The organism is Streptomyces sp. NPDC034049, from assembly GCF_055575575.1.
Genome location: NZ_JBVISJ010000013.1, coordinates 57,672 through 172,263 on the forward strand (window position 1 = coordinate 57,672; position 114,592 = coordinate 172,263).

Sequence of the window (114,592 nt, forward strand, 5' to 3'; positions counted from 1 at the left end):
CCGGAGATGGATGAGGTCCCGGGGCACGCACGGTCGACAGCACCTCACGATGCCTCGGGACCTCGGTCAGGGGTCAGCCGGTCAGCTCGTAGGGAACGGGCTGGTTCTCCCTGGCCCAGAGCTTCTCGATGTCGGACTCCGGCGGAGGCGGAACGAGGCCCTGGACGCGCCAGAGGTCCATGGGGGTCTCGTCGATGTGGACCTCCCAGTCGTAGCCGCGCTCCTTGACCAACGGTGCCAGCTTCTCCTCGATGACCTCCATGCACAGGAACCGCAGCTCGGGGTCGTCCATCTGCCGGGCGATGTGGTCCACGCGGATCCGTATGAAGTTGTTGTTCGCCTTACCACCGACGTACATGGTGTCCGCCGGCATGTCCTTGAACAGGACGACGACATAGAACTTCGGCAGGTCATAGGCGTAGTCCGTGTAGAGCGAGGTGATCCTCTGGGACAGCTGTTCCTTGTCCTGCGGGGTGAAGGCGTTCTCGGGGGTGAAGATCTCCCAGTACGGCATTGCGGCTCCTTGATGGATGGATCGGTGACGGAAGGTGCGGCTCGTCGATGCGGCTCGGGAGGGTGGCTCAGCCCCGGAGGTGCTTGACGAAGTGGTCCCGTGCGGCTGCGGAGAGCTCGTCGAAGCCGGGGCCGCTGTAGAAGTCGAAGTGGCCGCCCTGCTTGACGATGATCTGCTTCGGCTCCCGGGCCTCCGCGTACGCGTCGAGGGCCAACTCGAACGGTGCCACCCGGTCGTTGTCGGCCACGATCATCAGGAGCGGGGTCGGCGCGATGCGGCTGATGAAGGTACCCGGTGCGTACTCGGTCACCATTTCCATGCTTCGAGCCGTCAGCTCGTTCTTCCAGTTGGGCGCCCGGTCCGCCGACGTCTTGCTGAACCACTCGTAGGCGTCGGCCGCGGGCATCACGGCCTGCGCCGTGGGGTCGGCCGCGACGACCGGGAGCACAGCGGGCTCTCCGCCGGTGAACCGGTTGAGTCGGTCGCCCTCCTGGATCGCACGGAAGACCGGGATGAAGTCCGGCCGGATCGCCCGGCTCAGGGTGCGCGGACCGGTGATGAACGGCACCTGGGAGACGACGGCCTTCACCCTCTTGTCGATCGCCGCGACCATGAGGACGTGTCCACCGGAGAAGCTGGAGCCCCAGATGCCGATCTTCGACGCGTCCACCTCGGGGCGGGTGGTGGCGTAGGTGATCGCGTTCCGGAAATCCCGGTACTGCAGGACCGGGTCGACCTCCTGGCGGGGGGTTCCCTCACTGTCGCCGAAGTTCCGGTGATCGTAGGCGAGCACGTTGAGGCCGGCTTCGGAGAAGACCACGGCATAGTCGTCGAGGTGCATCTCCTTGACGCATGACAGCCCGTGCGCCAGGACCACGACCGGTGCCGGCGTGCTGGTGTTCCTGGCCGGATAGAACCAGCCCCGGAGGGTGACGCCGCCCTCGCCCTTGAACTCGATGTCTTCTCGATTCATGTGATCTTCCGATTCGCTCGCGATGGTCCGTCGGTCGTGTGGCGGTTCACTCGGAGTGATCCGACACTCGTGAGTGGTGGTGGCGGGCCCAGAATCCACGAATGCCTGTGAGGGCTCATAGAAGGATCGCGCCGCGGGGTGGTACGGCTGTGCCACGGCTACGAGGAGACGGTCAGGCGCATCCGTGGGCTTCCCGGTAGTCGCCGGGCGACAGCGAGAACTCCCGACGGAACTCCCGTCCGAAGTGGCTGGCATCGCAGAAGCCCCACCGGTGCGCGATCGCGGCAATGCAGAGGTTCGTGTTCACCAGGTCGCCTCTGGCCGCTGCCAGGCGGTGCATGCGGATGACCGCCCCGACGGTGTCCCCGGTCGACGCGAAGGCCCGGTGGACCGTCCTCGGAGAAACGCTGTGGGCGGCGGCGAGGTCGGCGACTCTGATCGGTCCACCGGCGAGATGGCCGATGATCCAGTCTTCCAGCCGCCGTCGGAACAACTGCAGGAACTCGTCGTCGCCGATGTGGGGGCGACCCGCACGGATCATGCCGGCGATGAGGACGAGGAGGGCGTTGCGCGCTCCCTCGACCTCCGCCGCGGACATCCGCCCGATGCGACGGTCCAGGCTCATGAGGAAGCCGTGGAGGAGGTTGGCCAAAGGGTTCTGAGCCGTCTCCTGGAGCAGGCAACCGGGTGCACCGCCCCCCGCGTCGAACGGGGAAAGGGCGCTCATGGGCACCCGGACCGTTCGTTTGGCCAGGTGATCCGGTATGACGAACCGCCCGGTGGTGCGGGTGCTCATGATGAGAACCGTTCCTGGTCGCAGGACGACGGTCTCGTCAGAAGTCTCGATGATCTGTTGGCCGGCCCTGGCGGCGAGGAGCAGCAGCGCGTCATCGTCCTGACGCACCGCGTTTCTGCCTCGGGTCCCTTCGACCCGCGGGCACACCCAGTCGGTGATGAGAAGGTCTCCGAGGTCCAGCTCCTCAGCAGATCCGAAGCGCTCGACCGGCCCGGTGAGCTGCAGGTCCATGGAGACGAGGCGGTCGCGGACGGCGAGCCTCCAGCGGACGTCCAACTCTTCGGGTGCCAGCAGGTCGGCGGGGCTTAGCATGGACGGGGCGACAGTCACTTCGGCTCCAACTCGATAGAAGCTGTCCTCTCGGTCGTAACTCGTAGTTTGCTTCGTCGAAACATTCCGGTACTTGCCCTGAGGCGACAAGGATTTGTCCTTGCGTGACACCGATCTACCTGTCCGGTGCTCTGCCCTGCAGGGGCTGTCCGCGCTCGTCACCGAGATCGGCGGCTCGGGCCCCGAACTCCTCGCGGCATATGGCTTCGACGAGGCGAGGATCGCCGAGGGCAACTCGTTCGTCCGTCTCCGACTGGTCGAGCGCGTTCTCGAGGAAACGGCCGGCCGATTCGCGCTTCCGGACCTAGGGTTGAGGATGGCGGCGCAGCAGGATCTGCATGTGCTGGGACCGCTGGCGATCGCCATGGAGAACGCACGCACGATCGGCGAGGCCGTCGAGTGCGCGTGCCGGTACCTGTTCGTCTACAGCCCGGCCCTCTCACTCGAGGAAACCGAGGATCCGCTGGGAAGTCCCGGTGTGGTCGGCCTTCGCTACACCACCACGGGCATCAACGCATCCCCACAGGCGATCGACTACGGCATCGGGATCGTCCACCGAGTCCTGATGCTGATCCACGGCGACGCGCCCTACGGACTTCGTTCGGTCCTGCTTCCACACGCTCGCCTGGCACAGGAAAGCTCCTACCGGAAGTACTTCGGGGCCGAGGTCAGATTCGACTGTCCGAGCGCGGTCCTGCGCGTCCCGAGCCAACTGTTCTCGACGCCGGTCAGCGGCGGCGATGACCTGCTTCACGACATCGCGATGGACCATCTCGAAACGCACTTCGGCCACCAGCACGTGCCGATGTCGGACCTGGTCGCGGCGATTCTCGGCGAACAGCTCGGACCCAGCGGTCCGGACCTGTCGAAAGTCGCGCGCCTGCTGAGTCTCCACCCGCGTTCACTGCAGCGGTCCCTGTCCAGGGAGGGCACGACCTTCTCCGGCGTCGTCGATCGTGTACGAAGGAGTCAGGCCCTGGCCTTGATCACGACGACCGACCTGTCCTTCTCGCAGATCGCGGCCGGCCTGGGGATGCAGGAACAGTCCAGCCTCACTCGTGCGGTACGTCGGTGGTTCGACACGTCACCTTCCAGACTGCGACGCGAAGGACTGGAGCCGGAAGGTCGGTCCGCCCTCAACGACTGAGCGTGCTCCGCGAGCCCTGAGCCGGCCCCCGGGCGATCTCGTCTCTCTACGGTCTCAAGTCCGCCGTCACAGGTCTGAGTTCGGAGCCGCCTCTGCCCGGGAGTGCCTGTTCGGCCCAGATGACCTTGCCCTCACCGCTGTGCCGTGCGCCCCAGCGCTCGGTGAGCCGGGCGATGAGGAGCAGGCTGCGGCCACCTTCGTCGAAGACCCGGGTATGGCGCAGGTGCGGGGCGGTGCTGCCGGCGTCGCAGACCTCGCACGTCAGGGTGGATCGGAGGATCATCCGCAGCTGTATGGGGGCTCTGCCGTGTCGGATGGCGTTGGTCATCAGTCCGCTGACCATGAGCTCCGTGGTGAAGGACGGTTCTTCCGGGCCCCGGGCGGCGAGTTGGACGGATGCGTGGGTGCGGGCGCCGCGGTCTCCGAGGGCAGCGCCCATCGTGGCTGGAGCAGATCGGGGCGGATGCCGGGCCGGTCGAGGACGCGCGCGGGGGGCATCGGTGATCCACTCACCGACCGCCAGAGCGAGGTCGCTCCGGCCGGCACCGCACACGCGGTCAAGGGCACGCCGGATCAGGGACGATGCGTCGGCAGGCGCGGTCTTCCACCCGGATCACGGGGCGTGGAGAACTCCATGATCTTGGAAGCCGCGCCCGCCACGCTCCCTCGGTCGACGCCGAGCCGGCAGATCGCCACGAACCAGACATCGAGCGCGTCGTTCCGGCGCTGCCGGGCAAGGCTTCCGCGTTGCCCGGCAGCGCCGGAACGACGCGCTCGATGGTTACTGCATTCCGTCTACCGCGCGGCAACGGTCATGAAGGCACCCGGGCTGCGTGGACTCGCAGAGACGGGCGACACCGCGCGCCTTGGCATTCGAAGTTCCACGGCCTCACGGTCATCGCGACGGCCGGCAGTCACCATGACACGCGCCATGGTCGGCGCGTGATTCCTCGCGCCGCCGAGGAGCCGAGCTCAGATACGCTCCAGTACCGTCGCGTTGGCCAGCCCGCCCGCCTCGCACATCGTTTGCAGGGCGTAGCGCGCGCCCCGCTCCCGCATGGCGTGAACGAGCGTCGTCATCAGGCGAGCTCCGCTCGCGCCGAGCGGGTGGCCGAGGGCGATCGCGCCACCGTGGACGTTGACGCGGGCCTGGTCCGCGCCTGTTTCGGCGAGCCAGGCGAGCGGGACGCTGGCGAATGCCTCGTTGACCTCGAAGAGGTCGATGTCGTCCAGGCCGAGCCCCGCCCGCCGCAGCACCTTCTCCGTCGCCGGGATGACGCCCGTCAGCATCAGGAGCGGGTCGGAGCCGGTGACGGCGAAGCTGTGCAGTCGGGCGAGGGGCCGCAGGCCGAGCCGCGCAGCGGTCTCGCTGCTGGTGATCAGCACAGCCGCCGCGCCGTCGTTGGTCGGGCTGCTGTTGCCGGCCGTGACCGACCAGTCGATCTGCGGGAAGCGGCGGGCGAATCCCTCGTCCTCGAACGCGGGCCGCAGGCCGGCCAGGATCTCCGGCGTGGTGGTCGGGCGCACGCTTTCGTCCCTGGTGAGCCGTCCCTCAGGCGTGGTCAGCGGCGCGGTCTCGGCGTCGAAGAGGCCGGCCTCCCAGGCCCGCGCGGCCTTGGCGTGCGAGTCGGCGGAGAAGGCGTCCATCGTCTCGCGGTCCAGCTTCCAGCGCGCAGCGATCAGTTCGGCGCTGACGCCCTGCGGCGGGAGCCCCTCCGGGTAGCGGGCGGCAATGCCCGGACCGAACGGATCGGCGCCCGGCGGCACGTTCGACCACATCGGGACCCGGCTCATCGACTCGACGCCGCAGGCGATGACGAGGTCGTAGGCGCCGGCGATGACGCCCTGCGCGGCGAAGTGCACGGCCTGCTGGGAGGAGCCGCACTGACGGTCCACGGTGGTCGCCGGGACCGTCTCCGGGAAGCCCGCCGACAGTACGGCGTAGCGGGTGGTCTTCATCGCCTGCTCGCCGACCTGGTCAACGGTGCCGCCGACCACGTCGTCCACCAGGGCTGGGTCGATCCCGCTGCGTTCGACCAGCGTGCGCAAGGTGTGTGCGAGCAGTTCGACGGGGTGCACGGACGACAGCGCACCGCCCGGCTTGCCCTTGCCGATCGGGGTACGGACGGCCTCAACGATCACTGCATCCCTCATGGGAGCCTCCCTGGCCTCATCATCCCTACCGGTCGGTATGGAATGTGGACTCTCACTATAGATCTGTGAGTAGGAAAATCAAACCCACTTCACGCCGCGCGAGGACGACAGCGGCCCGCGTCCCCGTCACCTGGAGCGGCCACGAGAACGCGGCGGTCAGCGGAGCCGCCTGGTCCAGGAAGCGGTGTACGGCCTCGGCGTCGGCTGGGGGCGCGTAGAGCACCGCCCGGTTCACGCCGATGTCCCGCAGCTCCGCCAGGTGCGTGGGCTCCGGCTCGGCCCCGAAGACGGTCACCGGCACGTCATCGGCGCGTCCGGCCGCACGTCGCGCGGCACGCAACTTCGCGACGTGCTCGGCCGGTTCGGCCGCGGGCGTGCCGGCGTGCGGCAGCCACTCGTCGCCGAAGTCGAGCACCCGGCTCGCCGCGAGGGGCCCGGAACCGCCCACCAGAACCGGCGGGCCGGACGGCCGGTGGGGCTTGGGCCAGGACCACAGGGGTCCGAAGCGCATGTGCTCGCCGCGGAACTCGGCGACGTCGTCCTCCCGGATCCGGCGCATGGCCTTCACTCGCTCGGCCATGACACTCCAGCGGCGCCTCTGCAGCCACTTGCGCAGTTCGGCCCCGTGTCCGTCCAGCTCGGGCGGGGGCAGCCGGTAGGCGGCCGGGGTCTCGGAGAAGCGGATCGGGTGCCGTGGCGTGGGCACGGCCCGGTCGCCTTCGCCGACTCCCCCCGCTGACGCGACGGCGAGGGGGCGGACGGTGCACGGCCGCCCCCTCGCTACAGGGCTCAGTGGTTGCGCGGGAAGCCCAGGTCCACGCCCGCCGGGGCATCCGCCGGGCCCGGCCAGCGGGTGGTGACGACCTTGCCGCGCGTGTAGAAGTGCGTGCCGTCGTTGCCGTAGATGTGGTGGGCGCCGAAGAGGGCGTCCTTCCAGCCGCCGAAAGAGTGGTAGCCGACCGGGACCGGGATCGGGACGTTCGCGCCGACCATGCCGGCCTCGATCAGTGAGGTCACGCGTGCCCGGCGGGGCGGGGGTCGTCGCGGGGCTGTGGCGGGACGGGCCGGTTGTTCAGGTCCACCGACAGGAAGATGTCGTTCGCGACGGGGTTGCGCATCTCCTCGGCGAGCTGGCCGATGAGTCCGGCCGTGCGGGCGAGCAGGGCGAAGGCGCGGAGCAGGTCCAGCGGAAGACCGAGGTCGGCGAGTGCGGCACCGCAGACCCCGGCGCCGTTGAGCGGCAGGGTGCTGCCCAGCACCTGGGGATGGACCCGGCCGATGGCCGCGAACAGCGACAGGTGCGGGCCGAACAGCCCTTCCTCCGTGGCGAGTTGGAACAGCCTCGGAGTGCGGGGGTCACCTTGTTTGTGGACGTGGTGTCCGAGGCCGGGGATGAGCTCCCGGGCCTCCCTTCGGGAGCGTACGGTGGCCAGGGCGAGTTCGTCCCAGCCGGCCTCGTCGGTCGGGTGGCCGTTCTCCAGCGTGGACAGGGCGTCATGCAGGAAGCGGCCGCAGTCCTCGGTCACGCCGAGGAAGCGGGAGCCGCCGCCGAGAAGCCCTGCGGCGATGGCTCCCTGTATCGAGTCGGGGGCTGACAGGTATGTCAGCCGGGCCGTTATGGCGGTCGGGGTGAAGCCGTGGTCGGCGAGTGCGGCGAGCACCGCCTCGAACACCCGTGTCTCCCCGGAGGTGGGGCGGCGCTGCGTGGCCAGCCAGAACGCCAGCTCGCCGAATCCCACCTCGCCCATCACGTCGGCCGCGAGGTCCTGGCCGAGCAGGGTGATGCTGTCCAGGGAGGACGCACCGAGGGCGGTCGGGTACTCGGGCGCATTCGGTTTCTCAGGCATTCTCGTCCTCCGGATCGTCCCCTACGCCGTCCTCCAGCCACTTGCGGAGTTCGGTCCCGTGCTCGTCCAACTCGGGCGGGGGCAGGCGGTAGGCGGCGGGCGTCTCGGAGAAGCGGATCGGGTGCCGTGTCGTGGGTACGGTCCGGTCTCCCTCGCCGACCTCGACGACCGGGTCGAGTCCGAAGCGTTCGGCCATCGCGAATCCGCCGTCGATGGTGTTGATCGGTCCGCAGGGGACCCCGGCGTCGACGAGCAGGTCGAACCACTCCAGGGCGGTCCTCGTCCTCAGCCGTTCGAGCAGGAGGGGCCGGAGTTCCTCCCGTCGCTCGGTACGGTCGGCGTTGTGCCGGAAGCGGGGGTCGTCGGCGGCCTCGGGGATCCCGAGCACTTCGCACAGCTTGCGGAACTGGCCGTCGTTGGCCGCGGTGACGATCAGGTCCTGGTCGGCCGTCGGCAGCGGTTCGTAGGGGAAGACGCTGGGGTGCGCGTTGCCCATCCGGTAGGGCACGGTGCCGCCGGCCACGTAGGAGGAGCTGTGGTTGACCAGCCCGGTCAGTGCCGACGAGAGCAGGTTCACCTCGACGAGCTGGCCCCGGCCGGTCGCGTCGCGGTGCCGCAGGGCGGCGAGGATACCGATGGTGGCGTGGTTGCCCGCCATCACGTCGAAGACCGAGATCCCCGCCCGGTACGGCGGCCCGTCCGGATCACCGGTCAGGCTCATCAGCCCGGAGATCGCCTGCACCATCAGGTCGTAGCCGGGTACGTTCCGGCCGGGTCCGGCTCCGAAACCGCTGATCGACGCATACACCACGCCCGGGTTCCCGGCGCTCACCGAGGCGTGGTCGAGGCCGTACCGTGCCAGTCCGCCCGGCTTGAAGTTCTCGATCACCACGTCCGCGCGCCGGGCGAGCTCCCTCGCAAGCCGCGCGTCCGCCTCGTCGCGGAAGTCGAGCGCGAGCGACCGCTTCCCGCGGTTGATCCCCAGGTAGTAGGTCGACACACCGTCGCGCACCGGCGGCGTCCACGTGCGGGTGTCGTCCCCTTGAGGACCCTCGACCTTCACCACGTCGGCCCCGAGATCGGCGAGCAGCATCGTCGCGTACGGACCGGCGAGGATGCGGGAGAAGTCCGCCACGAGCAGCCCGTCGAGCGGTCCGCGTGAGCCGCCTGAACCGCTGTTCATGGGCTACGCCCCCTCGTTCTGCACGGCGACGCCCTCGCCGCGGTACTCGCTGTAGGTGTAGGGGTTGGAGATCACCTCGGTTGTCGGGATGTCCGGCTCCACGGCCTCCCGCCACGCGTCCTCGCCCATCGTCGACCGCGCGTGATCGACCGTCGCGGCGACCGCGGTGCGTGCCCGCTCCAGGTCGACGCCGACCAGTTCGTGCGCGTACTTCACCACGGTTCCGTTGACCAGCACGGTGTGCACATCGGCGCGGGTGGCCTGGTAGACCACGTGCCCGTAGGGGTGCAGGATCGGATACATCGCCGGGCTGCGGTCGTTCTTGAGCAGGACGAGGTCGGCCTTCTTGCCCGGCGTCAACGAGCCGATGGTGTCGCTGAGGCCGAGCACTCCGGCGCCGCCGATCGTGGCCCACTCCACGACGTCCCGGGCCCGCAGGCTGTGGTGCACCACCGTCTCCCCGGCCGCGTGGGCCGCCATGTGCTCCCGCGTCCGGTCGGCCGACAGCGTGGCGCGCATCGCCGAGAACAGATCGGCGCTGAACCACACGCTGGTGTCCATCGACAGCGACACGGGGATGCCGTGGCGCCTCAGCCGCCAGGTGGGAGGGTAGCCCTGGCCGGCGTTGTGCTCGCTTTCCGCCGACACCGAGACCGTGCCGCCCGAGGCGGCGATCCGGTGGTACGAGTCCTCGCTGAGCGTCGCCGAGTGGACATAGGTGACGTCGGGCGTCATGAACCCGTGGTCCCACATCAGACGTATGCCGTTGTCGTTCGTCGCGCCCCAGACGCCCGCGTGGGTGGTGACCGGCAGCCCGAGCTCGTGGGCCGCCTCGAACGCTGCCTTCTCGGGGAAGGCGTCGTCACCGGTCACGTCGAAGGCGAGTTGCAGGCCGAGCATGTCGTCCCGTGAGGCGAAGTTGCGGTCGGCGAAGGACCGGAAATCCGGTGAGCGGGTCCACTCCCAGGGCGCACCCAGCAGATTGCCGTAGGCCAGCACGAAGCGGCCCGGCACGGCGCGCAGGGATTCGACGGCCGCGTCCCCGTGCTCGGGCGTCTGCAAGCCGTGCGACCAGTCCAGCGTGGTGGTCACACCCGCGTCGATGGCCTCGATGCCGGACAGCAGGTTGCCGGCGTGGATGTCCTCGGGGCGGAAGATCTTGCCCCAGGTGAGGTAGTAGAAGACGAAGTACTGCGAGAGGGTCCAGTCGGCTCCGAGGCCGCGCAGCGCGGTCTGCCACATGTGCCGGTGGGTGTCGACCATGCCGGGCATGAGGATGCCGCCGGCGCAGTCCACCACCAACGCGTCGTCCGGTGCCTGGAGGTCCCTTCCGACCTGCTCGATCAGCTCGCCGCGGACCAGGACGTCACCGCGGTCGAGCAGGCCGATCGTGGGGTCCATGGACAGGACGGTCGCGTCGCGGAACAGGACGGGGCGTCCGGGGGTGAAGTCTTCTCTGCGTGGCTGTTCGATCGTCATGTGGTCACCTCGTTGTGGAGTCTGTGGTCCGTGCCCGCAGAACACGGGAGCGGGCGGTCAGGGGTACGGCCGCGGTGGCCAGGCCGAGGGCCGGTGCCGCGCATCCCCATGCGTAGCCGTCGAGTCCCGTCAGCCCGAGGGCGTGGTCGAGTGACCAGGCGCCGGGGCCGGTGAAGGCGAGGACCGCGGCCACCGCGCCGTAGGAGAAGGGCACTTCGCAGCCGCCCTGCTGGGCCCAGAAGCCGTTCGGCGCGGTCGCCGCCGCCGCGACCGCCGTGGTGCCGACGATCACCGCGCAGCCGCCGGGAGTCAGCAGCCCGGCCGCGACCGTGACCGCTCCGGCGAGTTCGGCCGCCCCGGCGACGAGCACCATCCGCCGGCCGGGCACGAAGCCCCACCGATCGAAGACGGCGGCGGTCCCGGCCCGCCCGGCACCGCCGAACCAGCCGAACAGTTTCTGGGTGCCGTGGCCGAACAGCAGCGCGGCGAACAGCGGCCGCAGCAGGAGCGGCCCGAGACTCACGGCCGCGGCTCGTCCGTCGTCCGGGGCTGCAGCACGAAATCGAACTCGGCGCGCAGGTACGGCTCGTCGATGGTGCCGCCGTCAGGGGAGGAGCCTGCCGGTTCCTCGGTGAAGCGCACGATCAGCTCGTCCTTCGTGCCGAACACGACATCGGTGTCGAGGAATTCGGAGCCCTCCCGGAACAGATGGGTGATGAGCTTCTCGTGGCCGGGGTGGTCGATCAGGAAGTGGATGTGCGCGGGACGGAAGTGACTGATGTCCGTCCTGCCGATCAGGTCACCGACCGGACCGTCCATCGGGATCGCGTAGCCGCGTGGCGCGATGGTGCGCACGCAGTACGTGCCGTCCGCCCGCGTCCGGTACAGCGCGCGCAGCCGGGCCTCGTCGATCTCCGGCAGCTGCGCCTCGTAGGCGCCGTCGGCGTCGGCCTGCCACACGTCCAGGACGGCGTCGGGCAGAGGCGTGCCGTGGAGGTCGAGGACCCGGCCGGTGATGAACAGCGGCGTGCCCGGGATGCCGTCCGACATGTCGGCTCCGAATCCGGCTGTCGGAGAGCCGTCGATGTGAAAGGGACCGAGCACCGTCGCCGGAGTGGCCTTCGCCGAGAAGTGATGGTTCAGCTGGACGACGAGCGTGCTCAGACCGAGGACGTCGGAGGCGAGGATGAACTCCTGGCGCTTGTCGTCACTGATCCGGCCGGTCGCCGTGAGCCACTCGACGGCCGCCGCCCACTCCTCCTCCGTCAGCCGGACCTCGCGGACGTACGCGTGGAGGTGCCGCACCAGCGCCGTCATCAGCTCGGCGAGCCGGGGCGAGTGAGCGGTGGACCACCGCTTCACCGCCAGGTCGCTGAGGTTGTCCTCCGTCACGAAGGCCATGGAATCCTCCTCGATTCGTTCCGGGCTCGACCGCTGTACGGACGCTCGTCCGTACAGCGGACACAGTGGTGCATGAGTGACTGGTAAATCAAGCCCTTGGATGGCTGCATGCAAAGCCGCACTGGGGTGACGCGGTCGGACTCATGTCCGCTGCCGAGAGATGAGTGGCCCGTCACCGGCAGGTGACGGGCCATGGGGCCGCGATGATCGGAGAGGTCAGAACATCGTGTTGTCGTTGGCGGAGGTGGCCGGGACGTCCTGTACGGCGTCCCAGTGCTCGATGATCTTGAGCTCGCCGTTCTTCTGCTTCTCGACCCGGAAGATGTCCACGACGGACTGCCCACGGTCCTCGGGGCTGAGGCGGTAGTGCGCGTGGATGGCGACGTAGTCCTTGTCGGCGATGACGCGCTTGCGTTCCACGATCAGGTTCGGGAACTGGCGGAAGAAATTGGTGAACTGCTCACGCAGGCCGGCCGAGCCGTTGGGGATGGTCGGGTTGTGCTGGTAGTACTCCGGCGCGAGGTACTTGACGGCGTCGGGGTTCTTGTCGACGAGGAGGGTGTCGAAGTAGCTGGTGGCGATCTTCTCGCTGAGGTGTGTCTGCCAGCGGGGGCCGCTGGGCTGGTTCGTGTGCGGGTTGCTGACCGTACCGAACATGTCGTTGCCGTTGACGGTGGTCGCCGGCACGTCCTGGACCGTGTCCCAGTGCTCGGCGATCATGCCGCTCCTGGGGTCGAAGCGGAAGATGTCGACCACGGCCGAGCCACGGGTGCCGGGCTCGAAGACGGGGTTGGAGTGCACCAGGACCAGGTTGCCCTGGGCGAGGACCCGCTTCACGTTGTACTGGTGGTCCGGGAAGCGCGCGGTCCAGTCGCGGATGAAGTTCTTGATCGCTTCCCGGCCGTTGGGCGCGGCGGGGTTGTGCTGGATGTAGTCCGCGCGGATGTACCGGTCGGCGACCTTGAGGTTGCCCTCCTCGAAGAGCTGGGTGAGGACGTGGACGGCGACGCGCTTGTTGCGCTCCTGCGTGGCGGGACTCGTGTGCGGGGCGTCGAGGCCGAGGGCCGGTCCGCTGTGGGACGGTGCGGAGGCGGTGGCGGTGGCGGCGGGTGCGAAGCCGGCCACTGCTCCTACGGTCGCCACGGCCAGGAGGGTGGCTACGGCCTTACGGGTCGTCCGGGTGGTGCTGCTCGACCGTGTGGTGCTGTACATGGGGGATCTCCAATGCTGTGCGGACGGCGGTGAAGCGCGTCGCTGGGTGTCCGGTGAGGGATCGGGCGTGAGTGAGGGGTCGGTGTGACCCTCCGGCCCCGTACGGGCTCAGGCGCGGTCGAAGGTGAGGAGGAACTCGATGTCTCCCTCGTCCTCCACCGCGATCCCGCCGAAGTTGGGTGCGTCGATGCCGTAGTCGGCGAAGGTGACGGGAATGGAGCCGTTGACCCGGAAGCCGTCGGCGGTGCGCTGGGCGTCGAGGTCGAAGGAGACGGGGTTGGTCTTGCCGTGGACGGTCAGCTCGCCCGTGGCCTCGGCGCTGACCTCCTCGCCCACCTTCGGCGTCGACCCGAAGTCGACGGGCTCGGTGAGCTCGAAGGTGGCCTCGGGGTACCGATCGGTGTTCATGACCCGGCCGCGGAACTGGCCGTCGCGCTGGTCGGAGTCGCTCTTCACCGAGGCCAGGTCGACGGTGAAGGATCCGCTGACGGCCCGGTTGCCCTCGATCTCCAACTCGCCGGTGACCTCCTCGGTGCGGCCCACCGCCGTGACGTTCTGGCCGAAGAGGACCTCGTCGACCCGGTAACCGGCCTGCGAGCCGCTGCCCACCCGCCAGGCGCCCTCGACACCCTCCTGCCCGGCCTGCTCCCCGGAACCTGAGGAACTGCCCGAGGAATCCGAGCCTGGCGGGTTGTCGAGCGAGAGGGCGGCCGGTGGCTCGTCCTGGACGTAGTTGATGTAGACGTAGGGGCCCGCCGTTCCCAGCACGACGGCGGTGGCCGCACCGGCGATGAGCCAGCGCTTCCAGTGCCTGCGGATACTGCCTGCCATGGTGTCTCCCTAAGTATTTTAGACTTTCAACTGAAGTTTCAAATATTTGGTCGGGGGTCGGCCTGGGCGGAAGGGCTGCTACGGGTGTCCGCGGGCTCGGTCGCGGCCGGCGAGCGGCGTGAGGTCAGCCCAGGAGCTGCTCGGAGACCTGCCAGAGTCGCTCGGCCGCCTCCGGGTCCAGGGCGTGTGGCGCGACCCCGGTGTTGGTGCCCGGCTGGTGCGGTGGGGCCTCGTCGCAGTCCTCGAAGTACCGGCCGCTGATGCCGTCGAGCAAGGGTGAGGCGGCCAGCAGGGCGGAGGTCGCGGCGCCCTGTTCGATCGATTTGAAAGACATGTCGGGCAGGGGCGTTCCTTCACCGAGGAGGGCTTGCAGGTGGGTCATGAACAGGCCCATCTGCGCTTCGTCCAGGTAGCGCCCCAGGTTGGTCCGGATCCCGCCGGGCATCAGCGCGTTGGCCGTGATCCCGTCGTCGGCCCATCGCCGGCCGGCCTCGACCGCGAACAGCACGTTGGCCGTCTTGGACTGCCCGTACGCCAGCCACGGGTCGTAGGGCCGCTCGGTGAAGTGGAGGTCGTCGAAGACGACGGGCGAGAACAGGTGCCCGCTGGAACTCACGGACACCACGCGGGCACCGCCGGCCCTGGCTAGCGCGCCGCGCAGTCCGGTGGTCAGGGCGAAGTGTCCCAGGTGGTTGGTGGCGAACTGCAGCTCCCAGCCCTGGGGTGTGCGGCTCTCCGGGGCAGCCATGACCCCCGCGTTGTTGACCAGGATGTGCAGCGGACCCTGCCACGCGGCCGTGAACCCGCGGACGGATGCCGGATCGGCCAGGTCCAGCGTGGCGACCCGTACGCCTTCGTTACCGGTGGTGGCCCGGATGGCCTCGGCGGTGCGGTGGCCGGCCTCGGTGTCCCGTACGGCGAGCGTGACCTCCGCGCCGGCGCCGGCGAGCGCCCGGGCGGTCTCCACACCGATGCCGGACGCGGCCCCGGTGACGACGGCGCGGCGGCCCGTGAGGTCGATGCCCGCGATGACGTCGGAAGCCGTGGACCGGCTGGTGAACGGAGTGGTGATGCCTGCCCTCGTGGCCATTCTCGCAATGCTCCCTGTTTGCTACGCTCGAAGCGGAGGTGCCTCCGGTTGCTTGAACCTTAAACGGAGGGCCCTCCGATTGTCCAGAGGGAGGAAAGCTGTGACCAGCACCACACGTGGGCTGCGTGCCGACGCGAGACGCAACCGGGAACGCCTGCTCGAAGTCGCGGGGCGCGCGTTCTCCGAGGTCGGCACGGACGCGTCCCTCGAGGCCATCGCCAAGGACGCCGGCGTGGGCATCGGAACGCTCTACCGGCACTTCCCCACCCGCGAGGCCTTGATCGAGGCCGCCTACCGCAACGAACTCGCCCGGGTCTGCGACAGCGCCACGGAGCTGCTCGCACAGCTCCCTCCCGACCAGGCCATGCGGCGGTGGATGGACCTGTTCATCGACTACCTGGCGGTCAAGCAGGGCATGGCGGACGCGCTGAAGGCCGTCATCGCCTCCGGCGACGAGGATCCGTTCGCCGAAAGTCTGGAACGGATCAGCTCCGCCATCAGCACCCTGCTGCACGCCGGGGCCGAAGTGGGAGTTCTGCGCTCGGACGTGGACCCCCTGGACGTCGGCTTCAGCCTCGGCGGTGTTCTGCTGATCACCAGCGACAAAGGGCTGCGCGACCGCGCGGGCCGCATGCTCGACCTCCTGCTCGACGGGCTCCGCTACCGCGCCGGCTGATGCGCCCCGGTGAGGCCATCGCCAGACGCTGCCACTACCGACGCCGCACCCGAGGTCACGAACTCCCGCCATTTGACGGCGCATCAGCCGCGTACACTCAGAAACCCGGTCCTGACCAGCGGTGATAGCGAAGTGCAACGGGAGTACTAGGGTCGTCGGGCTCCGTTCGGTCGCGAGACCCGCACCGGAGGAAACCCAGGGGGAGCCCGTTCCCGACGCTGTCCGGCGGCAGGGGCTGGGATCGCCGGACGACGTGGCACCGGTCATCGTGTATCTGGCGTTGAAGGAGTCGGCCCACATCACCGGACAGGCCATCGCGGCGGGGAGCGACCGTGCGGACCGGCTTCAGGGCTTCGGGCCCAAGCCCCTCGATCTGGCGGCCTTCGAGGAGGCGTGACGCGCACGCGGCCTGTCGACGGCCCTCAGGTCCGTGAAGGGGGCAGTGGCTCCTCAGGCCTGCGGCACCGCGGCGACACGGGCGAAATCCGCGCTGATGTCTCCCGCCGTCTGCAACAGCGGTGGCAGATGCTCCTCGACAAGTCGCTCGACCGATGTCTCGGCCGCGTGACAGTTGACATTGAGCGCCGCGATGACTTGGCCGGAGCCGTCACGCAGCGGGGCCGCGACCGACCGGATACCGGGAGCCAACTGCTGGTCCGTCAGCGCCCACCCCCGTGCTCGCACGTCGCGCAGGGCCGCATCACGTTCGCCGAGGTCGGGCTGCCAGCACGGCGTCAGCCCCGAACGGGAAGGCTCGGCGAGCACCTGCTTCAGCTCATCGGCCCGCAAGGCTGCCAGTAGTACCTTTCCCAGAGAGGTCTGCAGAGCTGGAAACCGTGTTCCGATCTGCACCGACAGGGTCACGAGCTTGGGGACAGCCACCCGGGCCACATAGATGATGTCCGATCCGTCCAGCTGAGCCACGGAGCACGACTCGCCGGTTCGCTCCACCAGACGCTCCATATGGGGCCGCGCGATGTCCCACAGACCCATGGAGCGTACGTAGGCCACCCCGAGTTCGAGCACCCTGGGGGTCAGCGCGAACCCCGCCTCACAGGAGCGGACATAGCCCAGTTCCTCCAGGGTCAGCAGAATCCTGCGGGCGGTCGGCCTGGCGAGCCCGGTGGCGCCGGCGACCTGAGCCAGTGACATCTGTGGCTGCCCGGGCGGAAACGCGGCAATGACCTCGAGCCCTCTGGCCAATGCCTCGATGAAATCCGGTCCTGTTCCCTGGCGTGGCACGCGACTCCTCGGCTGCGGTCGAGCTATGGGATCCCACAGTCAGCCTAACGCGTGTCCGTGCTGCGGACATGAGTTCAGGCAGGACTTCCCAGCGTAGGGATTGACACCGGAAGGGTCCGAAGTGACGCCGACCCTAACCGTCCGCCAGTCGGATGATCGTCCGACAGGCGTCATAGCCGCTGCCGCCGCGGACGCGGCGTTCCCGAGCTGGGCAGCGATGCCCGCCCGCCGGCGAGCGGAGATCATCGGCCAGGAGCTCGCCCTCCTCGGAGGCAGTGAGGCCGCGCGGGCGGCCCTGCTGACCAGGGAGAACGGCAAGGTCTCCTTCGAGAGTCAGGTGGCGATGGGGGTTTTCGTCGCACGCACCCGGGCGGCGATCGACCTGGCCGACTCCCTCGACCAGGTACGACGCCTCGACGGCCCGCCGCTGACCTCGCACATCCATCGGCTCCCCACGGGCGTGGTCACCGTCATCGTGCCGTTGAACTGGCCGCTCGCCATCCTCGGGGCGGGCCTGCCGTACGTGCTGCTCGCCGGGAACACGGCCGTGGTCAAGCCCCCGCCCACCGTGCCGCTGGCCATGGTGCGCACGCTGGAGCTGTTCGCCGCGGGCTCCCGGCGGGGGTGCTGAACGTCGTGACGGGCAGCAGCGACGCGGTCGCCCCACTGCTCACCGACCCTCGTGTCCGAAAGATCGTCTTCACTGGCAGCACGGCCGCCGGCAAGCACATCGTGGCGGCCGCCGCACAGAACCTCTGCCTCGGTGACGCTCGAACTCGGCGGCAACGACCCCGCGATCGTCCTCGACGACGCTGTACTCGACCCGGAGCACATCGGACGGCTCGGCCGGGGGCTCGTCCAGGGCGCTTTCCTGCCAGCGGCCAGATCTGCATGGCGGTCAAACGGGTGTACGTCCATCGCTCCCGCTACGAGGAGCTCGTCGACGCGCTGACCTCCGCCCTCGACACCCATTGCGTTGGGCGCGGGAACCGATCCCGCCTCGATCATGGGCCTGCTCAACGTGCCGCCCAGCGCGACAAGGTCACCGCCATGCTGGCCGAGGCCGCCGACGCCGGAGCCGAGGTGCGCGAACGGGGCACTCCGGCCCCCGGCGCCGCCACCTCCGGGGGCCACTTCCTGCGTCCCGCACTCGTCCTCGACCCCCGCTTGCGGATCGTCACCGAGGAGCAGTTCGGCCCCGCCCTGCCGATCCTGCCGTTCGACGACGGCGATTCCGTGGTGGACCGGGTCAACGACGACTGGTCGGGACTGTGCTCCTCGGTCTGAAGCGGCGATCCCGCCCATGCGGGCAGGATTGCCGAAGGCTGCGTACCGGCACCACCTGGATCAACCACGCCAACGCCGTCGCGTGTAACGACCGGGCTCCCTTCGGCGGCTTCCGCCAGAGTGGCATCGGACGGGAGACGGGCTCGGAGGGCCTGCTCTCCTTCACCGAAGCGCACACCATCACGACCCACGGATAGAAAACGGCGAGTGCGCCTGTACCCCGCCGGCCTTGAGTGGGTGGGGTACTGCCATACTCCGGCCGTACGTCAGAGCAACGGACCCGGCCGCTTCGAGCGGACGGGGTCCAGTCGTACTCCGGCCGTACGTCACACTCCGGCCGTACGTCACACCAACGGCACGGACACCGCGTTGTAAGGGGTGTTCTCGTCCCGGTCCGGGGTGGTGAAGCGGGAGTTGGGCAGGTAGAGCCGACCCCTGTACGCGGCGGCCGTGGTGGGCAGGTCGAAGCGGTCGTCCCTGATCACCCCGATCGCGGTGCCCCTCGTGCCCGACCGGTTGAGCCGGATCACGTCCACCTGGTTGGGGTTGGGCTGGACCACGTAGAGCGTGCGGCCGATGAGCACCAGCCCGTCGCCGCTGGGCAGCGTCGTGTCACCCAGGTCCACCTTGCGGGCCACGCCGGTGCGGGGGTTCACGCGCATCAGCGATCCGCCGTCCGCGGCCGCGTTGGTGATGAGCAGGGCGCTCCCGTCGGGGGTGAGCGAGATGCCGTTGGACGTGAATCCGGACTGCACCCATTCACCGCTCAGCGTGAGGCTCTCCGGGGCGCCGATGCGGCCCTGCCTGCCCAGGGGCAGCTTGAACAACTGTGCGCTGAACGACTCGGTGAACCATGCGGCGTCGCGGGTGAGCAGGACGTCGTTGACGAAACTGTTCTCTCCGGCGACCACGTGGTTGGCGAGCAGCGCACCACTGTGGGCGTCGACGACCCGCAGTTCACCACTGCTGCCGCCGGCCAGGAACAGCCGGCCCCAGGAGTCGACCTTCAGGCCGACCGTCATGCGCCCCAGGCCGCGGTGGACGACCTTGCCCTTGCCGCTCGCGAGGTTCACCCGGTACACGCCGCCGGTGGCGATCGATCCGAAGTAGGCGTACGGCGCGGAGCCGATCGCGACTCCCTCCGGCCCCCAGCCGTTGGGCAGCGAGAACTCCCCGGGCCAGGATCCGGCGGTGTCCGGGGCGGCCTGTGCCGTACCACCGATCAGGGCCGTCGCTCCCAGGGCGATGCCCGCGCCGAGAAGCTGCCTGCGTGCGAGAGAACTTGTCATCGATCGTCCTTCCACGGAAAACAAGACGGGCCGTGCCGGTCCGGCTGGGCACCTGGATCAATTCTTGAGAGTTCAAGCATCTGTGCACAGCGACGAATGTCCTGACTCTCCTCGGTTTTCCGGCCGGAAAGCCGCCGGGCCGGTGGGAGCACGACCGCCAAGGCGCGCCACTCGACACCGGACCGACCTCGCAAGGCCGAACGCCGCGCACGAGATACGTCATTCGTCCTTACTCCCAGCGCTCGCCTCCCGGCTCTCTGTCCAGGCCGTCACCGCTGGGCCATCATCCGAAAACCTGCCGGTCGCAGTGGCGCGACCGGCGTGAGTACGGTGACGGCGTCGCGCCGCGCCGGGAAGGCGAGCGGGCATGAGCGTGCAGCGACCGCACATCGAACCGGGCAGGCTGTTCATCGGCGGAGAGTGGCGGGACGCGGAGTCCAAGGAGCGGCGCGACGTCATCGATCCGTCCACCGGCAAAGTCGTCACCACGGTCGCGGAGGCCGACGGGACCGATTTCGCCGTCGCGGTGGCCGCCGCCCGTGAGGCCTTCGACGCGGGGCCGTGGCCCCGGACGCCGGCCCGCGAGCGCGCCCGTGTGCTGCACCGAGTGGCCGATCTAAGGCGAGCAACCTGGCGCTGGACAGCGGCGGCAACGTCGCCAGCGGCTCGAACCTGAAGCAGTGGCAGGTGCTGGACCACGCCAATCTCCAGTGGCAGGCGATCGAACTCGGCAACGGCTACCACAGGCTCGTCAACCGCACCAACGGCATGGTCGCCGACGGCTGGGACTCCACCGCCGACGGCGACCCGGCCCGGCAGAAGGCCTGGGACGGCAGTCGGACCCAACAGTGGCAGATCACCCACCGCGGCCAGGGCCGGTATTCGATCGCCAACCGCGGCACGGGACTGGTTCTCGACAGTGGCGGGAAGGTCGCCTCAGGGTCCGTGACCAAGCAGTGGACGTGGCAGCAGAACAACAACCTGCTGTGGACGATCACGCCGGTCGGCTGACCGACGCCGCCCCGGCCTGCCGGAGATCGTCGTCGGCGGGCGCGTGTCTCGCGTCAAGCGCCCGGCAGGACCGCCGTGCCCGTCTCCTCCGCCAGTGTCTCCAGGAGACGGGTCTGGAACGCCACGTCGTGGACGCTGGGATGTGGCTCCCGACGTTGGCGGTGGTACCAGTACCCGCCCGTCGTCAGCGCCTGGGGCTCGTCGCTCGACGCGAGCCACTCCTGGGTCCGGTGGCCGAGTTCCAGATCGTCCGGCGCGCTCGGCCCGCCCATCTTCGTCGGCACCCAGCCGGGGTCCACGGCATTGCTCGGCACTCCGGGACGCAGGCGCGCCAGCGCCGCCGCGAGCGTGGTGACGAACAGCTTGCTGTCGGCGTACGAACCCGCGCTCCTCCCACGCCAGTCGACGCCGGTGAGGGAGGGCCGGCCGCTGTAGTGCGAGCCGCTGCTCAGGTACACCAGCCGGCGTGGTCCGTCCAGCAACGCCGTGAGCAGGTACGGCGCGACGATGTTGACCGGCATGACCGCCGGGCCGCTCCACACGCCGGCGTTGTGGATGACCGCGTCGAGCGGCTCGGCGTCGTTCAGCTCGGCCGCGATGCGCCGTACGGCGTCACGCTCCGTGAAGTCGCCCACCACGAGGTGGGCCCCGCGACCGACCAACGTCTCCAGGGCCGCCGCGCGCCGCGGGCTGCGGGCGTGCACCACGACCTCGTGGCCGGCGGACAGGAGCGTGTCCGCCGCCGCACGTCCCAGACCGTCCGCGGAACCGGTCACCAGAATCCGACTCAAGATCGCACCGCCTCTCGGATGATCGCCGTGTCCCGGTCTCGCGCGTCGGCCACCGTGGGGTGGCGTGGCCGGCGACCGGGTGCGTGATCCGTTGAAGCCCGGCCCGATCCCCAGCACACTGGAACGCGGCGGCGCCACCTCCCGGGTGACGCGCCGCCCCCCGACAGGCTGGAGTGACGGCGTGGACGGTCACAGCGATCCCCTCGAAGGCGACCCCGGCCTGTTCGGACCGGACTCCGTGACCTGGCAGGTCCACGGCGACCCCATGATGTGGATCGCCGGGGTCCGCGCACTGTACCTCCAGGCCCTGCACCCGCGCGCGGTGCGCGGCGTCACGCAGAACTCCGACTTCCGCAAGGACGCCTGGGGCCGGCTGCTGCGCACGGCGAGCTTCGTCGGCACGACGACGTACGGCACCACCCAGGCCGCCGAGCACGCGGGTGCCCGGGTCCGGAAGATCCACAGCCTGCTCTCGGCGACCGACCCGGACACGGGGGAGCGGTACGGCGTCGACGAGCCGGAGCTGTTGCTGTGGGTGCACTGCGCGGAGATCGACTCCTACCTCCACATCCTGCGCCGCTCCGGCTACCCGCTCACCGAGGCCGCCGCCGACCGGTACGTCGGCGAACACCGCGTCAGCGCCCGTCTGATCGGCCTCGACCCCGCCGCAGCACCCGGGAACACCGCGGAGCTGGCGGCCTGGTTCAAGCGGGTGCGGCCCGAGCTGGCGGCCGGCCCCGAGGCACGGGAGGTCGACGACTTCCTGCGGCGGCCGCCCACCCACCCGTTGCTCGTACCGGCACGTGAAGCACTGTGGCGGCGCGTGGCGAACCTGGCGTACGCCTCCCTGCCGCCGTACGCCCACGAGTTGTACGGCAGACCCGCCCCCGCCCCCACTGTGGTCACCCGCCGCCTACGGCTCACCGGAACCTTTCTTCGCTCGATTCCCGCACGTCTGCGCTGGCAACTCCCGCCCAAACACATTCTCCGCGCCATGTCACGGCTGGGCCCCGGCTCCCGCCCGGCACCGTACAAAGTCGGCAGATAGGCCGCCATACTGGACGGGCCAGGGGAGGGCGAGTCGGTTCGGATACGGGGGCGATCGTCGGCGATGGGGGACACCAGGCTGATCCAGGGCCGGTACCGGCTGCTCGATCTGATCGGGCGCGGGGGGATGGGCGAGGTCTGGCGTGCGAGGGACGAGTCACTGGGGCGGCAGGTCGCGGTCAAGTGCCTCAAACCCCTCGACACCCAGCCCGACCAGTCGTTCACCCGGGTCCTGCGGGAGCGGTTCCGGCGCGAGGCGCGGGTCGCGGCGGCCCTCCAGCACCGGGGCGTGACCGTCGTCCACGACTTCGGCGAGTCCGACGGTGTGCTGTTCCTCGTCATGGAGTTGCTGGAGGGCCGCAACCTCAGCCAGCTCCTGGAGGACAACAAACACCATCCGCTGGCCGTCCCCACGGTCGTCGAGATCGCCGACCAGGTGGCCTCCGCCCTCGCCTACACCCATCTCCAGGGCATCGTGCACCGTGACCTCAAGCCCGCCAACATCATGCTGCTCACCGACGGCACCGTGAAGATCTGCGACTTCGGCATAGCGCGCCTGGGCCGTGACGTCACCTTCACCTCCCGCCTCACCGGCACCGGCATCGCGATGGGCACCCCGCACTACATGTCGCCGGAGCAGATCGTCGGTGCCGAGGTCGACCGGCGCAGCGACCTCTACTCGTTCGGTTGTGTGCTCTACGAGATCGCCACCGGGGTTCCGCCGTTCGACCTCGACGACGCCTGGGCGGTGCTCATGGGCCACCGCGACACCGCGCCGACGCCTCCGCGCAGGCACCGCGACGAGGTGCCCGAGTACCTCGACCGGATCATTCTCGACCTCCTCGCCAAGGAGCCGGAGGAACGACCGTACGACGCCCGCGAGGTGGGTCGCCGGGTCGACGAGGGACGGACGGTGGCCGCCTCGGCACCGGCCCGCGCCCGCGGCACGGCCGTCGTCCCGCCCCCACCCGGCCCCGGTGCCGCTCGCGGCGCGGCCCGCCCCCACCCCGGGCGGCCGCCCTCGCGCGAACCGCGGCTGCCGTCCTGGACCCGGGGCATGACCACCGGCCACAAGGCCACCGGTACCGGGCCGGGTCTCACCCCGCCGGACCGCTCCGCCGGGCTCACCGGGGAGTGGATCGCCCGTCCTGTCGTCGGCCGCGCGGCACACCCCGCACAGGACGAACGTCCGGCCCCGTCACCGGAGTTGATCACCACCCTGGCGGGTCGGCACAACGCGGGCCTGAGCCTCGGACGCCTCGGCCGTTGGACGGAGGCCGGCGAGGTGCACCGCGCGGTCGCCGCCGAACGCGAGCACGCCCTCGGCCCCGACCACCCCGACACCCTCGCCAGCCGGTACGAGGTCGGCTTCACCCTCAGCCGCACCGGCCGGCCCGCCGACGCGCTGCGCGAGTTCGCCCACGTGGCCCGCGCCCGTGAGCACGTCCTCGGCCCCGACCACCCCGACACCCTCGCCGCCCGGCAGGAGTTGGCGTACGTGCTGGGCCAGTTGGGCCGTCATTTGGAAGCCCACCAGGCCTACACCTCGGTCCTCGCCGTACGCGAACGCCTGGCGGGCCCCGACCACCCGGACACCCTGCGCTGCCGCCACAACCTCGCCTTCAACCTCAGCAGGCTCGGCCGCCTGGAGGACTCGTACCGCATGGCGAACGACGTGGCCGCCGCCCGCGCCCGGGTGCTCGGCGCCAACCACCCCGACACCCTCGTCACCCGATACGAACTCGCCTACGCCCTGGGACAGTTGGGCCGCTGGCCCGAGGCGCTGCGGACCTACCAGCAGGTCGCCGACGCCCGCGCCCAGGCCCTCGGGCCCGACCACCCCGACACGCTCGCCGCCCGCCACGAGGTCGGCATCAGCCTCGGCAGGCTCGGCCGCAGCGCCGACGCGCTCACCCTCTACCGCGCCCTCGTCGACGACCGCACCCGCGTCCACGGCCCCGCCCACACCGAGACGCTCCGCGCCCGCCACGGCCTCGGCGTCAACCTCGGCCGCCTCGGCCGCTGGGAGGAGGCCCTCGCCGAGTCCCGTGAGGTGTGCGCCCTGCGCGAGCGCGTCCTCGGCCCCGACCACCCCGACACCCTCGTCAGCCGCCGCGAGGTCGCCGTCGGCCTCGGCTGGCTCGGCCGCTGGCCCGACGCCCTCACCGAGTACCGCCGAGTGGCGGACGCCCGCGAACGGGTCCTCGGCCCCGACCACTCCGACACCCTGGCCAGCCGCAACGACGAGGCACACTGCCTGGAACAACTCGGCCGCGGCCAGGAGGCGGTCGAGCTGTACCGCCGAGTGGCGACGTTACGCCGACAACGGACGACCGACCACCACTGACCCCCGGGCAGGCCCCGGGCAGGCCCCGAGGCCGACGACCGCTCACACACCAGGCACCGCCGCCGTACGGAGGGCGCGTCGGACCGCCGTGTCCACCCGTGCGGCCACCGAGGACACCGCCCCCGTGCGCCCCGGACCAGGGCCCCGAGCCATTGATCCACCTGGCACGCCCCCCTGGCCGACCTCGATCATGGCGTGTTACCAAGAGCCATGCCTGCCACCCCCGCGCCTTCAGCACCGTCCGGTCGCCCGAGTGGGACCCGGCCGCACGACTCGTACGACGCCGTGATCGTCGGAGGCGGTCACAACGGACTGGTCGCCGCCGCGTATCTCGCGCGCGCGGGCCGTTCCGTACTCGTGCTGGAGCGGCTGGACCACACCGGCGGAGCCGCCGTCTCCACGCGCCCCTTCGCCGGGGTCGACGCCCGGCTCTCGCGGTACTCCTACCTGGTCAGCCTGCTGCCCCGCAAGATCGTGCGGGATCTGGACCTCGACTTCCGCGTCCGCGGCCGCACGATCTCCTCGTACACCCCCGTCGAACGCGACGGCCGCCCCACCGGTCTGCTCGTCGGCGGCGGCGAGCGCCGCACCCGCGAGGCCTTCGAGCGGCTGACCGGTTCGGGCCGCGAGTACGAGGCCTGGCAGCGGTTCTACGGGATGACGGGCCACGTCGCCGAACGGGTGTTCCCCACGCTCACCGAGCCCCTCCCCACCCGCGACGACCTGCGCCGACGCGTCGACGACGAGGAGGCGTGGCGGGTGCTCTTCGAGGAGCCGATCGGCGCCGCCGTCGAGGCGGCGTTCGCCGACGACCTCGTGCGCGGTGTCGTCCTCACCGACGCGCTCATCGGCACCTTCGCGGACGCCCACGACCCCTCGCTGCGCCAGAACCGCTGCTTCCTCTACCACGTGATCGGCGGCGGCACGGGCGCCTGGGACGTGCCCGTCGGCGGCATGGGCGCCCTCACGGACGCGCTGGCCGGCGCCGCGCGCGAGGCCGGTGCCGTGATCGCCACGGGCCACGAGGTCCGGCGGATCGCCACGGACGGACACTCGGCCGAGATCACCTACCGGACCGCCGACACGGAGGGCGCGGTCGCCGCCCGGCACGTCCTGGTCAACGCCTCACCGCAGGAGCTGGCCGCCCTCACCGGCGACGAACCGCCGATTCCGGCCGAGGGCGCCCAGCTCAAGGTGAACATGCTGCTCAAGAGGCTCCCGAGGCTCCGGGACGAGTCCGTCGACCCGCACGAGGCCTTCGCCGGGACGTTCCACATCGCCGAGGGGTACGACCAACTGGCGGCCTCCTACGCCCAGGCCGCCTCCGGCACCCTGCCCGAGGCCCCGCCCTCCGAGATCTACTGCCACTCCCTCACCGACCCGACCATCCTCGGCCCGGAGCTGGTGGAGCAGGGATACCAGACGCTCACTCTCTTCGGACTGCACACCCCCGCGCGGCTGTTCGAGGCCGACAACGACGCCGTGCGCGAGGAACTCCTCCGGTCGACCCTCGCCCAGTTGGACGCCCACCTCGCCGAGCCCCTCGCCGACTGCCTGGCCACCGACGCCGACGGCCGCCCCTGCATCGAGGCCAGGACCCCCCTCGACCTGGAACGCGACCTGGGTCTCCCGGGCGGCAACATCTTCCACCGCGACCTCGCCTGGCCCTACGCCCGGGAGGACGTCGGCCGCTGGGGCGTGGAGACCCGTCACGCCAACGTCCTGCTGTGCGGCGCGGGCGCGGTGCGCGGCGGCGGGGTGAGCGGAGTGCCCGGCCACAACGCGGCGATGGCGGTCCTGGGGGAGTGAGGCAGGGGCACCGCCGATCGCCCAAGCCATTGTCCGGTCGCCCGACCACCCCTGCCAAACAATCCGACGTGCGCTGAAATCGATGGCGCGAGCGGCGACGGGGGGCCGTTCACGGGGGAAGGGGCCCTGCTGATTGCCCGCGATCAGCAGGGCCGCGCCCCGTAAGGGGCGCGGGGAACTGCGCGACCAGCCCCCACAAACCCGCACCCGCCACACAACCTCCACCCGCTCCCCCTGAGGCGCTCAAGGCCGCGCTGGGCCCCGCCCAGCCAAATCTGACGAGGCATCAGAAAACCCCTTCCCTCGTCCGGAGGACTACGGCATCCTGCGCACCATGCAGACGGAGCTGAGCAACACCCTCGGAGTCCAGTACGCCGTCTTCGGCTTCACCCCGTTCCCCGCGGTCGCGGCAGCCATCAGCCGGGCCGGCGGCTTCGGGGTGCTCGGCGCGGTCCGCTACACGGCCCCCGACGACCTCAAGCGCGACCTCGACTGGATCGAGGCCCACGTCGACGGCAGGCCCTACGGCCTGGACGTCGTGATGCCGGCCAAGAAGGTCGAGGGCGTCACGGAGGCCGACGTCGAGGCGATGATCCCCGAGTCGCACCGCCAGTTCGTGAAGGACACCCTCGCCCAGTACGGCGTGCCCGAACTCGCCGAGGGCGAGGCCTCCGGCTGGCGCATCACCGGCTGGATGGAAGAGGTCGCCCGCACCCAGCTCGACGTCGCCTTCGACTACCCGATCAAGCTGCTCGCCAACGCCCTCGGCTCCCCGCCCGCCGACGTCGTCGACCGCGCGCACGCCCAGGGCGTCCTCGTCGCCGCGCTCGCCGGCAGCGCCCGCCACGCCCGCAAACACGCGGACGCCGGCATCGACATCGTCGTGGCCCAGGGCTACGAGGCCGGCGGCCACACCGGCGAGATCGCCTCCATGGTGCTGACCCCCGAGGTCGTCGACGCCGTCGCCCCGCTGCCGGTGCTCGCCGCCGGAGGCATCGGCAGCGGACAGCAGGTCGCCGCCGCCCTCGCCCTGGGCGCGCAGGGCGTCTGGCTCGGCTCGCTCTGGCTCACCACGACCGAGGCCGAACTGCCTTCGCCCCGGCTGATCGAGAAGCTGCTCGCCGCCGGTTCCGGCGACACCGTCCGCTCCCGTGCCCTCACCGGCAAACCCGCCCGCCAGCTCCGTACGGAATGGACCGAGGCCTGGGACGACCCGGCCGGACCGGGCACCCTGCCCATGCCCCTCCAGGGCCTGCTCGTCGCCGAAGCGGTCTCCCGCATCCAGAAGTACGAGGTGGAGCCGCTGCTCGGCACCCCGGTCGGGCAGATCGTCGGCCGGATGAACAGCGAACGCAGCGTCCAGGCCGTCTTCGACGACCTCACCCGGGGCTTCGAGAAGGCCGTGGACCGCATCAACCGGATCGCCGGAAGGAGCGAGGGACAGTGAGCCAAGCCTCCCAAGGCCAAGCCCCCCGAAGCCAACCGCCCCAGGGCTTCTGGGCCCAGGCCACCACCGACCCCGACCGTACGGTGCTCATCGCGCCGGACGGGGAGGGATGGAGCGCCGGACGGCTGCACGCCGAGACCAACCGGCTGGTCCACGGACTGCGCGCGGCCGGACTCGAACGCGGCGACGCCTTCGCCGTGGTCCTGCCCAACGGCGTCGAGTTCCTCGTCGCCTATCTGGCCGCCACCCAGGCCGGTTTCTACCTCGTGCCCGTCAACCACCACCTCGTGGGCCCCGAGATCGCCTGGATCGTCTCCGACTCGGGCGCCAAGGTGCTCATCGCGCACGAGCGGTTCGCCGAGGCCGCCCGCAACGCCGCCGACGAGGCGAAGCTCCTCGACAGCCGCAGGTACGCCGTCGGCACGGTCGAGGGCTTCCGGCCGTACGCCGAACTCCTCGACGGGCAGCCCGAGTCGGCGCCCGCCGAGCGCACCCTCGGCTGGGTCATGAACTACACCTCGGGCACCACCGGACGCCCCCGGGGCATCCGGCGCCCCCTGCCCGGCAAGCTCCCCGAGGAGTCCTATCTCGGCGGCTTCCTCGGCATCTTCGGCATCCGGCCGTTCGACGACAACGTCCACCTGGTCTGCTCACCGCTCTACCACACGGCCGTGCTCCAGTTCGCCGGCGCGTCCCTGCACATCGGGCACCGGCTGGTGCTGATGGACAAGTGGACGCCCGAGGGGATGCTCCGCGCGATCGACGCCCACCGCTGCACGCACACGCACATGGTGCCGACCCAGTTCCACCGGCTCCTCGCACTGCCCGAGGAGGTGCGCGCCCGCTACGACGTGTCGTCGATGCGGCACGCCATCCACGGCGCCGCGCCCTGCCCGGACCATGTGAAGCGGGCCATGATCGAGTGGTGGGGCGAGTGCGTCGAGGAGTACTACGCGGCCAGTGAGGGCGGCGGCGCCTTCGCCACCGCCGAGGACTGGCTGAAGAAGCCGGGCACGGTCGGCAAGGCCTGGCCCATCAGCGAGCTGGCGGTCTTCGACGACGACGGCAACCGGCTGCCGCCCGGTGAACTCGGCACCGTCTACATGAAGATGAGCACCGGCGGCTTCTCGTACCACAAGGACGAGGGCAAGACACGGAAGAACCGCATCGGGGACTTCTTCACCGTCGGCGACCTCGGTCTCCTCGACGAGGACGGCTATCTCTTCCTCCGGGACCGCAAGATCGACCTGATCATCTCCGGCGGCGTCAACATCTACCCCGCCGAGATCGAGGCCGCCCTGCTCACCCATCCCGCCGTCGCCGACGCCGCCGCCTTCGGCATCCCGCACGACGACTGGGGCGAGGAGGTCAAGGCGGTGGTCGAACCGGCCCCCGGATTCACCCCGGGGCCGGTCCTGGCCGAGGAGATTCTTTCCCACTGCACCCGCCGGCTGGCCGGGTACAAGCGCCCGAGGAGCGTCGACTTCACCGAGGCGATGCCCCGCGACCCCAACGGCAAGCTCTACAAACGCCGACTGCGGGAGCCGTACTGGGAGGACCGGGAGAAGGCCGTCTGAGCCCCCCACCGCCGACCCACGGACGAGACCGTGGGTCACGCCTTGCGCGCGACTCCGCCCACCGCGATGACCTCGCCGTGGAGCGGGGTCGCGGGCCCGGGGCGCCAGTCGTTCAGCGGTACCACTCCCGGTGCCACCAGCTCCAACCCGTCGAAGAACCCGGCGAGTTCGGCGGGGCTGCGCAGGTGGTAGGGGACCGCGCCGCTCTCGTTGTAGCGGCGGGTGGCCTCCGCGTTCGCCTCGTGCGTGTCCACGCTGTCGTTGAAGGCGAACCAGCTCCCCGACGGCAGTGCGTCCAGCAGCGCGCCGACGATGGCGCGCGCCTCGGCGTAGTCGGCGATGTGACCGCTGACCTGCATCATCGTCAGCGCGACCGGTCGGGAGAGATCGAGGGTCCGCGCGGCCTCCCGCAACACGGTCGCGGGGTCGTGCAGATCGGAGTCGACGTAGTCGGTCGCCCCCTCGGGCGTGCTGGTGAGGAGCGCCCGCGCGTGGGTCAGGACCAGCGGGTCGTTGTCCACGTAGACGACCCGCGCGTCCGGGGCCGTCCGCTGCGCGATCTCGTGCGTGTTGTCCGCCGTCGGCAGCCCGGTGCCGATGTCGAGGAACTGGCGTATCCCCGCCTCACCGGCCAGGAAGGCGACCGCCCGGCCGAGGAACGCCCGGGAGTCGCGGGCGAGATCGGTGATGCCGGGGAACACCGCGCGGAAGGCGTCGCCCGCCGCGTGGTCGACCGGGTAGTTGTCCTTGCCGCCCAGCCAGTAGTTCCAGATCCGGGCCGAGTGCGGCACCGACGTGTCGATCATGGTCGTCGAATCCGTCTCCCGACGTAACGAGTCCTGCGCCACCGAGGGGCCTCCTCATGAGGAACGGTTATATGCCCATGGCATGAGTGCTGCCAGAAGAATGGTGCCGCCCGAAGCGGGACGGCACCACATCCCCCCGCTCATTGGCTCACACGCACCACCTTCAGCTTCGGCGAGGACAGGATGTCCTTCTCGCAGAAGCGGGAGGTCACCCACTTCTCCGCCGAGAACAGCCGCGTCTGGTCCAGGTGATGGGGCGAATTCGGGTTCGAGGACTGCGAGTACGTCAGCAGCGTGCGGGCCACCGGGCAGCGCCCGCCGTCCCAGCCGACCGCCTGGATGTGGCTGGAACCCGACGAGACCTCCGGGTAGCCGCCCTCGGCCCCGCGCCACGCCGACTCGATCTTGTTCCACACGCCCAGCGACTCCGTCCCGCCGGACACCGGGATGCGCAGGCCGTTCCGTACGACGAACTGGTGGTCACCGAGTTCCGCGTCCAACGCGACGCCCGCCGCCCGCAGTTCCGTCACCGTCTCCGCCAGGGCCGTCGCGAAGCCGGGCGCGTCGGTGTTGAGCGTGTTCGGCGTGTTGACCGGGTCCGCCGCCGAGAACGGCACCTTCCACAACTGCGGGCGCGGCACCATGGCGTTCAGCCGCCGCCAGAACCGGTCGAAGAGCAGCGCGCCCCGGCTGTCGGCGTCGACGGTCCGGTCCCAGGACCGCAGCACCCGGCACGCCTCGGACACGTCCACCACCTCACCGTCACCGGTCGTCGCCGTCCCGCCCGGCAGCGCGGCACACGCCCGCGCCACGTCGTCGGCCGCGAGATCGGCTGCGGGCACCCGGTTGGCGAACTGCTGCCGCTGGAGGTCCCGTACGGTCAGGCCGCCCCGGTCGGCCATCGCCGCCACGTCCTCGATCGCGCCGCGCGTGCGCAGCGACCGCTGGGTGCCGACATTGCCGAAGATCCGCTCGTACCCCGTCAGCGGCCGGTCCGCGTTGGCCAGCCACGCGCTGTCGTTGGAGTTCTCCGCGTACGGCGCGTCCTTGAGCGTCGGCATCCGCGCGGGCCCGAAGACCCCCGGCTGCACGGCGTCGGCGTCGCTGCCGAGCGCGCAGTCCCCGCGCGAGCCGTCGAGGATCGCGACACCCGCCGACGGATAGGTGGCCCGGCCAAGCGGCGTCGAGCAGCGCGCCGCGAGGTCGTCGGTGATCCGGGGGAGGGTCTGCGACTGGGTGAACAGGGTGTGCCCCGCGGAGTCGGCGGCGACGGTGTTCACCCACGGCAGGCCCTGGTGCCGGGCGAGCGACGTGAGGATGCCCGCGGTGCCGCGCGCCTTGGCGAAGCCCAGCGAGGTGTCGGTGAAGCGCATGTTCGCCGCGTTGGGGTCGTGCATGGCGTACGCGGTGCCGGCCGTCCAGGGCAGCGGAAGGTCGGCGCCGAGGGAGGTGACGACCGGGCCGTACCGCGTCCACCACTGGGTGCGGGTGACCGGGGAGCCGCCCTTCACCCCGACGGACACGGTCCGCTTCGTCATCCGCTCCGGCCGGCCGTCCACCAGATACGCGGTCGGGTCGGCCGGGTCCAGCGTCAGCTGATGGAGGTTCATGGGGACGCCGGTGGCCACGGTGTGGCTCCACGCCACCTTCTCGTTGAACCCGATCTGGGTGATCGGCGAGCCGAGCAGCGCCCCGCCGGAGACGTTCAGTTCACCGGGGATCGTCTGCTGCGCCTGCCAGAAGCGGCGCCCGCCGGCCCAGGGGTAGTGCGGGTTGCCCAGCAGCAGGCCCCGGCCGCCTGCCGTGGTACCGCCGCCGAAGGCGACGGCGTTCGAGCCCATGTCGGCGTTCGCTATGTCGAACAGTTCGCTCGCGGCGCGGGCGGCGCTCTTCGGGTCCGGCGCGGCGGCCGTCCCCGGGGCTCCGGCGGCGGGCGGCTGCGCGGTGGCGATGGTGTCCACCAGCCGACCTTCGCCGCCGAGCACGGCCAGGGCGTACGCCCGCGAGAACACGTCGAGTGTGGAGACCGGCCGCACCCAGGCGGCGCCCTTGCACGCCGGGTCGCTGATCCGGTTCTTCCTCAGCCAGGCGTTGTAGCCGGCCGCCCAGCCCCGCATCAGGTCCTTGACCGCGCGGCTCGGCCCCAGCGGCTCGGGCTGCTCCAGCAGCCGCCGCACGGTGCCGGCGTCCCGGACACCGCGGAAGTACAGGTCGCTCGTGAGGTTCCTGGAGGCGGAGGAGAGCGAGAAGTCGGGGGCGGCGTCGGGCCCGAAGTGGCGGGAGCGCTCCCCCCGCACGGTCACGAAGCCGTCGGCGAGCACGCACACCTGGTCGGCGGCCTGCGCCCAACCGGTGCCGAAGCCCAGGTTCGCGTAGTCCTTCGCCACGATGTGCGGTACGCCGTACTCGGTGTAGCGGATCACGGCGGACAGCCCGCCGTGGGACGTGCGCTGCCCCCCGGCCCGCTCGCCGTCGGTGGCGGCGGTGGCCGAGGGCAGTACGGCCGAAGCGGTGAACAGAGCGACGGCCGAGACCACCAGCTGTCTCAGACGGGTGCGCATGGGCGACTCCCAACGTCGTCGGAGGAAGAGAGGGTTGAGCATGTCGACACGTGTCTGCGTAGTCCATACGGGTGATGGATCTTCCCTCAAGGTGACTCACCGTCCGAAGGTCCGGGTTGAGCGACTTCCCGCCATGTGCGCCGGACACCGGCCGTACGGCCGGTCCGCTTGACCTGGCTCGCGCGACGGAACGAGGATCGCGACAGACCCTGGACGAAGGAGAGCGGGACATGACGGCTGGTCGCAGCGTGACGGTCGACGGGACGCTGCGGCGCAGCGCCCGGCGCACCCCCGCCCGCGTCGCGATCCTCTACGGCGAACGGTCCTGGACCTACGCCGAACTGGACGACGCCGTCTCCCGCGCCGCCCGCGCCCTGCGCGACACCGGCCTCGAACCGGGCGACCGGGTCGCCGCGTTCGGCCACAACTCGGACGCCTACCTCATCGCCTTCCTGGGCGCCGCCCGAGCCGGCCTGGTCCACGTCCCCGTCAACCAGAACCTCACCGGCGACGATCTCTCCTACATCCTCGACCAGTCCGGCAGCACCCTCGTCCTCACCGACCCGGACCTGGCCGGTCACCTCCCCGACGGCACCCGCACCCTGGCGCTGCGCGACACCGACGACTCGCTCCTCGCCCGGCTCGCCGCCACCGAGCCGTACGACGGGGAGGAGCCCCGCGCCGAGGACCTGGTCCAGCTGCTCTACACCTCGGGCACCACCGCGCTGCCCAAGGGCGCGATGATGACGCACCGCGCGCTGGTGCACGAGTACCTCAGCGCCATCGCCGCCCTCGACCTCCAGGCCGGCGACCTGCCCGTGCACTCCCTGCCGCTCTACCACTCCGCGCAGATGCACGTCTTCCTGGTGCCCTACCTCGCGGTCGGCGCCACCAACACGATCCTCGACGGCCCCGACGGCGACCGGATCCTGGACCTGGTGGAGGAGGGCCGCGCCGACAGCCTCTTCGCGCCGCCCACCGTGTGGATCGCCCTCGCCAACCGTCCCGACTTCGACACCCGCGACCTCGGCGGGCTGCGCAAGGCCTACTACGGGGCGTCGATCATGCCGGTGCCCGTCCTCGAACGCCTCCGGGAGCGCCTGCCGAAGCTGGCCTTCCACAACTGCTTCGGCCAGAGCGAGATCGGCCCGCTCTCCATGGTCCTCGGCCCTTACGAGCACAAGGGCCGGATGGACTCCTGCGGGCGTCCTGTCATGTTCGTCGAGGCCAAGGTCGTCGACGAGGACGGCGAGGAGGTGCCCGACGGCTCTCCCGGCGAGATCGTCTACCAGTCGCCCCAACTCTGCGAGGGCTACTGGGAGAAGCCGGAGGAGACCGCCGAGGCCTTCCGTGACGGCTGGTTCCACTCCGGGGACCTCGCCGTGCGGGACGCCCACGGGTTCTTCACCGTCGTCGACCGGGTGAAGGACGTCATCAACTCCGGTGGTGTCCTGATCGCCTCCCGCCAGGTCGAGGACGCGCTCTACACCCACGACCGGGTGGCCGAGGTCGCCGTCATCGGCCTGCCCGACGACCACTGGATCGAGGCCGTCGCGGCGGTCGTCGTCCCCCGGGGCGAGGCGAGCGAGGACGAACTGATCGCCCACGCCCGCGAGAAGCTTCCCCACTTCAAGGCGCCGAAGAGGGTCTTCTTCGTGGACGAACTGCCGCGCAACGCCAGCGGAAAGATCCTCAAGCGCGAGCTGCGCAACCGCTTCGCACGCCCCTGACCCCGAGGCCGCCTCGGCGCGGCCGTCGCGGGCAGGGCGCGCTGGGCGCCGCCCGTGCACCGCTCACGCGTCCGCCGCCCGTGCACCGCTCACGCGTCCGCCGCCGCCGCCACCGAGCGCGCCCAGCGGTAGTCCGCCTTGCCGCTCGGGGAACGCCGGATGGAGTCGGTCAGGACCAGCTGGCGGGGGATCTTGTAGCCGGCCAGGCGGGTGCGGCAGTGGGTCTGGATGTCCTCCAGAGACGGCCGCGCGGCCCCCTCGCGCAACTGCACCACGGCGGCCACATGGTTGCCCCACCGCACGTCCGGCACCCCGGCGACCAGCGCGTCGTAGACGTCCGGATGGGCCTTGAGCGCCTGCTCGACCTCCTCCGGATACACCTTCTCGCCACCGGTGTTGATGCACTGCGAACCCCGGCCGAGGACCGTGACGACACCCTCCTCGTCGACGGTGGCCATGTCGCCGAGCAGCACCCAGCGCTCGCCGTCCCGCTCGAAGAAGGTCTCGGCGGTCTTCCGCGGGTCGTTGTAGTAGCCGAGGGGGACATGGCCGCGCTGTGCCACCCGCCCCGGCACACCGACCGGGACCGGCTCGTACGTCGCCGGGTCCACGACCTGCGTACGCGAGTGGACGCGGATGCGGAAACCGTCGCCGGCGCCCGCGTCCTGGGTGGCCGTGCCGTTGAAACCGGACTCCGACGACCCGAAGTTGTTCAGCAGCATCGCGTTCGGCACCAGCGCCTGGAACTGCTGCCGGACCGTCTCCGACATGATCGCCCCGGAGGACGACACGTTGAACAGCGACGAGCAGTCGGTGCCCTTCATCGGGCCGCCCAGCGCGTCGATCAGCGGGCGCAGCATCGCGTCGCCGACCAGCGACACACTGGTCACCTTCTCCCGCTCGATCGTGCGCAGGACCTCCTCGGGCACGAACTTGCGGTGGATCACGACCCGTTGCCCGAAGTTGAACCCGATGAACGCGGTGAGCGTGGATGTGCCGTGCATCAGCGGGGCGGTGGGGAAGAACGTGATCCCGTCGCCCCCGGCGGCGACCCGCTCGGCCAGCTCCTCCGGCGACTTCACCGGCTCCCCGGTCGGCGCGCCGCCGCCCAGCCCCGAGAAGAACAGGTCCTCCTGACGCCACATCACCCCCTTCGGCATGCCGGTGGTGCCGCCGGTGTAGATGATGAACTGGTCGTCGCCCGAGCGCGCCGGGAAGCCCCGCCCGGCGGACGCGCCGGCCTCCGCCTCGGTGAAGGCGACGGCGTCGAGGGCGGGCGCGTCCGGCGCGGGGATCCCCACCCGCACCAGATGCCGCAGCTTCTCCGTCCGCGGCAGCGCGGCCGCCACCCGCTCCGTGAACTCGGCGTCGAAGACCAGGCCGGCCAGATCGGCGTCGCGGTAGAGATAGACCAACTCATCTTCCACGTAGCGGTAGTTGACGTTGACCGGCACGATGCGGGCCTTGAGGCAGCCGAGCGCGGTCTGGAGGTACTCGACGCCGTTGTAGAGGTGCAGGCCGACGTGCCGGCCGGGCTCGATCCCCCGGTCGAGCAGATGGTGGCCGATCCGGTTCGCCGCCGCGTCCAGCTCCGCGTAGCTGAGCCGGCGGGCCGCGCCCGTACCCGGGATGTCGAGGCACACGAGCGCCGCCCGGTCGGGGACCACGTCGACGACCGACTCGAACAGGTCGGCAAGGTTGTACTCCACCGCACTCCTCCTGACCCCGCTGCCCCTCGGTTGCCGGTCATCAGAGCAAAGGGCGGCACAACTGTGAAGAGTCCACGCACAGAAATCTGACTGCCTGTCAGAAAACCCTTGAAGTGCCGACGCGCCTACTGCAACCTGTTCTCGTTTCCTGTGGACGAAAGGACACCGGATGGGCGGCACCGAACACCTCACCGTGCGACGCGAAGGCGCCACACTGGTGCTCACGCTCAACAGGCCCGAGGCCAAGAACGCGCTCTCGCTGCCGATGCTGGTCGGCCTGTACGACGGCTGGATCCAGGCCGACGAGGACGAGGAGGTCCGCTCGATCGTCCTCACCGGGGCCGGCGGTGCCTTCTGCGCCGGGATGGACCTGAAGGCCCTCGCGGGCAAGGGGATGGAGGGACAGCAGTACCGGGACCGGCTCACGGCCGACCCCGATCTGCACTGGAAGGCGATGCTCCGCCACCACCGGCCCCGCAAACCGGTCGTCGCCGCGGTCGAGGGGCACTGCGTCGCCGGCGGCACCGAGATCCTCCAGGGCACGGACATCCGCGTCGCCGGCGAATCGGCCACCTTCGGCCTCTTCGAGGTCAGGCGCGGGCTCTTCCCGATCGGCGGCTCCACCGTCCGCCTCCAGCGGCAGATCCCCCGCACGCACGCCCTGGAGATGCTGCTCACCGGGCGGCCCTACAGCGCGCGTGAGGCCGCCGGGATCGGCCTCGTCGGGCATGTCGTGCCCGACGGCACCGCCCTGACCAAGGCCCTGGAGATCGCCGAACAGATCAACGCCTGCGGACCGCTCGCGGTGGAGGCGGTGAAGGCGTCCGTGTACGAGACGGCCGAGATGACCGAGGCGGAGGGGCTGGCCGCCGAGTTGAAGCGGGGGTGGCCGGTCTTCGACACGGCCGACGCGAAGGAAGGTGCCCGGGCCTTCGCCGAGAAGCGGGCCCCTGTCTACAAGCGGGAGTAGGCGCACTGCCCGGGGATGTCGTATGTCGGCCGCGGGTGGGTCGTGGCTGGTCGCGCCCACGCGGCGGAGCCGCATATCGACACAGCCCCGCGCCCCCAAAAAGAAGGGCACGTCTCCGTGCCCTCATGTGAAGGAGGCAACCTCCGATGTCCGCGATCCTCAAGGCCCCTCTCACCGTCGAGTTTCCCTTCACCCGCTCTGTCGGCCCCGTACAGAGCGCCTTCCTCACGGGATTGCGAGAACGGGTCGTCCTCGGTGTGCGCACCGGAGACGGCCGGGTGCTGGTCCCGCCCGTCGAGTACGACCCCGTCACCGCCGAGGAGATCCGCGATCTCGTCGAGGTCGCGCCCACCGGGACCGTGACCACCTGGGCCTGGAACCACGAGCCACGCCGGGGGCAGCCGCTCGCCACCCCCTTCGCCTGGGTGCTGGTGCGGCTCGACGGCGCCGACACGGCCCTGCTGCACGCCCTCGACGCGCCCGGCCCCGACGCCGTACGCACCGGCATGCGGGTCCGCGTGCGGTGGGCCGAGGAGCGGTCCGGCGCCATCACGGACATCGCCTGCTTCGAACCGTACGACGGCGAACCGGAGGAACCGGCGGGCCACAGCGGTGTCCTCGACGACGCGGTCACCGGCATCGTCGCCGCCGCCCGCCTCGACTACACCTACTCGCCCGGCCGCGCCCAGACCGGCTACATCGAGGCCCTCGGCGACCGGCGCATCGTCGGCGAACGCTGCCCGTCCTGCCGCAAGGTGTACGTCCCGCCCCGGGGCGCCTGCCCGACCTGCGGGGTGGCCACCGAGGAACGGGTCGAGGTCGGCCCGGCCGGCACGGTCACCACCTTCTGCATCGTCAACATCAAGGCGAAGAACCTCGACATCGAAGTCCCCTACGTCTACGCCCACATCGCCCTCGACGGCGCCGGACTCGCCCTGCACGGCCGGCTCGCCGGCATCCCCTACGACCAGGTGCGCATGGGGCTGCGCGTGGAGCCGGTGTGGACCGAGGGCGCCCGCTACCCCGACCACTACCGGCCCACCGGCGAACCCGACGCGGACTACGACACGTTCAAGGAGTTGCTGTGACGCGCGAAGAAGCTCCGGGCGCCCGTGACATCGCCGTCGTCGCCTTCGCCCAGACCGACCACCGGCGCACCAGCGACGAGCTCTCCGAGGTGGAGATGCTCATGCCGGTGCTGCACGAGGTCATGGCGCGCACCGGACTCAGGACCGCCGACATCGGCTTCACCTGCTCCGGCTCCAGCGACTACCTCGCGGGCCGTGCCTTCTCCTTCACCCTCGCCCTCGACGGCGTGGGCGCCTGGCCGCCGATCTCCGAGTCCCACGTCGAGATGGACGGGGCGTGGGCGCTGTACGAGGCCTGGGTGAAACTCCGCACGGGCGACGCCGACACCGCGCTCGTCTACTCCTACGGCAAGTCCTCCCCGGGCTCCGTACGCGACGTCCTCACCCGGCAGCTGGACCCCTACTACCTGGCCCCGCTCTGGCCCGACTCCGTCGCCCTCGCCGCCCTCCAGGCCCAGGCCCTCATCGACACGGGAGCCACGGACGAGCCGGCGCTGGCGGCGATCGGCGCCCGCAGCCGCGCGGACGCCGCCGGCAACCCCCATGCGCAGCTGCGGGGTTCGGTGCCGCAGGGCGACTACCTCGTCCGTCCGCTGCGCACCGGGGACTGCCCGCCCATCGGGGACGGAGCCGCCGCCGTGGTCCTCGCGGCGGGGGAGCGCGCCCGGGAGCTGTGCGAGCGGCCCGCCTGGATCCGGGGCATCGACCACCGCATCGAGGCGCACGGCATCGGCGTGCGCGACCTGACCGACTCGCCGTCCACCCGGATCGCCGCCGAGCGCGCCGGCGTCTTCGAACGACCCGTCGACACCGCCGAGTTGCACGCCCCGTTCAGCTCCCAGGAGGTGATCCTGCGGAACGTGCTGGGGCTCGACGAGACCGTGTGCGTCAACCCCTCGGGCGGGGCACAGGCCGCCAACCCGATCATGGCCGCCGGACTCGTCCGCATCGGTGAGGCCGCCGCCCGCATCCATCGGGGCGAGTCCGACCGGGCGCTGGCGCACGCCACCTCCGGCCCCTGTCTGCAACAGAACCTGGTCGCCGTACTCGAAGGGGATCCCCGATGAGCAAGGAGCCCGTGGCCGTCGTAGGCGTCGGCCAGACCAAGCACGTGGCGGCGCGCCGGGACGTGTCGATCGCCGGGCTCGTCCGGGAGGCCGCCCGACGGGCCCTCGACGACGCCGAGTTGGACTGGGCCGACATCGAGGCCGTGGTCATCGGCAAGGCGCCCGACTTCTTCGAGGGCGTGATGATGCCCGAGCTGTACCTCGCGGACGCGCTCGGCGCGGTGGGCAAGCCCATGATGCGGGTGCACACCGCCGGCTCGGTCGGCGGCTCCACCGCCCTGGTGGCCGCGAGCCTCGTCGCCGCCCGTGTCCACGGCACGGTGCTCACCCTCGCCTTCGAGAAACAGTCCGAATCCAACGCCATGTGGGGGCTGTCCCTGCCGATCCCGTTCCAGCAGCCGCTGCTGGCGGGCGCCGGCGGCTTCTTCGCCCCGCACGTGCGCGCGTACATGCGGCGCAGCGGTGCCCCCGACACCGTCGGCTCCCTGGTCGCGTACAAGAACCGCCGCAACGCGCTGAAGAACCCGTACGCCCATCTCCACGAGCACGACATCACGCTGGAGAAGGTCCAGGCCTCGCCCATGCTGTGGGACCCGATCCGCTACTCGGAGACCTGCCCGTCCTCCGACGGGGCCGTGACCATGGTCCTCACCGACCGGGCGGGCGCCGCCCGCGCGCCCCGGCCGGCCGCGTGGATGCACGGCGGCGCCATGCGCAGCGAACCGACCCTCTTCGCGGGCAAGGACAGCGTGTCGCCGCGCGCGGGACGCGACTGCGCCGCCGACGTCTACCGGCAGGCGGGCATCGCGGATCCGCGCCGGGAGATCGACGCTGTGGAGATGTACGTGCCGTTCTCCTGGTACGAGCCGATGTGGCTGGAGAATCTGGGCTTCGCCGCCGAGGGCGAGGGGTGGAAACTCACCGAGTCCGGTGTCACCGAACTGGACGGGGACCTTCCGGTCGACATGTCCGGCGGTGTCCTCTCCACCAACCCCATCGGCGCCTCCGGCATGATCCGGTTCGCCGAGGCCGCGCTCCAGGTGCGGGGCCTCGCCGGAGAGCACCAGGTCGAGGGCGCCCGGCGGGTGCTGGGCCACGCCTACGGCGGCGGTTCGCAGTTCTTCTCGATGTGGCTCGTGGGCGCCGAGCCGCCCGCGACCTGAACCTCCCCCTCACTCGGCCTGTGCGCGGTGGGGGTCGATCGCTAGTCTGGCGGGCGGACGACGAACCGGGAGGAGCACGGACGTGGCCGAGACCACCATGCAGCAGCGATCCCTCGACGGCTGGCACAAGCCGGCGCAACTGGACCTGAGCAACGCGGACTGGCGCTCGAGCAGCCAGGGGCGGGGAGATGTCCAGATCGCCTTTGTCGAGGGCTTCATCGCCATGCGCAACAGCGGCAGCCCCGAGAGCCCCTCGCTGATCTTCACCCCCGCCGAATGGGGCGCCTTCGTGTCGGGGGCCCGTGAGGGCGAGTTCGACCTGACCTGAGCCGCCCTGCGTGCCGAGCGGTGGGCGGCGGGGCCGCCCACCACCGGCGCGACCTCCCCGTCCGGGGCCCGCCGGGTCACGGGCCCCTCCGGCACGGCGCCCGCGGCGGGGGCTAATGGATGGCGGCTCACCTATCATTAGCTCCATGGAGCACTCGATCAGCGGGGACGCACAGCTCGCCCTGGATCTCGCCCTGACCCTCCGCCACGACGGCAACGGGGGCGTCGCCGACGACCTGACCGACGTCATGGGACTCGCCACCTGGGTCCGGGCCCACGCGGACTCGGTGCCGGCCACGGCCGGCACGGCCCTCGACGAGGCCACGCTCACCTCCGTACGCGACCTCCGCGGCGCCGTCCGCGCCCTCTTCGCCCGCGCCGTCAGCCCCGGCGAACCCAGCCCCGCCGACGCCACCCGGCTGCTGCCCCTCCCGGAGGCCCTGGCGCTCCTCAACGAGGCCGCCGCCCTCACCCCCACCGTCCCGGTCCTCACCTGGGCCCCCGGTGCCGACCCCGTCGTGCACCACCGGCCCGCCACCGGCGAGGACACGCTCACCGCCGCCCTCGCCCGCGCCGCGCTGGCCTTCCTGGCGAGCCCCGAGCGACAGCGGCTGCGCGCCTGTCACGCACCACGCTGCGTGCGCTACTTCCTCAAGGAACACCCCCGCCAGGAATGGTGCAAACCCTCCTGCGGCAACCGCGCCCGCGTGGCCCGCCACCACGACCGCCACCGGAAGACCGCGGCCTGACAGCGGAGGCGGCCCATCGCGGCGCTCCCTCGGCTCCACCGCCGGACGGCACGCCGTACCATTGCGGCATGTCCTTCCTCCGCCGCCGCAGTGCCACGCCCGCCGGGCCCGATTTCGACGTACTGGCCATGGATCCGGGCGATTGGCCGGGCAATCTCGGTGCCGGTCTGCTGCCCGCCCCCGACGGGAGCTGTCAGGGCGTCTTCCTGCGCTACGACCTCTTCGGCGGCCGCGGCCCCGCGATGATCATCGGCAACCTCCCGGAGGGCTCCCCGGCGCGCGAGGTCGCCGACGACGAGATCCCCTTCGAGGTGGCCCAGCTGCTGATCGCGCTGGAGAACGAGGAGGAGATCACCGTCGTCGGCTCCGAGGACCTCCCGGTGATGCAGGGCGACAACCTGCTCATCGTCCGCCGCCTCAAGCTCTCCGAGTCCCGGATCTCCTGCGTCCAGTTCGACCGCAGCGACAACGTCCTGGTGACCATCGCCGCCTGGGACCGCCCCATCACCGACGACCTGTACGCACTGCTCAAGCCCCTCCCGGCGGAGCTGTTCCAGCAGGCCTGACCGACGACGAGGACGAACACGGGGAAGGGCCGGGTGCGCGCACCCGGCCCTTCCCCGTCTCCTCGCACTCACCCGGCCGGCAGCACCCGCACATCCGCCGCCCGCACGAACGCCACCCGGTGACCGAACTGGATCTCGTAGTAGAGGTCCTTGCCGACCACGAACCGGTGCCCGCTCGTGTCGAAGGTGACGGCGTAGTAGTACTCGCCGGGCACCAAGCCCCCGGTGACGTACTTCTGCCCCTTGAGGAGCTTGTACGGCCACGGCGACACCGCCTGCGCCGGCACACCCGCCGGGTACGCCGCCGCCTCCGGATAGGCCCGTCCGTACACCGGGATGTCCGCCAGACCGTCCCGGGGCGTCACCACCAGCCCGGCCGCGCCGACCGCCGTCGGCTTGTTCGGCGGGTTGCGGAACCAGGCCTTCTGCCCCAGGAACCAGATCGCCGTCCAGTCGCCCTGCCGCTCAGCGACCGCGTACTGCTGCCCGGTGGAGACCCGCGACCCGAGGTCGTTCACATCGGTCGTCGAGACGCTGCCGTCCGGCCGCAGTCCGATGTCCTTGATCAGGGGCGAGGTCACGTCGGGGCGGCTGTAGAGGCGGACGGCGCTGGAACCGTGCACCGCGCAGGTCGCGCCGCCGGACCCGCACCCGGTGAACACGGGCCGGTTGTCGGCGTAGTCCGGGAGGACGGTGACCATGGTGCTGTCGCCGCCGGCCGTCGCGCCGAGCGGCTTGCCCAGCAGCTCGAAGTAGTGCCGCCAGTCCCAGTACGGACCCGGGTCGGTGTGCATCCCCGGGATCGTCGCCGTCGTCGGACCGGGCACCGTGTCATGGCCCAGGATGTGCTGCCGGTCCAGCGGGACGTCGTACTTGTCGGCCAGGTACCGCACCAGCCGCGCCGACGTACGGTACATGGCCTCCGTATACCAGGCGTCCGGCGAGGCGAGGAACCCCTCGTGCTCCAGACCGATCGACCCCGTGTTGACGTACCAGTTGCCGGCGTGCCAGCCCACGTCCTTGTGCTTGATGTGCTGCGCGATGTGCCCGTCCGTGGAGCGCAGCGAGTAGTGCCACGACACGTACGTCGGGTCCTGGACCAGTTCGAGGGTGGTGTCCCAGTAGCCCTCGGTGTCATGGACGACGATGTACCGGATGGGCTGTGCGTTCGGCCGGTCGGCCAGGTCGTGGTTGCCGTAGTCGTTGTCGCCGAACTCCTGGTACGGCGCCGGGATCCACTCGCAGGACACGGTGGTCGGGCACTGGGCACCGGTGGCGGACTTGCGCAGCCCCGTCCGGGACAGCTGGCCCGTGTCGGGGGCGAGGTCCGGGTCGGCGGCCAGGGTCACCCGCTGGCCGGCGTCCGTGACGCGCTCGGCGCCGGCCCGGATGACCGCGAACACCTCGTTCGCGTACGCCGCCGCCGTGCCCCGGTCGTCGGCGCCCGAGAAACGCGCCACCGCCCCGTACCAGTCGGCCGGATCGGCGCTCGGCTCCGCGCCGAGCTGCCGCTGGGCGGCGGCGAGCAGCGCCGCGCCGCCCGCCACGTTCGCCCCGGCGTCCGTGCGCAGCGTTCGCGCGGGCAGCCCGGTCAGCTCGGCCGCCTTCGTCAACGTCCGCAGCCGGGCCGGGAGTTCCGACGGCTCCGGCAGACGCGCCTCGGGCACCGGGAGCGGCCGGGACTCGTCGCCACGCGCGTCCTCCGCGCCCTCGCTGTGGTGCGGGGCTCCGGCCAGGGCCGTGCGGGCGTCGGTGAGATGCATGGGCCCGTAACCGCCGGTCACACTGGGCGCGCCACCGTGCGTGTCCCAACGGGACTGGAGGTAGGAGACGCCGAGCAGGACACTGCGCGGTACGCCGTACCTCTCGGCCGCGGCGGTGAACGCCCCCTGTAGACCGGTGGGGGCCGACGGCCCGCTCCCCGGCGGGGCGGCACCCAGCAGGGGCAGCAGCAGGACACCCGGTGCCACGGCGAGCGCCGCTCTGCGGACACGTCTGGGACGCGGGGTGGGCCTGCGGTCGGTGGGGGATCTTCGCAAGGCGGCCTCCTCTAACGGTGGGGCGTTGGCGGGGCGGCGGACCAAGGGCTCCTCCCGCGGGCGAAACCGAGCGCGGGGGAGTGCGTCAGTGCTATCGGTCGGCCGACGATCCGTCAATCATGCCCCCAGGAGGGCGCTTCCCCGGTGATTGCCGGACGCACGGCAGGCCCCGGGTCATGACGAAGGTCCGCGGCGTGCGCCCTTGCGCAGGCACACCGCGGACCTTCGTATCCCCTCAGCGAGTGCCGACCGCCGCCCGTACCGCCTTGCGGGCCAGCTGGCAGTCGTCGTGCAGCCGCCTGAGCAGCAGCCGCTGTTCCTCGCCGGACGGCGCAGCACCCGGGTGGGCCTGACCCGGTGCCGCCGGGGTCGTGTCGTGCATCGAACGCTGCACGGCCGTCTCGTAGGTACGGATCTCGCGGGTCAGCACGAGCATCAGGTTCACCAGGAACGCGTCCCGGGAGGCCGGGCCCGCCGACTGCGCCAGCTGGCTGATCTGCCGCCGTGCCACCGGTGCGTCCCCGAGCACCGCCCACAGCGTCGCCAGGTCGTACCCCGGCAGATACCAGCCCGCGTGCTCCCAGTCCACCAGCACTGGACCGGCCGGTGAGAGCAGGATGTTCGACAGGAGGGCGTCGCCGTGACAGAACTGGCCCATGCCCTGACGGCCGGACGCGTGTGCGATGCCGTGCAGCAGCTTCTGCAGATCGCCCATGTCCCGGTCGGTGAGCAGACCCAGCTCATGGAAGCGGGAGATCCGCTCCGCGTAGTCCAGCGGGGCGTCGAACGTCCCCGCCGGCGGCCGCCACGCGTTCAGCCGGCAGATCGCGCCGAGCGCCGTCCGGATGTCGGCGCGCGGTGGCGCCTCCACCGGATGCCGCTGGAGGGCCGCCACCCGCCCCGGCATCCGCTCGATGACCAGGGTGCAGTTGTCCGGGTCCGCCGCGATCAGCCTCGGCGCCCGCACGGGGGGGCGGTGCCGGACGAACGAGCGGTATGCGGCTATTTCGTGCCGGAGCCGCTCCTCCCAGATCGAGGAATGATCCAGTAAACACTTGGCGACGGCCGTGCTGCGCCCTGTCGTACCGACGAGCAGCACCGAGCGGCCGCTGCGGCGCAGCACCTGGACCGGGGTGAACTCCGGACAGATGCGGTGCACCGACGCGATCGCCGTGCGTAGCTGCGCGCCCTGGGGGCCGGACAAGTCGAGTCTCCCGCTGAGCGGTTGGGTGCCGAGCCCCGGCACGCGCCGCGTCCGGCCGCCACCGAGCATGGGGGCCGCCGTACGCGTGGGGTCGAGGTAGGGGCCGCCGCTGCCCGGCTGACGGGGGTGCAGCGACCGGGGAGGAGCGGACACGGAGGACGATGCTGCGTACATGGGGGAAGACAGATCCCTTCGTGTGCCGGCGATGTCACGCGCTGCCCGCCCCGGCCGTACCGGGGACACCCTGGGGAGTGCCCGTCGGGGCGACCGGGTCGGGGTGGCGCTTTCCTACCTGACACCCGATGGGCCCTGGCACACCATCTAGCGCACCCTGGCGAAGCCTGGCGAATAGTCCCCGAGCAACTGACAGCGGGCTACATTCAACTCAGCCGAGAACCTGGGGGCTTGACGTGAGCGGACAACCCAATACCCGACTCGCAGACCTGTTCGGCCTGGCCGGCTGGTCCAAGGGAGAGCTCGCGAGGCTGGTCAACCGGCAGGCGGCGGCCATGGGCCACCCCCAGCTGGCGACCGACACCTCACGGGTACGGCGGTGGATCGACATGGGAGAGATCCCGCGCGATCCCGTGCCACGGGTGCTGGCAGCACTGTTCACCGAGCGTCTCGGCCGTGTCGTGACCATCGAGGACCTCGGTCTGGTCCGGCACGGGCGTACGGGGAAACGGCAGGGCGGCGGGAGTGTGGAACATCCCGACGGTGTGCCGTGGGCGCCCGAACGGACTGCCGCGGTCCTCACCGAATTCACGGGAATGGACCTCATGCTCAACCGACGCGGCTTGGTGGGTGCGGGCGTCGCGCTCACCGCGGGATCCGCACTCAGCAGCGCCATGCACGACTGGCTGCACACCGATCCGGCCCTCGCGGCCGACGCCCCCGACCTCGACGACCCCCTGCACGCCGACCCTGCTGGGTTCGACCGTTACGAGGCCGCCCCCATCGGGTCGCAGGAGATCGAGGAACTGGAGCGCTCGGTCGAGGTGTTCCGGGCCTGGGACGCGGCCCGTGGCGGCGGGCTGCAACGCAAGGCTGTCGTGGGACAGCTCAACGAGGTGGGAGGCATGCTCTCCTACCGCCACCCCGAACATCTCCAGCGGCGCCTGTGGGGCGTCGCCGCCAACCTCGCCGTCCTCGCCGGCTGGATGTCGCACGACATCGGCCTCGAACCCACCGCCCAGAAGTACTTCATCATCGCCGCCCACGCCGCCCGGGAGGGTGGTGACCGGCCCCGCGCCGGCGAGGCCCTCTCCCGGGCGGCCCGACAACTGGTGCACCTCGGCAAGCCCGACGAGGCGCTCGACCTGATGAAACTCGCCCAGTCCGGATCCGGCGACCAGGTCCTGCCGCGCACCAAGGCCATGCTCCACACGGTGGAGGCCTGGGCGCAGGCCTCCCTGGGCAAGGGCCAGGCCATGCGCCGCACCCTGGGCCAGGCCGAGGACCTGTTCGTCTCCGACCGTGGGGACGTACCGCCGCCGAGCTGGATGCAGATGTTCAACGAGGCGGATCTGTACGGCATGCAGGCCCTGGCCTACCGCACCCTCGCGGAGCATGAACCGGCCGCGGCCCAGCACGCCCGGCACTACGCGGAGAAGGCGCTGGACCTCAGGACGAACGCCCAGGGGAGGTCGCAGATCTTCGACTACCTGTCGATGGCCTCGGCCTGCTTCATCGGCGACGACCCGGAACAGGCCAGCGGGTACGCGCGGCTGGCGCTGGCGTCGATGGGCTCCAACTCCTCTCACCGCACCTGGGACCGGCTGCGTGAGATGTACCGGCTCACCGGTCAGTACTCCAGCTATCCGAAGATCCAGGATCTGCGGGAGGAGATCAAGCTCGCCCTGCCCAAGCCCCAGTCGAAGGCCCCGCTGCCGAAGAACAGCGGCGACATCGCGTCGGCGTGACCGCGCGGGGGCCCGCTCCCCAGGAGCTGACCAGCCTCAGGAGCTGACCCGGGCGACGAGTACGCACGCGTCGTCCGTACGCTCCCTCTCGCCGAACTCCTCCACCACTGCCCGTACGCATTCCTGCGCCGTCCGCGCCTCGCCGAACCGCGGGGCCAGGTCCAGCAGCCGCTGGACGGCTGCCTCTCCTCCGCGCCGGGGGACCAGCCCGTCGGTGTGCAGGAGCAGCAGATCGCCCCGTTCGAGGGTCACTTCGGCCTGCCCGTAGACGGCACCCGAGGTCGCTCCGAGCAGGACGCCGTCCGGCGCGGGCAGTACGCGCCCCGTCCCGCCGCGGAACAGCAGCGGGGCGGGGTGCCCGGCCTGCGCCCAGAGAAGGGTGCGGGTCGCCGGCCGGTAGCGGCAGCAGACGGCACTGCCGAGCGCCGGCTGCACCGTGGCGTCGAGTAACTGGTTGAGGCAGGCCATCAGCCGACCCGGATCGGTGCCCGACATCGCCATGCCGCGCAGCGCGCCGATCAGCATCGCCATGTCCGAGGTGACGGTGACGCCGTGCCCGGTGAGGTCACCGACACTCAACAGGCTCTCGCCGCCCGGAAGTTCGAGGGCGTCGTACCAGTCGCCGCCGATCAGCGCGCTGGTCGAGCAGGGCAGGTAGTGGGCGGCCAGGTCCAGCCGTGCGGGGCCCTGCTGCGGGAGCCGCAGAGGGCCGCGCCACGGCGGCAGCACGGCCTCCTGCAGCTCGACCGCGAGCCGGTGCTCGGTCTGCGCGATGTGCCGCTCACGGTGCAGCGAGTCACGGGTCTCGCTCACCGCCCGCTGGCTGCGCCGCAGTTCGCTGACGTCCCGCAGGACGGCCCACATGGAGGCCGTGCCGCCGTCGTCGTCGAGCACGGGCTCGCCCATCATGTGCACGGTGCGCACCCCGCCGTCGGGCAGCACGACGCGGAACTCCCCGTCGATGCGTTTCGCGTCGATGAGGCAGTCCGTGACCATCGCCGTCAGGTGCGGACGGTCCTCGTCGAGGACCAGCGACGGCAGTTCGTCCAGGGTGAGCGGCGGGGCGGCGGGGTCGCGGCCGAGGATCTGGAACAGCTCGCCGGACCAGCTCGCCTCGTCCGTCAGCAGGTTCCACTCGGCGCTGCCGACCCGGCTGAGCAGTGACTCGCGTCGGGGAGCCGGTGGCGGCGCGACCGGGATGCCGGCCGTGGCCGTGGCCGCGGGGGCGGGGGCGGGCGGCGGTGCCGGACCGTCCCGCAGCTGGGCCAAGTGGTCGTCCAGATCGCTCAGTTGATGCAGGGCCAGGTCGTAGAGCGCCCGCTGCCAGCGGATCTCGGGATCGGCCTCGTCGGCGGGGGCGTCGGGTCGTACGGCGTCCACATCGCCCCGCAGCCGTCGCGTCTGCGAGATGAGCGCGTCGACCTGGCCGCGTCGGGGCGGCTGGGCGGCGGGACGATCCGCAGAGAGAGGGGACGGCATCACGTACTCCGATGGGGGACGGTACGACCAACGCTGACGTAAGGGCCGATTACGACTCTGGCACAGCCCCCGACGCGCTGTAAGGGATTTGGCAAGACACGATGCGGTGGTGCTTCCGGCATATGCCACCGTCCTCGCGGTCGGGGTCGCCCACCGCGGGCCGATGTGTGTCCCGAGGGTTCAAGTCGTAGGAATCGTACGTGACTTGACGGGCCGTCGACCGCATTCACCTGTCTTTCATTCCCTTGTTCGAGGGGCATATGTGCGAGCGCCCTCGCGGGTCGGTGAGTGACATGGGTCACAGCGGTACATCCAGGAGGCCGCGCCCTGCGAAACCTCTCGGCAGGAAGAGCTTCATCCGAAACGGAGACCGTTCATGACCGTCACGCTGGAACAGCCCGCCCGCGCGCTCCTCGTCACCGACGAGGACCGGGAGGTCCCGGTGCCCGCGAGCCTGCGCTATTCCTCCGACGATCCGCTGGCCGTGCACCTCGACTTCCCGGCCGACATCTCGCTGAGCGGTTCCATGGTGACCTGGACCTTCTCCCGAGGGCTGCTGGAGGAGGGCGTGCGCGCCCCCGCGGGCGCCGGCGACGTGCACATCCGGCCCAGCGGCCGCCTCCGCACGGTGGTGGAGCTGCACTCCCCGTACGGCATGGCCCTGCTCCGGTTCGAGAAGGCGGCGCTCCAGCGCTTCCTGCTGCGCAGCTACGCCGTCGTCGCCGCCGGGAGCGAGGAGGTGGGCCCCGCGCTCGACCGGGGCCTGACGTCCCTCCTGCGGGGTGTCTGACCTCCCGACCGCGACGCGGGTGCGGGGCCGGGGCGGGGCTCAGTAGCGCAGGACGCCCGCGATGCCTTGGGCGTCGCCGAGCATGCCGTCGGGGACGAAACGGACCTCGGCGCCGGTGTCCAGGCACCGCTCGACGATCTCGTCCACGATGTCCTCGCGGACGTCGAGGTCGCCGCTCTCGGCCGGCACGAGATGCCCGCCGCCGTCACCGTCCGCGCGGACGGCCGTCCGGAAGTTCTCCTCGACGGCCAGCAGCTGGATCCGGCCCTGCTGGGCGTTCTGCCGGACCTCGTCGACGCCCGCGGCGAACGTCTTGTGACCGCGCGCCGCTTCGAGCCTGCGGGCCACGGTGTCGGCGTTCCTGCGGTCCTCGGCGGCGACCACGGGCCGGACCGCCTGCCACACGGACTCCGGGGTGCCGTGCGCGAGACCGCCGTGCGGGACGTGGGCGGCGTCCCTGGTGACCGTGCCGATCTCGTCCAGCAGGGACAGCGCCGCCGTCTCGCCGGTGACGTACAGGGGGCGCTGCCGGGTGCGCAGCACCCGGGCGAGCGCGGTGTCGGCGTCGCGCAGGAAGTGCCGGGTGTCCTCGTCGCGGAAGGCGGACGGCAGGTCGCCGATCCGTTCCTGGCGCTCGGCGTCGAAGTTGTCGCGGTCCCTGGTCATCGGGAACCCGCCGACGCGCGCCTCGGTGACGCGGTCGCCGCCCCCGCTCCACAGGGTGACCCGGTCGGGGGAGACCGCGAGCACCCAGAACGGCCGCTCGGCGGCCTGCGCGGCCACCAGGTTGCGGGTGAGGAAGGTGTCCGAGAGGACCACGCGCTCCGGCACCGGGCGGGCCAGCGACCAGACCTGGTGCTCACCGGGCGCGGCGAAGATCGCGAGGCCGTCCTCGGCGTGCGCCAGGTCCACCTCGGCCAGCGCCTGGTCCAGCTGTTCGACGACGTCGTGGCGCCGCTCCCGGCTGACGGCGGGGTCGTGCTCCAGCCGTCTCTTCGCCTCGGCCACGACATTGCGCAGCCGGACCGGGTCCTGGCTGTTCTCGGGCTCCCGGCGGTGGGTCGGCGTCAGTACCGAGACCGCGGGGTAGGGCCGCGGACGGCGCAGTTCGATGAGGGTCGCGGGGCTGAGGGCATGCTCCATTCCTTCACGATAGGACTGATTCACGTATCGGGCATTTGGGGTACCGGGCCGCCTGGTGCGGGCCTCCGCGCGGGACGGCCTGGGCCGCGGAAGAGCCCGCCGGCGCGCACCGGTGAGGGTGCGCGCCGACGGGCTCGGCGGAGCGGCGGCTGCCGTCGGGGTCAGCCGACTTCCTTCTTCAGCGCCTTGTCGGCGGCGGCCTTGGACGGCTTCCACCAGGTCGTCACCGGCTCCCAGACCTTGACCTTCTTGGTGGCGCCCAACTGCTTCAGGGTGAACGTGCGGCCGTAGAGGTTGGGGTTGGCCGACACCGTGACGGTGCCGACGCGACGTGCCTCGGGGTCCTTGAGGTCGGCGATCGTGCGGACCGCGGCGTACACCGTCTTCCCCGCGCCGACCTTGTACGGGCCGCTCTCGCCCGACGGCACCGGCTGGGCCGCCCCGTCGAGGTCGCCGAAGGTGACGATGGGGAGGCGGTCGATCGTGCAGGCGCGAGTGCCGGTGTTCTTGACGCTGATGTGCACGATCCGCGTGTCCTTCGCCTGCTTGGCCCCCAGCTTGAGGACCTTCGACTTGCAGACCGGGGCCTTCGCGGCGGGCTGGGCGGCGAGCCCCTGGGGGGCGGCGGTGAGCAGGAGCGCGGCACCGGCGGTGGCCACGGTGGAGACGGTGAGCAAGGAACGGATACGCATCGGTGGAATCCCCCAGTTTCAGTCACATACGGGTACGGCACGCGCAAACGTGACGTCTGCCCAGTGTGACGACCGAGATGCGTCCGGGGTTGTACCGGATGTGCCCGTGTTGCACGCCCGATGCTCAATCGTCGACTCCGCATGAACTTCCGTCGTCGGGCAGCGTCCCGAAGAGCAGGAAGTCGTCGACCTTCTCGTGCACGCACTTCGACGACCCGTACCCGGTGTGCCCCTTGCCCTTGTTGTCGAGGACGACCGCCGAGGAGCCGAGCCGCTTCGCCGTCTCCACGGTCCAGCGGTACGGGGTGGCCGGGTCGCCCCGGGTGCCCACGAGCAGCATCTTCGGGGTGTCGACGTCCCGCACCTCGTCGCGGATGAAGTCGGTGCCCGCGGGGCGGCCGTAGCACATCAGCACCTGGGTGAGCCGGTACCGGCCGAACACGGGGGAGGCGTCCTCGTAGGCGGCGCGCAGGTCCGCCAGATTGTCGGTGATCTTCTTGGCGGTGGGCCGGTCGGGGTCGTCGGCGCAGTTGATCGCCATGAGCGCGGCGGGCAGGTTGTCCAGCGGGATCTCCTCGATGTCGACCAGATCCTCGTGCGGGGTCGCGCTGCCGGACGGGGTGGGGTCGACGGGTTCGTGCGGGCGGGCCGGAGCCGTGGCACGGTACGGGATGCGGTGCGGGGCGCGGTACGGCGTGGCCGGTGGGGCGAAGCCGCCGCCGGTGAGCGCCATGACGCCTCGGGTGTCCCCGTCGTGGACGAGCATGTTGAGCGCCTGTGTGAGCATCGGCCACAGCTGTTCGCTGTAGAGGGCGTGGCCGATGGCGCCCACCAGGTCCTGGCCCGTGAAGTCCTGCCCGAAGTCCGACGGCACGGGGTGCTCGTCCAGCGAGTCGACCAGCGCCACGACCTGCTCACGGGCCGAACGGGAGTCCTGCCCGAACGGGCACGTCAGCTCCTCGGTACAGGCGTCGAGGTAGTTCTCCAGCGCGGTCTGCTGACCCTGGGCGGCCACCAGGTTCTGCTCGGTCAGCGGCTCGGTCAGGGTGTCCACCCCGTCGAGCGCCATCCGGCCGACCTTCCCGGGGAACTGCGCGGCGTACACCGCGCCCAGCCGGGTGCCGTAGGAGAAGCCGAGGTAGTTGAGCTTCTTGTCGCCGAGGGCGGCGCGCATCACGTCCAGGTCGCGGGCGGCGTCGAGGGTGCCTATGTGCGGCAGGACCGGGCCGGAGTTCTCCCGGCACTCGGCCGCCGCCCGCCGCAGCCGGTCGAGCGCGAGCTTCGGGTCGTCGGTGTCCTCGCCGCCGTCGGTCGCCTCCAGGGCCTCGTCGGTGCCCTCGCCGCAGCTGACCGGGGAGGAACGGCCCACCCCGCGCGGATCGAAGGTGACGACGTCGTAGCCCTTGGTGAGGTCCATGAAGTCCTCACCGCCGTAAGCGAGTTCGGGCACTCCAGGGCCGCCGGGGCCACCGAAGTTCAGCAGCAGCGAGCCGCGGGAGTCGCCGGTGGCCCGGTAGCGGGCCAGCGCCAGGTCGAGGGTGCCGGCCCCGGGCCGGGAGTAGTCGAGCGGCACCGTGACCTTGCCGCAGCGCAGATCACGGGGCATCTCCACGCCCTCGCACTTCGACCAGTTGATCTTCTGGTCGTAGAAGCGGCTCAGGTCGGCCCGGCCGTCGTCCTGTTCGTCGTCGGCGCCCGCCGTCAGCGCGGGGAGTCCGGCGCCCAGCAGGGCGAGCACCGTGACCGCGGCTCCGGTGAGAGGGCGCCGTCTGTGCGTGGACCGCATACGTGCCTCCAGGGAAGCCCGGCCAGGGCGACCGGGGACGACCCCCGGAACACCTTAGGCGGCCACCCGGGGCCACGCCTCCCGGCGGGCGGGGTGCCCGGAAGTGCCGTAACCTGCGGCGCTCCCGGGGCGTGGAGCCACGGACCGTGGGTGGCCCGTACGCGTGAACCCGGCCGTCGGACCGGCCCGACGCCCCGCGAGATCGGCTGTTTCCGGCGTCGCGGACGTGATCGGGATTCGGCGAGGATGCTGCGGGGCGCGGCCGACCACCGTGCCCGCGGCCGCTCGGCGGCCGCGCACTCGCGACCTCAGCGAAGGAGCGCACAGATGACCTCTTGGGGCCATCAGGACCTCGTCGTCACCCGGGCCACGCTCGACGACTGGGCGGTGGTCGCCCGATGGGCGGGGGACGAGGGCTGGAACCCGGGTCTGTCGGACCCGGCGTGCTTCTTCGCGCAGGACCCCGAGGGCTTCTTCATCGGCCGGCTCGACGGGGAACCGGTCTCCTCCGTCTCCGTCGTCACCTACGGCGACGACTACGCCTTCCTCGGCTTCTACCTGGTCCGGCCGGACCAGCGCGGCCGGGGCCACGGTCTCGCCACCTGGAAGACCGCGCTCGCCCACGCGGGCGAGCGCACCGTGGGCCTCGACGGCGTGGTCGCGCAGCAGGACAACTACCGGCAGTCCGGCTTCGCGCCTGCCCACCGCACCTTCCGGTACTCGGGCGTGGTGCCGGAGACCGACGTGGCCGCCGATGTCCGGCCCGTCGACGACGCCGGGCTCCTCGCGGCGTACGACAGGGCCTGCCACCCGGCCGACCGCCCCCGCTTCCTGGAGCACTGGCTGACCGCCGACGGGCACCGCGCCCTCGCGCGGATCGTCGACGGGCGCCTCACCGGCTACGGCGTGCTCCGGCCGGGCCGGGACGCCCTGCGCATCGGTCCGCTGTTCGCCGACACCGCGGCCGACGCCCGTGCGCTGCTCGCGGGACTGGCCGCCGAGGCGGCGGGCCGTGAGGTGGCCGTCGACGTGCCGGAGCCGAACACGGCGGCCGTGGCGCTGGTCGAGGAGTACGGGCTGACGCCCTCCTTCGAGACGGCCCGCATGTACACCGGCCCGATCCGGCCGTACGCGGCGGAGCGCGTCTTCGGGGTCACGACTCTGGAGCTCGGCTAGGGCCTGTCGTCACCTCGGGCGCCTTCCGGAAGGCCCACTCCATGCGCGGCTCGACGACACAGCGCAGCGCGGCCCGTACGGGGGAGGTGCACAGCAGGGTGATGCCGCCGATCGCCACGGCGGTGACCGCGAGTTCCCCGAGCGGGGTGTGCAGCCACTCGACGGCGTACCAGTCCCGGAAGCGCGCCCACTTGATCACGAAGCCGTGCAGCAGGTAGCCGTACATCGTGCCCGCGCCCAGCGTCGTGAACCACAGCTGCCGGCGTGGCACCCAGGCCAGGAAACAGGCCGTCAGCAGCACCGCCAGACAGAACAGGGCGGGCGTGGTCAGCAGGCCCGCCCAGCGGGTCACGCCCTGGCCGGTGACGCTGCCCCGGTGGTAGAACCAGCCCGCGTCGAACCACGGGGCCACCCGGTAGGCCACCACCAGTGCCCCGAGAGCGACCGGCAGCAGCCACAGGCGTACCCGGCGGGTGCGCAGCCGTTCGAAGTGCTCGGCGCGCAGGGTCAGTCCCAGGACGAAGAACGGCAGGAAGCCCAGCACCCGCTGGATGGAGACGTCGCCGCCGAGGTCCGGAGAGACCGCCGCCAGCATTGCCAGCCCCAGCGCGACCGGCAGCGGGTGACGCAGCATCAGCCACAGGGGCGTGGTCAGCCGCCAGATGAAGAGCGCGACGAGGAACCACATCACGTACCAGGGGTCCAGCAGGCTCAGCGGATAGCCCCAGTCGTCCTGCGCCCACCGGTAGAAGAACGTGTACGCCGTCTCGAACACGACGTACGGCAGCGCCACCCCCGTCAGCAGCCGCTTCAGCCGGCCGGGCGCCATGTCGAAACTCCGCGAGAAGTACCCGGAGACGAGGGCGAAGGCCGGCATGTGGAACGCGTAGACCGTCAGGTACGCCGCCGTCACGGTCCGGCTGCCGTACGTCAGCGGCTCCCACGCGTGCCCGCAGGCCACCAGGACGATGGTGAGGTACTTCGCGTTGTCGAAGTACGGGTCCCGCGAGGTCCGCCTCGCCCGGGGCCGCTCCCCGTCGGGCGGGGCGGCGGGGGTGGGGCGGGTGTGCTGCACCACGTCTTCGGGCATCGGTGGGAAGTCTCCGGACGACGACGACTGAACCCGGACCGCCTGCCCCGTCACCCCGGTCCCATGCGTCCTCGACGGCGTCCCCGACGCATGTGGCGCGGAACCGCCGCCGCGGCTCCCGCATCCGCCCCGACGGCCCCCCGATCCGCCCCGCCGGCTCCGGACTCCGGCACCGCCCTCGCTCGGCGCCGGGGTACGGCCGTGACGCTCCGGGCGGTGGGAAAGCGGTTGAATTCCGTTGCCAGGGTGAACGACTGATGATGGAGTGAGCACCATGGATCACGCTGCTGTGCTGGCACTGTTCGACCGGGACATGCGAGAGGGCGCCCGCCCCGACGGGCCCGGAGCCCGGGTCGAGCGCGTGGGCGGGGTGGTGCGCCAGGTCGGTTCCGAGCAGGGCTGGAGCGGTGTCGTCTGGTCCGACCTGGACGAGGCGGGCGTGGACGCGGCGATCACCGAACAGATCCGGTACTTCTCCGGGCTCGGACGCGACTTCGAGTGGAAGCTGTACGGCCACGATCTCCCCGTCGACCTGGGCCACCGGCTGCGCGCGGCCGGTTTCACGGCCGCCCCGGAGGAGACGCTGATGGTCGCCGAGGTCGCCGACCTGACGCTCGACGTCGAGCCGCCCGAGGGTGTCCGGATCCTGCCGGTCACCGACCGTGCGGGCGTGGACCTGGTGGCCGACGTCCACGAGAAGGCCTTCGGCACCGACAGCTCCCGGATGCGCCACCAGCTGCTGGCCCAGCTCACCGGCGACACCGAGACGGTCGTGGCCGTCGTGGCGCTCGCCGGGGACGTACCGGTGAGCGCCGCCCGGATGGAGCTGTTGCCCGGCGCCCGCTTCGCCGGACTGTGGGGCGGCGGCACCGTCGAGAGCTGGCGCGGCCGGGGCGTCTACCGGGCGCTGGTCGCTCACCGCGCCCGTGTCGCCGCGGACCGCGGCTACCGCTACGTCCAGGTCGACGCGCTGGCCCGCAGCCGCCCGATCCTGGCCCGCCTGGGGTTCGAGCCGCTCACGACGACCACGCCGTACGAGTACGCGGTGGGGAGCGTGGCGGCGGCCTGACCGCGGGTCACAGGTCGAGCTGGTACTCGATCGCCGTGTGCGTGGGCCGGTAGCCGAGCACGTCGTTGACCCGGCGCATGGGGAGGTTCTCCTCGGCGGTGTCGGTGAGCAGGGCCAGGTCCGGGGCCACGCCGTGGGCGTGGCGGATCGCCGCCGCCTTCATCCGCAGCCCCAGGCCGTGTCCCCGGTGCTCGGGCAGCACGGCTGTGCCGTAGTGCTGTCCTTCGCCCGTGCCGTCGCCCGGCAGGACCAGCTCCGAGAAGCCGACGACCGTGCCGCTCGTCGTGTGCACGGCGGCCACGGTGTGCAGTGTGTCGCCGCGCTTCGCGATCGCCTCGGCGGCCGCCACGACCCGCTCGACGTCCCAGACGACCGTGCCGTAGTCGGTGTCGCCCATCGGCATGTCGTCCATCGCGCGGCGCGAGGCGGCGTAGGTGCGGGCGAGTTCGGGCGGTACCACGCCCGTCCAGTGGGTCAAGTGGTAGCCCGGGCACGGCTGTTCGAGGATCCGGGTGACGTGGTCGGGGTCGACGGCGGCGAGGTCGAGCCGGGCGTGCGCCAGCGACAGCACCCGGCGGAAGCCGCGTGCCGCGAGGAACACGTCGCCGGGGGAGTCCCGCTCGGCCTGGGCGATGACGGCGCGGCGCCGCTCGTCCCGCGCGGCGGCGATCGCCGCGTCGAGCAGCGCGGTGCCGACGCCACGCCGCCGCTCGGCCGGGTGCACGGAGAGGTCCAGCTCCGCGAGATGGGTCTGCCCCTCCCTGGTGAACAGCCGCAGGAAGGCGGTTCCGAGGGGGCTGCCGTCCTCCCCGGACGCCAGCCAGGCAAGCCGGCGGCCGGCCGGGGTCACGGCGGGGTCGGTGAGGTGGGTGAGGCGAGGCGGCAACGGGGCTCCGGGGACGGTCGACGGGAGGACGGCGGCGCCCGGCGACGCTAGTCGCCGGGCGCGATCACCCGCAACGGGATTCCGGAGGCGCGTGGGCGCCCGCCGTCGCTCCCGGGCCGCTCAGCGGCGGGCCCTGCTGCGGTCCAGTGCCACGATGCCCAGGGCCGCGAGGGCGATCTGTATGAGCCATTCGATCCAGTCCAGGCCGCCGGTGTCGGCCACGCCGATCCCTGCGGCGATGGCGCTGCCGATCAGCGCGGCGACGATGCCCACGAGGATCGTCAGCAGGATGCCGATGCGCTGCCGGCCCGGTACGACGAGCCGGCCGAGCACGCCTATGACAATGCCGATGATGATGGCACTGATGATGCCGTCGATCTCCATCTGAACTCCGCCCCTTGTCGTCGGGATCCCTGCAAGCGAGCGAGTGCCCTTCGAACGCGAGTGCAGTCCGTTTCCGTTTCACCTTCTTCACGAGCCCGCCGGCTTCGCCGAGCCGAGGCTCGGATGCGTCTCCTGGTGCAGGGCCCGGCGGATCACCGATGCCGGGTCGCCCTCGTGGTACGGGCGTTCCGAGGGTTCGATGCCGTCCAGGAACTCCTGGTAGCGCACGGCGTACGCGAGGTGGGCCAGTGGCTCGGCCAGGGTGAGCGCCCGGGCGGGGTCGCTCGTCGGGGCGTGGGTCCGCCAGGCGTCGACCCAGACCCGGACGGCCGTGGACCGGAGCGCCTCGGGGAGGAAGTCGTACAGGCGCAGACAGTCCAGGACGGGGTCGCCCCAGTGGGCGTCGGCGAAGTCCACGACGACGGGCGGTCCGCCGTCGCTGCGCCAGTTGCCCGGATGGAAGTCGGCGTGCACCAGGGTGTCGGGGAGTCCGCACCGCGCGAGCAGGTCCCAGCGGCCCGCCAACTCGCGCGCCCTGTCCCGCTCCTGTGCGGTGAGGTCCAGGTCGGCGCGGTCGAGGAGGTCCCGCACCAGCCCGCCCAGGACCGGGGCCCGCCGGTCCGGCAGGGCGGGTGGCCGCCGGCCGGCCAGGGCGGCCTGCGCGGCGACCATCCGGCGTACCCCCGACTCGACCGTCGCGGCGTCGGCCGCCCAGCAGTCCTCGCCGGGGATGTGCTCCAGCAGCATCCGTCCCTCACCGGCGGCGAGAACGGTCGGGACGAGTCCCGGGTCCACCCGGGCGAACGCGGCGATGACGGCGGCCTCGTCGGTGGCGAAGCGCGGGGTCGCCTTGAGCCAGACCGGTCCTCGCCCGGTGGGCAGCCTGAACAGTCCCGCCAGGTTCCAGGTCCGCCGCTGCTCGACCGGGCCCGTCACCGGCCGCCCCAGCGCGGCCAGGGTCCTCGACGCCCAGTCGAGCAGTTCCCGCAGTCCGTCGGCGCGTGCCCAGGGGGAGCGGCGGGGGTGGTCGGTGTCCCACGACTCCCGCCGCGCGGTGTGCCGCTCCAGCTTCCCGGGGCCGGGATGCCGCGACGCCTCCACGTGGTACGTCACGTGCCCGTCGCGTCCGCTCTCGCCCCCGTCGACCTCCAGCAGCCGCACCACGTGGAGGGGCACCCCGAGTGCGCGCTCCAGCCGCTCCACGACGGGTGCGACCTCGGCCCACCAGGGGACGTCGACGGGGTACGGGCCGGTGACACCGAGGAAGTCCGCACCCGAGGTCACCCATGCGCTGAAGGTTCGACTCACGGCGACAGTGTGCGGCGGTCCTCCGGCGTTGACATGCAGGTAATCACCTGCATAACGTGGAGTGTGAGATCAGAGAGCGGCCCGGGAGTGGACAGGGTCTTCAAGGCGCTGGCCGACGGGACCCGCAGAGAGCTGCTGGACCGGCTGCACGAGCACAGCGGGCAGACACTGGGCGAGTTGTGCGCGCGGATCGACATGGCGCGGCAGTCGGTGACGCAGCACCTGGCCGTCCTGGAGGCCGCCAACCTGGTCAGCACGGTGCGGCGGGGGCGGGAGAAGCTGCACTACCTCAATCCGGTCCCGCTCCACGAGATGCAGGAGCGGTGGATCGACAAGTTCGAGCGCCCCCGGCTGAGAGCGCTCGGTGCCGTGCGACGACGAGCCGAGGAAGCCATGACCGACAAGCCCGCATTCGTGTACGTCACCTACATCGCGAGCACACCCGAGAAGGTCTGGGAAGCGCTGACCAGCGCCGATCTGACCGCCGACTACTGGGGCCACCGCAACGAGTCGGACTGGCGGGAGGGCTCGCGCTGGGCCCATGTCCGCATCGACGGCTCCGGCGTCGAGGACGTCGTCGGCACGGTCGTGGTGAGCGAACCCCCGACCCGGCTGGTCACCACCTGGGCCTCGCCGGAGAACGAGGGCAGGGAGGAGACCTGGTCACGGGTCACCTTCGACATCGAGCCGCACGCCGACATCGTCCGGCTCACCGTGACCCATGAGGACCTGGAGGACGAGGGGGCGCTCGCCGAGGTGTCCTTCGGCTGGCCCGCGGTGCTCTCCAACCTCAAGTCGCTGCTGGAGACCGGACGGGTCCTGCCGCAGGAGCCCTGGGGGGTGCCGCGCGGCGGCGACGGCCGGTCCGCCTGAGCGGGACCGGCCGCCGTTACCCCTCGCGGGCGTTCCTGGTCACACCTACGGTGTGAGGCCCCCACGGGTGCCGCCCTTGGCCGCGGCGCCGGCGCAGATCACGCCCAGCACCAGGGCCAGGCAGCCGATGATGATGTTGTTGACCACGACACCGGCGTCCGGGCTGTCGCCCACGATCCACGGCGCGATGATCATCCACGCGCCCAGTGCGCACATGGCCCAGCTCAGGCCGTACATCCTCGCCGGTGCGGCGGTGAAGCCGAGGGCCAGCAGACCGATCGCGATGCCCACGATGAGGTTGTGGGTCACCAGCGCGGGCTGGCTCGTCGTGTAGTGGAGTATCCACGGGGACACGGCGCAGTACAGACCGAGCAGGAACACCGGTCCATCCACGAGCGCCACGTCGCGACCACCAAGCATGCGGGCGTACCGGGCCTGCATTTCGGGTGCGTCGGGGTGACTGGAGATATCACTCCTGTGAGAGACGTTGGCCATGAGTCGACTCCTTTGAACTCCGCAGGCCTGACCGCGTCCGGTGGGGTTTGCGGTAAGTGCCGCTTACGTTCATTCTGCGCTTATTTTGTCTTTATGTGTAGGGGCTGGAGCGGAGCCGGCACCGGCGCTGGACCCCACGGGACGTGACGGTGGTCGAGACGATGTGTCGGCTCACCGCCGCGGGGGTGCCACCGGCGGAGGCGGCCCGCGCGGCCAGGGAAGGGACCGGAGGCCGGATCCCGGAGAGCGGCCCCGAAGCCCCCCGGCCACCGGACGGGGAACGGCCCCGGCCGTCACGCGCACCCGGCCCGCCCGCCCCGGAGGACGTCCGCAGGGAGTGCCGGGGCCTCGCCCGCGCCGCCGTACGCCTCGACGCCCCGGCAGTGGAGGACCGGCTGGCGGGGGCCGTCGAGCGGTACGGGATCATCACCGCCTGGCAGGAGGTGATGGCGCCGACCCTGCACGCGGTGGGCCGTAAGTGGGCCTCGTCCGGGGACCGCTACGTCGAGGTCGAGCACCTGCTGTCCTGGCACGTCTCGACCATCCTCCGCCGTCACACCCGGCCGCCCGCGCCCGGCCACGACACCACCGCACCCGGTCCCGTCGTCCTCGCCTGTGTGCCCGGCGAGCAGCACACCCTTCCGCTGGAGGCTCTCCACGCGGCCCTCGGTGAACTCGGCCTGCCCACACGGATGTTCGGCGCGGCCGTGCCCGCCGAGGCGCTCACCGCGGCGGTCGACCGGCTCGGCCCGGCCGCCGTCGTCCTGTGGGCCCAGGCCCGCTCCACGGCGAGCCTGCCCCTCGCCCGCCATCTCGCCGCCGTGCGCTGGGGCGTCAGGGGCGCCCGCCGGCAGCCGCTCGTCCTGCTCGGTGGCCCCGGCTGGCACGGACACCCCGCGCCCGGCACCGTCCGGCCGTCCTCGCTGGCCGACGCGGTGGAGCTGCTCTCGGGACCCTACGGACGCGCGGAGCGGCCGGACCCGCATTCCTCGCACACCGGCCGGGCCGATGCGGAACCTCAGGACTCGCGCCCCCGCAGGAACCGTTCCCGTCCCTCCGCCAACTCCACGATCGGCTCCGGATAGTCCAGCGCGGCACGGTCCAGCCCGCGCAGCTTCCACGGCTCGTGCACCGCCGGACCCGCGACGTCCGCCAACTCCGGTACCCAGCGCCGTACGTACGCGCCCTCCGGGTCGTACCGCTTCGCCTGGGTGACCGGGTTGAGGATCCGGTTGGGCCGGGTGTCGGTGCCGGTGCCCGCCACCCACTGCCAGTTGAGCTGGTTGTTGGCCACGTCGCCGTCGACGAGGAGGTCCAGGAAGTACCGGGCGCCCACACGCCAGTCGACGTACAGGGTCTTGGTCAGGAAGCTCGCGGTCAGCAGCCGGCCGCGATTGTGCATCCAGCCCTCGTGGCGCAGCTGGCGCATGGCCGCGTCGACCACCGGATAGCCGGTGCGGCCCTCCCGCCACGCCTCGACCTCGTCCGGGGCGGAGCGCCAACGGTCGTGCCGGGCGCGGTAGTCCACGGATGCTGCCGCCGGCCGCACGGCCAGCACCTGACGGTTGAAGTCCCGCCACGCGAGCTGCCGTACGAACGCCTCCGCGCCCGGACCGCCCGCCCGGCGCGCCACATGGACCAGCTCGACGGGGGAGAGGGTGCCGAAGTGCAGATGCGGCGAGAGCCGTGAGGTCGCGTCGCCCGCCAGGTCGTCGTGCCGCTCCTCGTACGCCTCGATACCGGACCGCAGCCACGCGGTGAGCCGTGCGCGGCCCTCCGTCTCACCGCCGGCCGCCAGCGCCGGCGACAGCCCGGACAGCCCGTCCCGCGAGGGCGGCTCCTCCGAGCCGATCCCGTCCGGCACCCGTACCGTCCGCGGAGCGGCCAGCGCGTCCCGCAGCCGCTGCCGGGACCAGTGGCCGAAGTACGGCGTGAACACCGAGAAGTGGTCCGACGAGGCCGGTGTCACCGTGCCGGGATCCACTGCCGTCGTCACCGTCTCGTGCACGTGCAGCCGTACGCCCTCGGCCTCCAGGGCGCGCCGCAGCCGCTCCTCGCGGCGCTGGGCGTACGCGCCGGCGTCGGCCGCCAGATGCACCTCGTCGGCGTCCGCCTCGGCGGCCACCTTGCACACCTCCGCGACGACGTCGCCGGAGCGCACCACCAGCCGGCCACCCCGCTCGCGCAGCCCCGCGTCGAGGTCGCGCAGACAGTCCGCGAGGAACGCGAGCCGGTTGGGCACGGCGAACCCGGCCGCCGCGACGGCCCGGTCACGTACGAACAGCGGGACCACCTGCCGCGATCCTTCGAGCGCCGCGCACAGCGGCGGATGGTCGTGCAGCCGAAGGTCGGAGGTGAACAGGACGACCGAGACGTTCATGGACGGACTCCGGGGAGGGGGAGACGGATCAGGTGCTCACGGACATCACTTCCTCCGGCAGGGCGCTCCCGGATGCGCCCGGGGCGCATCACCGCGCGTTCGGGTGGGGGCGGCGCCTCCGGGGCGCCGACCGACCTGCACGCCTTCGCCGTGGCGCCGCGCCGGATGGACGACGAGATCAGCCGCCTGGTGCACGCCTTCGCGGGCGACCACGCACTGCACGCGACGGCGGCGGCGACAGTGCCGCGACCGTCGCGCTCGGGCTGCTGGCCCTGCCGCGGCGTGCTGCTCCCGGGCCGTCGCCGCATCCGGCCGCCCCGGAGACACAGGGGCCGACCCGTCGGTCCCGCTCTACGGGTTCGCCTTCCTGGTGGCGCTCGGCGTCGACTACAACATCTTCCTGATGGCCGGGTCCGTGAGGAGTCGCTGCGGCACGGCGTTCGCCAGGGCGTGCTGCGCGGGCCGGTCATGATCAGGCCCGGGCGACCAGCTGCCGCGCCCGGCGGACGAACGCCTCGTGCAGATCCCGGGCGGCCCGCGGTACGGAGTCGGCCCTGCGCCGCTGGAGCATCAGCAGGACCCGGGTGGTGTCGTCGGCGAGCGGCCGGTGCACGAGGACGCCGCGCCGCTCCAGCGGGTCGCCGACCACGCTGAAGTCCGGCAGAACGGTCGCCCCGAGCCCTTCCGCGACCATCAGCTTGCCCATCTCGGCGCCGTCGGTGGAGTACGCGAAGGCCGGGTCACGGCCGGCGAGGAGCCGGTGCACGTAACGGTGCATGACATACCCGGAGCGCATACCGATCAGCGGTACGGCGAGCAGGTCGTCCACCGACACCGCCGCCCGGGCGGCCAGCGGGCTGTCCGGGCGGACCACCACCACCGGCCGTCCCCGCAGCAGTTCGGTGCCCTCGAACGCGGCCGGCACGTCGTCACCGTCGAGATGGTTGACGAGCCCCAGATCGAACGACCCCTCCAGCAGCGCCCGTTGGATCTCGCTCTGCTGCGCGCCGACCACCTCCACCCGGGTGAGCGGGTGGTCGGCGCGGAAGTCACGGATCACCGGGATCACCAGCGGCACGGTCGCCGCGTTGACCGTCCCCAGGCGGACCGTACGGCTGATGCGGTGCTGCTCGCCCGCCGCGGCCCGCAACCGGTCCACCGCGTCCAGCACCCCGACGATGTGCGGCAGCAGCTCCCGGCCCGCGGCGCTCATCGTCGCGCCCGACCGCTTGCGCTCCAGCAGATCGACCCCCAGCTCACGCTCCAGATTTCGTACGGTCTCGCTCAACGCGGGCTGCGAGAGCCGTAGTTCGTCGGCGGCCCGGCGCAACGAACCGAGCCTGGTCACCGCCGTGATGTATTCCAGCTGTTCCGTTCGCACGGCAGCAGAATGCGTGCCGATTTCCGGCGCGTTCAAGGGTTTCCCTGTCACACCTTCGTGAAATTCAATGGTCCGGGATACGAGACCGGTCGGGTTCTCCTTGACGGCCGTCGACGGCGGCTGCCACGATCGACGGCATGAACAAGCGACTGGACCTCACGCGGCGACGCCATGTCGACCTCGCGCGCGTCTCCAGCGCCTCCTGTCGCGCCGCGGCCTGATCACCCCTCCGCGATCCGCCGCGCCTTTCCGCTTCTCCCGGCCTTCCGCCTGAATTCACCCCTGCTCGCACCCCCGCGTGCCCGCTGAATTCGGCGTGCCCGAAAACATTTCGCAACAGGAGTTCCGCATGCCTGCCGCGCCCCTGAAATTCGCCTATTGGGTCCCCAACGTCAGCGGGGGACTCGTCACCAGCACGATCGAACAACGCACCGACTGGGGGTACGCGTACAACCGTGAACTCGCCGTGCTCGCCGAGAACAACGGTTTCGAGTACGCCCTCAGCCAGGTCCGCTACATGGCCAGCTACGGCGCCGAGTACCAGCACGAGTCCACCTCCTTCAGCCTCGCCCTGCTCCTCGCGACCGAGCGGCTGAAAGTGATCGCCGCCGTCCACCCCGGACTGTGGCACCCCGGTGTACTCGCCAAGTTCGGCGCCACCGCCGACCACCTGTCGAACGGCCGCTTCGCCGTCAACGTCGTCTCGGGCTGGTTCAAGGGCGAGTTCACCGCCCTCGGCGAGCCCTGGCTGGAGCACGACGAGCGCTACCGCCGCTCCGAGGAGTTCATCCGCGCCCTGCGCGGCATCTGGACCGAGGACCACACCGAACTCGCCGGTGACTTCTACCGGTTGCGTGACTTCACCCTCAAGCCCAAACCGCTCAACACCGCCGAACGCCCCCACCCGGAGATCTTCCAGGGTGGTAACTCCACCGCGGCCCGCGCCATGGCCGGCCGGGTCTCCGACTGGTACTTCTCCAACGGCAGGGACTTCGACGGAGTCGTCGAGCAGATCGAGGACGTCCGCAAGTCCGCCGCCGAGGCCGGCCGCGCCGCACCGAAGTTCGGCCTCAACGCCTTCCTCATCGCCCGCGACACCGAGGCCGAGGCCCACGAGACCCTGCGGGAGATCGTCGCGAAGGCCGACCGGGAGGCCGTCGAGGGATTCGGCTCCGCCGTCCGGCAGGCCGGGCAGTCGGCGGCCGACGGCAAGGGCATGTGGCAGGACTCCTCCTTCGAGGACCTCGTCCAGTACAACGACGGCTTCCGCACCGGCCTCATCGGCACCCCCGAGCAGATCGCCGAGCGGATCGTCGCCTACAAGCGGCTCGGCGTCGACCTCGTCCTCCTCGGCTTCCTGCACTACCACGAGGAGGTCGAGTACTTCGGTCGGCGGGTGCTGCCGCTGGTGCGTGAACTGGAGGCCCAGGTCCCCGAGTCCGTCCCCGCCCAGGTCTGAGGAGGCCATCGACATGAGCACCGCCACCCCCACCGACTGGAAGACCGGACCCGCTCCGCGCACCGCCCAGGAGTGGATCGCCCGCGCCGGCGAGGTCGCCGCCGTCCTCGCCACCGACGCCGCCGAGCGCGAGCGCGCCGGCGCCACCCCGTACGACGAGGTCCGCCTTCTCAAGGACTCCGGCCTCGTGACCCTGCTCGGCCCCACCGAACACGGCGGCGGAGGCCAGGACTGGACCACCGCCTACCGCGTCGTCCGCGAGGTCGCCAAGGCCGACGGGTCCATCGGCCAGCTCCTCGGCTACCACTACCTCTGGAACTGGGCCGCCCGGCTGGTCGGCACCCGCGAACAGTGGGAGCACGTCGAGGCCGAGGCCGCCCGGAACCGCTGGTTCTTCGGCGGGGCCGTCAACCCGCGCGACCAGGACGTCGTGGTCACCGAGGACGGCGACGACCTCGTCTTCACCGGCCGCAAGTCCTTCTCCACCGGCAGCAAGGTCTCCGACGTCACCGTCCTCGAAGGCGTCCTGGAGGGCACCGACAGCCACGTCTTCGCGATCGTCCCCTCCGACAGCGAGGGCCTCACCTTCCACGACGACTGGGACAACATCGGCCAGCGGCTCACCGAGAGCGGCGGTGTCACCCTCGACGGCGTCCGCACCCCGTGGTCCTCCGCCGCCGGGTACGTCGACAAGGAGTTCCGGCCCCGCACGTACAACACCCTGAACGTCCCCACCATCCAGCTCGTCTTCGTCAACTTCTACCTCGGCATCGCCGCCGGCGCGCTGGAGACGGCCGCGACCTACACCCGTACCAAGTCCCGGGCCTGGCTGCACGGCGGTCACGAGCGGGCGGTCGACGAGCCGTACGTCGTCGACGCCTACGGTGATCTGACCGCCAAGCTCTGGGCGGTCGAGGCCCTCGCCGACACCGTCGCTGCCGAGGGGCAGCGGCTGCACGACGACCCCGACGCCGTGACCGAGCGGACCCGCGGCGACTTCGAGGTCAGGGTGGCCGCCGTCAAGGCCCGCGCCACCGAGGTGGCCCTGGAGGTCGCGACGCGCGTCTTCGAGGTGACCGGCGCCCGCTCCACCGCCACCTCCGAGGGCCTCGACCGCTTCTGGCGCGACATCCGCACCCACACCCTGCACGACCCCGTCGCCTACAAGCGCCGCGAGGTCGGCCGCTGGGTCCTCGAAGGCGAACTGCCCGAACCCACCTGGTACTCCTGACCGCTCCCATCCGGGGTGCCCGCCCGCGCGGGCACCCCGGGCTCCCAGAAAGAGGACCCATGGCCACCGTTCTGTCCGTCTCCGGCAGCCCCTCCGTCTCCTCCCGCACCGCGAAGCTCGTCCGCCACCTGGACGCCCGTCTGATCGCCCAGGGGCACGAGGTCGTACCGCTCGACATCCGCACCATCCCCGCCGAGGCGCTCCTCGGCGCGGACTTCAAGCACCCCGCCATCGTCGAGGCCACCGCACTCTTCGAGCGGGCCGACGGCGTCGTCATCGGCACCCCCGTCTACAAGGCCGCCTACTCCGGAGTCCTCAAGGCCCTCCTCGACCTGCTCCCGCAGTACGCCCTCACCGGCAAGACGGTGCTGCCCCTGGCCACCGGCGGCACCACCGCCCACGTCCTCGCCCTCGACTACGCCCTGCGGCCGGTCCTCAGCTCCATGGGCGCCCGGCACATCGTCCCCGGCTGGTTCACCCTCGACAAGGACATCACCGTGGGGGACGACGGCAAGGTCACCATCGCCCCGGCCACCGCCGAGGCCCTCGGCCAGGTCGTCGACCAGTTCCTGGCCGCCCTCGGCCCGGCGCCCGTCCTGGCCGCCGCGAGCTGAACCATGACCGACCTCCCCACCCACACCCGCGGCGACACCCGCCCCGAGGCCCGCGGCGGCCTGCCCGACGACGTCCGCACCGACGCCCCGGCCGGTGCCCGGGCGGCGAAGGTCATCGCCGACGACGCCGAGGCCCTCGCCGTCGCCGCCGCGCTCGCCGAGGAGTTCCGGGCCGGGGCCTCGGAGCGCGACGCCGGCCGGCGCCTGCCGCGCGCGGAGCTGGACCGGCTCTCCGCCTGCGGGCTGCTGGCCGTCACCGTGCCCGCCGCGTACGGGGGAGCGGACGTGAGCCACGAGACCCTGGCGGAGATCTTCCGGCTCCTCGCCTCCGCGGACGCGAGCCTCGCCCAGATCCCGCAGAGCCACTTCGCCTACGTCAACGTGCTGCGCCGCCGGGGGACGCCGGAGCAACGGGAGTTCTTCTTCGGTGAACTCCTCGCCGGGCGCCGCTTCGGCAACGCCCAGTCCGAGGCGGGCACCCGGCACGTCCAGGACATCCGCACCCGCCTGGAACCGCTGCCGGACGGCTCCCATGTCCTCGACGGGGTCAAGCACTACGCGACGGGCGCCCTGTTCGCCGACTGGATCCCGGTGCTGGCCCGCGCCGGGAACGACGCGCTCCATGTCGCCTACGTGCCCCGGGACGCCCCGGGTGTCACGGTGATCGACGACTGGGACGGCCTCGGCCAGCGCACGACGGCCAGCGGCACGGTCCGCCTGGAGCGCGTACGGGTGCCGGGCGACCGGGTGCTGCCGCACCACCTCACCTTCGAGGGTCCCCAACTGCACGGCGCGGCAGCCCAGTTGCTGCACGCGGCCATCGACGCCGGTATCGCCGGGGGAGCCCTCGCGGAGGCGGCCGAGTTCGTGCGGACGAAGAGCCGGCCGTGGTTCGAGAGCGGAGTCGAGACGGCCGCCGAGGACCCGCTGCTCATCCAGCGGTTCGGTGAACTCGCCCTCCAGGTGCGGGCGTCGGACGCGCTGCTGCGGGAGGCCGCGCGGGTGGTGGACACGGCGAGCGACGCCCTGACCGACGACTCGGCGGCCGAGGCGTCCATCGCCGTGGCCGCAGCCAAGGTACAGGCGGCCCACGCCGCCCTGGAGGTGGCGAGCGCCCTGTTCGAGGTGTCCGGGACCCGGGCGGCACTCCACTCGCTCAATCTGCACCGGCACTGGCGGGACGCCCGCACCCACACCCTGCACGATCCGACCCGCTGGAAGCTGCAGCACATCGGCCGGTACACGCTCAACGGCACCCGGCCGCCCCGCCACGGCCTCCTCTAGCGCCGCCGCGCCTGCCGCGTCACTGGCACCCCCTCAGACAGGAGACCCCCGTGTCCCTCACCTTCCACTGGTTCCTGCCCACCAACGGCGACAGCCGCCATGTCGTCGGCGGCGGTCACGGCACGCCCGCCACCGAGTCCGGCCGAGACCGGCCGCCGACGGTCGGCTACCTCAGCCAGATCGCCCGCGCCGCCGAGGACCTCGGTTTCGCCGGCGCGCTGACCCCCACCGGTGCCTGGTGCGAGGACGCCTGGCTGACCACGGCGATGGTCAGCCGGCACACCGAACGCCTGAAGTTCCTGGTCGCGTTCCGCCCCGGCTTCGTCTCGCCGACGCTCGCCGCCCAGATGGCCGCCACCTTCCAGCGGCAGAGCGGCGGACGGCTCCTGCTCAACGTCGTCACCGGCGGCGAGAGCCACGAGCAGCGGGCCTACGGCGACTTCCTCGACAAGGACGACCGGTATCGCCGTACCGGCGAATTCCTGGAGGTCGTACGGGGACTGTGGGAGGGCCGGACCGTCGATCTGAAGGGCGAGCACCTTCAGGTCGAGGACGCGAGGCTCGCACGGTTGCCCGACCCGGTGCCCGAGGTGTACTTCGGCGGCTCCTCCGCGATCGCCGGGGAGATCGCCGCCCGGCACGTCGACGTCTACCTCACCTGGGGAGAGCCGCCGGCCGTGGTCGCCGAGAAGATCGCCTGGATCAGGGCGCTGGCGGCGAAGGAGGGCCGCACCCTCCGCTTCGGCATCCGGCTGCACGTCATCACCCGCGACACCGCCGAGCAGGCGTGGGCGGAGGCGAACCGGCTGCTCGACGGCTTCGACCCCGAGACCGTACGGTCCGTGCAGGCCGGCCTCGCCCGCAGCGAGTCCGAGGGCCAGCGGCGGATGCTCGCCCTGCACGGCGGCAGCCGCGACGGCCTGGAGATCCACCCCAACCTCTGGGCCGGCATCGGCCTGGTGCGCGGCGGGGCGGGCACCGCCCTGGTCGGCAGCCACGACGAGGTCGCCGAGCGCATCAGGGAGTACCACGCCCTCGGCATCGACGAGTTCGTCCTCTCCGGCTACCCGCACCTGGAGGAGGCGTACTGGTTCGGCGAGGGCGTCCTGCCCCGACTCGCCGCCCAGGGCCTGTGGCGTCACCCCTTCGCCGCGCCGGCCGCGCCCACGGCACTGGTGCCGTTCGCGAGCTGACGCGGACCGGCCGGGGCCGTTCAGTAGGCGGCCGACAGCGAGGCGAGGTGGGCCCGGCGGACCTCCGGGGTCTGGCCCTGCACCAGGAGGAACATCGCCTCCCGGGCCAGGCGTTGGGCACGGCTGTCCAGATCGATGGCGCGTCCGCCGCCGGCGACGACCGCGGCGGTCGTCGCCGTGCGCATCAGGTCGAACGCCTTCGTCTTCAGGGCCAGCCGCTCCTCCATGTGCTCGTGCGGCGCCGGGTGGTCGGCCAGGGCGTACGCCTGCCGCCGTACCTTGTCCAGCCGCAGGCGGAGCGCCTTGGTCGTGGGGTCGTCCTGCTCCAGCAGGCCGAGGGCCGACTCGGCGACCCCGAACACCGCGGGTGAGGCGTTCGTCGGCTTGGGGCGGTCGCTCGCGGCCCAGGACTCGTACGGCGCGTGCAGGGCCACGGCGTCGTCCGGGACCCACAGCCCGTCGAGCTGGAGCGAGACCGTACGGGCGGCCGTGAGCGCGGCGAGCCGCATGGGCGCCGAGGCCCGCAGCCCGGACTGCTGACGGGCCTCCGTGAACGCGAACACCACCTCGTCCGCGTCCGTGACCCCGGCCAGCAGCATCACATCGTTGAGGCCCCACCCGGTGTACCAGGGGACCGTGCCGTGGAACCGCCAGCCGCCCGGTCTGGGCACGGCCCGGACCGGGACCTGCGGGTAGCGCCGCAGATGCGCGTACGCCACGCCGGACAGCAGCTCGCCGGTGGCCAGCTTCCCCAACAGATTCTCCCGGGCCGGGAGTTCGCTCTTCGCCAGGGTCAGCACGGGGGTGTGGTGCTGGGTCTGCACGAACCAGGTGGAGCAGCAGGCCCCCGCCAGGATCTCGGCGGTCTCCCGCGCCACCGAGTGGGGCGCCCCCGAACCGCCGTACGCCACCGGCGCGCTCACCCCGAGCAGCCCGGACCGCTTGATCGCCTGGATGCTGCTCGCGGGCACCCCCTCCTGGTCGACGCGCTCCGCCTGGGGCGTGAGGACCTCGGCGGCGAGTCCGCGCGCCTGGACGACGAGAGGGTGCGGTGACGTGGTCATGGGGTGATTCTCCCCGGCCCGGACCCCAAAGATCACCTCTTCGGGGCCGGAAGATCACCTGTCCGCCCTTCCCTCGCACGGCGTGTGACCTGCGCCACGTCGGCCCGTTGTCAGGTTGCCGGTCGCAACCGGTCAGGCCGTTGCGCTTGCATGTGATCGTCGGGCCCGCGCCCCGCCGGGCCCCGTGCGCGACGGTTCGCTCCACCCCCACCGGGCCGCTCGGCCCGTAAGGAGAAGACCATGAAAGACCGGGCCAAGGTCGAGGAACTCCTCGTCACGTCGGACCTCCGGGTGCAGACCTCGAAGGTCGCGTGGCGGCACGTCGAGGCCGAGTACGTGGACGTGGTCGAGGACATCCGGGCCACGCTGGCGCCGAGCGGCCCCTACGCGTACACGGTCGTCCCCGCCCCCGAAGAGGGCAAGGAGATCCCGACACAGCGGATCGTCGGCTCCTACAAGGCCATCGAGAACAGCTACCGCACCATGCACCGGTACGCCGCCGTGATCGGGATCCGGCCTGTCACGGAGATCAACGCCTCCTGGTACACCTTCGTCAGCGGTTCGGGCCGCGGGCGCGACAAGAGCACCGGCGCCGAGAGCGAACGCCCCAAGCTGCGCTGGACGGTGGAGGTCCGCAAGGGGTCCGAGGCGGGCTCCGTCCTCCGTCACCACACCGCCGAGTACGCGGAGGTGTCCGGTGCCGGGCTGGTCGTGGCGCACATCGGACACGGGACGGACCAGTTGAAGCTCGGCTGAGGTGGAGCGCGACGCGCGACCTCCACGACATTGCTTGACTTAGGCAAATGCCTGCTACGGTGGTCGCATGTCCACACCGCACCCCGTCGAAGCAGCGCCCCTGGGGGACGTGACCGAGATCGAGCGGCTGCTCACCCGGCTCGCGTACCTGGCCGGGCGGAGCCGCCGGCACGAGCGACTGATGTCCGACAGCGGAGTCTCGCTGGACCGCTCGTCCGTCGCGATCCTGCGGCACATCGCCGAGAGCGAGCCGATGCGACCGGGCGTGCTCGCCGTCAGGCTGTCCGTGGAGGCCTCCCATGTCACCCGGCAGCTGCAGCAGTTGGAGAACGACGGCCATGTGATCCGGGTGCCCGACCCGGAGGACCGCCGGGCGCAGCGGGTCCAGATCACCGAGGCCGGGCTCGCTGCCTTCGCCCGTGTCAGGGAGGCGAGCCGCCGGGGGATCGGGGACGCGCTGGAGGACTGGTCCACCGAGGACCTGCGGCAACTCGCCGCACTCTTCAACCGGTTGGTCGACGACTTCGTCGAGCAGGCCGAGACGGTCGTCGGCCCGCGGCCCGTCGGCTGACCGCGCATGGCCCGATCCCCACACGAGCCCTCCTCGAACGGTCTGGTCATGCGCACTCGGCTCACCGGGAAACCCATGGCGCGGCGAGACGGCGCACAGCGCGTCCTGCTGGTGGCCGACGACCCCGGCGTCACCGAACTCCTCACCATCACCATGGAGTTGGCCGGATATCGCGTCGCGGCGGCGGACACCGGCACCGAGGGAACGGCACGGATCGCCCAGGGCGGGTACGACCTCGTCGTCTGGGACGCCGCCGTGCCGGACCCCGAGCGCCGCGACCGGGGCCGGCACGGCGCGCCCGTGGGCCAGCCCCCGCTGCTCTTCCTGGCCACCTGCGACACCCTGTACGACCTCGTTCCGGGTTTGCTCCCCGGCGACGAGGACTACGTCGTCAAGCCCCTTCGGGTCGCCGAAGTCCTGCACCGCGCACGGTCGTTGCTGCACGGGCGGGGAGGCCCCGAGCGGACCGAGGGGGTGCCCTTCTACGGCGACCTGGTCCTGGACGACGCCGTGTGCGAGGCGCGGCGCGGATCCAGACCGCTCGGCCTCACGCCCGCCGAGTACCGGCTGCTGCGCCATCTGCTGGCGAACGCGGAGCACGTGCTGTCCAAGGAGCGGATCAGCCGGCACGTCTGGGGCGAGTACCGCGCACGGCGCGATCGAGAAGCTCGTGGCCCGGCTCCGGCGCAAGACCGACCGGGAGGAACCCGCGCTGATCCACACCCGGCGCGGCTTCGGCTACTGGCTGGGCTGCCCCGACGTCTGACCGCATGGCCAGGTGCACCCGGGGGCGGCCTGACCTCCCGTCATGGGAGCCGACTGGTCTACACCCTTGACTGGTACAGACCAACGCGGTTGAGTGTGCCCCACACCCCCCACCACGGCCGCCCCCACGCCGTGGCCGGCCCCGCCGGCACGTGCGCGCGAGGTACGTCCCTGTCATGCCCTCGGGCCCCCGCCCGGGTGCGGCCGTGCTCCACGAAGGAGTTGGTCCCGTGTCCAGGCGTCGTACATCCGCTCTGCTGACCGCCCTGCTCATCGGTGGTTCCACACCCCTGCTGCTGCCCGCCCAGAGCGCGTCCGCCGCTCCCTGTTCGAGCTACGCGAGCTGGGTGGCCGGCCGGTCCTACGTCACCGGCGACATCGTGCGCCACACCGACGGCAGGGCGTACATCGCCGAGCACGACAACCCGGGGTACGACCCCACCATCAGCACCTGGTACTGGGAGCCGTACGGCTGCGAGAACGGCCCCGCCAACCCCTCCGGATTCGTGGTGAGCGAGGCGCAGTTCAACCAGATGTTCCCGAACCGGAACTCGTTCTACACGTACAGCGGGCTGCGGGCGGCCATGAGCGCCTACCCGGCCTTCGCCACCACCGGAAGCGACACCGTCAGGAAGCAGGAGGCGGCGGCGTTCCTCGCCAACGTCAACCACGAGACCGGCGGCCTCGTCCACATCGTCGAGCAGAACACCGCCAACTACCCCACCTACTGCGACTGGGGCCGGCCGTACGGCTGCCCGGCCGGGCAGGCGGCCTACTACGGGCGCGGCCCCATCCAGCTGAGCTGGAACTTCAACTACAAGGCGGCGGGCGACGCGCTCGGCCTGAACCTCCTGGGCAACCCCTGGCTGGTCCAGAACGACGCGGCCGTCGCCTGGAAGACCGCCCTGTGGTACTGGAACACCCAGACCGGCCCCGGCACCATGACCGGCCACAACGCCATGGTCAACGGCGCCGGATTCGGCCACACCATCCGCAGCATCAACGGCTCCGTGGAGTGCGACGGCAAGAACCCCGCGCAGGTGCAGAGCCGGGTCGGCGCGTACCAGCGGTTCGTCCAGATCCTCGGCACGTCGGCGGGCGGCAATCTGTACTGCTGACGGGGACGCCGGGTGCGGCGGTCGTCGTCCGGCGGCATGGGAGACTCGGTCGATGACCTCTGGGACGATCGACGCGGCCGCCGCGGGCAGTTGGACGCTCGGCGACCTGTCCGTCCGCCGCGTCGGCCTCGGCGCGATGCGGCTGACGGGCAGCGCCGCCTTCCACCTCGGGACGCCGAGGAACCGTGACGAATCGATCGCCGTGCTGCGGCGCGCGGTCGAGCTGGGCGTCAACCACATCGACACGGCGGCCTTCTACTTCTCCTCCCTGCGGTCCGCCAACGAGCTGATCAACAGCGCGCTGGGCGGGCCCTACCCGGACGACCTGGTCATCGTCACCAAGGTCGGACCGCACCGGGAGCACTCGGGGGAGTGGGGGACGGCCGCCCGCCCCGACCAACTGCGCGGCCAGGTCGAGGAGAACCTGCGGCAGTTGGGCCGCGACCACCTCGACGTCGTCAACCTCCGCCGGATGCGGCAGGACTCCATCGCCGAGCACTTCGGGGCCCTGGCCGAACTGCGCGAGGCCGGGCTCGTCCGCCATCTCGGCGTCTCCGCCGTCGAACCCCGGCACCTGGAGGAGGCCCGCGCGATCGCCCCCGTGGTCTGCGTGCAGAACCGGTACGGGCTCGACGGCCCCGACCCGTCCGCCGACGAGATGCTCCGGATCTGTGGCGAGCAGGGCCTCGCGTTCGTGCCGTTCTACGCGATCGCCGGCGAAGCCGGACCCGAGGGCGCGAGCACCGCGCACCACGACGCCCTGCACGCCGTCGCCCGCGCCCACGACGCCACCCCCGCCCAGGTCCGGCTCGCCTGGACCCTCCACCAGGGGCCGCACGTCCTCGCCATCCCCGGCACGGGGAATCCGGACCACCTGGCCGAGAACGTCGCCGCCGGCGCCCTCCGGCTCACGGAGGAGGAGCTGGCTCGGCTGGACGCGCTCCACCGAGGCGAGGCGTCCCGCCAAAGCGGCACCAACGGGTTCATATAGGCTGCCGGTTCTGTCCTTGCCGTTCGTCACCACCCGTTCGTCACCACCCGGGAGAGTCACCCGTGAGCGTAGCCACCGCCCACTCCGCATCGGCCGTACCGCCCGCCGACGAGACGCCCGCGACCGGCGGAACGCCGACGCGGGACGAGGGGTTCTGGGTCGAGCCCGGAGCGGCCGAGGCGCAGACCCCCGAGGCAGTGACCGAGGCCGCGCCCGCGGCCGAGGTACCGGCTCAGTCGTCCGGTGAGTCGGCTCCCGCGCAGCCGACGACCGACGGAGCCGGCTCGGAGTCGTCCGACCTCGACACCCTCGCGCAGGCCCACGAGGACGACACCCCGGGTGGCGTCGTGGACGAGCAGGTCGCGCTTGACGCAAGGGAGTTCGGGGTCTACGCGCGCACCGGCGGTTGGGCCTTCGCGCTGAAGGTGGCGCGCAGTGTGCGGCCCGGCGGCGAGACGCCGGGCGAGACGGCGAAGGTGTCGGCGAAGCACTTCGCCGAGCTGGCCGGATGCTCGCCGGAGCGGGTCATGCGGTACTACAAGGCCTGGGACAAGGCGGCCGACGACGGCATGGTCCCGCACTTCGAGGCCCTGGCCCCCGGCGAGGAGATCGACCTCCCGGACTCGGACGTGTGGCTGTCGTACTACAGCTCCCGGTCCAGCGCGACCTCCGACCGGGGCACCGCCATCGCGGCGGCGGCCGAGGCCGAGGGCATCCGCCCGACCAAGGCGCTGGAGGTCGCCGAGAACCCCACCGCGCTGCGCGCCGCGATCCTGGCCGACCCCTCCACCGCGCAGGCGGCCCGCGCGGCGCTGCTGGACCGTCTGAAGGAGGACCCCTCCCTCCAGACCGAGCTGGCCCGCGACATCGCCCGCACCGACGAGCTGAAGAAGGCCGTCGCCAGCGAGACCCAGGCGGCCAGCCGTATCGGGTACGTCCGGCAGATCGTCGAGAACGGGCAGGTCAAGACCCCGGCCGGCCAGGTGATCGACGCCACCGCCGAACTGCGCGCCGAAGCGGAGCGGCACCTGTCCCTCATCGACGAGCTCGACGACGACGAGGACACCGGCGAGTGGGCGACGGAGGCCTACGACACCGTCAAGGAGCTCGTCGTCCAGACCGTCCAGTCCGACCCCGAACTGCGGGTCCAGGAGCGGCGGACCAAGTTCTACAGCAGCCTCCAGAAGGCCACGAAGGTCTTCGAGGAGCTGACCCTCGACGACGCCGTCGACCTCGACGCCATCTACGAGGACGACATGCTGGAGCGCCTGGAGGAACTCCAGCAGGCCCTGAGCACCTGCATCGCCGCCCTGCGCAAGGCGTCGCCGGGCGAGTGATCACCGGCTGACACCCTTCCGACTCCCGGGACCCCCTGCCGCGCAGGGGGTCCCGGCCGTTCCGGGGGGCCTCGCGGGCGTACGGGAGGAATGCCAGTTGCGTCCGATGAGTGTTACGTATAACCTCCCGGGAACCCCGAGCGACCCTCGGACGGACACCGCACCCTCCCCGCGCGACCCGCGCACCCCTCCCGAGAGGCCCCGATGAGACGCATAGCCCTGGTCACCCTCGTGGTCGACGACTACGACGAGGCGATCCGCTTCTACACCGAGGCGCTCGGCTTCACGCTCGTCGAGGACGAGCCGAGGCCCGACGGCAGCCGCTGGGTCGTCGTCGAGCCCGGGAGCGGGGGACAGGGCGGCGGACTGCTGCTGGCGCGCGCCAAGGACGAGGCGCAGCGCGGCCGCATCGGCGACCAGACCGGCGGACGCGTGGGGTTCTTCCTGCACACCGACGACTTCGCCCGCGACCACGCCCGCATGCGGGCCGCGGGCGTCAGGTTCCTGGAGGAGCCGCGCCACGAGCCGTACGGCTCGGTCGCCGTCTTCGAGGACCTGTACGGCAACCGCTGGGACCTCCTCCAGCCCGCCACCGGCTGAACCGCCGCCTCCTCCCGACCCACCCCACCGCACCACCTGCCGAGGAACGAACGCCATGAGTGCTACGCGCATAGATGCCGAAGTGATCCGCCGCCTCCCCAAGGCCGTCCTGCACGACCACCTCGACGGCGGCCTGCGCCCCGCCACCCTCGTGGAACTCGCGGCGGAGGTCGGCCACACCCTTCCGGAGACCGACCCGGAGGGCCTCGCCGCCTGGTTCTACGAGGCGGCCAACTCCGGTGACCTGGTGCGGTACATAGCCACGTTCGAGCACACCCTCGCGGTGCTGCAGACCCGCGAGGGCCTGCTGCGCGCGGCCGAGGAGTACGTGCTCGACCTGGCCGCGGACGGTGTCGTCTACGGCGAGGTCCGCTACGCCCCCGAGCTGAACGTGGCCGGCGGGTTGACCCTGCCGGAGGTCGTCGAGACCGTGCAGGAGGGCCTGGCCGCCGGTATGGCCAAGGCGGCGGCCCAGGGCACCCCGGTCCGCGTCGGCACGCTGCTGTGCGGGATGCGCATGTTCGACCGCGTCGGTGAGGCCGCCGACCTGGCCGTGGCCTTCCGGGACGCCGGTGTCGTCGGCTTCGACATCGCGGGCGCCGAGGACGGCTTCCCGCCCGCCGACCACCTGGCCGCCTTCGAGCACCTGCGCCGGGAGAGCGTCCCCTTCACCATCCACGCCGGCGAGGCCCACGGCCTGCCCAGCATCCACCAGGCCCTCCAGGTCTGCGGTGCCCAGCGCATCGGTCACGGCGTCCGCATCACCGAGGACATCGTGGACGGCAAGCTCGGCCGCCTCGCCGCCTGGGTGCGCGACCGCCGGATCGCGCTGGAGATGTGCCCGACCTCCAACCTCCAGACCGGCGCGGCGACGTCCATCGCGGAGCACCCGATCACGGCCCTGCGGGACCTCGGCTTCCGCGTCACCCTGAACACCGACAACCGCCTCGTCTCGGGCACCACGATGACCCGCGAGATGTCCCTGCTCGTCGACGAGGCCGACTGGACCCTCGCCGACCTGCGCACGGTCACCGTCAACGCCCTCAAGAGCGCCTTCATCCCGTTCGACGAGCGCAACGCCCTCATCGAGAACGTGGTGCTCCCGGGCTACGCGGCGGCGTCCGACCACTGAACCACGCCCGCACGACGGCCGGCCCCGAACCACCGGACGCGCAGTCCCTCCGGGGCCGTCAGCTCCTCGTCACGAGTTCCTTGAGCGCGATGTCGAGTTCGAGGACGTTCACGCGGGGCTCGCCGATGAAGCCGAGGGTGCGGCTCTCGGTGTGGTCCTCGACGAGTTGCTCCCCCGGGCGGCGGCAAGGCCGTTCCGCTCGGCGACCCGGTGGACCTGGAGTTCGGCATGGGCCGGGGAGATGTCCGGGTCCAGGCCCGAGCCGTAGGACGTCACCGCGTCGGCGGGGACCTCGGACGCCTCGACCTGGCGGTCGGCGGTCGAGTTGTCCTTGACGACCGTGGCCTTGGCGCCCTTCACCCAGTCGATGAGGTCCTCGCTGTCGGCGGAGCGGTTGGTGGCGCCGGAGAGGATCAGCCTGTACCGGGTGTTGACGGTGTCGGTGCCGATTGTCGTCGAACAGCGCCTGGGCGAAGCCGGTGGCGGCCAGTGGGTAGAGGACGCCGGTCACCAGGGTGAGGACGAGGAGGGCGCGCAGGCCCGCGAAGGCCGAGCCGTTGTTGTTGGAGGCGGACGTCTAGGCGTAGAGGATCTCGGAGAAACCGTGCGCGCCGCTGTTCGTCATGGAGGCGCCGGGGGCGGGCAGGGCCATCGCGGCAGCCGTGAACTCGCAGACCGCACCCAGTCACCCACTGACGCCTCCCATGCGGCCACGCCCCCGGCCTTGACGGGATCCATACGGGCCGGCCCCGGCCGAGCGCCTCGACAAGGGCACAGAGGGGTGGGGAGAAGGAACCGAGTGATGGCTCGGAACCACCCCTGAGCCGGACGCAGGAGAGCACACCCATGGCCACCAACGAGCACCCGCCGCCCCCGCGTCCCCACCGGCTGACCACGGCGCGCACCCGTCCGCCCGTCCCGTACAGACGCACCTACCAGGCCACCGGAACTGAGATCCGGCTTATGCGATGTGACAGGAGACTTTCACCTTGCATCTGCGCACGTATCATCAGCGTGTGCCCGCCTACCGGATCGGGACGCTCGAGTCGACCGACGTGGTCGTCGAGAGCCGTGGTCGAGTCCGTCCAGGACCTTGAGAGAGTGGATCGTGATGAGCCCTTCCGTGCGCACCCGTCGGCCTGTGCGGGTGGCCGGCCTGGGAGCCGCCGCGCTGTTGGCCCTGAGCGCCTGCTCGTCCTCCGACGACTCCGGCTCCCCGAAGTCGGACTCCCCGGCGTCGGCCTCCGCCTCGGCCCGGATCTCCGGTGACATCACCGTGTTCGCCGCGGCCTCCCTCAAGGAGAGCTTCGAGACGCTGGGCAAGCAGTTCGAGGAGGCCCACCCGGGCACGAAGGTGACCTTCAGTTTCGGCGGCAGCGACGCGCTCGCCGCGAGCATCACCGGCGGGGCCCCGGCGGACGTGTTCGCCTCGGCCAGCCCGAAGACGATGAAGATCGTGACGGACGCGGGGGACAGCTCCGGCACACCCGCGACCTTCGTCCGCAACCAGCTGGAGATCGCCACCCTGCCGGGCAACCCCGACAAGGTCGACTCCCTCGAGGACCTGACGGACTCGGACCTGAAGGTCGTGCTGTGCGACAGGACGGTGCCGTGCGGCGCCGCCGCGGAGAAGGCCCTGACGGCGAGCAGGCTGAAGCTCACCCCGGTCTCCTACGAGGAGGACGTCAAGTCCGCCCTCAACAAGGTCGTCCTGAAGGAGGCCGACGCCGCCGTCGTGTACAAGACCGATGTGCGGGCGGCCGGTGACAAGGTGGAAGGCGTGGAGTTCCCCGAGTCCGCCGACGCCGTCAACGACTACCCGATCACCCTTCTGAAGGAGTCGGAGAACACCGCGACCGCCGAGGCGTTCATCGCGCTGGTGCGATCCGCCGAGGGCCAGAAGGTGCTGACCGAGGCAGGGTTCCTCAAGCCGTGACCCCCCTCTCCCCGGACAGAGCCGACGCGGCGGACACCCTGACCGGTGGCCCGCGGCGCCGCCGCCTCCGCACGAGCGGCCGGGGCGGCCGTCGCGTCCGGGGTGGCGCTCCGCTGCCGTTGCTCCTTCCCGCCCTCGTCGGCCTGGCGTTCCTGGTTCTGCCGCTGATCGCTCTGCTGGTCAGGGCGCCCTGGCGGAGCATGCCGGATCTGCTGACCAGTTCCGAGGTGTGGCAGGCGCTCCAGCTGTCGCTGCTCTGCGCGACGGCGGCGACCGCGGTGAGCCTGGTGATCGGGGTGCCGCTGGCGTGGCTGCTGGCGAGGGTCGAGTTCCCGGGGCGGGGCCTGGTCCGAGCCCTGGTCACCCTTCCCCTGGTCCTGCCTCCGGTGGTCGGTGGTGTGGCGCTGTTGATGGCGCTGGGCCGCAACGGGGTCGTCGGCAAGTGGCTGGACGCCTGGTTCGGGGTCACGCTTCCCTTCACCACCACGGGAGTCGTGGTCGCCGAGGCGTTCGTGGCGATGCCGTTCCTCGTGATCAGCGTGGAGGGCACCCTGCGGGCCGCCGATCCGCGCTACGAGGAGGCGGCCACCACACTCGGCGCCTCCCGCTTCACCGCCTTCCGCCGGGTCACGCTGCCGCTGATCGCCCCCGGTGTCGCGGCGGGCGCCGTCCTGGCCTGGGCCCGCGCGCTGGGCGAGTTCGGCGCGACCATCACCTTCGCCGGCAACTTCCCCGGCCGCACCCAGACCATGCCTCTCGCCGTCTACCTCGCCCTCCAGAACGACCCGGAGACCGCCATCGCCCTCAGCCTGGTCCTGCTCGCCGTGTCGGTCGCGGTGCTGGCAGGGCTGCGCGACCGCTGGATGACCGCTTCATGAACCCCGACATGGCCCCCGAGGCGACTCCGGACCTGGGTGCCGACACGACCCCCGACGCGACTCCGGACACGCCCCCCGACGTGAGCGTCGACATGGGTTCCGGCACGGCCCACGGCGTCCCATCCGGGCCCTCCATGGACGGAGGACTGGACGCCCGGCTCGTGGTCGAGCGCGGCGCCTTCCAGCTCGACGTGGCTCTCACGGCGGCGCCCGGTGACGTGGTCGCGCTGCTCGGCCCCAACGGCGCCGGAAAGACCACCGCGCTGCGCGCCCTCGCCGGACTCGTCCCGCTCACCGATGGCCATCTGCTCCTGGACGGCGCCGAGTTGGACCGTACGCCACCCGAGAAACGGCCCGTCGGGGTCGTGTTCCAGGACTATCTGCTCTTCCCTCACCTGTCCGCGCTGGACAATGTGGCCTTCGGACCGCGCTGCCACGGGGCGAGCAAGGCGGAGGCCCGCGCCGAGGCGGCCGTATGGCTGGACCGCATGGGCCTGACGCGGCACGCGTCCGCCAAGCCCCGCCGACTCTCCGGCGGCCAGGCGCAGCGGGTCGCCCTCGCCCGTGCCCTCGCCACCCGCCCGCGTCTGCTGCTGCTCGACGAGCCGCTGGCGGCGCTGGACGCCCGTACCCGCCTGGAGGTGCGCTCCCAGCTCCGCCGTCACCTGGCCGAGTTCGAGGCGGTCGCGGTGCTCGTCACGCACGATCCGCTGGACGCCATGGTGCTGGCCGACCGGCTCGTGGTCGTCGAGGACGGTCAGGTCGTCCAGGAGGGCGGTCCCGCCGACATCGCCCGTCACCCCCGTACGGACTACATCGCCCACCTCGTCGGCCTCAACCTCTACCGGGGCACGGCCGAGGGGCACACGGTCCGCGTCGACGAGGGAGCCGAGGTGACGACCACGGAGGACCTCACCGGCCCGGTCTTCGTCGCCTTCCCGCCCAGCGCGGTCACCCTTCACCGCGTTCGCCCGACCGGCTCCAGCGCCCGCAACCTCTGGCGGTGCGAGGTGGCCGGCCTGGAGACCCACGGCGACCAGATCCGCGCCGACCTCACCGGCGAGCTGCCGCTGGCGGCCGACCTCACCACGATCGCCACCGCCGAACTCGACCTGCACCCGGGAGTCGAGGTCTGGGCGACGGTGAAGGCGACCCAGACCCACGCCTACCCCGCCTGACCAGCCGCCCGGCCGGGTCCGCGAGGTGTCGTACACCCTTCGCCCCGCGGTCGCGACCGAGATCGCACGGGGGCGGCCCTCGCCGGACTACGGTGGTCCGCACAGCACCCCAAAGGGGCACAGCACCCCAAAGGGGCACAGAACTCCTGATCCTGTGAGGCGACCCACCATGAGCCTGAGCATCCGCAACCAGCTCCCCGGCACCGTCACCGCCGTCACCCCCGGCGAGGCCATGGCCACGGTCAAGGTTCGCCTCGACGGCGGCCAGTACGTCACCGCCGCCATCACGCTGGACGCCGTCAGGGACCTCGGCCTCGCCGAGGGTTCCGCCGTGCGCACCCTGGTCAAGGCCACCGAGGTCGCGCTGGCCACCGGCCCGGTCGCGGGGCTGTCGATCCGCAACCAACTCCCCGGTACGGTGCGCGAGGTGGCGACGGGCACCGCCATGGCCTCGGTCAGGGTGGCGGTGGACGGCGCCGAACTGACCGCCGCGATCACCACGGACGCGGTCACCGATCTCGGTCTGGCCGAGGGTTCCGCCGTCACCGCGCTGATCAAGTCGACCGAGGTCTCCCTCGCGACCGGATGAGCCGGTCGCGGTCCGGGGTCGGAGCAGGGGCGGGATCAGGGGCGGGCAGGATCAGGGGCGGGAGAGCCTCCGCAGCGCGGCGTCCTGCGCCATGGCGGTGGGGAGCAGGGCCGCGCCCACGCCGGACAGCGTCGCGCGGGTACCAGGGGCCGGGGGTCGGAGCGCCTCGCCGTCCTACTGGCCGAGCAGCCCCCGTACGTACGCCGCCTGGCCTACGTGCTGGAGATCGTCGGCCAGGACACTGACCAGGCGTACGCCGAGGGTCACGGCCGGGGTCCACCGCTCGTCCACGACCCGGTCCAGGTCGTCGGGGCCGAGCCCGCGCACATACTCCAGGGTCCGCGCGTGCACGGCGTCGAAGTAGCCGGTCAGCAGGTCACCCGAGGCGACCCGCACCGCGGCGACCTGCGCCGCGCCGTGCCCGTAGCCCGTGTCCCGGGACGGCAGCGCGAGTCCGAAGCGCTTCTCCCAGCCCTGGGACAGCCAGACCTGGTCGAGCCCGGCCGCGTCGGCCACATGGTCGTCCTGAATGCGGGTGAGATGCCAGACCAGCCAGGCGATGGAGTTGGCCTCGGGCGCGGGGCGGGCGTGGAGCTGCTCCGGGGACAGCCCGTCCACGGCGGAGTGGACCTCCTCACTGATCCGGCCGAACGCGTCGCTGAGAACGTCCTTCACATCCATACGTCCACCATCGAGCATCGGGGCCGCGCCCGCAGCGCCCCCGCCCCGCAGCGCCGGTCCCCCGATCCGGCGCTGCGGGGTTGCCGCGGGGTTGCCGCGGGGCTCAGGTCAGCTCCGGGTGATCGGGGCGGTCGGCCTGCCGGTGTCGGTGCGTGGGCCGCCGGTCCTGGTCAGTGGAGCTTGTTGACGGCGGTGGTCGTCGTCTTCCTGAAGGCCTTGACCGGCGCGTCCTTGAAGCCGCCCATCTGCCCCCAGTCCACGACGGTCACGGTTCGGCCGTCCCGGCCCACGGACAGCAGCCGGATGTCCATGGCCCCCCAGGAGGTGACCGTGGCCACGCCGTGGACGCGGGCGCCCTCCTCGACGGGCAGCGTCCCGAGATTCCGGTACTCCGCCTCGACGTCCGGGTCGGAGGAGCCGCTCACGCAGTCGCGGAAGTCCTTGTTCAGCCGCGCGGCCAGCGCCTTGGCCTTGCTGTCGCTGCCGGTGACGACGACCGTCTGCCTGGCACTGGTCTCCAGATCCGTCCGGAAGGAGCGGTGGTTGACGTCGTACGCCAGGAACGCGTCGCCCAGGCAGTACTGGAGCTCCTCGGGGACGCCGTCCTCGATCCCGCCCGCCGTCCAGGCGGACGAGGGGTGCGGCGGGAGCTGGGAGGCCGACAGGTACTTCGGCGCGGCGCTCCCTTTCGCGGCGGCGGCCGGGACGGCGCCGGCGGCGAGCGCGGAGAGCGCGGTGAGGCCCGCCACGGCGAGTGTGGTGAGCGTGCGGGCTCTGGTGTGCTTGGGCATGGAACGTCCCCCGTGAACGAGTACTGGCGAGTACGTGGAATGAGTGGCGCCGCTTCGCCGACGACGCCGGATGGTCCGTCCGGAGCCCTGGTCGGTGCGACACCCAGAGCTTCTGCCGTCACCGGACGTGAGCGCAACGGCTGCCTCCCGATCGACGGTCCTGGAACCATCCCAGCCCATCTGACGTGCATCTCTGTGGAGTACCTGGGACGCCGTCCCGGGACGGGGAGGGACGTGGAGAACAGTGTCGGCAGCACCGGACGACGTACGGGCCTTCGCGGCGGCGCTCACGCGTCTCAAGGAACGTACGGACCGCAGTTACGGGCAGCTGGCCCGTCGCCTCAACATGAACACCTCGACGCTGCACCGCTACTGCGCGGGCGACACCGTCCCGCTCGACTTCGCGCCCGTCGAACGCTTCGCGGCGCTCTGCGGAGCGACCGGCGCGGAACGGCTCGAACTGCACCGCCTGTGGCTCCCGGCGGTCGCGGCACGGCAGCGGGCGCGGACGGGCGGGGGAGGGGCCGCGGAGGCTACGGCAGCGGAGTCGGCAGAGTCGACCGAGTCGACCGAGCGGGCTGAGTCGACCGAGCGGGCCGAGCTGCCCGAGACGGGCGAGCAGCACTCCCAGCCGGCCGATTCGCCCCTGTCAGCCGCGCCGGTCCAACCCGTCGAGTCAGGTGAACCCGTGGGGTCCGGCGAATCGATCAGGGCCGGTGAGCCTGTGAAGTCGGTCGAGACCGCCGAGCCGTCCGCCGAGGCGACCGACCCCGCTGAGCCGGTCGCGCCGTCCGCCGATGCGACTGAGCCCTCCGCCGGGTCGGCCGACCCCGCCGAGCCGGTTCGGTCGGCCGAGCCGTCCGAGCCTGTCGTTGTGTCGGCGTCGGTGCCCTCGGCCCGGCGCCCCTGGCATCGTCGTCGGCACAGTCTCGTCGGCGCGGCCGTCGGCGCCGTGCTGATCGCCACCCTGGGCAGCCTCGCCGCGCTGCCGGGCGGCGGCAGCCGTTCGACGGACGGCGGTGCCGGGGGTGGCGAGCCGACATCGTCCCGGACGACCTCGGCGGCCCAGCGGCCCTCGACCGCTCCCACGAGCCCGTCGCCTTCCCCGTCCCCGGACACCGACGGCACGAAGAGACCTTCGGGCACGCCCTCGACCTCGCCCACCGAGCCCGACAGCGGTCCCACGAAGGCCGACGACACCGCGGAGCGGAAGCCGCCGGCCACCGGGGTGCCCCTCACCTGGACGACGAACTCCCAGCTCTGGGCCCTCGGCTGCGGTCATGACTACGTTGTCGCCAAATCCCCCAAGGAGGTGCCCCCGCCGCCGGCGCCGCAGGACGCGGAGGTCTGGGCCGCGACGCAGCGGGGGGTGCACGGTCGGAACACGATCGTGGAGATCACGGTCCAGGGGCGCAAGTCCACGGCCGTCGTCCTGACCGCGCTGCGGGTCCGCGTCGTCGGGCGCACGACTCCCGTCGAGGGCAACGCCTACGCGATGGGCGGGGGCTGCGGCGGACGGGTCACGCCCCGGTACTTCGACGTGGACCTGGACAAGGACCGGCCGATCGCCCGCCCGGTGGACGGAGCCGACCTGGACGTACGGATCCCCGCCGTGCGCTTTCCGTACAGTGTGTCGGCCGAGGGCCCGGAGGTGCTGAAGGTGTCCGCCGAGACCGAGACCTGTGACTGCAGCTGGTACCTGGAACTGGACTGGTCCTCCGAGGGCCGTACCGGCACGGTCCGGATCGACGAGGGCGGCAGCCCGTTCCGCACGACCGCGGTCAAGGGACTGCCGCGCTACGAGTACGACACCGTGAACCGCGGGTGGGTGCCCGTCACCGGCTGACCTCAGGACACCCCGCCGGCGGTTCGAGGAGTTCCATCAGGGCGCGTGCCGCCGGGCTCATGGCCCGCGGCGGCGGCAGCAGCGCGACCGTCTCGTAGACGGTCGCGTCGGTGTCCTTGACGGCGAGCGGGACCAGCGTGTCGCGCTTGTGCCGGAAGTGCCGTGGGACGACGGCGACGCAGAGGTTCTCCTCGACGAGTTCCAGCAGACTGTGCACGTCGTTGACCTCCAGGGCGACCGAGCGGCGGACGCCGGCGGCGGCGAACACCGCGTCGGTGGTCCGGCGCGGGCCCCAGTCCGGGTGGAAGTCGACGAAGACCTCGCCGCCCAGTTCCTCGGGGGTCACCGCGGCGCCGGCGGCGGCGAGGCGATGGCTGGGATGGCACAGGACCGTCATCGGCTCGCCGGCCAGCGGTACGACCCGCAGCTGGTCGGTGTCCTTCTGCGCCGCCCGCACGGCGAACGCCAGATCGAGGCGGCCGCTCGCGACCTCCTCGGCCAGCGCGCCCGAGCCCGCCTGCCGCAGACAGATCTCCACATCCGGATGACGGCGGCGGAACGAGGCCAGCAGCCCCGCGACATTCAGCCCGGCCACACACTGCTCGAACCCCACCGCCAGCATGCCCCGCAGCACTCCCTGCACGGCGGCCACCGCCTCCCGCGCCGACCGCACCTGCGCGAGGATCCGCTCCGCCTCTGTCAGCAGCGCCCGCCCGGCGGGGGTCAGCATCACCCGGCGGGTCGTCCGCACGAACAGCGGCGTCTGAAGCTCGCGCTCCAGGGCCCGCACGGAGGCGGACAGGCCCGACTGGGAGACCAGCAGCCGCTCGGCGGCCCGGGTGAAGTGCTCCTCCTCGGCGACCGCGACGAAGTGCTGGAGATGACGGAGTTCCATGACTGAGAAGCGTAGGCGCTGAATCCCATCGGATTCTTCTGTTGGACCAATGCCCCCAGGTCGCGAAAGAGTGGACACCGGTTCTCAGGGACCCCGGTCCCCCCGTGCCCACCTCTCTGGAGTCGCGTTGTACACCGCACACCCCGACCGCTACGCGGACATGCCCTACCGGCGCACCGGACGCAGCGGCCTGAAACTTCCCGCGCTGTCGCTCGGCCTGTGGCACAACTTCGGCCCCGACCGCTCCGTCGAGACGCAGCGCGCGATCCTGCGCCGCGCCTTCGACCTGGGGGTCACCCACTTCGACCTGGCCAACAACTACGGGCCGCCGCCCGGTTCCGCCGAGTCCGCCCTCGGCGAGGCCCTCAAGGACGACTTCGCCCCGTACCGCGACGAGCTGGTCATCTCCACCAAGGCCGGCTACCTGATGTGGCCCGGCCCGTACGGCGAGTGGGGCTCCCGCAAGTACCTGCTCTCCTCGCTCGACCGGAGCCTGGAGCGCATGGGCCTGGACTACGTCGACATCTTCTACTCGCACCGCCCCGACCCGGAGACTCCGCTGGAGGAGACGATGGGCGCGCTGCACTCGGCGGTCCAGCAGGGCAAGGCGCTGTACGTCGGTGTCTCCAACTACTCCGCCGAGCAGACCCGCGAGGCCGCCCGCATCCTGGGCGAGCTGGGCACCCCGCTCCTGATCCACCAGCCGCGCTACTCGATGCTCGACCGGCGTCCCGAGAGCGAGGGCCTGCTCGACGCCCTCGACGAGCTGGAGGTCGGCTCCATCGTCTTCTCCCCGCTGGAGCAGGGGCTGCTGACCTCCCGCTACCTCGACGGCATCCCGGAGGGTTCCCGTGCGGCGAGCGACAGCCCGTTCCTGAACTCCGAGGCCGTCACCGAGGATCTGGTCGGCAGGCTGCGCGCGCTGGACGAGGTCGCCAAGTCCCGCGGCCAGACCCTCGCCCAGCTCGCCCTGGCGTGGACGCTGCGCGGCGGCCGGGTCACCTCCGCCCTCGTCGGCGCGAGCAGCGCCCGCCAGATCGAGGACAGCGTCGGCGCCATCGCCCGCCTCGACTTCGCGGCGGAGGAGCTGGCCCGCATCGACGCCATCATCGAGGGCAAGGGCTAGGGGCCCCTAGCCACCGACAGTCAGGGCACTCACAGCAGCCGTCGGCATCGAGGGCATGTGGCCCTTTGGTGCGGGCCCCGACTCGCCTCGGGGCTCGCACGGACCGGGCCGCGACCGGTTTCTAGCCCTCGATCCGCTCCTCCAGCCGGACGGTCACCGACTCGCCCGCCTCCTTCCCGATCGCCCTGCGCACATCGGCCTTGACGGGCAGCTTGTGGGTGCCGTCGCCCAGGGCCATGAAGGAACTGCGGAAGGGGTGCCCGTCGATCGTCCCGCGCACCTTGACCAGGCCGCGGGTGCCGAAGAACGCCGCGGAACCGGGCCACACGAGGTAGGTCCAGCCGCCCTTGGCGGGGCTCTTCCGCAGCTCCGCCGTGAACTGCTCGTCGAGCGCGCTCATGATGTCTCCTCCGCTTCCCGGTGGTCCGCCACGAACGGGAGACCGCCGGGAGCGCCGAAACTCATCGGGCCGGTCGTTGAACGCTCCGTCGGGTGCGTCCGTAGAAGACGGGGACCGGCCCGGAGGCCTCCCGCACGCATGCCGTGGCCCGGGAAAGCCCCGGTCGCAGTGGCCGGCGTGCCGTTTCGGCCAATCGCACCCTCGCATATGCCAGGAGACTGGCTGAATTGGCATGGTGACAGAGGGTCAGGAGTGGCGATACTCGACTGACAGGGCGATTGAGTCATGAACGAACGCGCACCCATGCGCGCTCTTCACGTCACTCTGCGTGACGTTCTTGTCGCCGGATGCGCACGACCAGCAAGTCTGCGAGGCGAGAGCAAGTCCGCGCGGCGCGTCGGGCCGGGCGGGGACGGCGGTGCGATCGGGGGAGCGAAGCGTGCACGACGAATTCCTGTGCCATGTCACCGCGTACGGCTGGTGCGGCGGTCAGCGCGTCGGTGTGCCCCTCGGTACCTATCGCGCCCCCACCCTGGCCCTGGCGTTGTGGTGGATGCGCGACCGCGCGTTATGGATCGCCGAACGCCTCGATCCGCGGCCCGAGAACCCGAAATTCCCCCCGAACGCGGTGGTTCCGGTCGCCGACACCGTACCGGACGTACCGAGCCAGCTGCGCGCGTGGTCCGCCGACGATGCTCAACAGGTCCTGGTCGCCGAGGAGTTGGCCGCCGGTAACCTCGTCCGGATCGCCACGAACGACGACACCACGGAGTACGAACTGCTCGCCGAGTCCGTCGACGCCGTACGCATGCAGCGCATCGCCCAGAGAATCGCGGCCCCCGCCGCCTGAGCGGGGCGCGCCCGCGCTCGTGGGCCTCGCCGTCGCCGTCGGGCGCGCATATCGGGACCGATCGGTAGAATTTTCCGCATGGCAGAGCGGTCGATCGCCTCCACCGCGCCCGCACTCGTGCTGGAGACCGAGTCGGGCTCCACCGTGCTGGCCCCGTCCCACGCCTACCACGTCGGGCGCGACCCCCTCAGCGACGTCGTCCTCGACGACGACCGGGTCTCGTGGCACCACGCCGTGCTCCGGGCCGAGGCCGACCACTGGACCATCGAGGACGAGCACAGCACCAACGGCACGTACGCCGACGGCCACCGCATCCACGAGTGGGACGTCGGCCCCGGCACGGTCATCCACTTCGGGAGCCTCCCCGACGGCCCCCGCGCGGTGCTCACCGGTCTCGCCCCCGAGCGGCCCTCCGGCATCCACCGCCCCGCCTCCACCGGCACCTTCCGGCAGCCCACCAGCGTCCACCCGCTGCCCGAACGGACCGTCCACATCGGCCGCGCCGCCGACAACGACCTGGTCATCGACGACCTCATCGTCTCCCGCCGGCACGCCGAGCTACGGGCGCGGCCGGAGGGCACGTACGAGATCGTCGACCTCGGCAGCCACAACGGCACCTACCTCAACGGCACCCCCGTCGACCGGGCCCCGGTCACTCCCGGTGACATCGTCGGCATCGGTCACTCCGCGTTCTGTCTGGTCGGCGACGAACTCCAGGAGTACGTCGACACCGGTGAGGTCTCCCTCGACGTCCAGGAACTCACGGTCGCCGTCGACCGCGGCCGGAAGACGCTTCTGGACGGCGTGTCGTTTCCGGTCGGCGAGAAATGCCTCCTCGCCGTCGTCGGCCCGAGCGGCGCCGGCAAGTCCACCCTGCTGAACGCCCTCACCGGCCAGCGCCCCGCCGACAGCGGCAGCGTCCTCTACGACGGCCGCGACCTCTACCGCGACTACGCCGAACTGCGCCAGCGCATCGGCCTGGTCCCGCAGGACGACATCCTGCACGCCCAGCTGACCGTGCGCAGAGCCCTGTCCTACGCCGCCGAACTCCGCTTCCCCCAGGACACCGCGAAGGCCGAACGGCACGCCCGCGTCGACGAGGTGATCCGCGAACTGGGCCTGGAACAGCGCGCCGGGCAGCCCATCCACAGCCTCTCCGGCGGCCAGCGCAAACGCGTCAGCGTCGCCCTGGAACTCCTGACCAAGCCCTCCCTGCTCTTCCTCGACGAACCGACCTCCGGGCTCGATCCCGGCATGGACCGCTCCGTGATGCACATGCTGCGCGGCCTCGCCGACGACGGCCGCACCGTCATCGTCGTCACCCACAGCGTCCTCAGCCTCGACGTCTGCGACCGCCTCCTCGTCCTCGCGCCCGGCGGCAAGGTCGCCTACTACGGGCCGCCGGACGACACCCTCGCGTTCTTCGGGTTCGAACAGTGGCCGGAGGCGTTCGAGGCCTTCGAACGGGATCAGGAGCGGGACTGGGCGGGGGAGTACCGCGACTCGCCCTTCCGGCGCCGGTACGTCACCGCCGCCATGGGACAGCCGTATCAGCCCGACGGCGAGCCGATCGCCGTGGCGCCGCCGCCCAAGCCGCAGAGCTGGGGCGCCCAACTGGGCACCCTGGTCCGCCGGTACGCGGCCGCGCTCGGCGCCGACCGCACCTTCCTCGCCATCATGATCGCGCTGCCGTTCGTGATGGGCGCGATGGCCAGAGCCCTCGCGGGCGGCACCCTGGACCGGGAGACGGCGATGAACGCGCTGCTCATCCTGTGTGTGGGCGGCGTGCTGACGGGTGCGGCGAACGCCGTGCGCGAACTGGTCAAGGAGCGGGTGATCTACCAGCGCGAACGGGCCGTGGGGCTGTCCAGATCCGCCTATCTGATGTCCAAGGTCGTCGTCCTCGGCACGGTCACCGTCCTCCAGGCGATCGTCCTCACCCTGGTCGCGCTGCTCGGCGTCGACCTCGGGGCCCCTGGCGGCGAAGGGGTGCTGATGCCACCGCTGGTCGAGATCACGATCGCGGTGGCCCTGCTCGCCTTCACCGCGATGATGCTGGGCCTGGTCGTCTCCGCGCTGGTCCGCAAGGAGGAGGTCACCATGCCGTTGCTGGTGCTCCTCGCGATCGTCCAGGTCGTGTTCTGCGGCGCCCTGCTGGATGTGCGGGGCACGATCGTCCTCGAACAGCTGGCCTGGCTGGTGCCGTCGCGGTGGGCGTTCGCCGCGATGGCCGGCACGATCGACCTGGAACGGATCGTCCCCGACACCTCGGACCCGCTGTTCGCGCACTCGGCGGGCGTGTGGCTGCTCGACCTGGGGATGCTCGTCGTCCTGTCGCTGCTCTGCGGCTGGGCCGTCGCCCGGCTGCTGCGCCGCCGTGAGCCCGCGGTGATGCGGAAGTAGCCGCCATGACGACCACCGGCTTCCTGCCCACCCATGTCGTCCCGCCGGGGGGCCTGTCCGCCTGGGAGAGCCCCGACCCGGACCGCCCGACCGTCCCCCTCGACGCGCTGCTGCCGGTACAGCTGCTGGAGCGGAGCGGCGACTGGGGGCATGTCCTGTGCGCCAACGGATGGTCCGCGTGGGTCGACGGTCGCCTCCTCGTCGCCGTCCCGCAGGATCCGCCCGTCGCCGGCGCGGCACCCGCCCGCACGGCCGACCCGCGTCCGCTGCTGGCCCGGGCCGAGGAGGCCCTGACGCGCTACCGCACCGAGGCGGAGGCGCTGGCCGCCGGGCACCGCGACGGGGAGGCGTTCCACGAGCGTACGAAGGGGCTGCGGGTCGGGGTCGTCGTCGACGGCGAGTCGCTGTGGCTGTTCGACGCGGCGCACGAGCGGTGGGTGTACTGCGACGGGGCGCGGCTGAGCACGTTCGCCGCGGTCGAGGAACCACGCGAGACCCCGGCCGCCGCGCGTGAGACCCCGGCCGCTCCACGCTCCTCTCCGGCCGCCGCCCCCGCCTCGACGCCGCGGGAACCGACGAGGATCGTGGCCGGACCGCCACACGAACCCCCGGACCGGCCACCGGCCGAGGACGAACCCACGCGACTGGTCCCGCCGGTGACCCCCGATGAGTGAGACACAGCCGTACGCGGGGCGCCCCTCCGAGCTGGTCGGGCGGCGGATCGCCGGATACCGCGTCGAGCGCGAGATCGGCCGGGGCGGTATGGCCGTCGTCTACCAGGCGACGGACCTGCGGCTGGAGCGGACGGTCGCGCTGAAGCTGCTCGCCCCGGAACTGGCCCGCAACGACACCTTCCGGCGCCGCTTCACCCACGAGTCCCGGGTCGCCGCCGCGATCGACCACCCCCACATCGTGCCGGTCTTCGAGGCGGGCGAGACCGACGGCGTCCTCTACATCGCGATGCGGTACGTCGCCGGCAGCGACCTGCGGCACCTGCTGGACCGGGAGGGCCCGCTGCCGGTCACGACCGCGACCCGGATCGCCGCCCAGGTCGCCTCCGCGCTCGACGCGGCGCACGACCACGGCCTGGTGCACCGGGACGTGAAGCCCGGCAACGTCCTGGTCGCGCAGGGCACGGACAGCGACCACCCCGAGCACGTCTACCTCACCGACTTCGGTCTGACGAAGAAGTCGCTGTCCCTGACGGGCTTCACCACCGTCGGCCAGTTCGTCGGGACGCTCGACTACGTGGCGCCGGAGCAGATCTCGGGCAAGCCGGTCGACGGCCGCTGCGACGTCTACAGCCTCGCCTGTGTCGTCCACGAGACACTCGCCGGCCGGCCCCCGTTCCAACGGGACGACGACATGGCCCTGTTGTGGGCCCACCAGTACGACCAGCCGCCCCCGCTGACCGGCCTGCGACCCGATCTGCCGCCCGCGGTGGACCAGGTGATGGCGACGGCGCTGGCCAAGTCCCCGGACGACCGGTACGACTCCTGCCTCTCCTTCGTGGCGGCGCTCCGGGCGGCCGGCACGGCGCGGGGCTTCACGCCGCCGGGGCACGCGCCGACGCGGCCGGTCCCGCCGACCGCGTCCGGGCCGCCCGACGCCCCGCCCGAGCCGCCCCGGTGGGCCGCGCCCGTGTTCATCCGGGCCGGCCGTCACCCCGACTGACGTCGAGCCGCTCGACGTGGGCCACGTTCTCCCGGTCGTCGGCGTCCGTGCCGGCCTCGGCGGCGAACCAGGCGTCCAGGATCTCCTTGAGCAGCGGCTCGGAGGTCAGCCGCAGCCCGATCGCGAGGACGTTGGCGTCGTTCCACCGGCGCGCGCCGTCGGCCGTGTAGGCGTCCGTGCACAGGGCCGCCCGCACCCCGGGCACCTTGTTCGCGGCGATCGACGCGCCGGTGCCCGTCCAGCAGCACACGACGGCCTGGTCGGACGCGCCGGAGGCGACCTCGCGCGCCGCCGCCGCCGAACAGACGGCCCACCGGGGGTCGTCCCCGTCGCGCAGCGCGCCGTGCGTCACGACTTCGTGGCCCCGGCCGCGCAGCTCCGCGAGGAGGAGACGCGCGACGGGCTCGTCCATGTCAGAGGAGACGGAGATCCGCATGCCCCCGAGGCTACCCGGGGCCAGGGGCCTCGCTACGGGCGCGGCCAGGGCTTTCCGGCCAGCCGCTCGATGTTCGTGTTGAAGCGCTCCAGATAGTCGGCGAACCCGGCGATGTCCTCCTCCGACCAGCCCTCCAGGACCATGGCGAGCGTACGGACATTGCCCTCCCGCTCCTCGTCCAGCCGGCGCTCGCCCTCCTCGGTGATGCGGAACTTCCGCGCCACCCCGCCCTCCGGGTCGAGGGTGTGCTCGACCAGCCCCGCCCGCAGCGCGGCGGCGGTCTGCCGGCGCAGGGTGGAGGCGTCGAGGCCGAAGGCGTCGCTCAGCTCGCTGATCGACATCGGCCCCTCGATCCGGATGCGGCTGAGGACGATGTAGGCGCTGCGCTCCAGCGTGGAGTCCTTGCGGCGCCCCTTGCTCTTGCTCAGATGCTGGTAGCGCCCGAGCAGCATGTTCTCGTACTCGACCCGGCGCGTCGGCTCTTCCACGGTCGCCTACCTCCTCGTTGCGGACACGGCCAGGGCGATCTTTCCATCCCGCCCGGCCCGTACGACCCGGCCGGAAGGCGCAGCGCCGCCGCCCTGTGCATCATGCATGGAATGTGTGCCATGCACTCCTCGTGTGCCATGCATTTCACGTGTGTGATGCATTCCATGTGTGTCATGCATGGGACAGGTATGCAGCACGCCGGACGCATGAGGACCAGGACACCACCGGCGGCCCAGCGGACGGGCCGGTCGCGGAACTCGGTGAACACCCTCCCGCCCCCCGCCCGCCTGCCGGGGGAAACCCCGCCGTGCCTCGAACGCGTCACGGAACACCTGGAGCGGGACCGCGCCGCCGCGCACGGCATGGGCCCGGGCGACCGGGAGGCGCCGGTGGGCCGCCAGGGCCGCCGCGAGACGGGTCCTGCCGATGCCAGGCTCGCCGGTGATCTCCACCACCGACCCCCGGCCGTTCCCCTGGCGTGACCAGGGGAGGTGGGGGTCAGGGCGAGGCGGGCGGGTCCAGGAGGCGGACGGTGATCGACCACGGTCCGTCGGAGCGGGCGTAGAGGAGACAGGGGCCGGGGAGAGGGGTTTCGCCGTGCCAGGGGCCCACGTGGTTGGCCAGCTCGTCGAGGAAGCCGGTGCCGTCCGGTTCGAAGGTGTCGACGAGGAAGTACCCGCCGTCGTCGGAGCGCGGATCACCCTCGTACCGGAGCGTCGCGATCCCGGGCCCGCCGGTGTGGCGCAGCACGTCCGAGGCGGGACGCCGGGTGGGGCCCGCACAGGGCAGCGCGCTCGACAGCGGGCTCACGTCGACCGTCCACGGCCCGTCCGCCTGGACGCGCACCGCCCGCACCGGCCGGTCGTCGGCGTTCACCAGGGCGCGGCACGAGAAGGGGCCGTCGGTGTAGACGAGTTGGCTCTGCGAGTGCAGCCTCCCGTCGAGGGCGTCCACGACGAAGTGACCGTTCCCCGCGTGGGTGATGTCGAGGATGACCGGCCCCGTCCCGGTGGTCAGCCGGGTGACCGCGTCGCCGTCGCCGTCGATCCGCTGGAGCGCCGGGCCGCCCGCGGTCAGCAGCGGGGGTGCCTGCCGGGGCGGCTCGTCGCTCTTGCCGAGCCCGGAGGGCGGCACCACAGGGGCCTGTCGCTGCGCGCGGTCGCGTCGGAACCACTTCATGGAGCCCCCTGGTGACGTCTGCGCACAGTATTGGGCGTCCTGGTCTCCGCGTACACATCGAGGACCGCACTTCGCCAACCGCCTTCGCAGCGCGGGGGATTGTGGCGTTCATCATGGTTTGCGGGGGAGTGGTCCGGCCGGGCATCGTCCTCGGTCCGGCCGGGCATGGTGAGGAGGGCGGAACATGCCCGGGGCAGACGGCGTGCGACGACGGGGTCGTGCGACTGCCCACGGAGCCGCCCGAGCCGTCCTGAGCGAATGTCGTCCACACGTGGTGCGCACGTGTGGTGCGTGAAGAGGGGGAGCCATGGTGCCGCCGGTCGTGCCCGAGGACGTGTCGTCGCAGCCGATGCTGAGCCCGCTGACGCCCGCCGCCGTCTTCCTGGTCGTCGGCGTCGTCCCCGGCGGTGAGCCGACGGCCCGCGGAGTGCTGGCCCAACTCGCCGCTCTGGAACGGGCGGTGGGCTTCTCCAGCCCCGACGGCGCACTCGGCTGTGTGGCGGGGATCGGCGCCGAGGCCTGGGACCGCCTCTTCGGCTCGCCCCGGCCCGCCGCCCTGCACCCCTTCCCCCGGCTGGACGGCCCCCGGCACCGGGCCGTGTCCACGCCGGGCGACCTGCTCTTCCACATCCGGGCGACACGCGTGGACCTCTGCTTCGCGCTGGCCGCCGAGATCATGCGGCAACTGCGCGGCGCGGTCACCCTGGAGGACGAGGTCCAGGCCTTCGCGTACTTCGACTCCCGCAACCTCCTCGGCTTCGTCGACGGCACCGAGAACCCGGTCGGGCGCCTCGCCGCCGACGCCGTGCTCGTCGGTGACGAGGACCCCGGCTTCCGTGGTGGCAGCTATGTGCTCGTGCAGAAGTACCTGCACGACGTGGAGTCCTGGGAGAAGCTCCCCGTCGAGGCCCAGGAGAAGGTCATCGGCCGGACCAAGCTCACCAACCTCGAACTCGACGTGGAGGGTTCGCACGTCGACGTCAACACCCTCCTCGGCCCGGACGGCACGGAACAGCGCATACTGCGCGCCGCCATGCCGTTCGGCAGGCCCGGACAGGGCGAGTTCGGCACGTACTTCATCGCCTACGCCCGTGACCCCTCGGTCCCCGAGGCGATGCTGCGGAGGATGTTCCTCGGCGAACCGCCCAACGGCCACGACCCGATCCTGGACTTCTCCCGGGCCGTGACCGGAACCATGTTCTTCGTGCCCTCGGCCGACTTCCTGCGCACCGCCCCGGCCCGGCGCCCGCCCGTCTGACCGTCAGAACTCGTCCTCGCCCTCGACGAAGGTCCGCACCACCTCGATGTCCCCGATCCGGGACACGTCCACCCGGCGCGGGTCGTCCCCCAGCACGACGAGATCGGCCCGCCTGCCGGGGGTGAGGCTGCCGGCGTCGCCGTCCCAGTGGCAGGCGCGGGCGGCCTCGACGGTGTACGCGCGCAGCGCCTCCTCGACGGTGATCGCCTCGGCGGGGCCGATGAGGCGGCCGGACTCCGAGGCCCGCTCCACCATGAACTGGATCGCCCGCAGCGGGGCGCCGTTCGCGACCGGGCGGTCCGAGCTGCCGGCCACCCGCACCCCGTGGTCGAGGAAACCCCGGCCCCGGTACAGCCAGCCGGCCCGCTCCTCGCCCATGATCGTGGCGTAGTCGTCGCCGTAGTACCGCAGGAAGCTCGGCTGGACGACGACGGTGACACCGAGCGCGGCCAGCCGGGGCAGTTGGTCGGGGCGGACCAGGCCCGCGTGTTCGACACGGTGGCGTGCCTCCGGGCGGGGACTCAGCTTCCGGGCCTTCTCCAGCGCGTCCAGGGCGACGTCCAGGGCCCGGTCGCCGATCGCGTGCACCGCGAGCTGCCAGCCCGCGAGGTGCCCCTCGACGATCGTGCTCTCCAGGACCTCGGGCTCGTGCATGAGTTGACCGGAACCGCCACTGCCCAGATAGGGGCTGGTGAGGGCCGCCGTACGGGCCATCATGCCGCCGTCGGTGAAGACCTTGAGCGAGCCGAGGGAGAGGGCGCCCTCGCCGAAGCCCGTGCGCAGGCCGAGGTCGATCGCCCGGCTCGTGGTGTCGTCGGCGTCGGCGCGCACCGGGCGCAGCGCGTCGGCGGCCACCATCAGCCGTACCCGCAGCGGCAGCCGGCCCGACTCGTGGGCGAGCTGGTAGGCGGCGCCCTCGATGGGGCTGTGCCCGAACAGCCGGGCCCCGACGCCCGCTTCGGCGCACCCCGTGATGCCCTCGGACCGGCAGACCCGGGCGGCGTGCTCGATCGCCGAGGCCAGCTCGGTGAGCGAGTGCGGCGGCCGGGACTGCAGTGCGGCCCCCATGGCGCCCTCCGCGAGGAAACCGTCCGGCCGGGCCACGTCCGCCGGAAGTCCTGCGAGCACCGCCGAGTTGACGAGGCAGGCGTGCCCGGAGAGATGGCCCAGGTACACCTTGCGTCCGGCGCTGACGGTGTCGAGGTCGCTCGCCGTGAGCGGGCGGTCGAGGGTGCGCTGGTCGTAGCCGCCGAAGTCCACCCAGCCGCCGACGGGCGCCTGCGCCACCGCGTCGGCGACCACGCGGAGCACGTCGTCCGCGCTGCGGCTCGGCGCCACACTGGGCGCCTTCGCCTTCAAGCCCGCCCACGCCAGGTGCACATGGGCGTCGACGAACCCCGGCAGCACGGTGGCCCCGCCCAGGTCGAGCGTCCGCCGTGCCGGAAGGCCCGCCACGTCCTCGTCCAGGCCGACGATCCGGCCGCCCCAGATGCCGAGTTCCCGGGCGCTCGGGCGGTCCGGATCCATGGTGACGATGTGGGCGTTGGTGATCCTGGTGCTGAGCACGGACAGGTCCTTCCGGTCGGGGCGGAGCGCCCGGTGGGTTCTCGTATCGGTGAAGTCGCTTGGTCCGTAAGCCAGTTGACGGTCGGCTCGACTAATGTCCCGCGTTCGGGGAGGTCGCTCAGGTCTCGAAGACGTCTCGGGGCTGGTCCAGGAAGACAAATGTAGTTAGCCTTACCTAAGTTTCCTTGTACGTTTCCTGTGTTGGCGAAACCGGTCCGGAGTGTTGCGTGAGAAAAGCGGACCCACCGGGACGGAACGTCCTGTGGCGCGCGGTCGGCGGACAGCGTCGGGACGTCGTGCTCGGCGCGGTTCTGGGGATGGGTCACCAGACGGGTGAGGCCCTGGTGCCGGTGCTCCTCGGAGTGGCCATCGAGCGCGGCGTCGTCGACGGCGACATCCCCGGACTGCTGCTGTGGCTGCTCGTCCTGGCCGCCGTGTACGTCGGGCTCTCCTTCAGCTTCCGGTTCAGCGCGCGGGCGGGGGAACGCGCCGCCGTCACCGCCGCGCACCACCTCAGGACCGCCCTCGTCGGCCGTGTCCTCGCACCCGAGGGCGGCGCCGAAGAGGGAAGGCTGCCGGGCGAGTTGACGAACATCGCCACCGAGGACGCCAAGCGGGTCGGCGCCGTGGCCATGGCGCTCATCGTCGCCTTCGCGGCCACCGCCGGGCTCGTCGTCAGCGCGGTCGCCCTGCTGCGCGTCTCGATCGTGCTGGGCCTCCTGGTGCTCCTGGGCACCCCACTGCTGCTGTGGCTGGGACACCTGCTGAGCAAGCCCCTGGAACGGCGCAGCGAGACCGAACAGGACCGCGCCGCCCAGGCCTCAGGCGTCGCCGCCGACCTGGTGGCCGGACTGCGCGTCCTCAAGGGCATCGGCGCCGAACAGGCGGCCGTCGCCCGCTACCGGCGCGTCAGCCAGGACTCCCTCGCCGCCACGCTGCGCGCCGCCCGCGCCGAGGCCTGGCAGAACGGCGTCGTCACCATCCTCACCGGCGCCTTCATCGCCCTGGTCGCCCTCGTCGGCGGCCGCCTCGCCGCCCGCGGCGACATCGGCCTCGGCGAACTCGTCTCCTCCGTGGGGCTCGCCCTGTTCATCGTCGGCCCGCTCTCCGAGTTCGCCTGGATCAACGCCGAACTCGCCCAGGGCCGCGCCTCCGCCGCCCGGATCGCCGAGGTGCTGGACACGCCCGGCGCCGTGGCCGCGAAGGGGTCCGCCGAGACCGTCCCGCCGGCCGGCGTCCAGGGCCGGCTGACGCTGCGCGCCCTGACCCACGGCCCCCTGCGCGGGGTCGACCTCGACATCGCTCCCGGCGAGACCGTCGGTGTCGCCACCACCGACCCCGCCGACGCCACCGCGCTGCTGCGCTGCCTCGGCCGCCACACCGACCCCGACGACGGCACCGTGGAACTGGACGGCACCGCGCTGACCGCGCTCGGACCGGACGACGTCCGTACGGCGATGCTGGTCGTCGAGCACGACGCCGACCTGTTCGAGGGGACGGTCCTGGACAACGTCACGGCGGCGATCGCCACCGGCGCGCCCTCGGGAGCGTCGGCGGGCGCCGCCGACACGGGGGCGGCGGGCACGGCCGTACCGGCGCACGTCACCGCCGCGATGGTCGCCTCCGGAACCGACGAGGTCGCCCGCGCGCTGCCCGACGGAGTCCACACCACCGTCACCGCGCGCGGCCGTTCCCTCTCCGGCGGCCAGCGTCAGCGCGTGGCCCTGGCCCGCGCCCTGGCCGCCGCCGCGCCGGTCCTCGTCCTGCACGAACCGGCCACCGCCGTCGACGCCGTCACCGAGTCCCGCATCGCCGACGGCATCCGGGACGTCCGCGGCGGACGCACCACCCTCCTGGTGACCAACAGCCCCGCCCTCCTCGCCGTCGCCGACCGCGTCGTCCTCCTCCACGAAGGCCGCGTCCTCGCGACCGGCGACCACGAACGCCTCGTCCACGAGCGCGCCGACTACCGGACGGCGGTCCTCGCATGACCGATCAGGTGAAATCCACCGAGGCGGAAGCCGAGGCCGAGGTCGAGGCCGAAGCCGAGGTCGAGGCCGAAGCCGGGGGCGCCGAAACCCCCGAGCGCTCAGAGGCATCCGTGGCCTCCGTGGCGTCCCGAGCCGACGAGGCCGAGCCCCTGCGCGGTGGGCGTGCCGCACCTGTGCTGCTGCCCGTCGCCAGTGCCGCCCGTACGCGGGCCGCGGTCGTCGAGCTGGTGCGGCCGCAGCGGCGGCTGGCCGTGTCCGCGTTCGCCGTCATGGTCGCGTCCACCGCCGTCGGGCTGCTGGTGCAGCCGCTGCTGGGCCGGATCGTCGACCTGGCCGCCGACCGGGGGTCCGCCGACGCCATCACCGCCACCGCGGTGCTCCTCGTGGCCGTGGCCGTGGCCCAGGGCGTCACCGCCGGGTTCGGTCTGTCGCAGATCGCCCGGCTCGGCGAGACGACCCTGGCCCGGCTGCGCGAACGCTTCGTCGAGCGCGCCCTCGCACTCCCCCTGGACCGCGTGGAGAAGGCCGGCGCCGGCGACCTGACCGCCCGGGTCACCGCCGACGTCTCCCTCATCGCCGACGCCGTGCGCAACGCGCTGCCCGCCCTCGGACGGTCGGTGCTCATCATCGTCCTCACCTTCGGCGCCCTCGCCCTGCTCGACTGGCGGTTCCTGCTGGCCGCGCTGCTCGCGGTCCCCGTGCAGGTGGCCACCGCCCGCTGGTACGTCGCCCGCGCCATCCCGCTCTACGCCGAGCAGCGGGTGGCCGCCGGCGCCCAGCAGCAGCAGATGCTCGACACCATCGGCGGCAGCTCCACCGTGCGGGCGTTCCGGCTGGGTCGCGAGCACACCGAGCGGGTCACCGAGCGGTCGTGGTCCTTGGTGGCGCTGACCATGCGGGGCGTGCGCCTCGTCCTCGGCTTCTACAGCCGGCTGCACATCGCCGAGTACATCGGGCTCGCCGCCGTTCTCGTCACCGGCTACTGGCTGGTCCGCGACGGCTCCGCCAGCATCGGTACGGCGACCGCCGCCGCCCTGTACTTCCACAGCCTCTTCGGCCCCGTCAACGCCGCCCTCGCCCTCCTCGACGACGCCCAGTCCGCCACGGCGGGCCTCGCCCGGCTGGTCGGCGTCACCGACGAACCCGTGGCGCCGCCGCCGACGCGCACCGTCGGCGCCGGCGGTGTCGACGTCACCGTGCGCGGCCTCGGCCACGCCTACCGGCCGGGCCACCCCGTCCTGCACGACATCGACCTGACGATCCGCCACGGCGAACGGGTGGCCCTCGTCGGCGCCAGCGGAGCCGGCAAGACCACCCTGGCGCGACTCGTCGCGGGCATCCAGCCGCCCACCTCCGGCGACGTCCTGGTGGGCGGTGTCCCGCCCACCGAACTGGGCGCCGCCGCCTCCCGCACGATCGCCCTGATCACCCAGGAGACCCATGTCTTCGCGGGCCCCCTCGCCGACGACCTGAGGCTCGCCAAGCCCGACGCCACCGACGACGAACTGCGTGCCGCCCTCGACCGGGTCGACGCCCTCGCCTGGGCCGAGGCCCTGCCCGAGGGGCTCGCCACGGTCGTCGGCGACGGCGGCCACCGGCTCAGCGGCGAGCGGACCCAGGCCCTCGCACTGGCCCGGCTGATCCTCGCCGACCCGCCCCTGGTGATCCTCGACGAGGCCACCGCGGAGGCGGGCAGCGCCGGCGCGCGCACCCTGGAGAAGGCCGTCGCCCGCGCCGTCGACGGCCGGACCGCGCTGATCGTCGCCCACCGCCTCAGCCAGGCCGCCACCGCCGACCGCGTCGTCGTGATGGAGGCCGGCCGCGTCGTCGAGAGCGGCACCCACGACGAACTCCACGCCGCGGGAGGCCCCTACGCCGCCCTCTGGTCGGCGTGGTCGGACGCCCGCGACACCGGCCCCAGGCCGGCCCCCGAGACCCCCACACGCACCGCTCCGCAGAAACCCGAACCGAAGGACCGCTGATGTTCCGCTCCCGCAGAGCGCCACGGCTCGCCGTCGTGCTCGCCTCCGCCACCCTGCTCCTCGCCACCGCGTGCGGTGGGGGCTCCGACTCCGACGACGCGTCGGGCGCCGGCGCGGAGGCGAGCACCTCCGGCGACTCCGCCTTCCCGGTCTCCGTCGACCACAAGTACGGCAGCACCACGATCAAGGCCGAACCCAAGCGGATCGTCACCGTCGGCCTCACCGACCAGGACTCGGTCCTCGCCCTCGGCAAGGTTCCCGTCGGCACCACCGAGTGGCTCGGCGGCTACAAGGGCGCCATCGGCCCCTGGGCCGAGGACAAGCTCGGCTCCGCCGAGGCGCCGACCGTCCTCAAGGACACCGGCACCGGCCCGCAGGTGGAGAAGATCGCCGCCCTCAAGCCCGACCTGATCCTCGCGGTGTACGGCGGACTCACCAAGGAGCAGTACGAGTCGCTGTCCAAGTTCGCGCCCGTGGTCGCCCAGCCGAAGGCGTACAACGACTACGGCGTCCCGTGGCAGGAGCAGACCGAGACGATCGGCAAGGCGCTCGGCAAGTCCGACGAGGCCGCGAAGGCGGTCGCCGACACCGAGGCGAAGATCAAGGCCGCCGCCGACGACAACCCCGGCTTCAAGGGCGCCACGGCCGTCATGGCCACCCCGTACGAGGGCATGTTCGTCTTCGGCAGCCAGGACCCGCGCTCGCGCCTGCTGACCGGCCTGGGCTTCACCCTGCCCAAGGACCTCGACAAGGTGATCGGCGATCAGTTCGGCGCGAACATCAGCAAGGAGCGCACAGACCTGCTCGACCAGGGCGCCATCGTCTGGCAGGTCGGCGACGTCACGAAGGATGCCGCCAAGCTGCACAAGGACGCCTCCTACAAGGACCTGAAGGTCGTGAAGGAGGGCCGTGAGGTCTACGTCAACGAGACCAGCGACTACGGCAACGCCCTGTCCATGGGCACCGTCCTCAGCCTGCCGTACGTGATCGAGCGCCTGGCGCCGCAGCTGGCGGCGGCCGTCGACGGCAAGACGGACACCAAGGTGGAGCAGCCCGCGTCCTGACGCGATCAGGGGCGATCCCCCGGGACGAGAGAGGGGGGCCGGTCACCGACCGGCCCCCCTCTCGTGTCTCTCCCGTGTCAGCCGTCCATCGACTCGGCCAGACTGCGCGGCCGCATGTCCGTCCAGTTGGTCTCGACGTGCTCCAGGCAGGCCTGTCGGGAGTCGGGTCCGTGGACCACCCGCCAGCCGGCCGGCACGTCCACGAAGTCCGGCCACAGGCTGTGCTGGTTCTCGTCGTTGACCAGCACCAGGTAGGTGCCTTCGGGGTCCTCGAACGGGTTGCTCATGCCACTCCTCTTTCCGACTGCACTCGCTGCTTCTGTCACTTCGGGTTTCGCTCCGCCCACACGACGAGCCCACGGAGGGCCCGGAACCAGGTCTCGGCGAGATCCCGGACCGTGTCGCGCGGCAGCAGTCCTTCCAGATACGACCAGTGCGCGGCCAGCACCGGCCCGTCAGCACGGTCCTCGGTCACCACGTTGATCTCCAACGCGTGGCCCTCCCGCATCGAGCCCTCCGACCCGATGTCCGCGGCGTCCTCCTCCGGCGCGTACGACCAGTCCGTCTCCTCGGGGATGCCGAACCGGCCCAGGTAGTTGAACTCGACGCGCGGCGGCTCGTAGACCGCCAGCACCTCTCGGGTGCGGGGGTTGAGGTGCCGCAGCATCCCGTACCCGACGCCGTTCGCGGGCAGTGCCGCGAGGTGCTCCCGCACCCGGCGCACGGCCTCGGCCGCCGCCGGGCCCCCGGCGAAGGCCTCGTCGGGGTCGGCCGGTCCCGCGTCCAGCCGGACCGGGTAGACGCTGGTGAACCAGCCGACCGTACGCGACAGATCGATCCCGTCCCCGCCCAACTCCTCCTCGCGGCCGTGGCCTTCGAGGTCGACGAGGACGGAGGTGTCCGCACCGCCGTCCCGGCGCCGCCGGTCCGCGAAGGCGAGCGCGAGCCCCGCCAGCAGCACGTCGTTGACGGCGGCGCCGAACGCGGCCGGCACCGCCGACAGCAGGGGACCGGTGTGCTCGGCAGGCAGCCGGAGCACGACCTCGCGCCGGGTGGCGCTGGTGTCGCGGTCGGGATCCCGGTCCCGCGTGAGCGGCAGGGACGCCGCGCCGCCGGCGAGAATCGCCTCCCACACGGGCAGTTCGGCCTCCCGCTCCGGCCGCCCGGCCAGCTCCGTGAGCAGCCTCGACCAGCGGGCGAACGACGTCTCGACGGGCAGCAGCCCGACGGGCCGCCCGGCGGACGCGTCCTGCCAGGCCGCCGCGAGGTCCGGCAGCAGCACCCGCCACGACACACCGTCCACGACGAGATGGTGCCCCATCAGCAGCAGCCGCCCGGGGGCGTCGCCGGCGTCGAACCACACGGCCCTGACCATGACTCCGGCATCCGGGTCGAGCGACGCCCGTGCCGCGACGGTGTGCTCCCGTACGGCCTCGCCCAGCGCGGCCGTGTGCAGCCCGCGGACGTCGACCCGCTCGATCCACCCGGCCGGGTCGACCGTGCCGACGGGCGGCACATGCAGCGACCACCCGTCGCTGTCCTCGGCGGAGGGCCGTACCAATCGGGCGCGCAGCAGGTCGTGACGATCGACGAGGGCCCGCAGGACGGCGGTCAGACCGGGCAGGTCCAGGGCCGCCGGAGTGCGGACCAGCGCCGCCTGGTGGTAGGAGGCGAAGGGGCCGCCCAGTTCACGCAGCCAGTGCATGACCGGAGTGAGCGGCACCGTGCCGGTGCCGTCGTCCGCCGGGCGCGGCGCGGACACGTCGGCCGCCTCGGCCACCATGCCCAGCGCGGCGACCGTACGGTGCCGGAACACCAGCCTCGGGCTGATCCGCAGGCCCGCCGCACGGGCCCGCCCCACGAGCTGCATGGCGACGATGCTGTCACCGCCGAGGGCGAAGAAGTCGTCGTCCACACCCAACCGTTCGAGGCCCAGCACCTCCGCGAAGACCGCGCACAGCAGCTCCTCCACGACGGTCGCCGGTGCCCGTCCCGAGGACAGCGCGGCGAAGTCGGGCGCGGGCAGGGCGGACCGGTCCAGCTTGCCGTTGGCCAGCTGCGGGAACCGCTCCAGCGTGACCACGGCCGCCGGGACCATGTGGTCGGGGAGCAGCCCGGCGACATGGGCACGCAGCGCCGCCGGGTCGGGCGCGGTGTCCGGGACCGGCACCACATGGGCCACGAGCAGCTTGCGCGGACCTTCCTGATGAACCGTCACCAGCGCCTGGCCGACCTCCGGGTGGGCGGTGAGCGCGGCCTCGATCTCGGCGGGCTCGATGCGGAACCCGCGGATCTTGACCTGGTCGTCGGCGCGGCCGAGGTAGTCGATCCGCCCGTCGGTGGTCCAGCGCGCCAGGTCGCCCGTACGGTACAGCCGCGATCCGGCCGGACCGAACGGATCGGCCACGAACCGCTCGGCCGTCAGACCGGGGCTGCCCAGATAGCCGCGGGCGAGACCGCCGCCCGCGAGGTACAACTCACCGGGGACACCGGGCGGCACCGGCCGCAGCCGGTCGTCGAGGACGTACGCCCGGGTGCCGGCCACCGGCCGCCCCACGAGCGGCCGTTCGCTGTCGCGGACGCGTCCCACGAGGGCGTCCACGGTCGACTCGGTCGGCCCGTACAGGTTGAACGCCTCGGTGCCGGGCAGTTCGGACAGCCGCTTCCACAGGGCGACCGGTACGGCCTCGCCGCCGACACCGACCACCGCGAGCGGGCAGTCGCCGTCGCGCAGCAGTCCGCTGTCGGCCATCTGCGCGAAGAACGACGGGGTGACCTCCAGGAAGTCGAAGCGGTGCCGGAGCACGGCCTCGGTGACCAGCTCCGGGTCGCGCCGGACCTCCTCCGACAGCACATGGACACAGTGCCCGTCCAGCAGCCACAGCTGCGGCTGCCAGGACGCGTCGAAGAAGAACGACCAGGCGTGACCGACCCGCAGATGCCGCCGCCCGGCCGCCTCGATCGCGGGCGCGTACAGCGTCTCGCGGTGGCTGTGGAAGAGGTTGCCGAGCGTCTCGTGGGTGATGACCACGCCCTTGGGCCGGCCGGTGGAACCCGAGGTGTAGATGACGTACGCCGGGTGGCGGGGCGTCAGCGGGGCGAGCCGGTCGGCGTCGGTGAGGTCGGCCGGGTCCTGGGCCGCGATCCGCTCCCGGGTGCCGGGGTCGTCCAGCGGCAGGGAGGCGATGCCGGACGGCAGGGTGCCGGCGAACTCCCGGGTCGTCAGGGTGAGGACCGGTCCGGCGTCGGCGAGGACGTCGGCCGTGCGCTCCGCCGGGGCGTCCGGGTCGAGGGGCAGATACGCGGCGCCCGCCTTGTGGACGGCGAGGACCGCCGTGAGGAAGTGCGCGGTGCGCGGCAGCGCGAGCGCGACGAACCGCTCGGGCCCGGCACCGGCCTCCACCAGCAGCCGGGCCAGCCGGTTGGCGTCCGCGTTGAGTTCGGCGAAGGACAGCTCGACCCCGTCGGAGGCCGCGGCGGGCAGCTCGCCGTGCCGGTGCGCCCGCTCCTCGAAGAGCGCCGGCACCGTGGTGGGTCCGCCGGCGACCGGACGGCTGTGCCAGCCGGCGAGCAGCCGGTCCCGCTCCTCCGGGGCGAGGATGTCGACGAGACCGAGACGGGTGTCCGGATCGGCGGTCACCGCGCGCAGGACGCGCCGCAGCCGGTCCGCGAAGGACTGGGCCGTGGCCGCGTCGAACAGGTCGGCGCTGTACTCCAGGACGCCGTCCACGCCGGTGCCGTCGCCGCGCTCGACGAAGTCGAAGGACAGGTCGAACTTGGCGGTCGTCTGCGCCACCTCGTCCCGCCGGGCGACCAGACCGGGCAGCCCGGTGTCCTCGCCGTCGGACGCGAGGTACACCACCATCACCTGGAACAGCGGGTGACGGGCGAGGGAGCGGGCCGGGTTGAGCACCTCCACCAGCCGCTCGAAGGGCACGTCCTGGTGGTCGAACGCGGCGAGGTCCGTCTCCCGGACGCGGCCGAGCAGCTCCCGGAACGTCGGGTCCCCGGAGGTGTCGGTGCGCAGCACCAGCGTGTTGAGGAAGAACCCGACCAGGTCGTCCAGCCCGGCGTCGGTGCGCCCGGAGATCGGGCTGCCGATCGGGATGTCGTCACCCGCGCCGAGCCGGGACAGGAGCGTGGCCACGGCCGCCTGGAGCACCATGAACACACTGACCCCGTTGTCGCGGGCCAACGTGTCGAGGGCGGCGGCGAGTTCGGCGTCCAGCGAGAGGTCGGCGGCGCCGCCCCGGTAGGTCGCCTCCAGCGGGCGGGCCCGGTCCACGGGCAGCGCCAGCTCCTCCGGCAGCCCGGCCAGCGCTTGCTTCCAGTACGCGACCTGGCGTGCCGCGAGGCTGCCCTCGTCCTTCTCGTCGCCGAGGACGTCCCGCTGCCACAGGGTGTAGTCGGCGTACTGGACGGGCAGCGGCTCCCACGCGGGCGCGCGTCCGGTCGTCCGGGCGGCGTAGGCGAGGGCGAGGTCCCGGTTCAGCGGGCCCTGCGACCACTCGTCCCCGGCGATGTGGTGCAGGAGCAGCAGGACCGTCCACTCATGCTCGCCCGTGCGGAACACATGGACCCGCAGCGGGAGTTCACGGTCCAGCGCGAAGCCGTACGCCCCGGCCTCCGCCAGCAGCTCGGGCAGCAGCTCGTCGTCGGTGTCGACGACCTCGAACGGGACGTTCACCTCGTCGTGCGCCAGGACCAGCTGGTGGGCCCGGCCCTCGTCGTCGGGGAAGACCGTGCGCAACGTCTCGTGGCGGACGACCAGATCGTGCACGGCCGCCCGCAGCGCCTCGACGTCCAGCGCTCCCGTCAGCCGCCAGGCCGAGGGGATGTTGTACGTCGCGCTGGGGCCCTCCACCTGGTACAGCACCCACAGGCGCTGCTGGGCGGAGGACAGCGGCAGCCGCTCGGGACGCGGCCGCACGGCGAGCGTCGGCCGGGCGGTGGTGTCGGCCGAGGAGCCCTCCGCCAGCCGCCGCGCGAGCCGGGCGACCGTCGGCGCGTCGAACACCGTGCGCAGCGACACCTCCGACCCGAACGCGGCCCGGACCCCGGCGACCAGCCGCATGGCCAGCAGCGAGTGGCCGCCCAGGGCGAAGAAGTCGTCGTCGACGCCGACCCGGTCCACCCCCAGCACCTCGGCGAACAGGCCACGGAGGATCTCCTCGCGCGGACCCGTCGCCCGGCCGCCCGCGCCGCCGCCCGCCGCGAAGTCGGGCGCGGGCAGCGCCCGGCGGTCCAGCTTGCCGTTGGACGTCAGCGGCAGCGCGTCGAGGGCGACGACGGCCGCGGGCACCATGTGGTCCGGCAGGGCGCCGGCGGTGTGGGCCCGCAGGACCGCCGGGTCGGCCGTCCGCCCGGCGGCGGGGACCACGTACGCCACGAGCCGCTGGTCGTGGGGGACGACGACCGCGTGCGCGACGGACTCGTGCCGGGCGAGCACCGCCTCGATCTCGCCGGGCTCGACGCGCACACCACGGATCTTGACCTGGTGGTCGGTGCGGCCGAGGAAGTCGAGCGTGCCGTCCGGCCGCCAGCGGGCCAGGTCGCCCGTGCGGTACATCCGTGCGCCCGGCCCGCCGTACGGGTCCGCGACGAAGCGCTCGGCGGTGAGGCCGGGGCGGTCGAGGTAGCCACGGGCGAGCTGGACGCCCGCGAGGTAGAGCTCTCCCGCCACACCGGGCGGCACCGGCCGCAGCGCCGCGTCGAGGACGTAGGTCCGGGTGTTCCACACGGGACGCCCGATCACCACCCGGTCGGTGCCCGGCACCACCGGCCCGGCCGTGACGTCGACCGAGGCCTCCGTCGGCCCGTACAGGTTGTGCAGCTCGGCCGGGAGCACCTCGTGGAAGCGTGCCGCCACCGACGCCGGCAGCGCCTCACCACTGCACAGCACCCGGCGCAGACCCGTGCACCGCGCGGCGGCCGGCTCCTCCAGGAACACCTGGAGCATCGACGGCACGAAGTGCGTGGTCGTGACGGCCTGTTCACGGATCACCCGCGCGAGATACGCCGGGTCGCGGTGGCCCTCAGGCCGGGCGACCACCAGCGCGGCGCCGGTGATCAGCGGCCAGAAGAACTCCCACACCGACACGTCGAAGCCGGCCGGGGTCTTCTGCAGCACCCGGTCGTCGGGGCCGAGCCCGTAGGCGTCCTGCATCCACAGCAGTCGGTTGACGATGCCCTCCTGCGGCACGACGACGCCCTTCGGGCGGCCCGTCGAACCGGAGGTGTAGATCACGTAGGCAGGGCTCGCCGGGTCGTACGCGGCGGGCAGCTCCCCTTCCGGTCCCTCCGGCAGGGCGCCCTCGACGACGCACACCGGCCGGGCCTCCTCCAGCATGAGCGCCCGCCGCTCCCGGGGCTGGTCGGCCTCCAGGGGCAGATAGGCACCGCCGGCCCGGTGCACCGCCAGCAGGGCGACCACCAGCTCCACCGAACGCGGCAGCGCCACCGCCACCGTGCGCTCCGGACCCACGCCCATCCCGGCGAGGACCCGTGCGGTCCGCTCGACCCGCGCGTCCAGCTCGGCGTAGGTCAGACGCTGTTCGTCGTGGACGAGGGCGAGCGCGTCCGGTGTCCGCGCCACCTGTGCCCGGAACAGCTCCGGCAGGGTGGTCGCGGGCGCGTCGTGCGCCGTGTCGTTCCACCGGACGAGCACCGACTCCCGCTCGGCCTCCTCCAGGACCGCCAGATCCCGCACCGGTGTGTCCGGCGCGTCGGCGACCTGCTCCAGCAGCCGGGCCAGCCGCCCGGCCGTACGCCGGGCCGTCTCGTCGTCGTACAGGTCGAGCGCGTACTCCAGCAGCAGGGTGAGCCGGTCCTGACCCACCTCGTCGACGAAGGTGAAGTGCAGGTCGAACTTGGCCATGCCGGTGTCCATGTCGAACCACTCGGTCGGCATGCCCAGCACGTCCGGGTCGCCGTCGGGCCGGTAGTGGTAGCCCAGCATGACCTGGAAGAGCGGGTTGCGACCGGCGACCCGGGGCGGGTTCACGGCCTCCACGACCTGGTCGAAGGGCAGGTCCTGGTGCTCGAACGCCTGGAGGGCCGACTCCCGCACCCGTCCCAGCAGTTGAGTGAACGTCAGGTCCGAGGGACCGCTCCCCGGGCCCGACAGATCGGTGCGCAGCACCAGCGTGTTCACGAAGAAACCGACCAGGTCGTCGAGCGCGTCGTCCGTCCGCCCCGCGATGGGCGCCCCCAGCGGGATGTCGTCACCGGCGCCCAGCCGGTGCAGCAACGCCGCCGTGGCCGCCTGGAACAGCATGAACATACTGGTGTTCGTGGCGGCGGACAGCTCGCGCAGCGCCCGGCCGGTGGCGGGGGACAGCTCCAGACGCACCTTGCCGCCCCGCCCGGTGGGCGAGTCCGGCCGCGGCCGGTCCTGGGGCAGGGACAACTCCTCGGGCAGGTCGCGCAACGCCTCGGTCCAGTGCGCGAGTTGGTCAGCGCCGACCTGCCCGAGCAGTGAGTCCTGCCAGAGCGTGTAGTCGGCGTACTGCACCGGCAGCGGCGCCCACATCGGCGCACGGCCCTCGATCCGGGCCCGGTAGGCGGTGGTGAGATCGGCGAGGAACGGGCGGTCCGACCACTCGTCGGTGGTGATGTGGTGCAGCACCAGCGCCACCACGTGGTCGGCCGCACCGAGACGCAACACCTCGGCGCGCACCGGCAGTTCGGTGCCCAGGTCGAAGGGCCGACGCTGCGCCGCCTCGATCCGCGCGGCCAGGTCGTCCTCGGTGACCTCGACGACCCGGAAGGAGGGCTCGGCCCCGCCCGGCGGCACGATCCACTGGTAGGGCTCGCCGTCCTCCTCCAGGAAACGCGTCCGCAACGCCTCATGACGGCCCGTCACGTCGAGCAGCGCGGCCCGCAGCGCGTCGAGGTCCAGCTCGCCGCGCAGCCGGAACACCAGCGGGAAGTTGTACGCCACCCCGCCGCCGACGAGCCGCTCCACCAGCCACAGCCGCCGCTGCGCCGCCGACAGCGGGACGCGCGCCGGCCGTTCGGCGACCGTCCGCAGAGCGGGCCGCGCGGGACGCCCGGTGCCCGCCCGCAGCGCCAGCGCCTCGGGGGTGGGCGCCTCGAAGAGGTCACGGATGGCCAGCTCCGCGCCCAGCTCGGTGCGGGCGCGGCTGATCAGCCGGGTCGCGAGCAGCGAATGACCGCCCAGGTCGAAGAAGTTGTCCTCCGCGCCGGTGCGGGGCAGCCCCAGCACCTCGGCGAAGAGCCGGCACAGCACCTCCTCGACGGGGGTGCGCGGGCCGCGCCCCGCCGACAGGGCGACCGCGGGCTCGGCGTCCGGCAGGGCGCGCACGTCCAGCTTGCCGTTGTCGTTCATCGGCAGCCCGGGCAGCACCACGAACGCGGCGGGCACCATGTAGCCGGGCAGCCGCTGTCCGAGGTCGTCGCGCAGCCGCCGCACGAGCGCGGTGTGGCCGCGTCCGGCCGCCGGGGTGTTGGCGAACGGAGCGGTGGCGTCGCGGTCGGCGCGCGGCCGGTACAGACCCGCCGTGCGGGAGGTGTCGGTACCGGGCACGAACACGGCCTCGTAGGCGCCGGGTTCGACGGACCACGTGGTGAGCAGCCGGTAGCCGCGGGCCTCGGCGGTCTCCCGCAGGTCCTCTGGCTCCACGCCCGTCGCCGCGACCGGCGAGGGACGGCCGGTGTCCAGGGCGCGCAGCCCGGCGAGGTCGCCGGCCGTACGGGCGTCCGGGACACCCCGCACCCGGAGCGCTCCGGTGCCGTCGAGCCGGGCGAGCAGCGCGTCCCGCCCGGTCCAGTCGACGGCCGGGACACCGTCCAGCGCGAGGCCGGCGTCCCCCTCGTAGAGCACCACGTCGTACCGGTAGCGGGTCAGCTCGTTGTGGTGGCGGCCCGCCTTGGTGCGCAGGTCGACACCGACACCGAGGGTGGTGAACCAGTCCGGGTCGACGAGGAGTTCCTTCTCCAGCGCGAGTCCCCGCTCCACGGCCCGGCGCAGGGCCTCGGGCTCGCTGTCCGCGTCGGCGCGGGCGGTCTGGATGCCGGACTGGAACACCCGGGCCTGGCGCAGGTCGCGGATGTCGCCGAGGAAGAGGGCGCCGCCGGGCGCGAGCAGGCCGAGCGCGCCCCGGATCACCTGGTGGAGGTGGTCCAGGCTCGGGAAGTACTGGACGACGGAGTTGATGACGACCGTGTCGAACCAGCCGGTGGGCAGGCCGTCGGTCACCTCGGCCGCCTGGCAGCGGAGTTCGACCTTGTCGGCCAGCGCCGGGTCGCTCCGCACGCCTTCGGTGAGCTTGCGGATCACGGGGGCGGCGAAGTCGGTCGCCCAGTACGCCTCCGCGTCCGGAGCGAGCTTCGACAGCAGCAGGCCCGAGCCGACGCCGATCTCCAGGATCCGGCGGGGCCGCAGTTCACGGATGCGTTCCACGGTGGCCTCGCGCCACTCCCGCATGTGCTCCACGGGGATCGGCGTGCCGTCGTAGGAGCTGTCCCAGCCCGCGAAGTCCTCGGTGAACAGGGCGGTGCCGATCTCGGTGTACTCGGCGGAGTAGATCTCCCGCCACTCACCGATCTGCTCCCGCTCGGCCGAGTCCCGCGCCTCCTGGTCGGGTTCGGCGGGCACCACATAACCCACGAGGCGCTTGGTGCCCGGCGCCGAGGCGTCGTCGCGGGCGATCACGGCGGCCTGCGACACCTCGGGGTGCTGGGCGAGCGCGGTCTCGATCTCGCCCAGCTCCACCCGGTAGCCCCGGATCTTGACCTGGTCGTCGGTACGGCCGAGGAAGTCCAGGTTGCCGTCCGCGCGGCGCCGCACCAGGTCGCCGGTGCGGTACATGCGCTCGCCCGGCTGCCCGAACGGGTCGGCCACGAACCGTTCGGCGGTCAGGCCCGGCCGGTCGAGATAGCCGCGCGCCAGCCCGACACCGGCGATGTACAGCTCGCCCGCCACACCGTCCGGCACCGGACGCATCCACGCGTCGAGGACGCGGGCCCGGGTGGCGCGGATCGGCCTGCCCACGGTCGGGGTGGCGCTGTCCTCCGTACCCCCGCCGAGCGTGTTGATCGTGTACTCGGTCGGGCCGTACAGGTTGTAGCCGTAGGTGCCCTCGGTGTCCCGCAGGGTGTTCCACACCGTCTCGGTGACGGCCTCGCCGCCGAGCAGCACCAGCGGCGGCCGGTGCCCCTCCAACAGGCCCTCCTCGATCAGGAGATGGGCGTAGGTCGGGGTCACGTTGACGACGTCGACGCGGTGCTCCTCGCAGTACGCGACCAGCGCGGTCGCGTCCCGCCTGAGCTCCTCGTCGCAGACGTGCACCTCGTGCCCCTCGACGAGCCACAGCAGCTCCTCCCAGGACATGTCGAACGCGAACGACACGGTGTGCGCGATGCGCAGCCGCCGCCCGCCCGCCGACGCGATCGCCGGGGCGAAGATCTCCTTCTGGTGGTTGAGCTGCATGTTCGTCAGGCCGACGTACGGGGTGACGACGCCCTTGGGGCGGCCCGTGGAGCCCGAGGTGTAGATGACGTAGGCGGGGTGGTCCAGGCTGAAGGACACCGACACCGGGCCGGCCGGGAAGGCCGCCAGTTCGTCCGCCACCGACGGGTCGTCGAGCAGGACACGCGGCGTGTCGCCCGTCAGCTTCCGCGACACGGCCGCCGTGGACAGCAGGAGCAGCGGGCGCGCGTCCGCCAGCATCAGCGAGAGCCGGTCGGCGGGGTGGTCCAGCTCCAGCGGCAGATACGCCGACCCCGTGCGCAGCACCGCGAACAGCGCCACCACCATGTCGATCGAGCGCGGCAGCCCGAGCGCGATCACCTTCTCCGGTCCGGCGCCCCGCGCGATCATCAGCCGGGCCATCCGGTCGCAGCGCGCGTCGAGTTCGGCGTACGTCAGGGTCTGCGCGCCGAAGACCAGGGCGGTCGCGTCCGGGGTGCGGGCAGCCTGCGCGGCCAGC

95 protein-coding genes and 9 pseudogenes (1 of these 104 running past the window's edge) are annotated in these 114,592 nt (G+C 72.1%); 56 read left to right on the forward strand and 48 right to left on the reverse strand.

Annotated elements, in window-relative coordinates; translation table 11 throughout:
* Positions 1–73 precede the first annotated feature (73 nt).
* The 3 genes from ACZ52C_RS31075 to ACZ52C_RS31085 form a co-directional block, all read right to left on the reverse strand.
* A complete protein-coding gene (locus ACZ52C_RS31075) occupies positions 74–514 on the reverse strand; it encodes a tautomerase family protein (protein ID WP_469077860.1) in 441 nt (146 codons plus the stop codon).
* Between the two features lie 67 nt (positions 515–581).
* Positions 582–1,487, reverse strand: coding sequence for an alpha/beta hydrolase (locus ACZ52C_RS31080; protein WP_351418081.1), 906 nt, complete (start codon positions 1,485–1,487; stop codon positions 582–584).
* Positions 1,488–1,659: 172 nt separating this feature from the next.
* On the reverse strand, positions 1,660–2,613 hold the full coding sequence (locus ACZ52C_RS31085) for an AraC family transcriptional regulator (RefSeq protein WP_469077861.1): 954 nt from the start codon (positions 2,611–2,613) through the stop codon (positions 1,660–1,662).
* A gap of 100 nt (positions 2,614–2,713) precedes the next feature.
* Between ACZ52C_RS31085 and ACZ52C_RS31090 the strand changes: the two genes are divergently transcribed.
* Complete coding sequence (locus ACZ52C_RS31090; RefSeq protein ID WP_469077862.1) at positions 2,714–3,760, forward strand: AraC family transcriptional regulator; 1,047 nt, start codon at positions 2,714–2,716, stop codon at positions 3,758–3,760.
* A 46-nt stretch (positions 3,761–3,806) separates the two neighbouring features.
* Here ACZ52C_RS31090 and ACZ52C_RS31095 read toward each other — a convergent pair.
* From ACZ52C_RS31095 to ACZ52C_RS31150, 12 genes and pseudogenes are all read right to left on the reverse strand, one after another.
* A pseudogene (locus ACZ52C_RS31095) lies at positions 3,807–4,172 on the reverse strand (ATP-binding protein); the annotation flags it as partial.
* Between the two features lie 560 nt (positions 4,173–4,732).
* The gene (locus ACZ52C_RS31100) at positions 4,733–5,914 is read right to left on the reverse strand and encodes a thiolase family protein (protein ID WP_469077863.1); all 1,182 of its coding nucleotides are present in this window, start codon (positions 5,912–5,914) and stop codon (positions 4,733–4,735) included.
* Between the two features lie 55 nt (positions 5,915–5,969).
* Positions 5,970–6,620 carry an LLM class flavin-dependent oxidoreductase gene (locus ACZ52C_RS31105; protein ID WP_469077864.1) on the reverse strand — a complete coding sequence of 217 codons (651 nt, stop codon included), beginning with the start codon at positions 6,618–6,620 and terminating at the stop codon, positions 5,970–5,972.
* Between the two features lie 83 nt (positions 6,621–6,703).
* A pseudogene (locus ACZ52C_RS31110) lies at positions 6,704–6,919 on the reverse strand (methylmalonate-semialdehyde dehydrogenase (CoA acylating)); the annotation flags it as partial.
* Between the two features lie 8 nt (positions 6,920–6,927).
* Entirely contained in the window at positions 6,928–7,761 is an 834-nt protein-coding gene (locus ACZ52C_RS31115; protein ID WP_469077865.1) for a citryl-CoA lyase, read from the reverse strand.
* Positions 7,754–8,944, reverse strand: coding sequence for a CaiB/BaiF CoA transferase family protein (locus ACZ52C_RS31120; protein ID WP_469077866.1), 1,191 nt, complete (start codon positions 8,942–8,944; stop codon positions 7,754–7,756). The genes ACZ52C_RS31115 and ACZ52C_RS31120 overlap by 8 nt, the downstream gene beginning before the upstream one ends.
* Positions 8,945–8,947: 3 nt before the next feature.
* A complete protein-coding gene (locus ACZ52C_RS31125) occupies positions 8,948–10,423 on the reverse strand; it encodes an amidohydrolase family protein (RefSeq protein WP_469077867.1) in 1,476 nt (491 codons plus the stop codon).
* A 4-nt stretch (positions 10,424–10,427) separates the two neighbouring features.
* Positions 10,428–10,946 carry a DoxX family protein gene (locus ACZ52C_RS31130; protein WP_469077868.1) on the reverse strand — a complete coding sequence of 173 codons (519 nt, stop codon included), beginning with the start codon at positions 10,944–10,946 and terminating at the stop codon, positions 10,428–10,430.
* Positions 10,943–11,824, reverse strand: a complete 882-nt coding sequence (locus ACZ52C_RS31135) for a dioxygenase family protein (protein WP_469077869.1) — start codon at positions 11,822–11,824, stop codon at positions 10,943–10,945. Before ACZ52C_RS31135 ends, ACZ52C_RS31130 begins: the two co-directional genes overlap by 4 nt.
* 216 nt (positions 11,825–12,040) lie before the next feature.
* Positions 12,041–13,036 (reverse strand): nuclear transport factor 2 family protein, encoded by a 996-nt coding sequence (locus ACZ52C_RS31140; RefSeq protein WP_469077870.1) that lies wholly within the window; start codon positions 13,034–13,036, stop codon positions 12,041–12,043.
* Between the two features lie 108 nt (positions 13,037–13,144).
* The gene (locus ACZ52C_RS31145) at positions 13,145–13,867 is read right to left on the reverse strand and encodes a YceI family protein (RefSeq protein WP_469077871.1); all 723 of its coding nucleotides are present in this window, start codon (positions 13,865–13,867) and stop codon (positions 13,145–13,147) included.
* A gap of 124 nt (positions 13,868–13,991) precedes the next feature.
* Positions 13,992–14,957: an SDR family NAD(P)-dependent oxidoreductase gene (locus tag ACZ52C_RS31150; protein ID WP_469077872.1), complete on the reverse strand. Its 966-nt coding sequence runs from the start codon at positions 14,955–14,957 to the stop codon at positions 13,992–13,994.
* Between the two features lie 100 nt (positions 14,958–15,057).
* On the opposite strand from ACZ52C_RS31150, the gene ACZ52C_RS31155 reads away from it, so the two are divergent.
* Together ACZ52C_RS31155 and ACZ52C_RS31160 are read left to right on the forward strand one after the other, a co-directional pair.
* Positions 15,058–15,633, forward strand: a complete 576-nt coding sequence (locus tag ACZ52C_RS31155; RefSeq protein WP_469077873.1) for a TetR/AcrR family transcriptional regulator — start codon at positions 15,058–15,060, stop codon at positions 15,631–15,633.
* 253 nt (positions 15,634–15,886) lie between these two features.
* Positions 15,887–16,030 carry a hypothetical protein gene (locus ACZ52C_RS31160; RefSeq protein WP_469077874.1) on the forward strand — a complete coding sequence of 48 codons (144 nt, stop codon included), beginning with the start codon at positions 15,887–15,889 and terminating at the stop codon, positions 16,028–16,030.
* A gap of 53 nt (positions 16,031–16,083) precedes the next feature.
* Here the strand turns inward: ACZ52C_RS31160 and ACZ52C_RS31165 are convergent, their stop codons facing one another.
* A complete protein-coding gene (locus tag ACZ52C_RS31165) occupies positions 16,084–16,875 on the reverse strand; it encodes an IclR family transcriptional regulator domain-containing protein (protein ID WP_469077875.1) in 792 nt (263 codons plus the stop codon).
* A 217-nt stretch (positions 16,876–17,092) separates the two neighbouring features.
* Between ACZ52C_RS31165 and ACZ52C_RS31170 the strand changes: the two are divergent.
* Together ACZ52C_RS31170 and ACZ52C_RS31175 are read left to right on the forward strand one after the other, a co-directional pair.
* A pseudogene (locus ACZ52C_RS31170) lies at positions 17,093–18,162 on the forward strand (aldehyde dehydrogenase family protein).
* Positions 18,147–18,359: an aldehyde dehydrogenase family protein gene (locus ACZ52C_RS31175; protein ID WP_469077876.1), complete on the forward strand. Its 213-nt coding sequence runs from the start codon at positions 18,147–18,149 to the stop codon at positions 18,357–18,359. Before ACZ52C_RS31170 ends, ACZ52C_RS31175 begins: the two are co-directional and overlap by 16 nt.
* Before the next feature lie 147 nt (positions 18,360–18,506).
* Here the strand turns inward: ACZ52C_RS31175 and ACZ52C_RS31180 are convergent, their stop codons facing one another.
* Positions 18,507–19,451, reverse strand: coding sequence for an NHL repeat-containing protein (locus tag ACZ52C_RS31180; protein ID WP_469077877.1), 945 nt, complete (start codon positions 19,449–19,451; stop codon positions 18,507–18,509).
* A 367-nt stretch (positions 19,452–19,818) separates the two neighbouring features.
* On the opposite strand from ACZ52C_RS31180, the pseudogene ACZ52C_RS31185 reads away from it, so the two are divergent.
* Together ACZ52C_RS31185 and ACZ52C_RS31190 are read left to right on the forward strand one after the other, a co-directional pair.
* Positions 19,819–20,076 (forward strand): annotated as a pseudogene (locus ACZ52C_RS31185) (aldehyde dehydrogenase family protein); the annotation flags it as partial.
* 5 nt (positions 20,077–20,081) lie between these two features.
* A pseudogene (locus tag ACZ52C_RS31190) lies at positions 20,082–20,462 on the forward strand (RICIN domain-containing protein); the annotation flags it as partial.
* Positions 20,463–20,515: 53 nt separating this feature from the next.
* On the opposite strand, the gene ACZ52C_RS31195 reads toward ACZ52C_RS31190, so the two are convergent.
* A complete protein-coding gene (locus ACZ52C_RS31195; protein WP_469077878.1) occupies positions 20,516–21,253 on the reverse strand; it encodes an SDR family NAD(P)-dependent oxidoreductase in 738 nt (245 codons plus the stop codon).
* Positions 21,254–21,434: 181 nt separating this feature from the next.
* Between ACZ52C_RS31195 and ACZ52C_RS31200 the strand changes: the two genes are divergently transcribed.
* The 5 genes from ACZ52C_RS31200 to ACZ52C_RS31220 all read left to right on the forward strand — a co-directional run bounded on the left by ACZ52C_RS31200 (position 21,435) and on the right by ACZ52C_RS31220 (position 29,480).
* The gene (locus ACZ52C_RS31200) at positions 21,435–22,301 is read left to right on the forward strand and encodes an oxygenase MpaB family protein (protein ID WP_469077879.1); all 867 of its coding nucleotides are present in this window, start codon (positions 21,435–21,437) and stop codon (positions 22,299–22,301) included.
* Positions 22,302–22,364: 63 nt separating this feature from the next.
* Entirely contained in the window at positions 22,365–24,647 is a 2,283-nt protein-coding gene (locus ACZ52C_RS31205; protein ID WP_469077880.1) for a serine/threonine-protein kinase, read from the forward strand.
* Between the two features lie 210 nt (positions 24,648–24,857).
* Positions 24,858–26,456, forward strand: a complete 1,599-nt coding sequence (locus ACZ52C_RS31210; RefSeq protein WP_469077881.1) for a phytoene desaturase family protein — start codon at positions 24,858–24,860, stop codon at positions 26,454–26,456.
* A 334-nt stretch (positions 26,457–26,790) separates the two neighbouring features.
* Positions 26,791–27,903: an NAD(P)H-dependent flavin oxidoreductase gene (locus tag ACZ52C_RS31215; RefSeq protein ID WP_469077882.1), complete on the forward strand. Its 1,113-nt coding sequence runs from the start codon at positions 26,791–26,793 to the stop codon at positions 27,901–27,903.
* The gene (locus ACZ52C_RS31220) at positions 27,900–29,480 is read left to right on the forward strand and encodes an acyl-CoA synthetase (protein ID WP_469077883.1); all 1,581 of its coding nucleotides are present in this window, start codon (positions 27,900–27,902) and stop codon (positions 29,478–29,480) included. The genes ACZ52C_RS31215 and ACZ52C_RS31220 overlap by 4 nt, the downstream gene beginning before the upstream one ends.
* A 35-nt stretch (positions 29,481–29,515) precedes the next feature.
* Here the strand turns inward: ACZ52C_RS31220 and ACZ52C_RS31225 are convergent, their stop codons facing one another.
* On the reverse strand, positions 29,516–30,328 hold the full coding sequence (locus tag ACZ52C_RS31225; RefSeq protein WP_469077884.1) for an SAM-dependent methyltransferase: 813 nt from the start codon (positions 30,326–30,328) through the stop codon (positions 29,516–29,518).
* Between the two features lie 98 nt (positions 30,329–30,426).
* Positions 30,427–32,847 carry a penicillin acylase family protein gene (locus ACZ52C_RS31230; RefSeq protein WP_469077885.1) on the reverse strand — a complete coding sequence of 807 codons (2,421 nt, stop codon included), beginning with the start codon at positions 32,845–32,847 and terminating at the stop codon, positions 30,427–30,429.
* A gap of 230 nt (positions 32,848–33,077) precedes the next feature.
* Between ACZ52C_RS31230 and ACZ52C_RS31235 the strand changes: the two genes are divergently transcribed.
* Positions 33,078–34,577, forward strand: coding sequence for an acyl-CoA synthetase (locus ACZ52C_RS31235; RefSeq protein ID WP_469077886.1), 1,500 nt, complete (start codon positions 33,078–33,080; stop codon positions 34,575–34,577).
* Between the two features lie 89 nt (positions 34,578–34,666).
* On the opposite strand, the gene ACZ52C_RS31240 is transcribed toward ACZ52C_RS31235, so the two are convergent.
* Complete coding sequence (locus ACZ52C_RS31240) at positions 34,667–36,286, reverse strand: acyl-CoA synthetase (protein WP_469077887.1); 1,620 nt, start codon at positions 36,284–36,286, stop codon at positions 34,667–34,669.
* Positions 36,287–36,455: 169 nt separating this feature from the next.
* On the opposite strand from ACZ52C_RS31240, the gene ACZ52C_RS31245 reads away from it, so the two are divergent.
* The 7 genes from ACZ52C_RS31245 to ACZ52C_RS31275 all read left to right on the forward strand — a co-directional run bounded on the left by ACZ52C_RS31245 (position 36,456) and on the right by ACZ52C_RS31275 (position 42,216).
* Positions 36,456–37,256, forward strand: a complete 801-nt coding sequence (locus tag ACZ52C_RS31245; protein WP_469077888.1) for a crotonase/enoyl-CoA hydratase family protein — start codon at positions 36,456–36,458, stop codon at positions 37,254–37,256.
* Positions 37,257–37,402: 146 nt separating this feature from the next.
* On the forward strand, positions 37,403–38,344 hold the full coding sequence (locus ACZ52C_RS31250) for a Zn-ribbon domain-containing OB-fold protein (RefSeq protein WP_469077889.1): 942 nt from the start codon (positions 37,403–37,405) through the stop codon (positions 38,342–38,344).
* Entirely contained in the window at positions 38,341–39,411 is a 1,071-nt protein-coding gene (locus ACZ52C_RS31255) for a thiolase domain-containing protein (protein WP_469077890.1), read from the forward strand. The genes ACZ52C_RS31250 and ACZ52C_RS31255 overlap by 4 nt, the downstream gene beginning before the upstream one ends.
* Positions 39,408–40,574 carry a thiolase domain-containing protein gene (locus ACZ52C_RS31260; protein ID WP_469077891.1) on the forward strand — a complete coding sequence of 389 codons (1,167 nt, stop codon included), beginning with the start codon at positions 39,408–39,410 and terminating at the stop codon, positions 40,572–40,574. Before ACZ52C_RS31255 ends, ACZ52C_RS31260 begins: the two co-directional genes overlap by 4 nt.
* 82 nt (positions 40,575–40,656) lie before the next feature.
* The gene (locus ACZ52C_RS31265; protein WP_045555673.1) at positions 40,657–40,902 is read left to right on the forward strand and encodes a DUF397 domain-containing protein; all 246 of its coding nucleotides are present in this window, start codon (positions 40,657–40,659) and stop codon (positions 40,900–40,902) included.
* A 145-nt stretch (positions 40,903–41,047) separates the two neighbouring features.
* Positions 41,048–41,650 (forward strand): CGNR zinc finger domain-containing protein, encoded by a 603-nt coding sequence (locus ACZ52C_RS31270; protein WP_469077892.1) that lies wholly within the window; start codon positions 41,048–41,050, stop codon positions 41,648–41,650.
* 68 nt (positions 41,651–41,718) lie between these two features.
* Entirely contained in the window at positions 41,719–42,216 is a 498-nt protein-coding gene (locus ACZ52C_RS31275; protein WP_086800778.1) for a hypothetical protein, read from the forward strand.
* A gap of 68 nt (positions 42,217–42,284) precedes the next feature.
* Here the strand turns inward: ACZ52C_RS31275 and ACZ52C_RS31280 are convergent, their stop codons facing one another.
* The gene (locus ACZ52C_RS31280; RefSeq protein ID WP_469077893.1) at positions 42,285–44,255 is read right to left on the reverse strand and encodes an N-acetylmuramoyl-L-alanine amidase; all 1,971 of its coding nucleotides are present in this window, start codon (positions 44,253–44,255) and stop codon (positions 42,285–42,287) included.
* A gap of 235 nt (positions 44,256–44,490) precedes the next feature.
* Positions 44,491–45,633, reverse strand: a complete 1,143-nt coding sequence (locus tag ACZ52C_RS31285; protein WP_469077894.1) for an aminoglycoside phosphotransferase family protein — start codon at positions 45,631–45,633, stop codon at positions 44,491–44,493.
* A gap of 236 nt (positions 45,634–45,869) precedes the next feature.
* Between ACZ52C_RS31285 and ACZ52C_RS31290 the strand changes: the two genes are divergently transcribed.
* Positions 45,870–47,381: a DNA-binding protein NsdB gene (locus ACZ52C_RS31290; RefSeq protein ID WP_469077895.1), complete on the forward strand. Its 1,512-nt coding sequence runs from the start codon at positions 45,870–45,872 to the stop codon at positions 47,379–47,381.
* Positions 47,382–47,417: 36 nt separating this feature from the next.
* On the opposite strand, the gene ACZ52C_RS31295 is transcribed toward ACZ52C_RS31290, so the two are convergent.
* Positions 47,418–48,860, reverse strand: coding sequence for a PP2C family protein-serine/threonine phosphatase (locus tag ACZ52C_RS31295; protein ID WP_469077896.1), 1,443 nt, complete (start codon positions 48,858–48,860; stop codon positions 47,418–47,420).
* Between the two features lie 376 nt (positions 48,861–49,236).
* Between ACZ52C_RS31295 and ACZ52C_RS31300 the strand changes: the two genes are divergently transcribed.
* Positions 49,237–49,650, forward strand: a complete 414-nt coding sequence (locus tag ACZ52C_RS31300) for an SsgA family sporulation/cell division regulator (protein WP_469077897.1) — start codon at positions 49,237–49,239, stop codon at positions 49,648–49,650.
* A 39-nt stretch (positions 49,651–49,689) separates the two neighbouring features.
* On the opposite strand, the gene ACZ52C_RS31305 is transcribed toward ACZ52C_RS31300, so the two are convergent.
* From ACZ52C_RS31305 to ACZ52C_RS31315, 3 genes are all read right to left on the reverse strand, one after another.
* Entirely contained in the window at positions 49,690–50,793 is a 1,104-nt protein-coding gene (locus tag ACZ52C_RS31305; RefSeq protein ID WP_469077898.1) for a baeRF3 domain-containing protein, read from the reverse strand.
* A gap of 161 nt (positions 50,794–50,954) precedes the next feature.
* Positions 50,955–51,485 carry a DUF4232 domain-containing protein gene (locus ACZ52C_RS31310; protein ID WP_469077899.1) on the reverse strand — a complete coding sequence of 177 codons (531 nt, stop codon included), beginning with the start codon at positions 51,483–51,485 and terminating at the stop codon, positions 50,955–50,957.
* Positions 51,486–51,609: 124 nt separating this feature from the next.
* Entirely contained in the window at positions 51,610–53,271 is a 1,662-nt protein-coding gene (locus ACZ52C_RS31315) for an alpha/beta hydrolase (RefSeq protein ID WP_469077900.1), read from the reverse strand.
* Between the two features lie 327 nt (positions 53,272–53,598).
* On the opposite strand from ACZ52C_RS31315, the gene ACZ52C_RS31320 reads away from it, so the two are divergent.
* Positions 53,599–54,447: a GNAT family N-acetyltransferase gene (locus tag ACZ52C_RS31320; protein ID WP_469077901.1), complete on the forward strand. Its 849-nt coding sequence runs from the start codon at positions 53,599–53,601 to the stop codon at positions 54,445–54,447.
* Here ACZ52C_RS31320 and ACZ52C_RS31325 read toward each other — a convergent pair.
* Positions 54,425–55,537: an acyltransferase family protein gene (locus tag ACZ52C_RS31325; RefSeq protein ID WP_469077902.1), complete on the reverse strand. Its 1,113-nt coding sequence runs from the start codon at positions 55,535–55,537 to the stop codon at positions 54,425–54,427. The genes ACZ52C_RS31320 and ACZ52C_RS31325 overlap by 23 nt on opposite strands.
* A gap of 274 nt (positions 55,538–55,811) precedes the next feature.
* On the opposite strand from ACZ52C_RS31325, the gene ACZ52C_RS31330 reads away from it, so the two are divergent.
* A complete protein-coding gene (locus ACZ52C_RS31330; protein WP_469077903.1) occupies positions 55,812–56,606 on the forward strand; it encodes a GNAT family N-acetyltransferase in 795 nt (264 codons plus the stop codon).
* 7 nt (positions 56,607–56,613) lie between these two features.
* Here ACZ52C_RS31330 and ACZ52C_RS31335 read toward each other — a convergent pair whose 3' ends face one another.
* From ACZ52C_RS31335 to ACZ52C_RS31345, 3 genes are all read right to left on the reverse strand, one after another.
* Positions 56,614–57,492, reverse strand: a complete 879-nt coding sequence (locus ACZ52C_RS31335) for a GNAT family N-acetyltransferase (protein WP_469077904.1) — start codon at positions 57,490–57,492, stop codon at positions 56,614–56,616.
* Between the two features lie 120 nt (positions 57,493–57,612).
* Positions 57,613–57,876 carry a GlsB/YeaQ/YmgE family stress response membrane protein gene (locus ACZ52C_RS31340; protein ID WP_469077905.1) on the reverse strand — a complete coding sequence of 88 codons (264 nt, stop codon included), beginning with the start codon at positions 57,874–57,876 and terminating at the stop codon, positions 57,613–57,615.
* 87 nt (positions 57,877–57,963) lie between these two features.
* Positions 57,964–59,184, reverse strand: a complete 1,221-nt coding sequence (locus ACZ52C_RS31345) for an aminoglycoside phosphotransferase family protein (protein WP_469077906.1) — start codon at positions 59,182–59,184, stop codon at positions 57,964–57,966.
* An 87-nt stretch (positions 59,185–59,271) separates the two neighbouring features.
* Between ACZ52C_RS31345 and ACZ52C_RS31350 the strand changes: the two genes are divergently transcribed.
* Positions 59,272–60,057, forward strand: coding sequence for an ArsR/SmtB family transcription factor (locus ACZ52C_RS31350; protein WP_469078012.1), 786 nt, complete (start codon positions 59,272–59,274; stop codon positions 60,055–60,057).
* 45 nt (positions 60,058–60,102) lie between these two features.
* Here the strand turns inward: ACZ52C_RS31350 and ACZ52C_RS31355 are convergent, their stop codons facing one another.
* Positions 60,103–60,552, reverse strand: a complete 450-nt coding sequence (locus ACZ52C_RS31355; protein WP_469077907.1) for an SPW repeat protein — start codon at positions 60,550–60,552, stop codon at positions 60,103–60,105.
* 116 nt (positions 60,553–60,668) lie between these two features.
* Between ACZ52C_RS31355 and ACZ52C_RS31360 the strand changes: the two are divergent.
* Positions 60,669–61,637, forward strand: a pseudogene (locus ACZ52C_RS31360) (cobalamin B12-binding domain-containing protein); the annotation flags it as partial.
* Here ACZ52C_RS31360 and ACZ52C_RS31365 read toward each other — a convergent pair.
* Positions 61,571–62,932, reverse strand: coding sequence for a cryptochrome/photolyase family protein (locus tag ACZ52C_RS31365; protein ID WP_469077908.1), 1,362 nt, complete (start codon positions 62,930–62,932; stop codon positions 61,571–61,573). The pseudogene ACZ52C_RS31360 and the gene ACZ52C_RS31365 sit on opposite strands and share 67 nt — an antisense overlap.
* 319 nt (positions 62,933–63,251) lie before the next feature.
* Between ACZ52C_RS31365 and ACZ52C_RS31370 the strand changes: the two are divergent.
* A pseudogene (locus ACZ52C_RS31370) lies at positions 63,252–63,400 on the forward strand (MMPL family transporter); the annotation flags it as partial.
* Positions 63,401–63,404: 4 nt separating this feature from the next.
* On the opposite strand, the gene ACZ52C_RS31375 reads toward ACZ52C_RS31370, so the two are convergent.
* On the reverse strand, positions 63,405–64,313 hold the full coding sequence (locus ACZ52C_RS31375) for a LysR family transcriptional regulator (protein WP_469077909.1): 909 nt from the start codon (positions 64,311–64,313) through the stop codon (positions 63,405–63,407).
* Positions 64,314–64,450: 137 nt separating this feature from the next.
* Here ACZ52C_RS31375 and ACZ52C_RS31380 point away from each other — a divergent pair, with 137 nt between their 5' ends.
* From ACZ52C_RS31380 to ACZ52C_RS31405, 6 genes are all read left to right on the forward strand, one after another.
* Complete coding sequence (locus ACZ52C_RS31380; protein ID WP_365668238.1) at positions 64,451–64,534, forward strand: putative leader peptide; 84 nt, start codon at positions 64,451–64,453, stop codon at positions 64,532–64,534.
* A gap of 128 nt (positions 64,535–64,662) precedes the next feature.
* A complete protein-coding gene (gene sfnG / locus ACZ52C_RS31385; RefSeq protein ID WP_469077910.1) occupies positions 64,663–65,772 on the forward strand; it encodes a dimethylsulfone monooxygenase SfnG in 1,110 nt (369 codons plus the stop codon).
* Between the two features lie 13 nt (positions 65,773–65,785).
* On the forward strand, positions 65,786–67,003 hold the full coding sequence (locus tag ACZ52C_RS31390) for an acyl-CoA dehydrogenase family protein (RefSeq protein WP_469077911.1): 1,218 nt from the start codon (positions 65,786–65,788) through the stop codon (positions 67,001–67,003).
* Between the two features lie 59 nt (positions 67,004–67,062).
* Positions 67,063–67,617 carry an NADPH-dependent FMN reductase gene (gene ssuE, locus ACZ52C_RS31395; protein WP_060887193.1) on the forward strand — a complete coding sequence of 185 codons (555 nt, stop codon included), beginning with the start codon at positions 67,063–67,065 and terminating at the stop codon, positions 67,615–67,617.
* 3 nt (positions 67,618–67,620) lie between these two features.
* Positions 67,621–68,901, forward strand: coding sequence for an SfnB family sulfur acquisition oxidoreductase (locus ACZ52C_RS31400; RefSeq protein ID WP_469077912.1), 1,281 nt, complete (start codon positions 67,621–67,623; stop codon positions 68,899–68,901).
* Between the two features lie 50 nt (positions 68,902–68,951).
* A complete protein-coding gene (locus ACZ52C_RS31405) occupies positions 68,952–70,094 on the forward strand; it encodes an LLM class flavin-dependent oxidoreductase (RefSeq protein WP_469077913.1) in 1,143 nt (380 codons plus the stop codon).
* A gap of 20 nt (positions 70,095–70,114) precedes the next feature.
* Here the strand turns inward: ACZ52C_RS31405 and ACZ52C_RS31410 are convergent, their stop codons facing one another.
* On the reverse strand, positions 70,115–71,158 hold the full coding sequence (locus ACZ52C_RS31410) for an acyl-CoA dehydrogenase family protein (protein WP_192361963.1): 1,044 nt from the start codon (positions 71,156–71,158) through the stop codon (positions 70,115–70,117).
* Between the two features lie 240 nt (positions 71,159–71,398).
* Between ACZ52C_RS31410 and ACZ52C_RS31415 the strand changes: the two genes are divergently transcribed.
* The 8 genes from ACZ52C_RS31415 (at position 71,399) to ACZ52C_RS31450 (ending at position 78,428) form a co-directional block, all read left to right on the forward strand.
* Positions 71,399–71,914 (forward strand): hypothetical protein, encoded by a 516-nt coding sequence (locus ACZ52C_RS31415; RefSeq protein WP_469077914.1) that lies wholly within the window; start codon positions 71,399–71,401, stop codon positions 71,912–71,914.
* Between the two features lie 67 nt (positions 71,915–71,981).
* Positions 71,982–72,485, forward strand: coding sequence for a MarR family winged helix-turn-helix transcriptional regulator (locus tag ACZ52C_RS31420; protein ID WP_469077915.1), 504 nt, complete (start codon positions 71,982–71,984; stop codon positions 72,483–72,485).
* Between the two features lie 48 nt (positions 72,486–72,533).
* A complete protein-coding gene (locus ACZ52C_RS31425; protein ID WP_469077916.1) occupies positions 72,534–73,511 on the forward strand; it encodes a response regulator transcription factor in 978 nt (325 codons plus the stop codon).
* Positions 73,481–74,368 carry a glycoside hydrolase family 19 protein gene (locus tag ACZ52C_RS31430; RefSeq protein ID WP_469077917.1) on the forward strand — a complete coding sequence of 296 codons (888 nt, stop codon included), beginning with the start codon at positions 73,481–73,483 and terminating at the stop codon, positions 74,366–74,368. Before ACZ52C_RS31425 ends, ACZ52C_RS31430 begins: the two co-directional genes overlap by 31 nt.
* A gap of 52 nt (positions 74,369–74,420) precedes the next feature.
* The gene (locus ACZ52C_RS31435) at positions 74,421–75,359 is read left to right on the forward strand and encodes an oxidoreductase (RefSeq protein ID WP_469077918.1); all 939 of its coding nucleotides are present in this window, start codon (positions 74,421–74,423) and stop codon (positions 75,357–75,359) included.
* Between the two features lie 62 nt (positions 75,360–75,421).
* Complete coding sequence (locus tag ACZ52C_RS31440; protein ID WP_469077919.1) at positions 75,422–76,696, forward strand: hypothetical protein; 1,275 nt, start codon at positions 75,422–75,424, stop codon at positions 76,694–76,696.
* Between the two features lie 204 nt (positions 76,697–76,900).
* Entirely contained in the window at positions 76,901–77,296 is a 396-nt protein-coding gene (locus ACZ52C_RS31445) for a VOC family protein (protein ID WP_469077920.1), read from the forward strand.
* A 55-nt stretch (positions 77,297–77,351) separates the two neighbouring features.
* Positions 77,352–78,428 carry an adenosine deaminase gene (locus ACZ52C_RS31450; protein WP_469077921.1) on the forward strand — a complete coding sequence of 359 codons (1,077 nt, stop codon included), beginning with the start codon at positions 77,352–77,354 and terminating at the stop codon, positions 78,426–78,428.
* A gap of 58 nt (positions 78,429–78,486) precedes the next feature.
* Here the strand turns inward: ACZ52C_RS31450 and ACZ52C_RS31455 are convergent.
* The 3 genes and pseudogenes from ACZ52C_RS31455 to ACZ52C_RS31465 all read right to left on the reverse strand — a co-directional run.
* Positions 78,487–78,558: pseudogene (locus tag ACZ52C_RS31455) on the reverse strand (potassium-transporting ATPase subunit C); the annotation flags it as partial.
* Positions 78,537–78,878, reverse strand: coding sequence for a potassium-transporting ATPase subunit C (locus ACZ52C_RS31460; protein WP_469078013.1), 342 nt, complete (start codon positions 78,876–78,878; stop codon positions 78,537–78,539). The gene ACZ52C_RS31460 and the pseudogene ACZ52C_RS31455, both read right to left, overlap by 22 nt.
* Positions 78,817–79,104 (reverse strand): annotated as a pseudogene (locus ACZ52C_RS31465) (potassium-transporting ATPase subunit KdpA); the annotation flags it as partial. The pseudogene ACZ52C_RS31465 and the gene ACZ52C_RS31460, both read right to left, overlap by 62 nt.
* Positions 79,105–79,539: 435 nt before the next feature.
* Here ACZ52C_RS31465 and modA point away from each other — a divergent pair.
* From modA to ACZ52C_RS31485, 4 genes are all read left to right on the forward strand, one after another.
* On the forward strand, positions 79,540–80,364 hold the full coding sequence (gene modA / locus ACZ52C_RS31470) for a molybdate ABC transporter substrate-binding protein (protein ID WP_469077922.1): 825 nt from the start codon (positions 79,540–79,542) through the stop codon (positions 80,362–80,364).
* The gene (gene modB / locus ACZ52C_RS31475) at positions 80,361–81,242 is read left to right on the forward strand and encodes a molybdate ABC transporter permease subunit (RefSeq protein ID WP_469077923.1); all 882 of its coding nucleotides are present in this window, start codon (positions 80,361–80,363) and stop codon (positions 81,240–81,242) included. Before modA ends, modB begins: the two co-directional genes overlap by 4 nt.
* Positions 81,243–81,334: 92 nt before the next feature.
* The gene (locus tag ACZ52C_RS31480) at positions 81,335–82,420 is read left to right on the forward strand and encodes an ABC transporter ATP-binding protein (RefSeq protein WP_469078014.1); all 1,086 of its coding nucleotides are present in this window, start codon (positions 81,335–81,337) and stop codon (positions 82,418–82,420) included.
* A gap of 169 nt (positions 82,421–82,589) precedes the next feature.
* Positions 82,590–83,009 (forward strand): TOBE domain-containing protein, encoded by a 420-nt coding sequence (locus ACZ52C_RS31485; RefSeq protein ID WP_469077924.1) that lies wholly within the window; start codon positions 82,590–82,592, stop codon positions 83,007–83,009.
* Positions 83,010–83,183: 174 nt separating this feature from the next.
* Here ACZ52C_RS31485 and ACZ52C_RS31490 read toward each other — a convergent pair whose 3' ends face one another.
* Entirely contained in the window at positions 83,184–83,690 is a 507-nt protein-coding gene (locus ACZ52C_RS31490) for a mycothiol transferase (protein ID WP_469077925.1), read from the reverse strand.
* Between the two features lie 170 nt (positions 83,691–83,860).
* Positions 83,861–84,481, reverse strand: a complete 621-nt coding sequence (locus ACZ52C_RS31495; protein WP_469077926.1) for a hypothetical protein — start codon at positions 84,479–84,481, stop codon at positions 83,861–83,863.
* Positions 84,482–84,725: 244 nt separating this feature from the next.
* Here ACZ52C_RS31495 and ACZ52C_RS31500 point away from each other — a divergent pair, with 244 nt between their 5' ends.
* On the forward strand, positions 84,726–86,327 hold the full coding sequence (locus tag ACZ52C_RS31500) for a helix-turn-helix domain-containing protein (RefSeq protein ID WP_469077927.1): 1,602 nt from the start codon (positions 84,726–84,728) through the stop codon (positions 86,325–86,327).
* On the opposite strand, the gene ACZ52C_RS31505 is transcribed toward ACZ52C_RS31500, so the two are convergent.
* Entirely contained in the window at positions 86,317–87,222 is a 906-nt protein-coding gene (locus tag ACZ52C_RS31505; protein ID WP_469077928.1) for a LysR family transcriptional regulator, read from the reverse strand. The two genes, ACZ52C_RS31500 and ACZ52C_RS31505, sit on opposite strands and share 11 nt — an antisense overlap.
* Before the next feature lie 127 nt (positions 87,223–87,349).
* Between ACZ52C_RS31505 and mgrA the strand changes: the two genes are divergently transcribed.
* Positions 87,350–88,348 (forward strand): L-glyceraldehyde 3-phosphate reductase, encoded by a 999-nt coding sequence (gene mgrA, locus ACZ52C_RS31510; RefSeq protein ID WP_469077929.1) that lies wholly within the window; start codon positions 87,350–87,352, stop codon positions 88,346–88,348.
* 121 nt (positions 88,349–88,469) lie between these two features.
* Here the strand turns inward: mgrA and ACZ52C_RS31515 are convergent, their stop codons facing one another.
* Complete coding sequence (locus ACZ52C_RS31515; RefSeq protein WP_469077930.1) at positions 88,470–88,748, reverse strand: DUF1905 domain-containing protein; 279 nt, start codon at positions 88,746–88,748, stop codon at positions 88,470–88,472.
* A 439-nt stretch (positions 88,749–89,187) separates the two neighbouring features.
* On the opposite strand from ACZ52C_RS31515, the gene ACZ52C_RS31520 reads away from it, so the two are divergent.
* The 4 genes from ACZ52C_RS31520 to ACZ52C_RS31535 all read left to right on the forward strand — a co-directional run bounded on the left by ACZ52C_RS31520 (position 89,188) and on the right by ACZ52C_RS31535 (position 93,675).
* Positions 89,188–89,598 (forward strand): hypothetical protein, encoded by a 411-nt coding sequence (locus ACZ52C_RS31520; RefSeq protein WP_469077931.1) that lies wholly within the window; start codon positions 89,188–89,190, stop codon positions 89,596–89,598.
* Positions 89,599–89,676: 78 nt separating this feature from the next.
* The gene (locus ACZ52C_RS31525; protein WP_469077932.1) at positions 89,677–92,001 is read left to right on the forward strand and encodes an FHA domain-containing protein; all 2,325 of its coding nucleotides are present in this window, start codon (positions 89,677–89,679) and stop codon (positions 91,999–92,001) included.
* Between the two features lie 5 nt (positions 92,002–92,006).
* Positions 92,007–92,675, forward strand: coding sequence for an SH3 domain-containing protein (locus ACZ52C_RS31530; RefSeq protein ID WP_469077933.1), 669 nt, complete (start codon positions 92,007–92,009; stop codon positions 92,673–92,675).
* Positions 92,668–93,675 carry a serine/threonine-protein kinase gene (locus ACZ52C_RS31535; RefSeq protein WP_469077934.1) on the forward strand — a complete coding sequence of 336 codons (1,008 nt, stop codon included), beginning with the start codon at positions 92,668–92,670 and terminating at the stop codon, positions 93,673–93,675. Before ACZ52C_RS31530 ends, ACZ52C_RS31535 begins: the two co-directional genes overlap by 8 nt.
* Here ACZ52C_RS31535 and ACZ52C_RS31540 read toward each other — a convergent pair.
* Both ACZ52C_RS31540 and ACZ52C_RS31545 read right to left on the reverse strand, forming a co-directional pair.
* Positions 93,647–94,111 (reverse strand): RpiB/LacA/LacB family sugar-phosphate isomerase, encoded by a 465-nt coding sequence (locus ACZ52C_RS31540; RefSeq protein WP_469077935.1) that lies wholly within the window; start codon positions 94,109–94,111, stop codon positions 93,647–93,649. The genes ACZ52C_RS31535 and ACZ52C_RS31540 overlap by 29 nt on opposite strands.
* 32 nt (positions 94,112–94,143) lie before the next feature.
* Positions 94,144–94,599, reverse strand: coding sequence for a MarR family winged helix-turn-helix transcriptional regulator (locus ACZ52C_RS31545; protein ID WP_469077936.1), 456 nt, complete (start codon positions 94,597–94,599; stop codon positions 94,144–94,146).
* A 207-nt stretch (positions 94,600–94,806) separates the two neighbouring features.
* Between ACZ52C_RS31545 and ACZ52C_RS31550 the strand changes: the two genes are divergently transcribed.
* Positions 94,807–95,082 carry a hypothetical protein gene (locus ACZ52C_RS31550; protein WP_469077937.1) on the forward strand — a complete coding sequence of 92 codons (276 nt, stop codon included), beginning with the start codon at positions 94,807–94,809 and terminating at the stop codon, positions 95,080–95,082.
* 16 nt (positions 95,083–95,098) lie between these two features.
* Here the strand turns inward: ACZ52C_RS31550 and ACZ52C_RS31555 are convergent, their stop codons facing one another.
* Positions 95,099–95,779, reverse strand: a complete 681-nt coding sequence (locus tag ACZ52C_RS31555) for a hypothetical protein (RefSeq protein WP_469077938.1) — start codon at positions 95,777–95,779, stop codon at positions 95,099–95,101.
* Positions 95,780–96,086: 307 nt separating this feature from the next.
* Between ACZ52C_RS31555 and ACZ52C_RS31560 the strand changes: the two genes are divergently transcribed.
* On the forward strand, positions 96,087–97,037 hold the full coding sequence (locus ACZ52C_RS31560) for a Dyp-type peroxidase (protein ID WP_469077939.1): 951 nt from the start codon (positions 96,087–96,089) through the stop codon (positions 97,035–97,037).
* A gap of 3 nt (positions 97,038–97,040) precedes the next feature.
* On the opposite strand, the gene ACZ52C_RS31565 is transcribed toward ACZ52C_RS31560, so the two are convergent.
* Positions 97,041–98,603 carry an amidohydrolase gene (locus tag ACZ52C_RS31565; protein ID WP_469077940.1) on the reverse strand — a complete coding sequence of 521 codons (1,563 nt, stop codon included), beginning with the start codon at positions 98,601–98,603 and terminating at the stop codon, positions 97,041–97,043.
* A 227-nt stretch (positions 98,604–98,830) separates the two neighbouring features.
* Here ACZ52C_RS31565 and ACZ52C_RS31570 point away from each other — a divergent pair, with 227 nt between their 5' ends.
* Genes ACZ52C_RS31570 through ACZ52C_RS31580 form a run of 3 tightly spaced genes read left to right on the forward strand, consistent with a single transcriptional unit; the run spans position 98,831 to position 103,640 of the window.
* On the forward strand, positions 98,831–100,594 hold the full coding sequence (locus ACZ52C_RS31570; protein ID WP_469077941.1) for an ABC transporter transmembrane domain-containing protein: 1,764 nt from the start codon (positions 98,831–98,833) through the stop codon (positions 100,592–100,594).
* On the forward strand, positions 100,591–102,576 hold the full coding sequence (locus tag ACZ52C_RS31575) for an ABC transporter ATP-binding protein (protein WP_469077942.1): 1,986 nt from the start codon (positions 100,591–100,593) through the stop codon (positions 102,574–102,576). Before ACZ52C_RS31570 ends, ACZ52C_RS31575 begins: the two co-directional genes overlap by 4 nt.
* Complete coding sequence (locus ACZ52C_RS31580) at positions 102,576–103,640, forward strand: iron-siderophore ABC transporter substrate-binding protein (RefSeq protein WP_469077943.1); 1,065 nt, start codon at positions 102,576–102,578, stop codon at positions 103,638–103,640. The genes ACZ52C_RS31575 and ACZ52C_RS31580 overlap by 1 nt, the downstream gene beginning before the upstream one ends.
* A 77-nt stretch (positions 103,641–103,717) precedes the next feature.
* Here ACZ52C_RS31580 and ACZ52C_RS31585 read toward each other — a convergent pair whose 3' ends face one another.
* Together ACZ52C_RS31585 and ACZ52C_RS31590 are read right to left on the reverse strand one after the other, a co-directional pair.
* Positions 103,718–103,927, reverse strand: coding sequence for an MbtH family protein (locus ACZ52C_RS31585; protein ID WP_329900910.1), 210 nt, complete (start codon positions 103,925–103,927; stop codon positions 103,718–103,720).
* A 35-nt stretch (positions 103,928–103,962) separates the two neighbouring features.
* Positions 103,963–114,592, reverse strand: the 3' portion of a protein-coding gene (locus ACZ52C_RS31590) for a non-ribosomal peptide synthase/polyketide synthase (RefSeq protein WP_469077944.1). It continues 8,270 nt past the right edge of the window; only the last 10,630 of its 18,900 coding nucleotides appear in the window; its start codon lies beyond the right edge, outside the window — the gene reads right to left on this strand; its stop codon occupies positions 103,963–103,965.

Coding starts and splice junctions, on each gene's coding strand:
- ACZ52C_RS31205 (WP_469077880.1), top strand. CDS start 22,365: ATGGGGGACACCAGGCTGATCCAGGGCCGGTACCGGCTGCTCGATCTG.
- ACZ52C_RS31315 (WP_469077900.1), bottom strand. CDS start 53,271: ATGCGGTCCACGCACAGACGGCGCCCTCTCACCGGAGCCGCGGTCACG.
- ACZ52C_RS31435 (WP_469077918.1), top strand. CDS start 74,421: ATGACCTCTGGGACGATCGACGCGGCCGCCGCGGGCAGTTGGACGCTC.
- ACZ52C_RS31585 (WP_329900910.1), bottom strand. CDS start 103,927: ATGAGCAACCCGTTCGAGGACCCCGAAGGCACCTACCTGGTGCTGGTC.
- ACZ52C_RS31230 (WP_469077885.1), bottom strand. CDS start 32,847: ATGCGCACCCGTCTGAGACAGCTGGTGGTCTCGGCCGTCGCTCTGTTC.
- ACZ52C_RS31310 (WP_469077899.1), bottom strand. CDS start 51,485: ATGCGTATCCGTTCCTTGCTCACCGTCTCCACCGTGGCCACCGCCGGT.
- ACZ52C_RS31450 (WP_469077921.1), top strand. CDS start 77,352: ATGAGTGCTACGCGCATAGATGCCGAAGTGATCCGCCGCCTCCCCAAG.
- ACZ52C_RS31365 (WP_469077908.1), bottom strand. CDS start 62,932: ATGAACGTCTCGGTCGTCCTGTTCACCTCCGACCTTCGGCTGCACGAC.
- ACZ52C_RS31300 (WP_469077897.1), top strand. CDS start 49,237: ATGACCGTCACGCTGGAACAGCCCGCCCGCGCGCTCCTCGTCACCGAC.
- ACZ52C_RS31540 (WP_469077935.1), bottom strand. CDS start 94,111: ATGCGGATCTCCGTCTCCTCTGACATGGACGAGCCCGTCGCGCGTCTC.
- ACZ52C_RS31390 (WP_469077911.1), top strand. CDS start 65,786: ATGAGCACCGCCACCCCCACCGACTGGAAGACCGGACCCGCTCCGCGC.
- ACZ52C_RS31075 (WP_469077860.1), bottom strand. CDS start 514: ATGCCGTACTGGGAGATCTTCACCCCCGAGAACGCCTTCACCCCGCAG.
- ACZ52C_RS31270 (WP_469077892.1), top strand. CDS start 41,048: ATGGAGCACTCGATCAGCGGGGACGCACAGCTCGCCCTGGATCTCGCC.
- ssuE (WP_060887193.1), top strand. CDS start 67,063: ATGGCCACCGTTCTGTCCGTCTCCGGCAGCCCCTCCGTCTCCTCCCGC.
- ACZ52C_RS31400 (WP_469077912.1), top strand. CDS start 67,621: ATGACCGACCTCCCCACCCACACCCGCGGCGACACCCGCCCCGAGGCC.
- ACZ52C_RS31575 (WP_469077942.1), top strand. CDS start 100,591: ATGACCGATCAGGTGAAATCCACCGAGGCGGAAGCCGAGGCCGAGGTC.
- ACZ52C_RS31150 (WP_469077872.1), bottom strand. CDS start 14,957: ATGGCCACGAGGGCAGGCATCACCACTCCGTTCACCAGCCGGTCCACG.
- sfnG (WP_469077910.1), top strand. CDS start 64,663: ATGCCTGCCGCGCCCCTGAAATTCGCCTATTGGGTCCCCAACGTCAGC.
- ACZ52C_RS31380 (WP_365668238.1), top strand. CDS start 64,451: ATGAACAAGCGACTGGACCTCACGCGGCGACGCCATGTCGACCTCGCG.
- ACZ52C_RS31180 (WP_469077877.1), bottom strand. CDS start 19,451: ATGACAAGTTCTCTCGCACGCAGGCAGCTTCTCGGCGCGGGCATCGCC.
- ACZ52C_RS31485 (WP_469077924.1), top strand. CDS start 82,590: ATGAGCCTGAGCATCCGCAACCAGCTCCCCGGCACCGTCACCGCCGTC.
- ACZ52C_RS31525 (WP_469077932.1), top strand. CDS start 89,677: ATGGCAGAGCGGTCGATCGCCTCCACCGCGCCCGCACTCGTGCTGGAG.
- ACZ52C_RS31325 (WP_469077902.1), bottom strand. CDS start 55,537: ATGCCCGAAGACGTGGTGCAGCACACCCGCCCCACCCCCGCCGCCCCG.
- modA (WP_469077922.1), top strand. CDS start 79,540: ATGAGCCCTTCCGTGCGCACCCGTCGGCCTGTGCGGGTGGCCGGCCTG.
- ACZ52C_RS31235 (WP_469077886.1), top strand. CDS start 33,078: ATGACGGCTGGTCGCAGCGTGACGGTCGACGGGACGCTGCGGCGCAGC.
- ACZ52C_RS31210 (WP_469077881.1), top strand. CDS start 24,858: ATGCCTGCCACCCCCGCGCCTTCAGCACCGTCCGGTCGCCCGAGTGGG.
- ACZ52C_RS31580 (WP_469077943.1), top strand. CDS start 102,576: ATGTTCCGCTCCCGCAGAGCGCCACGGCTCGCCGTCGTGCTCGCCTCC.
- ACZ52C_RS31515 (WP_469077930.1), bottom strand. CDS start 88,748: ATGAGCGCGCTCGACGAGCAGTTCACGGCGGAGCTGCGGAAGAGCCCC.
- ACZ52C_RS31410 (WP_192361963.1), bottom strand. CDS start 71,158: ATGACCACGTCACCGCACCCTCTCGTCGTCCAGGCGCGCGGACTCGCC.
- ACZ52C_RS31495 (WP_469077926.1), bottom strand. CDS start 84,481: ATGCCCAAGCACACCAGAGCCCGCACGCTCACCACACTCGCCGTGGCG.
- ACZ52C_RS31420 (WP_469077915.1), top strand. CDS start 71,982: ATGTCCACACCGCACCCCGTCGAAGCAGCGCCCCTGGGGGACGTGACC.
- ACZ52C_RS31115 (WP_469077865.1), bottom strand. CDS start 7,761: ATGCCTGAGAAACCGAATGCGCCCGAGTACCCGACCGCCCTCGGTGCG.
- ACZ52C_RS31445 (WP_469077920.1), top strand. CDS start 76,901: ATGAGACGCATAGCCCTGGTCACCCTCGTGGTCGACGACTACGACGAG.
- ACZ52C_RS31145 (WP_469077871.1), bottom strand. CDS start 13,867: ATGGCAGGCAGTATCCGCAGGCACTGGAAGCGCTGGCTCATCGCCGGT.
- ACZ52C_RS31530 (WP_469077933.1), top strand. CDS start 92,007: ATGACGACCACCGGCTTCCTGCCCACCCATGTCGTCCCGCCGGGGGGC.
- ACZ52C_RS31480 (WP_469078014.1), top strand. CDS start 81,335: ATGGGTTCCGGCACGGCCCACGGCGTCCCATCCGGGCCCTCCATGGAC.
- ACZ52C_RS31275 (WP_086800778.1), top strand. CDS start 41,719: ATGTCCTTCCTCCGCCGCCGCAGTGCCACGCCCGCCGGGCCCGATTTC.
- ACZ52C_RS31330 (WP_469077903.1), top strand. CDS start 55,812: ATGGATCACGCTGCTGTGCTGGCACTGTTCGACCGGGACATGCGAGAG.
- ACZ52C_RS31425 (WP_469077916.1), top strand. CDS start 72,534: ATGCGCACTCGGCTCACCGGGAAACCCATGGCGCGGCGAGACGGCGCA.
- ACZ52C_RS31505 (WP_469077928.1), bottom strand. CDS start 87,222: ATGGAACTCCGTCATCTCCAGCACTTCGTCGCGGTCGCCGAGGAGGAG.
- ACZ52C_RS31555 (WP_469077938.1), bottom strand. CDS start 95,779: ATGAAGTGGTTCCGACGCGACCGCGCGCAGCGACAGGCCCCTGTGGTG.
- ACZ52C_RS31285 (WP_469077894.1), bottom strand. CDS start 45,633: ATGTACGCAGCATCGTCCTCCGTGTCCGCTCCTCCCCGGTCGCTGCAC.
- ACZ52C_RS31080 (WP_351418081.1), bottom strand. CDS start 1,487: ATGAATCGAGAAGACATCGAGTTCAAGGGCGAGGGCGGCGTCACCCTC.
- ACZ52C_RS31415 (WP_469077914.1), top strand. CDS start 71,399: ATGAAAGACCGGGCCAAGGTCGAGGAACTCCTCGTCACGTCGGACCTC.
- ACZ52C_RS31120 (WP_469077866.1), bottom strand. CDS start 8,944: ATGAACAGCGGTTCAGGCGGCTCACGCGGACCGCTCGACGGGCTGCTC.
- ACZ52C_RS31295 (WP_469077896.1), bottom strand. CDS start 48,860: ATGCCGTCCCCTCTCTCTGCGGATCGTCCCGCCGCCCAGCCGCCCCGA.
- ACZ52C_RS31100 (WP_469077863.1), bottom strand. CDS start 5,914: ATGAGGGATGCAGTGATCGTTGAGGCCGTCCGTACCCCGATCGGCAAG.
- ACZ52C_RS31215 (WP_469077882.1), top strand. CDS start 26,791: ATGCAGACGGAGCTGAGCAACACCCTCGGAGTCCAGTACGCCGTCTTC.
- ACZ52C_RS31550 (WP_469077937.1), top strand. CDS start 94,807: ATGAGGACCAGGACACCACCGGCGGCCCAGCGGACGGGCCGGTCGCGG.
- ACZ52C_RS31320 (WP_469077901.1), top strand. CDS start 53,599: ATGACCTCTTGGGGCCATCAGGACCTCGTCGTCACCCGGGCCACGCTC.
- ACZ52C_RS31245 (WP_469077888.1), top strand. CDS start 36,456: ATGGGCGGCACCGAACACCTCACCGTGCGACGCGAAGGCGCCACACTG.
- ACZ52C_RS31250 (WP_469077889.1), top strand. CDS start 37,403: ATGTCCGCGATCCTCAAGGCCCCTCTCACCGTCGAGTTTCCCTTCACC.
- ACZ52C_RS31305 (WP_469077898.1), bottom strand. CDS start 50,793: ATGGAGCATGCCCTCAGCCCCGCGACCCTCATCGAACTGCGCCGTCCG.
- ACZ52C_RS31260 (WP_469077891.1), top strand. CDS start 39,408: ATGAGCAAGGAGCCCGTGGCCGTCGTAGGCGTCGGCCAGACCAAGCAC.
- ACZ52C_RS31125 (WP_469077867.1), bottom strand. CDS start 10,423: ATGACGATCGAACAGCCACGCAGAGAAGACTTCACCCCCGGACGCCCC.
- ACZ52C_RS31140 (WP_469077870.1), bottom strand. CDS start 13,036: ATGTACAGCACCACACGGTCGAGCAGCACCACCCGGACGACCCGTAAG.
- ACZ52C_RS31355 (WP_469077907.1), bottom strand. CDS start 60,552: ATGGCCAACGTCTCTCACAGGAGTGATATCTCCAGTCACCCCGACGCA.
- ACZ52C_RS31535 (WP_469077934.1), top strand. CDS start 92,668: ATGAGTGAGACACAGCCGTACGCGGGGCGCCCCTCCGAGCTGGTCGGG.
- ACZ52C_RS31560 (WP_469077939.1), top strand. CDS start 96,087: ATGGTGCCGCCGGTCGTGCCCGAGGACGTGTCGTCGCAGCCGATGCTG.
- ACZ52C_RS31135 (WP_469077869.1), bottom strand. CDS start 11,824: ATGGCCTTCGTGACGGAGGACAACCTCAGCGACCTGGCGGTGAAGCGG.
- ACZ52C_RS31340 (WP_469077905.1), bottom strand. CDS start 57,876: ATGGAGATCGACGGCATCATCAGTGCCATCATCATCGGCATTGTCATA.
- ACZ52C_RS31490 (WP_469077925.1), bottom strand. CDS start 83,690: ATGGATGTGAAGGACGTTCTCAGCGACGCGTTCGGCCGGATCAGTGAG.